The following is a 115,343-nucleotide window of genomic DNA, read 5'->3' as shown; positions in this document are numbered from 1 at the left end:
GATCACGCGCGGATTGCAACATCTGACGGTGCTGCCGCGTGAGAGCAAGCGCGTGACGCTGCGCAAGCAGATTCCAGACGATATGCGCGATGTCGCCGCGCACTGGCTTGTGGCACCGGACAGCTACGCTGCGTGCGTCGCGTGGTCAGTGACCGCGCTTCGGTAATCACAAACAAACACAGCGCGCTAAGCGTTGACCTGTCCGAACGCCAAAGCCTTCGGCCAGCCGAACGCGTGGACCTGTGTGAGTCGCTGCATGGCCGGCTGCGCAAGCGCGACCGCAGCGCGAATCTTGCCGGCCATCGGCACATCCAGCACATGCCAGCGGCCGTGTTCCGCGAGATCGAACGCACCGTTTGCGGAGTGGCTGAACAGCAGTTCGACATCGATATCGACGGGCGCATAGCGCAGCGCATTGCAAAGACTGCCGTAGCGAGCGCGGCGTTGCGAGGCTTCCGGCGTCTCGTCGGGCGCCGCGGCTGGCGAGGGCACGACGACGCTCAATCCTAGCGTCGCCGACGCAACGCCGATCACAATCCAGATGCCGCCGTAAGCGATATCGATTGTGATGCCGCGGCCGTCGCGAGGATGACGCGCACGCAGTTTCTCGTTGCCGTCATCCTGTAAATCGACGGCTTGCGGTTCGCAGTCGAACAGATTTCCGACGATCCAGCGCACGACCACTCGCGCGCTGATAAAGCGTTTGCGCAACGCGGCGTTCGGATGCAGCCGCGCACGCTCGCGTTCGCTCTTCGACAGCCAGCTATCGCCTTCTTGCACGGGCACCGGCAGCCATTCGCAGCGGAACCGCCAAAGATGCAACTCGCCTGCGCTCGGCGCGGCGACGTTGTACGGATAGTTGCGAGTCAGCGGATGGGACAGGAATGCGGGTGTGGCCGCGGCGGCAATAGTGGGTGCGAGGCGGGCGGGCTGCACGGCATGTTCGCCAGCACTGCGTTCAGCGGCGACTTCGCGTGACTCGCCGCTATCGCGCGGGCGCGAAGCCGCCGGGCAAGCCAGATCCAGTTCCAATGGCATAGGCCTGCTTCCTCAATGCATGTACGTGACGCGCCGGGCTTGCACGTCGAGTTCCACACCGGCGTCGAGCAGATCGATGGCGAACCAGCGAATCAGCTTCAGGACACCACTCACCGCGGGCGCGGGCAGCCATTCGTTCAACATGCGCAACGCTGCACCGCTATGCGTTTTTTGCAGCAGCGCGATGGTCTGCAGGATCACCGCTTCGTCCTTGCCGAGATCGCTGGCACAGCGGCAGCGCATATCGAGTGGCCGATACGACACGTGCATCAGCGAACGCATCAGTAGATCGAAGTGTTCGATGCCGTCCGGTCGCAGACCGATGCCGCTGAGAATGTCGCGCCAGTGCACGCCGCCGCGCGCCGTTTCGCAGGCGGGCCGCAGCCATGTGCGAACGGCGCTCAGGACGGTGCGGTCGGGCGCGTCGGCGGTATCGGTCGGATGATCGTCGATCAGTTCCGGGCGGCTGCTGTGTTGAGAGCGAAAGTTCATCGATGCTCCTGAATGGACACGGTCCAATGAATCGCGCCGGCCGGATGGGGCGGGTGCCGGGTCGCAGGCCAGTGCTTGTCGCGTGCGACGGATGGGCGAAGACGCAGAGCCTGCGTCAGATGCTCACGTTTGATGCCGTTACCGACGCTTGCTTCAGCTTTGAGCCGGCTGCGTCGGCTGCCACTCGCGCACGTGTGCGCTGCGCGCCGGACGTGCCGGTGCTTGCCCCGGCGTTTTCGGCGTGCCGACAAACAGGAAGCCGAGCAGGCGCTCGTTCGGCGCGAAGCCCAATGCGTCATGCAAGCGCGGCTCATAACTGTCCGGACCGGTGGACCAGAAGCCGCCATAAGCGAGCGCATGGATCGCGTTGAGCATGTTCATCGCCGCCGCGCCGGCGGCCAGCAATTGCTCGATCTCGGGCACCTTGGGATGCGCCGAGATTGCCGCGCCGAGTGCGATCAGCAGCGGCGCGGCGAATGCCTTCTGCCGGCGATGCGCATGCGCCGAACGCGGTTCGTCCGGCGAGCGGGCGCAGGCGAGGTCGACCAGCACGTCGCCGAGCGGTCCGCGTGCGTCGCCGCGAATCGTCACAAAGCGCCAGGGACGCAGATTGCCGTGATCCGGTGCGCGCAAGGCGGCGTCGAAGATCAGTTCGAGCTCGGCGTCCGCCGGACCGGGCTCGGTCGGCGGCCATTGCGATTGACGCGACAGCAGGACTTCGAGCGCCGCCGAAGCTTTCGGCCCGGCGCCGGCGGCAGGCTTTGCCGCCGCCGGGCGCTGGTTGTCGGTTTCGGGGCGGCTGATGTCTAGTGTCGTCATGATCTCGGCTTCGGCGAATGGTATGGGCTGAATAATGAGCTAATTTGCTAGTAAATGCAAATCATTCGCATTTAGAAGGCATGTTCGTGGATTGGTTTGGCGCCTGTTCGGCGCACGGCGCGAACCACCGGCAGCTAGAGCAGGCGAAGGGAAGGCATCAACGCAACTAACGGTCAACCGCGCCCGGCGCCCCCGGATATGATGGCGAAGTGCCGAATTCAGCCTTTTTGGCAAAAGCGGCTTACAGCCTCCTTGCCCACTTTCGCTTGCCCATGCCGACAAAAACATTCGAGACCGCATCGACTTCCAAGGCCACCGAAGCGGCGCAACGCCTCCCCACGCTGATGCTCGCCGCGGCGCTGTCGCTGGGCAGCGCGATCGCGCTCGGGCTCGCACGCTTCGCATACGCACTGCTGTTGCCGTCGATGAAACTCGACCTCGGCTGGAGCTTCGCGCAAGCCGGCGCGATGAATACGGCCAACGCGCTGGGTTATCTGCTCGGTGCCCTGGCTTTTCCGCGCCTTGCGCGCAGATGGTCGGCCGGCGCATTGTTCGGCGGCGGTTGCGTGGCGACTGCGCTACTGATGGCAGTCAGCGGGCTGCTTGCCGACACGGACTCGCTGCTCGTGTTGCGCGTGATCACCGGCGTGAGCAGCGCGGCGGTTTTTATCAGCGGCGGCGTGTTGGCGGCGCGGCTCGCATCGGCGAGGCCGCACGACGCAGGGCTCGTCCTCGGCTTGTATTACGGTGGCACGGGATGGGGCATCGTGGCGTCGTCGGTGCTGGTGCCGCTGACTATCTTCAACGTCGCGCACGGCTGGCAGTTTGCGTGGTTCGCACTCGCGCTCGCGTGTGCGGTACTCGCCGCAGTGGCCATCGGCGCCGCGCGAAAAATCGAGAGCGTGCACGCGACGGCGTCGTCGGCCACGCAATCACACGCCACCGCCGATGCGCCCCGTTGGCCGCGATTCAGTTTCGCGCTGGCGGGCTACGGCTTGTTCGGCGTCGGCTATATCGGCTACATGACGTTTATTGTCGCGCTGTTGCGCAATGCGGGCATGAGCGCGGCTGTCGTTACGGGGTTTTATCTGCTGCTAGGCGTGGCGACGGTGGTCTCGGCGCGCGTGTGGTCGGGATTGCTCGATCGCATGCGCGGTGGCCAGGCGCTCGCGGTGCTCAACGCTTTGCTCGCGGTCGCGACGCTGCTGCCTGCTCTGTTCACGCAACCGTGGGTGGCGTTCGTGTCCGGCGTCCTGTTCGGCGCGACGTTTCTCTCCGCTGTGGCGTCGACCACGGCTTTCGTGCGCCACAATCTGCCCGCGAGTCATTGGGCCAAAGGCATCAGCGCGTTCACGATCGTGTTCGCGTTCGGGCAGATCGTCGGACCGATGGTGATCGGTTGGGTCTCGGACGGCGCGGGTCTCGCGCGCGGGCTGGTGTATTCCGCGCTGCTGCTCGCGGCAGGCGCGGTGCTGGCGGCGTGTCAGAAAGCGTTGCGCTGAACGTGAGTCCGCGCATTCAGGCAATTGCGCTTCACGTTTTTCACACCTGCACGGACGGGATGCTCTTCATGCAACGCAAGGCGAACATCGAGCGGCTATGCCGGATGCCGGCGATCTTGTAGAGCTTCTCGCGCAGAAACCGCTCGTAGCCCGCCGTGCCATCGACCGCCACCTTCACCAGATAGTCGTAGTCGCCCGACACGAGATACGCCTCCAGCACTTCGGTCAGCGTCGCCAATTCGGCGCCGAAGCGGGCGAGGGCGTCGTCGTCGTGACGGTCCAGCGTCACTTCGAGCAGGACGATGTCCGCGAAGCCGAGCTTCTGCTGATCGAGCAGCGCGACGTAGCCGCGGATATACCCCTCCGTTTCCAACTGACGCGTGCGATTCCAGCACGCCGTGGTCGACATGCCGACCAGTTCCGCTAGCTCGGCATTGCTGAGGCGCGCGTTCTTTTGCAACTCGCGCATGATCTTGCGATCCTGGTTGTCGAGCGGGCGATTTCGGGTGGTCATGGGCGGTACTGGAAGCTTGTTCTGGAAAATCGCATTCTAAAGGAAGATTGTCCCGACATCGCGCGGGAAGCTCATTGCTTTAAGAAGCCTATCCAGCCTGCGTCCCGGTATATTTTCAGGGTGCATTCATGCCCGGGACAACCGTCCGGGCTGCGGGCCTCGCGCCTGCGGCCTTGCGCGGCCACAAGCTGCCATCCGGTGTCTCGCTGTCTTTCACAGGAGGCAGCACGCAGGCGAATTGCGGCGTTACCAGCGCCGTAAGACGCGCTCGCCGGGCATGGACGCATGTTCCTAACCGAATGCCTGCCAGCATGATCGTCCGCACGACCGGGTTTTTCGATCCGAGCGGATAGCGGCGGGATGTACTGGCATGCCGCAACCACACGCCTTTCGATGCCGATCCCGTTGTACGTTTCATTTCTTCTTGCTTCTCTACTCCTCGTCTATTCCCCCGGTCCCGTCAATGTGCTGACGATGAGTCAGGCACTCAGCGCCGGTTGGCGCGCCGCGCTGCCGTGCGTGTGGGGCGGCACCTGTGCGGTGCTTCTGCAACTGCTCTTTACCGCGTTGTGCCTGAACTCGCTGCTGCTGATCGACGAGCGCGCATTGACCGCGCCGCGCTGGGCCGGCGCGATCTATCTGGTGTATCTCGGTTGCAAGCAATGGCACAGCGGAAGTCTTGCGACGCCGGCCGCCGACGCTCAGCAACGAAGCCTGTTCTGGCGCGGCTTCGCCACCTCGGGGCTCAACCCGAAGACGCTGCTGTTTTTTCCATCGTTCTTTCCGCAGTTCATTAGCGCTCCTTCGAATGTGGCGCACTGGTCCGCGAATCAGCAATATCTTTTGCTGGCCGCAACATTTGCATGCGTGTTTGCGTTGGGCGTGGCGTCGACGGCAATTTGCTCGCACCGCTTGCGCACCGTTTTACACCGGCCGAAGCGGCTGCGCGCCGTGAATCGTTTGATGGGTAGTGTGCTGGTCGGCATGGGCGCGCTGATGGCGGCGGTGCGCTGAGCGCGTCACTGGATCGCGCGGCGAACACCACGCCACGCGTCGCCTTGAAATAAAAGCGACGCGTGGCTCCTTAATCAACTTGGTTTGGTAGGCGCTTTGACCGCGCTCTGTACCGCGACATTGCGATAGACGTCGCGGCAGAATTGCATGCCGCTTTGATGCGCGCCGTTGACAGCCGCCGCGATGCGTACCGTTCCCTCGACATGCTGAGCCGGCGGATTGACGAGTGCGGCGTCGATCGCAAACGGATCGGCAGGCGACGCGCGCATGATGCCGATGCCTTTGATCGTCACGGCAAGGCACGGGTCGGGTAGTTGCGGACCGTGGCTGGCGGCGACGTCGAAATTGATGTTCAGCGTCCAGAAACCCTCGTGAATATCCTGATGAATAATGACGGCTTTCACCACGTCCTGGTGTGACAGCGTGTACTCGTTGCTGGCCATCGGTCCCTCCTTGCCTCGCACGCATTCTGAGCGCACGTGTGCAGATATGGCATTTTGCGCGGACTAGGGAAGGTTAGTTTTACGCGCCATTCCGCGCAGCGCAAGCGGAAAGATAGGTGCCTCGATGACTCGGCGCGCATGCATCGCGCGGACGCGCGAAAGGCGACGCCCGGACGCTGGCGCCGCCTTGCGCGCCGCAGCCGGGTGGGGCTGCGGCGCAGCGGAACGAACCTCGGATCAACTGCGCAAACGAGCAGGTTCTAAGGATTAGTGGAAGATGAGGTACAGGATGACCAGTACGATCAACGGGACGCCAAGCAACCAGCCGAGAAGGTAAGGCATGATGTGATCTCCTTTCGTATCGAGGTTTGAATACGAAGGTGATTGAGCATCCGGCGTGCCTGACGTGTTATCTCAAGCCAGCGGCGGCAGTTCGATGCTGCCGGACACCACGCCGAGCCTCACCCTAAGCAAGTTTGGATCGACGGCCCACGAAAATTTCAAGGCAAATTCTCCCGCAGAACGATGCTAAATTGCACCGGCTTCACGTCGCTCATCGCGTCACGCTTCTCGCGCACGTTGCGAAAAATGCGCAGACAATTTCCCACCATCGCTTGCGGCGTTTGCGTGATCAACGCATCCATGGTGCCGTCGATCAGCAACGCTCGCGTGTCAGGCGTCAAGCCATGACCGACAAACAGAATCTTCTGCTCTGAGCGCGCCTCGACAATCGCGCGCGCCACGCCATCCGATCCGCCGCCGCTGTTGTAAATGCCGGCGAGATCGGGATGCTGCTCCAGCAGCTTGCGTGTCTGCATATAGTTGCGTTCGCTATCGTCGTGTCCCTCACGTAATCCGATCACACGCACTTGTGGAAACGTCGATTCGATCAAATGCAGAAAACCGATCTCACGTTCCTCATGCCCGCGATAGTTGAGGCTGCCCGCGAGCATGGCGATTTTTCCGCTCGGCCGAGGGCCCATGAAGCGCCCGAGCAGCAACGCAGCGGTACGTCCCGCCGCACGATTGTCGATGCCCACGTAAGCCAGCCGCCGCGCATTCGATAAATCCGAAATCAGCGTGATGGCCGGCACGCCCTGGTCCGCCAATGCATTCACGGCGTCGCGCACCACCGGATGTTCGAGCGCCATGAACACGACGCCATCCGCACGCTGTCCGTAGTGCAACAGACGGTCGGCCAGTTCCTTCGGGTTGAAACTCTCGACGTAGTGCACGCGGCACTTCATGTCCAACGCGTTCCACTGATCGTGTGCGAAGTCGATGTAGTCGCCGAGCATGTGCAAATAGCGGTTGGTGCCGGCGGGCAGCAGAAACGCGATGCGCATCGGCTTCGAGGCGGGCACGACGGGCGCCTCTGGCGTGAGCAGATAACCGAGTTGGGCGGCCGCTTGCAACACGCGTTGCGCCGTCACGGCGCGCACGCCTTCGCGGCCATTGAGCACACGATCCACTGTGGCGGTCGAAACACCGGCGGCGCGTGCAATGTCGGGAATGCGGGCGCGCGCGGCGGCGGTGAGGTGAACCGTTTCGGACATAGCGGTCCTTCGGAGAAGGGAATTCCATCAAAAAACATCAAGTTCGCGGTTTGACAGCACTTGCCGCGCACGCCTAGTCTTGCAGCTATCACGCGACGACTCAACACCGGAGACCGGAAATCACGGCGTAGCGAGCAGGCGATGATGGTTTTTGATGGATTCGACAGTCACATCAATTATAAGCAAGGAGACGCTCAAATGACCAACCTCGCGAGACGCACCCTGCTGCGTGCCGCAGCCGCCGTGCCGGTAGCCAGCGCGCTGGGCTTCCCGGCCATCGTGCGCGCGGCGTCCGGCCCGGAGTTCGTGTTCAAGTACGGCAACAACCTGCCGCTCACGCATCCGCTGAACGTGCGCTCGCAGGAAGCGGCCAATCAGATCAAAGAGGCGTCGAAAGGGCGCATGGAGATCCGGATATTCCCAAACAACCAGTTGGGCGGCGATACCGACATGCTCGCGCAGGTGCGTAGCGGCGGCATCGAGATGTTCACGCCGTCCGCGCTGGTGGTATCGACGCTCGCGCAATCGGTTGCGATCAACGCGGTGGGCTTTGCGTTCAGCGACTACAACCAGGTGTGGAGCGCCATGGACGGCAAGCTCGGCGCCTACGTGCGCGCCGCGATGCAGAAGGCCGGGCTCGAATCGTTCGAAAAGATGTGGGACAACGGTTTTCGTCAGACGACCACCAGCACCGGCGCCATCACCAGCGCGCAGAACATGCGCGGTCTGAAGATTCGCGTACCGGTGAGTCCGCTCAGCATCGACATGTTCAAAGGACTCGGCGCCGCGCCGACGAGTCTGCAATTCAGCGAGGTCTATTCGTCGCTGCAAACCCATATCGTCGATGCGCAGGAAAACCCGCTGCCGATCGTGCAGGTCGCGAAGCTCTACGAAGTGCAGAAGTTCTGTTCGCTTACCAATCACATGTGGGACGGCTACTGGTTCGTGCTGAACCCGCGCGCGTGGCAGCGCTTGCCGAAGGATTTGCAGGGCATTGCCAGCGACGCGTTCAACCAGTCGGCGCTCAGGCAGCGTGAAGACGTGCGCAAGCTGAACGACGCGGCGGTCGCGGATCTGCAAAGCAAGGGTCTCTCGATCAACCGTCCCGCGCCGGACACGTTCCGCGCGGCGCTGCGCCAGGCGGGTTTCTACGCCGAGTGGAAAAGCAAGTTCGGCAATCAGGCGTGGGACCTGCTCGAACAATCGGTCGGCAAGCTGGCTTGAGCGTGCTGCATACGGGTGAGCCTGAGACGAAGCGCGGCGAGTCGCCGCGAGGAGACAGCAGGATGTCGAATCACGCATTGAATCCGGCGGACGCGGGCGTGCCGTTGCACGCGGCGAGCATGCCGCGCCGCTGGCTGAGGAGCTTCGATCGCGGCTTGATCGCGCTCGTCGAAGTGTGCGCGGCGGCGCTGCTCGTCGTGGAAATCGTCGTGATGCTCGCGGGCGTGGTGTGCCGCTACGTACTGCATCAGCCGCTCGTGTGGTCGGATGAACTGGCCGGGATTCTGTTCCTGTGGCTCGCCATGCTCGGCGCCGTGCTGGCGTTGCGGCGCGGCGAACATATGCGGATGACGGCGCTGGTCAGCCGACTCTCGCCGCAGCGGCGCGCGTTCGTCGACACGCTGGCGATCGCCGCATCGATCGCGTTGCTTGCGCTGCTGATCGCTCCCGCCTACGACTATGCGTCCGGCGAGGCAGCGATCGTGACGCCCGCCTTGCAGATCAGCAACGCATGGCGCGCGCTCGCCTTGCCGATCGGCGCGGCGCTCATGCTGCTGGTCGGTCTGATCCGTCTCGCCCAGGTGAGCCGCGTGCGCGACGTCATGATCGTGCTCGCAATTACGGCTGTGCTGGCCGCGGTGGCCGTGTTCGCCGGTCCGTGGTTTCAGACGCTCGGCAAAACCAATCTGGTGATCTTTTTCGTCGGCGTGGTGGCGATCGGGATTTTCTCTGGCGTGCCCATCGGCTTCTCGTTTGCGCTTGCCACGTTCGGTTATCTGGGACTCTCGACCTTCACGCCGCTCGAAGTCGTGGTCGGCCGCATGGACGAGGGCATGTCGCATCTCGTGCTGCTCGCTGTGCCGCTCTTCGTCTTCCTCGGCTTGCTGATCGAAATGACCGGCATGGCGCGCGCGATGATCGAGTTTCTCGCAAGTCTTGTCGGTCACGTGCATGGCGGGTTGTCGTTCGTATTGATCGGCGCGATGTATCTGGTGTCGGGCATCTCCGGTTCGAAAGTGGCCGACATGGCGGCCATCGCGCCGGTGCTGTTTCCGGAGATGAAAAAACGCGGCGCTTCCGAAGGCGATCTGGTCGCGCTGCTCGCCACGACCGGCGCGCAAAGTGAAACCATTCCGCCGAGCATCGTGTTGATCACGATCGGTTCAGTGACGGGGCTGTCGATATCCGCGCTCTTCACCGCGGGCATGCTGCCGGGCGCGGTGCTCGCGCTGATTCTGTGCGTGGTGGTGTGGTGGCGCTATCGCAAGGAAGACCTGAGCGGCGCGCAGCGTTTCAGCAAGCGGCAGATCGGGCGTCTGTTCATCGTGTCGCTGCCGGCGCTGGCGTTGCCGTTCGTGATTCGCATGGCGGTGGTCGAAGGCGTGGCGACGGCGACAGAGGTGTCGACCATCGGCATCGCGTATTCGATGCTGATCGGCCTGCTGGTGTATCGCCGCTTCGAATGGCGGCGGCTTGGCCGCATGCTGGTGGATGCGGCGACTTTGTCCGGCGCGATTCTTTTCATCATCGGCTGCGCCACGGCAATGGCTTGGGCGCTCACGCAATCCGGCTTTTCGCAGGACCTCGCGCAACTTATGGGCTCGATGCCCGGCGGCGCGTACGGTTTTCTCGCGGTGTCGATTGTCGTGTTCGTGATGCTCGGCAGCGTGCTCGAAGGGATTCCCGCCATTGTGCTGTTCGGGCCGTTGCTGTTTCCCATCGCGCGGCTCGCGGGCGTGCATGAAGTGCATTACGCGATCGTCGTGATTCTTTCGATGGGCGTGGGTCTTTTTTCACCGCCGTTCGGTGTCGGCTACTACTCGGCGTGCGCGATCAGCAAGGTCAATCCCGATGCGGGCATTCGTCCGATTGTCGGGTATATGGGCGCGTTGATCCTCGGCCTGATCCTGGTCGCGGCGATTCCCTGGATTTCGATCGGTTTTCTCTAAGCAGGTCTCTCAAGTTTATTAACAGGTTCGACCTTCGGGCGCCGCGTTTTCGCCGCGCCGGGGCGTCGCTCGTCTTTCAACCCCGCAGCATCGGGAGAGTTTCATGAGTCGTTTCTTTGGCGAAATCCGGCAGGCAGGCTATGTGGTGCGGGACATCGAGGCCGCGATGGACTACTGGAGCCGCGTGCTCGGCGTAGGTCCGTGGTTTTACAACGAACGCGTGCCGATCGAGAACTACACATACCGTGGGCAATCGTACGAGGTGCACAACTCGGTGGCGCTGGCGAACTCGGGACCGTTGCAGGTCGAACTGATCCAGACACGCAACGACGCGCCCTCGATGTATCGCGACTTTCTCGCCGCGGGCCATACCGGCTTGCAGCACAACGCGTACTGGACCACGTCGTTCGACGCGGATCTCGCGCGTCTGCAGGAGCAGGGTTTCAAAGTCGCGATGAGTGGCGAAGTGGGGCGCAACGGGCGCTTCGTCTACTTCGATACGGAGAATCACCCCGGCACGGTAATCGAGTTGTCCGAGATCGCCGGGCCGAAGGGCAAGCTCTTCGACATGATCTACGCGGCGTCGCGCGACTGGGACGGCCGCGAGCCGGTGCGCCGCTTTCCCGATCTGGGCACGTTATGAGCGAGACGCTGCAACCGCGCGCCGTCGACGACGATACGCTCGAGGCCGACTATCTGATCGAGACGCCGCTCGATCCCGCGCGTGTCGCCGATGTCATGGCCGGCGAGCAATCGAGCGGCACGTTCGTGCGCGTCGCCAACGAATCCGATGCGCTGCGCGCGCGCAGCCGCGCGAGCGTGCTGCGCATCGAGGAACTGGAGGCAGCGGCACAGCCCAGTTTGCCGAACGCATGGCTCGAGCGTCAACGCACACCGGGACCGTGGCGGCGTGCGCGCATCACGCTGTCGTTTCCGCTCGCCAACATCGGCGCGAATCTGCCCACGCTGGCCGCGACCGTCGCCGGCAATCTGTACGATCTGGGCGAAGTGACCGGCATGCGGCTGCTGTCGTTGCGCTTGCCGGCTTCGTACCGTGCGCGGTTCGAGTTACCGCGTCATGGCGTGGCCGGCACGCGCGCGCTGACGGACGTGAAAGACAGGCCGATGATCGGCACCATCATCAAGCCGAACGTCGGCCTAAGCGCGGCGGAAACGGCGGCGCTGGTGCGCGATCTGTGCGAAGCGGGCGTCGATTTCATCAAGGATGACGAAGTATGCGCGAATCCCGCCCATGCGCCGCTGGCGGAGCGCGTGCGGGCGGTGATGGCCGAAGTGCGCCGCTACCGTGAACGCAGCGGCCGTCCTGTGATGGTCGCGTTCAATATCACCGACGACCTCGACGCCATGCGCCGTCACGCGGAACTGGTCGAACGCGAGGGCGGCAGTTGCGTGATGGCGAGCATCAACTGGTGCGGCTTTTCCGCGATCCAGTCGTTGCGCCGCGCGACGCCGCTCGTGCTTCACGCGCACCGCAACGGCTACGGCATGATGTCGCGTGATCCGGCGTTGGGCATGTCGTTTCAGGCGTATCAGACGTTGTGGCGACTGAGCGGCGTCGATCATATGCACGTGCATGGCCTTGCCGGCAAATTCGCGCAGAGCGACGCCGAAGTGATCGAGTCGGCACGCGATTGCGCGACGCCGCTCGCCGCCGGTTGCGACGATACCGTGCTGCCGGCGTTTTCATCAGGGCAATGGGCCGGCACCGTGCAAGCGACATATGACGCCGTGCGCTCCACCGACCTCCTGTTCATGTCAGGCGGCGGCATTCTCGCGCATCCGGACGGCCCCGCGGCAGGCGTCACGAGCGTGCGCCAGGCGTGGGCTGCGGTGCAGGCGGGCACGCCGCTGCCGGTGTACGCCGAGCACATGCCGGAGCTGCGGCGCGCCTTGGCGTTTTTCGGCAGCCGCACGTGAACATCACCGGCGGCACGGAACAAAAGATGAGCGACGAAGCACATAGCAACGGTCCCGCCTACGCCTTCTACGGCGACGACTTCACCGGCGCAACCGACACGCTGGCCCATCTCGCCCGCGCCGGTTTGCGCACCATGCTGTTCTTCGCACCGCCGGATGCCGCGCGTCTTTCGATGCTCGGCCGGCTCGACGCACTCGGCGTAGCGGGCGCCGCGCGGACCATGCCGCCCGCCACGCAGCGGCAGGAACTCGAGCGTGTCGGCGCCGCCTTCGCCGCGCTCGGCGTGCGGGTGATGCACTACAAGGTGTGCTCGACGTTCGATAGCGCGCCGGAAACCGGTAGCATCGGCGTGGCGATCCGCACGTTGCGCGAGTACTGCGCGAACGAACTCGTCGCGGTGGTTGGCGGTCAGCCGAATCTGCGGCGCTATTGCGTGTTCGGTGAACTCTTCGCGGCAGCCGGCGCGGATGATAGCGCGCAGTCGATCTACCGCATCGACCGTCATCCGACGATGAGCCGCCATCCCGTTACGCCGATGAACGAAGCGGACTTGCGTGTGCATCTTCAGCGCCAAGGTGTGAAGAATGTGCAATCGATCGACTGGCGCTGCTATGCGCACGGCGACGCCGAACTTCAGGCGCAAGTGCAGCACCGGCTCGATTCGAAACCCGACGCCGTGCTGTTCGACGTGCTCGACGATTCGCATCTGCTGGCGATTGGTCGCGTGATCGCGCCTCGTGCTGCGGCGTCGGCGCCATTGCTCGCGGTCGGTGCGAGCAGCGTCGCGCAGGCTTATGCGTTGGCGCATGACAACCGCGTTAAAGATGCCACTGCGGAAACCCGAACCACGCCGCTGCTGGCTCCCGCACGCGGCCCCGTATTCGTGCTGGCGGGCAGTCTCTCGCCATTGACCGAGGTGCAGATCGGCGCCGCGCAATCCTATCTGCGTGTGGAACTGGACCCGCTGAAAATGACCGGTGACGCCGCCTCCAACTATCTGGCGGAGCGCCTGGCCGCGATAGCCGGGCCCTTGCGCGACGGACGCAACGTGTTGGCTTTCACGACGCGCCGCGCGTCGAGCGAAGGCGGCGCGCTGCCGCAACTCGCGCATGCCTGTGCCTCACTCTTGCAACAGGTACTGGGCGCCGTGCGCTTGCACCGCATCGGCATTGCGGGCGGCGACACGTCGAGTTTTGCCGTACGCGCGCTCGGCGCATGGGGACTCTCGTATCTCGCGCCGTTATCGGCGGGCGTCACAGTGTGCCGTCTCCACGCCGATCGCGCGGAACTCGACGGCATGGAGATCGTGCTCAAAGGCGGGCAAATGGGCGACGCGGATCTGTTCGAGCAACTGCTCGAAGGCAACGGCTAACGACCGCGCCGGCATCCGCGAGCGCTTTGGCGACGCCGGAATCAATGCCCGAACTTACTCCCGTGACCAGAGCGACCTGATTCGCGAGTAACTTTTCCATCGCTGCTCCCGGCGTGACAAGGTGGGAATGTGCATCGACCATCCACATAGCAAGGCCGCCGGATATCCATGCAGCGAACTGCACCGATATCCGGCGGCCGACCCGATTCCGAAGAACACGGGCGCTACGAAATGCTTAAGCAAGTTGCGGCTATATGACGCCGACGACCAGCAATACGATCACCACGATCACAACGAGGCCTAGACCGCCCGTAGGACCGTAACCCCACGCACGACTGTGGGGCCACGTGGGGAGCGCACCGATGAGCAGAAGAATCAGCACGACTAGAAGAATAGTTCCCAACATATGAATGACCTCCGCCTGGTTGATTGGACCTGCCTTCACGACAGCCGCGCAAGGCACGCCCTGCGGGCGTACCTGCGAAAGGCAGTATCGGTGCCATGATTGAGCAAGCCGCATGCCCACGGCTAAAAGTCGAGCGGGACACGTTCGAAACCAGTTACATCGCGGTGTGGCGTGCGGCGCCGATACGCGACGCAAGCAGATCAGCGACGAAGGCAATACTTAGCGCCACTGCTCCACAGGTGAAGATCAACGCGTAGTCGTTATGCGTATGCGAGAAGAGGTACGAGTACCCATAGCCGCCGAGCGCCTGGAAGAGCGCGAAGGCTGTGGTCGCGCGACTCCATGCGGCTCGTTGTTCGGTGTGATCGTGCGGCACCAGTTCATGAATGCGGCCGAGCACGAGCGGCACGATGCCTGGCGTGAAGATGCCGAGAATTACGGTCGATGCCGCCAGCACGAACGAGCTGCCCGAAAACGCGAGCATGGCGACAGCGGCCGCTTGCAGAAGCAGTCCGACGCGATACGCCTTGCCAAAGCCGATGCGATCGGCCACGTTGCCGCAGATCACCGGTCCGGCGATCGCAGCGAGGCCGTACAGCACCCAGTAGTTCGCGCCGATTGCCGCGCCGCGTCCCAGGCCGCGAGCGACATAGTCGACGAGCAGTACCATCGCCGGCACGAGACCGAGGGCGTTCGCCGCGTATTGCGCGTACAGCACGCGCAGCGTCAAGCCGTGAGGGCGCGCCGCGTGATGCGCGCCGGACGGCACGACCGGTGCGGGTGGATTCGTCGAAGGCCAGCCGAACCAGCTCACTACGGTCAGCACCAGTGCCACCGCGCCGAGACCGATCCACGTGGTTTGCAAACCATAGTGAAGCAACTGCGGAATCAATGTGCCGGATGCCGCGATACCCAAGCCGAGTCCAAGAAAGATCATGCCGCTCACGAAGCCACGGCGCGGCGCCGGAATGTGCGGAAGAATCGATGTCGCTACCAGCACCATGATCGCGCCGCCGGAAATGCCCGACAACAAACGCCACGTGAAAAACCAGCTCACCGAAAGCGGATACGCGCAGGCGAAGAAGGCGGCCGTCACCACCACCATCAGCATGCGCAACGCGCTGCGGTTCGATAGTGCTGCTGCGAGCGGACGGCCGATCAACGCGCCGACCAGATAGCCGGCGAAATTCGCCGCGCCGAGCGTCACCGCTTGCGACGACGTGAACCAGTGCGCCTGGATCAGCGAGGGAATCAACGGCGTGTACGCGAAGCGGGCGAGGCCGATGGCGACGAGACTGCCGCACAGCCCCGCGAGCGTTGCGCAGAGCGCGCGGGCATCGAGTGAGACTGGGCTATCGGACGCTATGGGTGCAGCGGACATGACGGTTCCTTTACCGGTGCGCGCTCGTAGCGGCGCTGCCGGATGTCGGTGGGGAAAGCGAAGCGAAGGGGGGCGCCTTGTCAGGCGCCGGGCTCAGACGTCGTTGTCTGTTGCCGGTAGGGCAGGCAAACCGAGCAGCAGCAACACCGGCGCGATCGCGCCGATGAGCAGCGCCTGTTGCGGATTGACGCGCGCGAGAACGCGAACGCCGATCAATGTGGCCAGCAGATGAGTGGCGGCGTCATCGGCGGAAACGACGGTGGTGATTTCGCCGCTCTCGCCGGCCGCAACCACGCAGCGGTAAAAAAACGCGCGGATTTCGGCGAATTCCGTGGCGACGATGTCACGGAATATTTCGTCCTCCGATGTGGTTTCCAGCGCCGAGTTCACCAGCATGCAGCCGCGCTGGGCGGGATCGGCGAGCGTTCGCTCAAGGATCTCCTGGAAAAACATCGTGATGCCTAGAGCCGGCGATACGGTGCGTTCCAATCGCCGGATCCGTTCGCGCAAGGTGTGCTCGAGATAATGCTCGAGCGCTCGCAGATACAGCGTGCGCTTGTCGCCGAACGCGTTGTAGAGGCTCGGCTGCGTCAGGCCGGTCGATTTGACCAGGTCGCGCGTGGAGGTCGCCTCGTAGCCCTTCGTCCAGAAGGCCGCGCTGGCGGCTTCCAGCACCTCGTGTTCATCGAATTCGCGGGGTCTTGCCATGGGGAATGTCCTTCCAGCGTCACTGACGACTAGTTCTGTATCAGTCGATATAGAAGGCGATTATATATCGAGTGATACAGAACGCAAGAAGAAGATTTGAGGACGTCCGGCGGCGCGTTTACAGTGCGCTGCGGTTTGGGGGCAGGGCGTCGGCGGGTGGTTGCCCGTCCGGTGCGAGTTCGGTTTCCGGATAGCTGATCCGCACGGGGGGCACGAACCACGCGAGACACAGGCCGATCAACGCGGCGGCGCCGGCCACCAGAATACCGATGTGAATGGATTGCACCAGCGCTTCGCGCGCGGATCTCATCATGGCGTCGCCCGACTGGCCGGCACTCACCAGACGATTGATCAGCGCGGCCTGTTCCGCGCGGTCCACCAACAGTTCAGGACTGGCGAAGGATTTGAACCACTGCGTCGCCTGATAGGAATCGAGTGAGCGATGCACGCCGCGCGAATAGAGATGCCCGAGCAACGCGCCGGTCATCACCGTGCCGAGCATGCCGCCGAACGTCCGCAGTGATTGAAGCAGCGCGGTGGCTGCGCCGACATGATCTCGCGCGACGATCTGCTGCGAACAGACTGTCAGGCTGGTTGCCACCAGACCGAGGCCGAGCCCGCTGATTCCCATGCACGACGCCCACACGAGATGCGGTTCCGTGCCCCGTAGTACGACCACGCTGAGACAGGCGAGCGCGGACAGCGCAAAACCGGCATACATGATGCCGTTCGCGCGGCGGATCCGTGTGACGATACGATTGTTGAGCACGCTGCCTACGGTCGTGCCGAGCAGCAGCGGCGTGATCAGCATGCCGGAGTCATGCGCCGACATCGCGTAGCCGCCTTGAAACAGCAGCGGTACGTAGAACACCAGCGAAAAGAGCGCGAAGCCGCCGAGCACCGACATCGCGAAGAGCGCGGAGAGCTTGCGGTCCATGAGCATGTCAACGGGCACGATCGGATAGCCGATGCGCCGCTCCCATAGCCAGAGAATCAGCCCGCAAGTCGCCGCTACGATGGTTAGCACGACTGTCGTGGTGTCGAAACCGCGTCTCGGAAACAGTTCGATCAGCACTTGAAGCGAGCCGAACGTGACCGCGAGCACGAACGCGCCGAGCCAGTCGAGTCGCACGGGCCCCTTGTGCCGCAGGTGAAGCAGCGGCGGCAGAAAGCGTTGCACGAACAGCAGCGATAAGATCCCGACCGGCACGTTGACGAAAAACACCAGCCGCCAGCCGCCGTACTGCGTCAGCATTCCGCCGAGGGTCGGTCCGATCATGTTCGACACGCCGAAGGCGGAGGTGACGAACACCAGCCAGCGCAGCCGCAGTTTCGGATTGGGAAACAGATCAGCGACGGTGGCGAACACCGTGCCGATCAGAATGCCGCCACCGATCCCTTGCAGGCCGCGCGAAATCACCAGCAACAACATGCTGTTGGCGAGCCCGCACAATACCGAGGCGCCGGTGAACAACAGGATCGCGGCGATCAAAAACCGCTTGCGGCCGAATAGATCGCCCAGCCGTCCGAAGATGGGAATCGTGATGACCGAGGCCAGCATGTACGACGTCGCGACCCACGCGTACAGGTCGAAGCCCTTCAGTTCGGCGACGATACGCGGCAGCGCCGTACCGACGATGGTTTGATCCAGCGCCACCAGCATCGCGACGAAGGCGATGCCGAGCATCGCAAGCAGCGATTCGCGGAACGGCAGCAGTTGCCCGCTCGGAAGCGGCGCGGCGAGCCCGGCGTTCATGGCGTGCTTACTTGTTACCCGCTGCGGCATATTTGCCGAGGGCGCCGCCCAGTTCTTCGTCGGTCAAGGCCGGGGAGATGTTCATCGTGAGCAGGTCGCCCCATTCGAGCGCCAGCGCCGCCATCGCGCCCGTGTCGTCAGACTCGACGATCGCAACGCCATGCAAGCCGCCGATAGCGTGCCAGCGTCCCAGCAATTTGACTCCCTCCGGCACCCGGCCGCCGGTCTTCATGAAACGTTCGATGACGGAACTCTCGGCGGTCGGCAGACCATTCCATAGGACGATAAATTTCATTGCGCGTCTCCAATCCGAATTGGCGATGCCGGCTCGTGGCGCGCTGCCATCGTCGCTTATGGGTACGGCGCGTCGCGGATGCGGTGCGCCGTGTTCAATCCTGCGCCCGCAAGCTGTCCGAATAGTGCGTGCTATTGGCGGACAGCGATCAGAAAACCACGTGGCGTCCTAAGCATCATAGGTGAGCGTAGGGCCGGCGGCGTCGCCGCGTGCGGACATTCACCAGGCTAATTGAACAAGCGCTCTTTCATGGCGAAAAAACGAAGAGGGCTGTTGCCAATTGGGAATATCTCGTGGGTTGTTCACGTTAACTATTGCGGGGCGTCGGCAACAAAAACAAACGGCACGCGTGTGTGACGCGTGCCGTTGCTGTGACTGTGCGACGCTTGGGCGAGGCGCGCTACGGTTTGCGCTGCACGGCGGCCCGGGCAATGGTCTGATGCGCTGCGGGGAACCCCGGCGGATATTCGACCACGCGTGCCGAAGCCGGCACCAGTGGCACGGCCGCGTTCAGCCGCGCGCCGATACGCGCGCCGCCGACGATGGCCGCCATCGCCTGACGATCGAGTTCGATGCTATCGGTGAGGTCCCTGATGATCAGCTTGGTCATGGTGGCTCCAGGAAAGAAATCGAGCGGCGCGCCGGTGCAATGCGCCGGCCGCCGCTCGGGTGTGTCGTGAAATGTGCTGAGGTCTCCTCGCACTATCAGTATAGGAAATCTGTCTGCCGCTCGCTGGCCGGCGATGATCTGCCGGCCGGAATGAGGCCCCCCGGCCCTCGCTACGGCAAGCCGTCACACGTTGGCGTAGTTGGCGCCCCACAGCGACGGGCTGACGTTCAGGTGCAGCGGCACGAAGCCCGCGCCGATCACGCCGACGTTGTTGAGTGCGGCGACGTTGACGTACTGCAGCTGGTTGAGGTTCTGGTTGATCGAGACGTTGACGTTGGCAATGCCGCCAAGGCCGGCGACCGAGGGCAGGCCGGGCACGCTGCTGCCGGTGCCGCCGGCCACCGCCGACATGGCGCGGCGGTCGAGCTCGCGGGTGCCGGACAGATCGCGAATCATGAGGGATGACATGGTGCTTCTCCAAAGGTGCGCGGAAGACGGGGGTAATCGTGGGCAGGCGAAGCGGACCGGCGAACCGGTCGCCTCGCCTGGCCGCGTATTACACGTGGATGTTGTTGCTCGTGGAGATGTACGGGTTGACCGTCGAGCTGATGCCGGTGGCGAACGCGACGTTGTTGCCGTTGGCGTTCTGCAGGTTCAGTTCGGTGTTGATCAGCTGGGTGGCGTCGACCTTCTTGCTGTTGTTCGGAGCAAAGACGGGGCTGAAGTTGAAGTACGACGAGGACGGGTAGTAGCCGGTGCCGCCGCGCACGGCGCTCATGGCCTTGCTGTCGAGTTGTTCGGTGATGGACAGGTCTTTGATCATCAGCGTGTTCATGGTGAGTCTCCAGAAGGTAAAGGTCAGGGTCTTGCGGTTGGGTGCGAGCAACTTGTCTGCTCGGGTATCACTAATGCACGGGCTGTGCCAGTTATATTCAAGGTTCCTAAGAAAGTTGGTGGAGGCCTGCTGCACAAGGGTTTCACGTTGCAGTGCCGGGTTCGCAGTAGCGAACAGCCGCATGGAAGCGATGAACGACTGACGGCATATGCCCGACAGACCACCGCATGCTGTTGGATGTCGCACGACATGGGCAGTGGCCAATGGACCCGCTTTGACCGGTGGCGTTCAGAGTTCGAGAGGGTGCGAACGGTGTCGATCTGGAATCGAAGAAAGCGAGGGAGATTCGCGGCACAGCACGGTCGGCTGTTATGCCGTCGTAGACGCGGATCGCTTCAACGGTCGCCCGATGCTGTCGCCGACTGAATGACTTCGTGCGAGGAATTCGATGGATTGGTTGGCCTGGACGAAGCAGTGGCCGAAGAGGTGTCGTTCAACGTCGTGACGTCGAAGTGTGAGCGTCAAGCCGACGCCGCTTGAAACGGGTTGCCTGGCAGGAGGCATGCATCGATAAGAACACGAGACGCGGGACATTCAGCACGTCAATGAACAGGCCCCCTCCAACAGCGAAGACGTGAAGGAGGCCTGTTTCTAATTGCGGACATCTCGCGCGTCCTATAAGTAGGTTCCGCCAATGCGTCCTTCGAAAATGGCGGTGTTGATTTCAAAATCGTCGACGTGACCGAGCGGGCCACGGTCGACTGTGACGACGACGGAACGGCCGCCGCGCAGCGCCTTCATCTGCCCGGCGGTGAGCGTCAATTCGTCGTGTACTTGATCCGCGGAGCGCGGTAGGTCTTTGATGATGAGCGTGGATTTCATGGCGTTACTCCTGAAGGTGGATAGGCGAGCACGATGCTGTGCTCAGCCCTCGTTCTGCAAGGGTTATGCCAATTTGTGCGCGATGAGCGAGGAAACCGAATGCGAGGCGGCCACACAAGGCCAGCAAGCGATAGACGTCATGCGTTCGCCGAGCATGACGTTCAGTGAGCGCAAGGATCGACGGGACTGTTCGTCGAGGCCCGACCAATCGCGTGCGGAATGTCGGCTTACGCCGCTCCGTCGGCAACAAAAGCAAACGGCACGCGTGGGTGACGCGTGCCGTTGCCGTGACTGTGCGACGCTTGGGCGAGGCGCGCTACGGTTTGCGCTGCACGGCGGCCCGGGCAATGGTCTGATGCGCTGCGGGGAATCCCGGCGGATATTCGACCACGCGTGCCGAAGCCGGCACCAGTGGCACGGCCGCGTTCAGCCGCGCGCCGATACGTGCGCCGCCGACGATGGCCGCCATCGCCTGACGATCGAGTTCGATGCTATCGGTGAGGTCCCTGATGATCAGCTTGGTCATGGTGGCTCCAGGAAAGAAATCGAGCGGCGCGCCGGTGCAATGCGCCGGCCGCCGCTCGGGTGTGTCGTGAAATGTGCTGAGGTCTCCTCGCACTATCAGTATAGGAAATCTGTCTGCCGCTCGCTGGCCGGCGATGATCTGCCGGCCGGAATGAGGCCCCCCGGCCCTCGCTACGGCAAGCCGTCACACGTTGGCGTAGTTGGCGCCCCACAGCGACGGGCTGACGTTCAGGTGCAGCGGCACGAAGCCCGCGCCGATCACGCCGACGTTGTTGAGTGCGGCGACGTTGACGTACTGCAGCTGGTTGAGGTTCTGGTTGATCGAGACGTTGACGTTGGCAATGCCGCCAAGGCCGGCGACCGAGGGCAGGCCGGGCACGCTGCTGCCGGTGCCGCCGGCCACCGCCGACATGGCGCGGCGGTCGAGCTCGCGGGTGCCGGACAGATCGCGAATCATGAGGGATGACATGGTGCTTCTCCAAAGGTGCGCGGAAGACGGGGGTAATCGTGGGCAGGCGAAGCGGACCGGCGAACCGGTCGCCTCGCCTGGCCGCGTATTACACGTGGATGTTGTTGCTCGTGGAGATGTACGGGTTGACCGTCGAGCTGATGCCGGTGGCGAACGCGACGTTGTTGCCGTTGGCGTTCTGCAGGTTCAGTTCGGTGTTGATCAGCTGGGTGGCGTCGACCTTCTTGCTGTTGTTCGGAGCAAAGACGGGGCTGAAGTTGAAGTACGACGAGGACGGGTAGTAGCCGGTGCCGCCGCGCACGGCGCTCATGGCCTTGCTGTCGAGTTGTTCGGTGATGGACAGGTCTTTGATCATCAGCGTGTTCATGGTGAGTCTCCAGAAGGTAAAGGTCAGGGTCTTGCGGTTGGGTGCGAGCAACTTGTCTGCTCGGGTATCACTAATGCACGGGCTGTGCCAGTTATATTCAAGGTTCCTAAGAAAGTTGGTGGAGGTCTGCTGCACAAGGGTTTCACGTTGCAGTGCCGGGCTCGCGGTAGCGAACAGCCGCGTGAAAGCGATGAACGACTGACGGCATATGCCCGACAGACCACCGCGTGCTGTTGGATGTCGCACGACATGGGCTCGCCGCGCAGGCAGCGGGCCAATCCTGGTTTGCGAAAGCACGGAGCGGGAGCTAGTATCGAAGCGGCACATGTAACTGGTTACGAAAGGTTCTCTATCAGCCCGAGAGGTTTGGATCGCGCGCGATCCGGCCCAACGGCAGCGGCGGCGCTTCGCACAAATGGCTAGCCTTGCGCGTGTGATTCACGACTTTCAGAACGGCGAGCTGTCCCGTGACGAGTTCGTGGCTCAACTCGACAGCACGTTGACGACCGAAGGACTCGGCCCCACGCAGCTGCTGGACATGCTCGGCGCGGCACATCGCAAGGCTCCGCTCCCCGACGATCTCTACGTGGAAGTGCGGCGACGCATCGAGCAGTTGCGCGTGTCGAACGTAGCGGCGGGCGGCGACGAAACCGGCATCCAGACCACTGTCGAGATTCCGTCGGTACGGTCAGCCAGCGCGGGCAGCGCGGGAAGCTCGGCCAACGCAGCGGGCACCGGCAGTGCCGCGGGACACGACCAGATCAAAGGCACCGGCGACACACTCAACAACCGCTTCGTGCTCGAAGAATGCCTCGGGGTCGGCGGCATGGGCACGGTGTACAAGGCACTCGATCTGCGCAAGCTCGAGGCCTCGGATCGCAAGCCGTATCTCGCCATCAAGGTGCTCAACGTCCAGTTCCGCGGCAACCCGAATTCGCTGGTGGCGTTGCAGCGCGAGGCGCGCAAGGCGCAAGTGCTTGCGCATCGCAACATCATTACGGTGTACGACTTCGACCGCGACGGGCCGATCGTCTATCTGACGATGGAGTACCTGTCCGGAAAGCCGCTCAGCCAGTTGCTGCGCACGCCGGGCTACCAGGGCATGCCGGTGCGCGCGGCGCTGCCGATCGTGCGCGGCATGTGCAGCGCGCTCGCCTATGCGCACGAACGCGGCTTCGTGCATTGCGACTTCAAGCCCGCCAACGTGTTTCTCACGACGAATGCCGAAGTCAAGGTGATCGACTTCGGCATTGCCCGCGTGTTCCAGCGTCCGGAAGAGGAGAGCGATGCAACCGTGTTCGATCCGGGCAGCCTCGGCGCATTGACGCCCGCGTATGCCAGCCCGGAAATGATCGAGCACCGCGAGCCCGATCCGCGCGACGACATCTACGCGCTCGGCTGCATCACGTACGAGCTGCTGACCGGTCACCATCCGTTCGATCGCTTGTCGGCGACGCAAGCCCGCAATGCCGATTTCAAGCCGCAGCGGCCGGCCAATCTCGATTCCAGGCAATGGCGCGCGCTGCGTGCCGCGCTGTCGTTTGATCGCAATTCGCGCATGCCGAGCGTGGTGCGCTTCATCGCGGAGTTCGATAACGAAGCGCGTGCGGAAAAGTCAGGAACGCTGGCGAAGGTGGGGCTCGCGAGTTTCGCGGTGGTGTGCGCGGCGGCGGTCGGCGTGTTCGCGTTCCGCTCGGCGCCGAACCGGCACAGCGGATCACAGACGCAGACGGGCGCTTCGCAGGCTTTGGCGGAACAGACGGGTTCGTCGTCATCGGAAGGAACGGTGTCGGGGCCGGTGAGCGCGCCGCCTGCGGCACCGCCGGCAAGTCCGGTCGCGGCAGTGCCCGCCACGCCACCGGCGGCGCCCGCGCCGAAGCCGGCGCTGACCCTCGCCGCCGTCACGCCGGCGCTGGCGCAAGTGCCCTGTTCAGCGCTGTCCGCGTCAGTCCAGGACCACTCGCTGACGGTGCGTGGCTACGTCTCGCAACGCTATGGCGCGGCGCATCTGAAGGACACGCTGGCGGCGTTGCCGGGCGTCGATACGCTGACGCTCCAGGTCGAGCCGCTCGCCGACGACAAATGCGACACCATCAAAGCATTCGCGCCCTACTGGATTCACAACATGCAGGCCGGTCACGTCGCGGCCCTGCATGTGCGGCCGCCAGGTGGCCAGTTGAGCGAAGGCAACCCGCTGGTCGTCGACGTCACCACGCCGGGTTACGACTCGTATGTGAACCTCGACTACTACCAGCTCGACGGCAGCGTCGTGCACATGGTGCCGAGCCCGCGCGCGAAGGACAATCAGGCGCCACCGCACTACGCCGCCACGATCGGCAGCGCGGGTGACTGGATCATTTCAAAGCCGTTCGGATCGGAGATGGTCGTGCTGCTGATCACGCCGGCGCCGCTCTTCGATAAGCCGCGCCCGGAGAGCGAATCGCGCGCCGACTATCTGCGCGCACTCGACACGCGGCTTGCGCAGATCGGCGGCAAATACGGCCACGATCACATCGTCGCCGATTTCGCGCCGATCACGACGAAACCACGCTCGCCGTGAGCGGCGTGCGAGCGCGGCTCGCGAGCCGGCTATGAACCGCCCGCGAAGCCGGCAAGTCACTTGAGATCTTTGACGACCCGGAAGCCATCCTGCGATTGACGCACGCCCGAGCTGTACTTGAAGCGCGTCGCGCTGAGCATGTAGCTGCCGCCTTCGCGCCACGAACCGCCGCGAATCACGCGCATGTCGCAGCCGGGGCTGTCCCATGCGTGGCCATCGGCGGGTGCGCCCTGGTAGGAGTTGTGCCAGCAGTCGGCGGTCCATTCCCAGACGCTGCCGTTCATGTCGTACAGGCCGAGCGGATTCGGCGCGAACGAGCCGGCGGCCTCGGGTCCTTCCTTGTGCCACGGTTCGCCGCAGTCCTTGCAATTGGCGTTGCCCTTGCGCATCTGATCGCCCCACCAGTAGGCGGTCGTGGTGCCGCCGCGATCCGCGTATTCCCATTCCGCTTCGGTGGGCAGGCGGTACGGTTTGCCGGTGGTCTTGCTCAACCATTTCACGTATTGCTGCGCGTCGTCCCAACTGAGGTCGCGCGCCGGTGCGGCCTTGTTGGTGTTGCTTTCCGGCGTGAGCTTCTGGCAGCCATTGGCGGCGACGCACGCGTTCCACTGGTCGACCGTCACCTCGTACTTGCCGATCGCGAACGGCGCGCCAATGGTCACGTGATGAACGGGCTTTTCGGACGGGTCGTCGGTACTGCTGCCCATCGAGAACGAACCCGCGGGCACGGTGATCATGATCGGACAGGTGGCGCAATCGCGGCTTTCGCCGGCAACCGGCGCATGCGTGACGGGCTTTTGCGCGACCGCTGCTGCGGGTGGTGCGGCCGGCGGAGCAGCACTTGCAGTGGGCTTGGGTGCCGGGGTGCTAGCCGGCGGCGTTGGCCGCGCGGCTTGCGGCGCGGGCGCAACTGAAGGCGCAGCAGGCGTGGCCGTGGACGGCGCGTTCGACGTCGCCGCAGCACGCAAGCGGTCGATGCGCGCATGAGCGAGCGTGGCGAAGCGGCCGTTCGGATAGGCCTTCAGATACGCCTCGTAGTCCCCTGGGTAGTTGCTGTCCTTGATCGAATTCCAGAACGTGATTTCGTATTGTTCGCTGCTGTCTTTCGGCAGGATGCCTCTGCTATGCAGCGAGACCAAGGGATTGTCCCGAGCGGTGGACGCAGCATCGGCCATCAGCAAGGTTTGAGGAAGCGACGAGGCAAGCCACGGCGATTGCTCGCCGCCGGTCGCGTCGCGAACCTGCGCTGCGACGCGTTGCAACAGATCTGGCAGCGCCAGTGACGGAGCGCTGTCGAGCGCGTGAAGCCATGCATTCGTATAGACACCGTGGCGTGTGCCGTCCGCCGCGAATCCGCCGGGCGCGGTTGCGTAGGCAACCACGGTATTGCCCGGAAGCGCGGCCGTATCGTTCGTCACGTCCGCTGAGAACGGATTATTCAGGCACGTGTCGAGGATCACCAGATTGAGCCGGCCGTCACGCGCTCCGCGCATGGCCTGCAATACGGCGTGCAAATCGACACCGTTGCTCACGACCTCAGCCGGCGAGCGGGCATCGAGTCCCGCTGGGATGAGCAGTGTTTGCGGGCCGATTCGCATGCCGTGCCCCGCGAAATAGAACAGGCCAACACCGCCTGCCCGCAAGCGCTGATGGAATTCGCCGATGGCCTCGCGCATTTGCTGCGGCGTCGCATTCGTGCGCATGATGACGTCGAAGCCGAGCGTTTGGAGCCTGTCGCGCATGGCTTCGGCGTCGCGCGGCGCGTTCTCTCGCAGCGCGTCCACTTGCGTGTCAGTGCGATCCACACCGTCCGCACCATACGCGCCATTACCAATCACAAGCGCGATACGTGGAGAAAGGAGATTGCCCTGTGGCGGCGTGAACGGAGTGACCAGCGTGAGCGGCAAACTCGCCGCACTCGTATCCCGCTCGGCGCCGTCACGTTGCGGCGCCGCAAAAGCGTCGCCCCAATGCGCCTGCATCGCCCCGGCCACGCACACCAGCATGAATATTCGCCACATCTTTACATCCTGTTTGTTCCGGACAGAACATAGGCAATCGAGGACCACGCCACTCGCATCAACTGCTGGAGTGAATTGCGAGAAACATCGACGCCGCTATCGACCATCCATCTGCAACCTCTTAATAACGATAGCACGCGCTTTGCGCGCCACAACTGTCCGCGTGCCCCGAATGCGTTATACGGTTAACGAGTGTGGCGTATCTTTTTGGCAAGTTACGACCTAAGCTAATTCACAAAGTAGGGCGGCAAGCTCGTTTTAACCAAGTGGCCGTCCAATCGCGCGTGCGCCCGCGACATCCAGCCGGAACGCCCGGCCTGCCTTGTGCAGCCGACCTGGCCATGACCACTCTTCGGGAGAGTGCGCTATGCGAAGAACCGTTACCCCCGTTGTTCTCGACGTGCGTCATGGATCGAATGCGCGTCGCGAGGCGCTGCGCCGGGCTTTACGCGCGACGCTCGTCCTCATGTTCGGCAACATGGTGCCGAGCGTCTTTGCGGCAGCCGAACAAACGGCGTCGCCGCCGGGCGCCGAGGAATACATCATCTGGCCATCGGACGGCACGGTGATTCACGGCGGCAAGTTGTGGGTGCGCATGGGACTGCGGAACATGGGCGTGTGCCCGAAGGGCGTCGTATTCCCCAACACCGGCCATCACCATCTGCTGATCGACACCGATCTGCCGCCGCTCGATCAGGAAATCCCATCGGATCGCAATCACCTGCACTTCGGCGCGGGTGAGACGGACGCGCGAATCGAGTTGCCGCCGGGCAAGCACACGCTGCAACTCATTCTCGGCGACCACAACCACGTGCCGCATGTGCCGCCTGTGTATTCGAAAAAGATCACCATCACCGTGCTAAAAGACTAGCGCGATCCGTTCGTTCAAAGCGGGTCCGTCAGGACGGAGAGACCTTCATGTACAAGATCATCGCGGTCGCGGCGCTCGTCATGTCGGCGGCATTGGCTTCGCCGAATGTCGCTCTTGCAGGCAGCACGCCGGCGCCGGCCGGCGCCTATGCGTATATCGGCTATCCCAACGATGGCCAGGTCGTCCCTGCCAACAAGCCGTTCAAGGTGTGGTTCGGCCTGCGCTACATGGGCGTGGCGCCGAAAGGCGTCAAGTATCCGAATACCGGCCACCATCATCTGCTGATCGACACTGACTTGCCGCCGATGGATCAGGAGATTCCATCGGATCGCAATCACCTGCACTTCGGCGCGGGCGAAACGGAGACCATGATTCAACTCCCGCCGGGCAAGCACACGCTGCAGTTGCTGATGGGCGACGACATGCACGTGCCGCACAATCCGCCGGTGTATTCGAAGAAGATCACCGTCATTGCGCGGTGACGCGCGGTTGCGTATTGCGCGGCGTGACGCGGCGCATCGGTTAGCGCCTCAGTGTCACGCAGCAGCCGACAATTTCTCACGGGTTGTTGGCCGCAATCCACCATCCTCCGGACGCCGCTTCACCGCTTTGTCTCACGTTCGCCTCACTGCCAGCCCCGCGACCCTTTATCTACAGCATTCCGGCACATTTCTTAGGATAGGAAAGCAATCCTGGCACAGCCCATGCATTAGTGACACTCGAGCAGACAAGTTGCTCGAACCCAACCGCAAACTGTGCTGTATTCCCTTCCCAGGAGATTTACCATGAACACGCTGATGATCAAAGACCTGTCCATCACCGAACAACTCGACAGCAAGGCCATGAGCGCCGTGCGCGGCGGCACCGGCTACTATCCGTCCTCGTCGTACTTCAACTTCATGCCCGTGTATGCGCCGAACAACAGCAAGACCGTCGACGCCACCCAGCTGATCAACACAACGATGAACATCCAGAACGCCAACGGCAACAACGCAGCGTTCGTCTCGGGCATCTCGTCCACGATCAACCCGCACGTGTACGCCAGCAACAACATCAACGTGCACTAAACGGCGCAGGCCGCCGCGGAGGCACGACAGCCTCCGCGGACTCTTACCGGCCGCTCCTCAAAAAGATTTCGCAGCCAATCGTTCTTTTCACGCGACCCCCCGTTTCACCGCCCGATTCCCGCGCCGATCTTCTTGCATCGCTTCGATGGTGAAGCCGCGCAGGAGATGCTTTACTTAAAGGGCGCGCTCCACTCGTGCAACGAATTGGGCGCCATCGGAGACCATCGTGTCAGCGTTGCTTTCATCAGCTCGTCAGCGCTTCTTCCGCAGGACATCTGCGCTGCGCTGCGTTTGCGCGGCGACGGTATGCGCGCTTTCGCTGTCGGCCTGTGTCGATGTCAGCATGCCCGACTACAAGCGTCCGGACACGCCTGCCAAAGCCTCGTGGTCGGATCAGAAAGGCGCGCCCGTATCGGCCGCCGCGACGATCGAACCCGACTGGTGGAAAGGCTTCCACGATCCCTATCTCGACACGCTGATCGCGAAAGCGATTGCCGGCAACTTCGATATCAAGGTACTGGCCGCGCGTATCGACGTGGCCGGCACGCAGATCGGCGAAGCCAAAGCGGGCGCCTTGCCGACCATGGATCTCGGCTTCGGCGCCGATTTCGAAAAGACCACGCACCAGACCTTCTCCAAGCAGTACAACCTCGCGACGCAGGTGAACTGGGACATTGATATCTGGGGCAAAGTCGAAAAGGGCGTGCAGGCGCAAAAGGCCGAATTCCATGCCAGCGAGGCGGACTGGCGCGCCGGCTATCTGGAACTGGTGTCGAACGTGGCCAGCACGTACTTCCAGATTCTGCAATTCGACGACCAGATCGAGCAGCAACAGAAAACGCTCGAAACGAATCGGCAGATTCTCGCGATTTACGACGGCCAGCGCCGCAACGGCCTCATACCGCAAACCCAGGTGTTGCGCCAGCAGGCGGAGATCAACCGCCTGACCAATCAACTGCTCGACCTGCGCCGTTCACGCGCGCTGGCCAATAACGCGCTTTGCACGCTGATCGGCGTGCCGGCGGGCGAGTTTCGGATGCCCAAGGGGCATTTGCAGCAGCGCGTGCAATTGCCGCCCGTGCCGGACGGTCTGCCCGCACAACTGCTGGCGCGCCGTCCCGACGTGGTGGCCGCCGAGTTCAGAGTGCTGGAAGCGTACGACCTCGTCGGGCAGGCCAAGCTCGCGCAGCTGCCGACCATCAGCCTGACCGGGCACGCCGGCACCGCGAGTTTTGCGCTGACCGATCTGCTGAAATCGTTCACGTACGGCTTTATGCCCAGCATCAACATTCCGCTGCTCGATCCCGGCGTGCGGGCGCATGTGAAAGTCACGCAAGCGCAATCGACGGTGGCCGAACAGCAGTATCGCGCGGCGGTGATGACCGCGTTCGAGGAAGTGGAAAACTCGCTCGTCAATGTGAATTCGCACAAGGAACAGCGGGTGGAGTTGCAGCAGGAGGTGTCGCGGCTGCAAATCGTCGCGGACCAGATCCAGTCGCAATTGCGCCTCGGCGTGGTGTCGCAACTGGAGGTTTTCGAAACCGAACGGACCTTGCTGGAGGCGCAGCAGGAATTGCTCGCCAACCATCAACAGATTCTGTCCGACACGGTGCTGCTTTATAAAGCGCTGGGCGGCGGCTGGCCGAGCGTCGACGTGCAGGCAGAAGTAAAGGAACACTGAGCTAATCCGCAATGTGGCGCGCAGCGTGGGTATTTCGGCTGTATCTGACGCACTCGTTGCCTTCATAATTCGACGATCGGAAAATTGACACTCGCCATGTGTGACTTACAATCTTTAAGGGGCCGGTTTTTGCACGGCTCACTCGAACAATATCTTTCCGCCGTAGTCCTTCGTCCCGTTTCCGTTGCGCTCTCGCCGCAGCGGGTAAACGCTTAGTGATCCAGATAAAATGGCCGCCGGCGAAGCTCCGATTGCTGAGATGCGCGCGACAGAAGACGCCGCGTTCGACGTGGTGTTGTCGCCGGCTGCGTCCGCGCAACGTCCCGCGCTCGACGCGATCCGGATCGTCGACAACCTGTTTGCAATCGGGCGCAGCGAGGCACCTTTTACCGACTATCCCGCCGAGCGGATTGCGCGCCTGTCGCGCCGTCATGCGCGGGTTTTCACGGAACACGGCGCGGTCTACGTCGCCGACCTCGGCAGCAAGAACGGCACGACGGTGAACGGCGTGGCGGTGCGGCAAACACCGGCCCGCGTGCGCGCCGGCGACGAACTGTGCTTCGGCGGCGAGCTCTGCTACCGGGTGAGCATCGAGCCGCGCGCGCGTATCGTGGCGGCCGCGAGTTCGCCCACCGCACCGGGATTGCTGCTCGTGCCGCAGCGCGACGATCTCGGCCTGCAACCCATCGAGGTGCAGGCATTTCCGTTTCTGGTCAGCAAAGCGGACGAAGTCTTCTCGCGCTACAAGGACCGCTATCCGCATCAGGTCAATTACATCTCGCGCCGTCACGCGCATATCTTTCTGAAGGGTGGCGAGCTCTATGTCGAAGATCTCGGCAGCACCAACGGCACATTCGTCGGCGGAAAGCGGCTGGACGAGTCCGCGCTGCCACTGGTAGAGGGCGACCTCGTTGCATTTGGCGGAGACCACTTCGTCTACAGGGTGACGCTGCAGAAACCCCCTGAAGTCGAGCCCACCGTGACACAACTATTCCTCAATCCGGCCGCCGACGAAGCAGCCGATCCCGACAAGACCACCTTCATCGGCGCCGCGCATTCATTCCTCGATATCTTTTGCGTCGACCCCGGCCTCCAACGCGAAGACGAAGTCAACGAGGCGGCACAGGCCGCGTCAGCGCATGCGAAGCGCGACGCGCCGACCGGCACGGCAAGAGGGGCGACTGGCACGAACGGAACCAACGGTGCGAATGGCGCTGCCAGCACGGCCGCCGCGAAGGGCCGGCCGCGCCGTTGGCGCTTGCTCGCGGGCGAACTCGGCAAGGCGTTTGCAATCGACGATCGCGCGAGCGTGCGGCGCATGGCGACATGGGGCGGCGTGGGCGTCGTGGTGATAGTGGCGATTGCGTCGGCGCTTTACATGCGCGGTTCGTCGGAGCGCCAGTTGAAGAACCTGCTGGCGAACGGCGATTACACGAGCGCGGTCACGGCGGCATCGGGCTATCTGGCGAACCATCCCACGGACACCAAAGTCAGCGCGCTAGCGAGCGAAGCGTTGTTGAAGGCGAAGCTCCCCAGCTTGCTGAACGCGTTACAAAAGGCTCAGTTCGACCAAGCCGACGCGTTGCTCAAGGAGATGCGCTCGCTGAGCGCGAACAATGCGGACGCCGCGTCGCTGATCGGCGAGTTGCAATGGGTGGGCGATCTGGAGCGTTTCGTCGCGGCGCGCGGCGGCATGGACGCGCCGATTCGCATGTACGCGGACGAGGGCACGATCAACAACCTGCTGCAACGCTGGGAAGACGACGCGAAGAGCCATCAGCGCGCGCTCGACCGCATCGCTTCCTACGTGCCCGTGTTCGCCGATCCCTATGCGCAGGCGCTGAGCCATCTGCGTAAACTGGAAAGCGATGATTCGGTGTACCTCGCCGCCATCGACCGTCTGAATGGGACGATCCGCACCGAACTGGCGCGCGACAAACCCGACGCGCTGCCTCCCGTGCTCGACGATTACGCGCAGCGCTACCCGCGTCTCGCCGGCATTGATCGGGTGCGTCAGGATTTGCGCCAATACACGGATTTGTTGAACGCCGCGTTGAGCCGGCAACTGGTGCCGTTGCTCGCCATGTTGAAGTCGGCGCGTTTCAGCACGCCGCCTTTTCAGGCTCAATTTCAACAGCTGGCGGCCAGCCGTTTGCCTTCGTCAGACGTGATTGCGCGCCATGACGCGGTGACAGCGGCATGGCGGCGTGGCGACGCGCAACAGGCGCTGGCAGGTTTGCAGGCCATGCCCGCAGGGCCGTGGTCCGACGTGCTCGCGGCGGAACTGGCGCACAAGAAGGCACTGCTCGATCAGTACGCGCAATTGCAGAAGACGCACGGCGACAAGGATTACGACCAGCGCCTGCTGTCGTTCTACGCGAGCCTCGACCCGGCAACGGACGTGTGGTTCCTGCAGTCGATCCAGAAAGACGTCGCCGCCTTGCACGACAAAGCGCTGGCGCGTGCGCAAGACTTGATGCTGCGCGCCCAGAGCCTGTGGAAACAGTATCGCGCGGGTGGCTCGATCGGCGGTACGCAGCGTCTCGAAGCCGGTATTTCGCCGGGATTTCGCAGCGAGGCGCGTCTGCTTTCCGATTCGCAAACATCGGCGCAACAGGGCATGCGAATCTACACGCAACTGAAGGCCGATCATCCCGCCGACTTCGACCGGCTGCTTGCGGATATCGAGGCCGAAACCAATTTGCAGCGCCGTTCGCTGACGGAGTTGCGCATGGTGCTGGATCCGGGACTTCTGAAAGCGAAGCTGGCATTGATCGGGGGCGAGCAGAGTGAAACGCGACAATCACCCTAGGCCGTTGTCGGAGGCGCTGGAGGATCACAGCGTCGAGGGCATCGCGATTCTGATGGCGGAGCCGGTGCGGCTCGCGCGCGCGCTGATCTGGGCGATGGTCGCGCTGGTCGTGGTCGGGCTGTTGTGGTCGTTCGTGGGACGCGCGGACGTGATCGTCAGCGCGCAAGGCACTTTGTCGCCGGAATCGGAGGTGCGCCGGATCTATGCGCCGATCGACGGCGAACTCGCCGATCTGTATATCGCCGAGGGGCAACCGGTGTCGAAAGGCGACGTGCTCGCGCGCCTGAATGCGCGTGGCGCGATCGAGGCCGCCAGCAACGCGTTGCAAGCCCAACTCAAACTGGAAGACGCCGAGCGCGACTGGAAGCAATTCCCCGAGAAGAAGGCGCTGTTGGAGCGCAAAGCAGCCGCGCTCAAGACGCAGATGGAAGTGGAAGCGCGCCAGCACGAAAATCGCGTCTCCGAAGGCACCACCAAACTCGCGGAAGGGCAGAAGGCCGAACTCGACGAAGCACGCAGCATCCTCGACAATGCCCGGCGCACGCGTGAAGCGGCGCGTCAGGAACTGGACCGCTACTCGCGTCTCTTCGCGCAGCCGGGCGGCGGCGGCATTGCCGAATTGCAGGTGGAGCAGAAACGCACTGCGGCGATGGAAGCGGATAACGCGTACCGGGTCGCGCAATCGAAGCTCGCAGAGCTGGATTTCCGCTTGAGCCACGAATATACGCAGGCAAATGCGCAACTGGAAACCAGCGGCCAGCAGACCACCGACCTGCAGCTTCAATACGATTCGGCGGTGCGCGACATTACCGACGCGGAAGACAAGTTGCGCCTGCAACTGCAAAGTGCGCGGCTGGTGTCCGAAGCGGCCGCGCGGATTCGCTTCGAGAACATCGACAAAGACAATTTCCTGCTGATTCTCGCGCCGGTCTCGGGCGTCATCACCGACGTGACGTCGACGCAGCGCGGCGACAAGATTCAGGCGAACGCGCCGCTCGGCGGCATTGCGCCCAAAGACGCACGGCCTGTGCTGAAGATCGAAATTGCTGAACACGATCGCGCGTTTCTGCATGAGGGCCTGCCCGTCAAGCTCAAATTCAACGCCTTTCCGTATCAACGCTATGGGCTGATCAGCGGCACGCTGGCCTATATTTCGCCGGCCACCAAGCCGTCGGCGACGGACAAGCAGCCGGTCTACGAAGGCCGCGTCACGCTCGACAAAAATTACTACCAGATTGCCGACACGCGCTATCCGTTGCGCTACGGCATGACGGCAAGCGCTGAGATCGTGGTGCGCGAGCGGCGCCTGATCGATCTGGGTCTCGATCCGTTCAGGCAGGTTGCGGGATGACCGCGCGGATCACACGTCAATTAAAGGAGCGGAAGAAATGACCGCGATAGTGCGAATCGATGACGAAGTCGTGGACGTGGCCGAATTTATTCGTCTTCTGAAACTGACCGGCCAGTTCGAGAGCCTGATCGAGCAGATCGTGCGCGACAAGCTCACGGTTCACGCGGCGAAGAAGCAAGGCATGACTGTCACCGCCGATGAAATCCAGCAACGCGCCGATCAGTTCCGCCGCGTGCGAGGCCTGCATCGCGCGACGGATATGAATCAGTACCTCGACGCCCTCAATGTCAGCCTCGACGAATTCGAGGCCTTCATTACCGACGGCCTGTATCAGGAAAAGATGCTCGACGAGATCGGCAACGAGGTCGCGATCAAGGATTACTTCGCGCTGAATTCGCCGAAGTTCGATGCGATCGAAGTGAGCCACATCGTGCTCGACAGCGAGGGCAAGGCGAAGGAAATGATTTCGTACCTGCACGACGATCCCGACAGTTTCGCCGACATGGCGCGCGAGCATTCGATCGCGGATACGCGCGAAGCGGGCGGCGTAATCGGCAAGGTGCTGCGCGGCTCGTTGAAGCCGGAAATCGAAGCGAAGATTTTCAACGCGGCGGTGGGCGATCTGCTTGGTCCGTTTCCGTCGGCGGATCGCTCGTGCTTCGAGATTTTCGCCGTGACGGCCAAATATCCGGCGACCCTCGACGCTGACGTGGCCTCCGAAGTCCGGCGGCTGCTGCGCGAGGGCTGGCTGATCGCACGCGCTCAGGAGCACGTGATCGAAGCGCGCTAGCCCGATCGGGGCTAGCACGCCGTATTGAAACAACGCAACGACACGCCGATTCGAGGTCCGCAAGCACATGGATGCACCCCAGACCGCGCCTTCCGCAGCCGAGTTTCTCACCTCGGTGGAAATTCTCTCGCCGTTTTCGCGCGATGAGATCGAGCGTCTTGCCGAATATGCGCAAGCGCGCTTCTATTCGTTCGGCGAAACGGTTTGTTCCGCGGGCGAGACGGCTGACGGGCTGTACGTGATTCGCTCGGGTTCCGTGCGGATCTTCACGGAAGAGCACGGCAAGGAAACCAGCATGGGGGTGCGCAAGTCGGGCGAGATCTTCGCCGATATTGCGATGTTGCGTACCTATGTCCACGAAGCGTCAGTGCGGGCATCGGCGAAAACCGAATTGCTGTTCATTCCGCGTGCCGCGATCGAACCGGTCATGGCCGGCAATCAGGCTGCCTTGGCTTTCGTTGCCAGCTACGTGGCGATCAATTCGGCGGGCGGTTTCGTAGCGCAGTTATTCGATCTGCGGGGTAAGCTGAACAAGGCGGAACTCGAAGAGTATGTGCGCAGCGTCGGCGTGAAACGAGTGGCTGCGGGCAAGGAAATCCTCAAGCAGGACGGACGCGAGGACCGGCGCCTGTACGTGGTGCGCCAAGGCGCAGTGCGTATCGTGCGGCACGAGGAAGGGCACGACTACACGCTCGCCACGCTCGGAGAAGGCGAAATATTCGGCGAAAAAGCTTGCTTGATGCGCCAGGAGCAGATGGCGTCGGTGGTCGCGACGACTGATACGCGGCTGCTGGTCATTCCGGAGCGCACGGTCCATTTCATCCTCGAACGCAATCCGAAGCTGCGCGAGGTGCTCGACGAGCGGATTCGCTACGGCGACCGCGAATTGCAGCGGCAAAAGCGGGTCGAACAGCGGCGCAAGCTGCCGCTGATGCTCGATTTGCAGAGCAAGCCCGAGTTCGGCGAGAAAGTCATCAAACGCTTCGCGCTGGTCGAACAGGCCGAAGAAATGGATTGCGGTGCAGCGTGCCTTGCAATGGTATGCCGCCACTACAGCATTCCGATGACGCTCGGCAAATTGCGCGAACTGGCCAACGTCACGACCCAGGGTGCGACGCTCGACAGTCTCGCCCGCGCCGGTGAATCGCTCGGCTTCACGGCGCGCGGCGTGCAATGTACGTTCGATTCGTTGCGCGGTTTCGATCTGCCGTTCATCGTGCACTGGGAGGGCTATCACTACGTCGTGGTGTACGGGCTCTCCAAGGATTACGTGTGGGTGGCGGACCCCGCGGTCGGCTTCAAAAAAATGACCGTGGAGGATTTCGAACGCGGCTGGAGCGGCACCTGTCTGCTGTTTACAGGTGGACCGCATCTGCTGCAAATGTCCGCCGCGCGTTCGCCGTGGATACGCTTTGTCGGCTACCTCAAACCGTACAAGAAGATTCTCGGCCACCTGTTTCTAGCCACTTTCGTGATTCAGGTATTGGGCGTGATTCCCCCGCTGATTATCCAGAACATTCTCGACGGCGTGATCGTGCATCAGAATGTCAGCCTACTGCATCTGCTGATTGGCGGCTTGATCATCGCCAATGTCTTTTCGCAATTGATGTCGTCGATTCGCGCGTACCTCGCGAATTTCATGGTGCGCAACATGGACTTCGCGATGATGTCGCAGTTCTTCAAGCACACCATGTCGCTGCCGTTTTCGTTTTTCGCCAAGCGCAAGACCGGCGACATTTTCGCGCGCTTCCAGGAGAACCAGACGATCCGCGCGTTCCTCACCGAATCCACCGTCACCACGGCGCTGAATCTGCTGATGGTGTTCATCTACTTCACGATCATGTTCGTCTACAACGTGAAGATGACGCTGGTGCTGATCGCGTTCGTCATTCCGATCATGGCGCTGACCGCGATCGCCACGCCGAAGATCAAAGGCTATGCGCGCGAAGTGTTCACCGCGTCGACCGAATCGAAGTCATTTCTGATGGAAGCGCTCGCCGGCGTGGAGACCATCAAGGGCATGGGTATCGAACGGCCGGTGCGTCTGCGTTGGGAGAAGAAGTACGCGAAGGCACTCGAAGTGCAATATCGCGCGCACGCGTTCAACATTCTCGTGGGACTCGGCAGTCAGTTGCTGAACTCCGCGACGACGATTGCGATTCTCTGGGTCGGTGCGAATCTCGTGCTCGCGCGTGAAATGACGATTGGTCAGTTGATCGCGTTCAATGCATTCATGGGTAGCGTACTGGGGCCGCTCATGGGCCTGGTCGGCTTGTGGAGCATGTTGAACGACGCGGGTGTGGCGATGGAGCGCCTCGGCGATGTGCTCGATATCGAGCCCGAGCAGAAGCCTCAGGATTTGCCTTCACGTGTGATGCTGCCCGAACTGCAAGGCGAAATCAGCCTCAGCGGCGTCTATTTCCGTTACGGCGAAAACGACTCGGCGTACGTGCTCGAAAACATCAGCTTCGATATCAAACCCGGCGAACTGGTGGCGATTGTCGGGCGCAGCGGGTCGGGCAAGACGACGCTCGCGAAATTGCTGGTCGGCTTCTACGCGCCGACCGAAGGCAAGATGACGATCGACGGCTACGATCTCGGCGTGGTCGACAAAGCCTATTACCGTGCGCAGATCGGCTATGTGATGCAAAGTAATCTGCTGTTCTCCGGCACGATCTCGGAGAACATCGCGAGCGGCGACGACGCGCCCGACCGGCGCCGCATCGAGGAAGTCGCGAAGATGGCCGACGCGCATGGATTCATCAGCAAGATGCCGCTCGGGTATGAGCAGATTGTGGGCGAACGCGGAATTGGGTTGTCCGGCGGGCAGATCCAAAGGCTGTGCATTGCACGGGCGCTATATCACGATCCGCGTCTGCTCGTATTCGACGAAGCGACCTCGGCACTGGACTCGCAATCGGAGAGCAACATCCTCGGCAATATGCACGACATTCTGAAGGGCCGCACGGCGGTGATCATCGCGCACCGGCTCAGCACGATCATGCGTGCGGACAAGATTCTCGTGCTGTACGAAGGGGCGATTGTCGAACAGGGCCGTCACGATGAACTGATCCAGCGCGGCGGCATGTATTACCAGCTGGTCCAGAAACAGTTGAGTGCGTGATGATGAAGATACTCGACCAGGTTGAAGAGGCCAGCCCCGCGATTTCGTACGCGGGGCTGATCGAGCGGATCGAGATTTTGCGCTCGACATTGCGCTGGTCGTCGCGGCTGGAGCGCGCGGACATCGACAAGCTGCTCCGGCAAGCCACCTCGTTGCGCGACGAAGTGATGCAGCTCTCGCACAAGGAGCGCTTCGTGCAAGCGGCAGTGGCCGCGGAGCCGCAGGAGCGCGGCGATTTATCGCGCGGCGCGCGCCGCAAAGCGTTGCTCGAACGCAGTTTCATTTTCGAAGGGACGTTTGGCGACAATCCTCGCCTGCTCGAATCGCTTGAAATCGCCGAGAAAGCGGCGCCGACCGATTTGCCCGTGTTGATCGACGGCGAAAGCGGCACCGGCAAGGAGTTGATGGCGAAGGTGATTCACGCCAACGGCTCGCGTTCCGATAAACCCTTCATTTCCGTGAACTGCGGCGCGATTCCCGACAATCTGCTGGAGTCGGAATTGTTCGGGCATCGCAAGGGGGCGTTCACGGGCGCTTCGAACGATCGCAAGGGGAAATTCGAAAGCGCGCATACAGGTACCATCTTTCTCGACGAAATCGGCGAGTTGCCGCTCGCCGGCCAGGTGAAGCTGCTGCGCGTGCTGGAAGCGCATGAGATCCAGCGCGTCGGATCCGATGAAACGATTGCGGTGGATACGCGCATCGTCGCGGCGACCAATCGCAATCTGCGGCAACTCAGCGAAGAGGGCAAGTTCCGCGAGGATCTGTTCTACCGGCTCAGCGTGATTCATGTGACGTTGCCGCCGCTGCGGGAGCGTCGCGATGAAATTCCACTGCTGATCGCGTGGTTCGGCGATGAAGCCGCCGGCACGTTAAAGCGCAGGCCCGTGCGAATGACGCCGCGTCTGCGGGACTTTCTGCTGAACTATGCGTATCCGGGCAATATCCGCGAGTTGCGCAACGTGATGTATCGGGTGTCGTGTCTGGCCGGCGATATGGCCGATGTCGAACATTTGCCGGTGGACATGCGGCCGGCGGCGCCCGGCTCGGCGGTGGCAGCCAGCGCCACGACCGCAACGGGGCAGGAGCCGATCAGCGTGGCGAACCTGATGTCGCTGAGCGACGCAAAGCGTGCCGCCAGCGACGACGCCGAAAAAGCCTTTCTCGAGCGTGGCCTTCGAGAAGTGAGCGGCACGGTCGCGGAACTCGCGCGTCGTATCGACATGAACCGCTCGCATCTACAGATGCTTCTGAAGAAACACGGCCTGCATTCGAAGGATTTCCGCAATCGCAATCAGCCGGCCGGGAACAAGAACGGCGCTGAAGACCACGACGATGAAGACAACGAGACCTGAGACCGCCGCGTCACGCCAATAGCTTCATGGCGCCGGGTTAAGCAGAGTTTTGTCTGACGCATTAGGGTCTTCGGCGCGCACGACCACGGCGGTGATGTTGTCGCGGCCGCCGCGCGCGAGCGCCAGGTCGACGAGTTCTTCAGACGCGTTCGCGCCTGCCGTCTTGCTCAGCACAGCGAGCATGTCGTCTTCGCCGACTTCGTTGCTCAGGCCGTCGCTGCAGAGAAGGAAGACGTCGCCGTCCGCGACCTCGATGGCATCGTCGTCGAGTTCGAGCACGTCGGTGGCGCCAACCGCGCGCGTGATCATGTGCTGCGCCGGATGATGGCGCGCCTCTTCTTCGGTGAGCACGCCGAGCGACTTGAGCGCTTCCACCTGACTGTGATCGCGCGTGAGTTGCCGCAGGCTGCCTTCACGCAGCAGGTACAGGCGGCTGTCGCCGGCCCAGATGTAGCCGCAGAAACGATCGCAGGCGAGCAGCACGACGACCGTACTGCCGATACGCTGCACCTGACGGCGCGCGGCTTCTTCCCGCAGTTGACGATTGGCGGTTTGCAGGCGCGCGCGCGCGTCGGCGACGAAGGACTTCATGCTGACCGGTGACGCGAGCCGGCCAAGCGCATCGATCACCAGACGGCTCGCCAGATCGCCGACCGCGTGTCCACCCATGCCGTCGGCGACGGCCCAGCGTCCGAGTGCGGACTGGTCGAGGCAGGCATCTTCGTTGATCTCGCGGACGCGCCCGGCGTCGGAGCGCGCGGACGACGTCCAGCGAAATTGGCTCGCACAGGTCACAACGCTTACACCGTATCGTTTCTGCTGCGTGCTTCGGGAGAGACACTGATGTTCGAGTTCGCGCCGGTGTTGCGTACATCGACCGACTGGAACGTGTTGATCATCTGGTTAGCATAGAAGTTGTTCGTCACATCGTACAGGTTCACGACGGGTCCAAAGCTCGGCGTATCGCGTACATAAGGCTGAATCCAGCCGTACACCCACGGGGCGCCGCCGCCGCCGCGGATCGCCGCCATCGCTTTACGATCTAGCGCGAGGTTCAGCGAGAGGTCGCTTACTGTAATAGAAGCCATGTCGTTTCTCCGGTTGGCCGCGTGTGTAACGCGCGCGGTGACGCGCGGTTAAGAAGTATCTGGCCGTTATAGTGCAAGTGCCATGCCAATTCGTGAGTGATTCAGGCGGTTTGTCGTAACGCCTTGATTGCCGGACGATTCCGCGAGCTTGCGTATACAGGGCACCTGCTCGCATGAATTCATCGGTCGGCTGGCAGCCAACATGCCCGTACTCGAAACGGTGCGCGACCCAACACATTCCTCGTGCTCGCCGCGCCTCTTCAATCGACGCACATCCCCTTCCACCGCAGCGACAAAAGAGCGCCGCTCGCCAACACTTCGGCCAGATTTCTGTCGGCCCGCAACGTACACTCGTCGCATCCGGAACGCCTCGTTTTCCCGCGAAGCCCTTTAAATAAAGGCTTTCGCGCACATGGCCCGAATGATGCAAAAGATCTCGCAACAGTGTTGGAAATCGAAGCGAGGCCAGCCATGAACACGAACCAAACCAGCAGCGAAAACAGCGAAGACCGCTGCGACGCTGCGTCCACCATCGACCTGCCGATCGGCGCGCATCTCGTCACGCAACGCCCCGGGTACGAACACCACGGCATTTATGTGGGCAATGGCCGCGTGGTTCATTACTCAGGCTTTGCGAGTTCGGCGCATCGCGGCCCGGTTGAGGAAGTGGAACTGGAACGTTTCGCCGCCGGCCATCCGCTGACGATCCGTTCAACCCCGTCCGCCCGCTACGTCGGCGACGAAGCCGTGCGCCGCGCACGCTCCCGCCTCGGCGAAAACCATTATCGCCTGCTGACCAACAACTGCGAGCACTTCTGCGCATGGTGCCTGCTCGGCGAAAGCCGTAGCGAACAAGTGCATTGCTGCCTGCGCCATCCGCGCACCGGCATGCATGCGCTGGTGTGCCTCGTGAAGGCTTTTGTGGAAAGCACCGCGAAGGGCGTTCACGGTTCCGCGCAAATGGCCTGAACCGGCGACACCGAATCTCAGTGACTCATTTTAGTGACTCAATCATTCAAGGATTCAAGGAGAACATCATGGCCGCCGCAGAAAAGTCCTTGCATTGGGCCGTAGACAAATGGCTCGCCCCGACCCCGTCGATGCCCGCACGTGTCGTGCAGTTCTGCCACCGTGCGTCGCAACATCAGCGCTATGTGTGTGTGGAAGCCTTGCGGCCGAGCGGTCTGCTGTCGATCTTCTTTTTCCGTCATGACGACGGTTCGTGGAATGTGTTTCCGCCGCAAGCGGAGCGTCCCGCAATGAATGGCCATCGCCGCGCTTTGCTAGCTGCCTAGCTCCGCACCTGCGCAGACGCTTCCTTGATGATCCACTGATTGAACAGCAGCATCGCCGGCGTCATGGGTTTGCCCTTCAACCATGTCAGCCAATAACTGCCGGCGTGAACCTCCACTTCGAACGGGCGCACCAGCCGGCCTGTGTTGATCTCGTGATCGAACATCAGCGCGGGCGCGAGCGCGATACCCGCGCCCTGCATCGCCGCTTCCACCATCAGCCGCGACGAATCGAACACCGGCCCGCGAATTGGCCGTGGCGGAATACCGGCGGCGGTGAACCAGCTCATCCAGTCGTCGGCGCGATAGGAGCGCAGCAAGGTCTCGTCGGCGAGATCCTCCGGCTTCGACAGACGCGCCGCGATTTCCGGCGTGCAGAGCAGCGCGAGCGGCGCGTCGAGCAGGCGGGTCGCGAGCGAACCGGGCCACGTGCCGTCGCCGAAACGGATCGCGAAGTCGAGACCTTCGGTGGCGAGATCGACCAGGTTGTTGTTCGTCAGCAGCCGCAGTTCGACGAACGGATGCGCGTCGCGAAACGATTTGAGGCGAGGCATCAACCAGCCCACCGCGAAGGTGCCCACCACGCCGACCGTCAGCACCTCGTGAAAGTGGCCGCCTTCGAATTGCTTGAGCACGGCCTCAATGCGATCGAATGCGTCGGTCAGCACCGGACGCAACGCGAGGCCCTCGTCGGTCATGGCGAGGCCGCGCGGCAGACGCTTGAAGAGCGCGGTGCCCAGCCGCTCCTCCAAGGTTCTGACTTGCTGGCTGACGGCGGCCTGGGTGACGTTCAATTCGAGCGCCGCGCGCGTGAAGCTCAGGTGTCGGGCGGACGATTCGAAGGCGCGCAGCGCGTTTAACGGAAGGTACGGTCTCATGGCGAAGGCATAAGTTTTTCTTGTGAGTTGGCTAACTTATCATCGTTTGTCAGCGGCCGGCGGAAAACCGATAGTTGCGGCTTCACACAAAGGAGCGGCGATGATCACAAGACGCAAGTTCGCGGGCGCGATGCTGGGTGTTTCGATAGCTGGGGTTGCGGTTGGCAGTGCCGGCGCGTTCGGCAAGGCATGCGGCAAGGCGATGAAAACGGGCACGGCGGCGCAAGGACGCGCGCTGGCCAAGGCGGATGCGATCCGTAGACGGCTCGCTGAAATCGAAGCGGCGAGCGGCGGGCGGCTGGGTGTGTCGATCGTCGATACGATGTCCGGCTTGCACGCCGGCTTGCGGACCGACGAGCGCTTTCCGATGTGCAGCACCTTCAAGGTACTGGCGGCGGGCGCCGTACTGGCGCGCACGGATCGCGGCGAGGAAGACTTGCAGCGGCGCGTGGTGTTCTCACAAAGCGACGTGGTGTCGAACTCGCCGGCTACGAGCAAGCACACACGCGAGCTGACCGGTGACGCGGGCATGAGCATCGCCGAGCTATGCAAGGCGGCGATCACGCTCAGCGACAACACAGCGGCGAATCTGTTGCTGGCGACCTTCGGCGGGCCGGCTGGGTTGACCGCGTTCGCCCGCGGCCTCGGTGACGGCATCACGCGTCTGGACCGTAACGAGCCGACACTGAACGAAGCCATTCCCGGCGATCCGCGCGACACCACCACGCCCAACGCCATGCTTGGCAATCTGCGCGAGCTGTTGCTCGGCGAGCGTTTGTCCTCGTCGTCGCGAGCGCAACTGCTGGCCTGGCTCGTGGCCAACGAGACCGGCGGCGCACGGATTCGCGCGAAGCTGCCGAAGGAGTGGGGCGTAGGCGACAAGACCGGAACGGGCGATCACGGCACCGCCAACGACGTGGCGATTCTGTGGCCGCCCGGACGCGGTCCGGTGCTGGTAACCGTGTACCTGACTGAAACCGATGGCGACGCGGCACGCAGCAATGCGGCGATCGCGAACGTGGGCGCGCTGGTGGTGACGTCTATCTGATCTCGGCGCGGACAGGGAGGCACGCAACGCGGCAAGATGCGATGGCCGATAAATCCGGCGGTCATCGCCGCCGATGCGCCGATCGAAGTATGCGACACTAGGGCCACACCGAAAGGAGGCAACTGCGAATCGGCCTCGATGGATGCGGTGAGAAGTTGACTGTCCATGGAAATGCTCGACACCTTCTGCCGACGTTCGTCCAGGTAAGCCGTCGGCTTGTTCAACCACGCATCGTTGTCCTTGATTCGGAGTCCCCCATGTCTGTCTATGTTTTGGCATTGCTGATCGGCGTCGTGGCGGGTCTTCGCGCGATGACCGCGCCTGCCGCGGTCAGTTGGGCGGCGCATCTGGGCTGGTTGCCGCTGCAAGACACCCCGTTGGCATTTCTCGGCTTCACCGCCACGCCGTATATCTTCACGGTGCTGGCCATCGTCGAACTGATCACCGATCAACTGCCGAAAACCCCTAGCCGTACCGTGCCGATGCAATTCGGCGCGCGTCTCGTGCTCGGCGGATTGAGCGGTGCGGCGATCGGTGCGGCGCATGGCGGAGTGGGGAACGGGTTGATCGCGGGATTGATTGGCGTTGTGATCGGCACCGTGGGCGGCGCGAGAGTCCGCGGCGCGATGGCGCGTGCGATCGGGCGGGACCAGCCGGCGGCGTTGATCGAAGATGCTGTGGCGATCGTCGGCGCGGCGTTGATCGTGATGGCGTTGCGTTGATGCGCTTCAGCGAGACGCGGGGCGCCTCGCTGAAGCGGTTTGGGCAGTCTAGCTGGCCCGTGCGATACGTGAATCGGTGGATGTCCGCGGTGCGGGCAGGGCACCGATAGCCGCGGTGGCGGGAATCAGCTTGCCGCGCACCAGCAAGCCCAACGTCTTCACCGCCAGAATCGCGATGATCACATTCGCCGCGATGAACAGAACCGGCGCGGCCCATTCAACCGGACCCGTCGCGCCTCGTTCGACCATCCGAAGCGCCATCGTCGGCAGGGCGGCGACGCCGAAGCTGAAGGCCCAATAAGCCGGCACGAAAGCCTGTTGGCGAATCCACGGCAGCAAACGCAGGAGCAGCAGAGCCTGGTACAAGCCATAACCGAGCAGCACGAGGGCGAGCAGGTCAGGCGCGCCGCTGCTCAGGCTCAGATAGGTCACGCCACCCACCACCGGCGGCGCAAGCTGGATGCCGAGCACCGGGCGCAATGCGTCGGGCAGCGGTTCATGCACGGCGGCGCGGTGCAGGATCAGCGATTCGATCGCGAGCCACGACAGCAAACCCGCGCCGAAAAACAACGCGCCCAGCTGATGGAAACCGAAGGCGGCCGAAGCCGTGCCGGCTACGAAGCTCGGCGCCACGGTCGGCAGATAAATGGCGGGCGTCACCAGTTCAGGCTTGCGGCCGCCCTGCCAGAGCCGTCCATGCAAATACATGCCGAGCGCCAGTTGCGCGAGCACGGCCACGCCGAACAACGAAAGCGCCAACGTATGCGCGTACGGTTGCAGAAGCTGCGCGGCCAGCAGGCTGGAGACGGGGCCGAGCGCCGCAAACGACGATTGCACCGGATGCTGCATTTCCGCGCACGCTTCGGCGGCATGCGTCAGCCATTTTTGCCCGTATGCCACCAGAATCACGAGCCACACGACGAGCGCGGCCACTGTCATCAAGTCGCCTACGGCGGCGGGCAGGTGCCAGAGCTTGATTGCCACGCGCCACAGATTGGCGAACGCCAGTGCGCCCACCGCGATCCCGAAGAAGGCAACTGGAATCGTCCCACGCTTGTTGTTCATCACCGATCCTCCGAAAGTTGTGTCGCGCTCCGCTGTTGCGGCTTCGCACGATCGATGACGTACTGTAAAAGCCGGCGGCCAAACGCTGAATGCTGGGCGCGCTCAACAAATCGCGCGATCGTCTCAAGATGAGACGTGCCGTATTCGGTGGGCGTTTGCGCCGTGGTTTGCGCTCATGCTCCGGATTCCGCGCGGAATCGGCGCCGAAGCGCCCGTGGCGGGTATGACAGCCCGGCGTCATGGCGTAAAATTTCCGCTTCCCTATGAAGTCATGCCACCCATGCCAACGCCTGCGGACAAATCGAACACGAAGGAAAGCGAGGGTGTTGCCGTCATCGATCGTGCTTGCGCCATTCTGTTCGCCTTCCGGCCGGACGATGACGCGCTCACGCTCGCCGAACTGGCGGCGCGCACGGGGCTTTACAAGAGCACGTTGTTGCGGCTCGCGGGCTCGCTGATCCAGCATCGCTTGCTGCTGCGTCTCGACGACGGCCGCTATCAGCTCGGTTCCGCCACTTTCATGCTGGGCGCCCTGTATCAGCGCAGCCTGAACCTCGGCGATATTCTGGTGCCGCTCATGCGCGAACTCGCCGAAATCAGCGGCGAAAGCGTGTCGTTCTATGTGCGCGACGAAGCGGTGCGGGTGTGTTTGCATCGCGTGGATTCGAAGCACGCGGTGCGCTTTCACGTGCGCGAAGGCGACGTGCTGCCGCTGGAAAGCGGCTCGGGCGGCCACGCATTGCTCGCCTTCGACGGCATGCCGGGCGCACCGTACGAGAAGATTCGCGAGGACTTCTACTGTGTGTCGATCGGCGAACGCGACCGGGAGACGGCGGGTATTTCCATGCCGGTATTCGGCGTGCGCCAAAGCCTGCGTGGCGTGGTGACGCTGGCCGGTCCGAGCTCGCGTATCGATCACGCGTTTCTCGAACGCAATCTCGGCGCGCTGTTCGATTGCGCCGCGCGCGCCACCGACGCCTTGGGCGGCGATTCGCGCGCCATGCGCAACGCGCAGCGGCGCGCGGCCGAAGTTCAGGACAAGTAGCTCAGGGCAAATAGCTCAGGGCAAATAGCTCAGGGCAAATAGCTCAAGGCAAATAGCTCAAGGCAAATGCCGCTCGGGCTTGCCGGTGTACGTGTAGGCCATCTGGCGCGGCATCGGACCTTTGTTGCGCTCTTTGCGTCCGCGCTGTTCCCATGCATGCGAGAGAATACCGACCGCGCGTGACAGGCAGAACACACCACGCGCCAACTCGGGCGCAAAGCCGAGTTCGGCGTAGATCACCGCGGTGGCGCCGTCGATATTCATCGGCACGGGCTTGCTTTTGCGGTTCATGAGCAGCGCTTCAATGCCGCGTGCGATCGCGGCATAGCGTCCGCTGATACGCTGCGCGCGGACATTCTCGTCCACTAGCGCGAGAAGCCGCGGCGCACGCGGATCGACCGGATGAAAACGATGCCCGAAGCCCGGCAGATATTTGCCGTGCGCCGCGATGAAGGCATCCACACCTTGTTCGACGGCGTTTTCCAACGTGGTGCCGGCTTGCATGCGCGCATCGATCGAGTCGTACAGTTCGACCGCCTGCTGACCGGCGCCGCCATGCACGTCGTCGAGCGCGTTGATCGCCGAGGCCATCGCGCCGTTCAGCGGCAAGCCGCAACTGGTCGCAATCCGCGAGATCGCAATCGATGGCGCATGCGGGCCATGATCCACCGACGACACCAGCGCCGCTTCGAACAAACGCGCTTGCGCGGCGTCGGGCAGTTCGCCGCGCAGCATCAGCCAGATCATCTGCGGAAAGCTGATGTTGCCGATCAGCTCCTGAATCGGGAACCCGCGCACGTTGATCGAGCCCGGATGAATGTCGATGATCGACGTGCTCCAATAATCGGCAGCAAGCTTCGCTGCGTCGAATGCTTGCGTCATGTTCAGATCACTCCTTCGGCGCGTAGTTGGTCGATGTGTGCGTCGTCGTAACCGAGCGCGGCGAGTTGTTCATGCGTGTGAGCCGAGAGAACCGGCGCGGGCGTGCTCGGCGCCGTGTCCGCGTCGTGCAGACGAAAACCCGCGCGGGTCACGCGCTGGCGGTCCGTGTTGGCGTCGGCGGCAAATTCGCGGATGAAGCCGCGCGACTCCAGATGCGGATGCGCGAGAATCTCCGGCACCGACATCACGCGGCCAGCCGGCACGCCGGCTTCGAAGAAACGCGCTTCCCAGTTCGCGGCGCTATCGTGCGCGAGTGCCGCTTCGATCTCCGCTTTCAATGCCGCGCGATTCAGCTTGCGGGCGTTGCGCTCGGAAAAACGCGGATCGTCGAGCAGATCGGCGCGGCCGATTAACTGACACAAGCTCGCGAACTGTTTGTTTTCGTTGGCGGCGATATTGAGCGGGCCGTCGCCGGTTTTGAAAGTGCCCGACGGCGCGGCGGTGAAGTTCTCGTTGCCCATTGGCGTCGGCGTGACGCCGGCGTTCAGGAAGTTCGAGACGACCCAGCCCATGGTTGCGAGCGTGGCTTCGAGCATCGACACGTCGAGCATGCGGCCGTGTCCCGTGGCGCGCGCGTCGAGCAACGCGGCGCAAATGCCGAACGCCGCGGTGAGACCGCCCACTGTGTCCGACACCGGATAGCCGACGCGCAACGGTGCGCTGTCGGCATCGCCGGTCACGCTCATCACGCCGGAGATGCCCTGAATGATCTGGTCGTAAGCAGGGCGCTTTGAAAACTCGCCGTCCATGCCGAAGCCGGAGATCGCGCAATACACGAGCTTCGGATTGACCTCGCGCAGCGCCTCGAAATCGAGGCCGAGACGCGTCATCACGCCGGGCCGGAAATTTTCGACCAGCACGTCCGCGGTTTCGACGAGCTCGCGCAAAATCGCCTTGCCGCGCGGGTCTTTCAGATTGAGCGTAAGCGACTGCTTGCCCGCGTTCACAGCGACGAACGAGGCGCCCATATTGCGCGCCGACGCGTCCTTGTCGGCGCCGAGGCGCCGCGCCAGATCGCCGCCTTCCGGGTGTTCGACCTTGATCACTTCAGCGCCGAGCAACGCGAGTTGATACGCGCAAAACGGCCCGGCCAATACATTCGATAAGTCCAGTACGCGGACTCCAGCCAACGGCAGCGTCATCTTTAAAGCCTCTTGTTCAAAATACGATGCGACGCAGTTCAATGCGAAATTTCGTCGAGATTGCGATGGTTGGTCCGCGGTCCGAAGATGCCGATTGCGCCCATCACCATCACCATCGACGCGCTGATCAGCGCGAACACACCGCTTACACCGAAGTGACGCAGCGCGAACGCGATCATGAAGCCGGAGAACATCGCCGACAGGCGCGACATCGAGTAGACGAAGCCGACGGCGCGCGCCCGCAAACGCGTCGGGAAGAGTTCGGTCTGATACGCGTGATAGCCGACCGAGAGCAGCGTGCCGCTCAGTGTGATCAGCACGCCGAGCGTCATCAGCATGGCGGGCGAGGTTTGCGTCGCGAACAGGCTGCCGAACACGGCAATGCCGAGCGCCGACAACACGATCAACGTCTTCCGTTCGATGCGGTCCGCGATCGCCATGCCGATCAGCGGCCCGAACGGATTCGAAACCGCAATCACGAACGAGTACAGCAGACTGTGCGTGATCGTCACGCCTTTGGAGACGAGCAGCGTCGGCACCCACGAGGCGAAGCCGTAGAAACCGATCGCCTGGAACAGATTGAAGACGAGCATGGTGATCGCGCGTTTGCGATACGGCGGCTGCCAGATTTCGCGGAAGGCGGCCTTGGTGGTCGCCGGTTCGACAGTCGGCACGGCGGGCGGCAGAGGTTTGCCGTATTGCGCGGCGACTTTCGCTTCCAGCGCCTGCAGCACTTGCTCGGCTTCGGCGGCGCGGCCTTGCTGCGCGAGCCAGCGCGGGCTTTCCGGCACGCGTCGGCGAATTGCCCACACCACCACCGCGCCCAACGCGCCGATGATCACGACCCAGCGCCAGCCGTCGAGTCCGAACGGCGTGAGGGGCACCAGCCACCACGCGAGAAACGCGACCGACGGCACCGCGGTGTACTGCACCAGATGAACGAACGCAAAGGCACGGCCACGCAAATGTTTCGGCACGAGTTCGCTGACGTACGTATCGATCGTCACCAGCTCGACGCCCACGCCGATGCCGGCAATCAGACGCCACAGATTGATGGCCGGCGCCGTGCTTTGCAGCGCCATGATTAGCGTCGCGGCGGAGTACCACAGCAGCGAAATAGTGAACACCGTCTTGCGGCCGTAGCGGTCGGCCATGCCCGCCAGAAAGAACGTGCCGACGAAAAGCCCGGCAAACGACGCCGCCACGAACGCGCCGAGTCCGGACACGCCGAAGAACGACGCGGTCGTTGTCGAGTAGACACCGCTTTTGACGAGGCCGGGGCCGACGTACGCGGTGAAAAACAGATCGTAGAACTCGAACCAGCCGCCGATGGACAGCAGGAAAACCAGCATCCACACGGCACGCGTCGCGGGCAGGCGGTCGATGCGCGCGTTGACGCCGGGCGTGGGCTCCGGCGCGCCGGCGCTTGAATGGGGCGACGCGCCGGGCGTGTCGATCGGCAGGCTTGCCATGAAATCCTCCTTCGGGTGTCTTTCGTCAGCGTCGTTCTGTTAGAAAGAACGACGTTCTGTTTAATGAGTGTGGCGAGATTAGTCCGTGCGGCCGACGTCAGGAATCCGGGTTTTTACCTGGAGAGAGGGGAAAGTCGCTTGCGGACGGGCGTTGGCGCAGCAAGCGCGCCCGCCCGTCCGCCGCGTGGGCGGTTCGCTGCTTTACGTGGCCATGCGTTGAAGCATGGCCAGCAGCGTGTCGAACGAAAGCGGCTTGCGCGCGTATTCGATGACGGGATTCGGTTGCACGGGGATATCGGCGGCCGCGCTGCACAGAATGATCGGAATGGCACGCAGATCAGGATCGGCGTTCAACGCCGCGCACAGTTGCAGCCCTGACATGACCGGCATCATGCAGTCCGACACGATGATGTCGGGCCGGGTCTTGCGTATCTGCTCGAGCGCGGCGGCCCCGTTCGACGCCGTCAGCACGGTGTAGCCGTGCCGCTCCAGCAACAGCCGCCAGACTGTCAGGATGTCGAACTCGTCGTCCACGACCAGAATGGTTTTCATGGGCGGCTAGGTGTTTCGTCGCGGCGGCAGCGTGGCCGTCAGGCCGGCCGCCGAATACAGGCTGGCGGGGCTCCCCGAGTTTTCGCTCACGTCGAGGCCTTGAGACGAAATCACAAGCTCGCGCAACGAAGTGTCGTGGGCGCTTTCACGCTGCTTGACCACGGAAATCATGCGCCGCAGACCCGCTTCCGTTTCGGCGTAACGCAGCAGCACGAGGTTCTCGGTCAGGGCCGAAACCCGCACGCTCTTCGCGTGGCCGGGGTCGGCGTAAAGCGGCAACTCTTCTGTAAGGAGCGTGGTGACGCAGGCCTCGCGAAGCTGGTGCAGCAGCGCATTCAGGAACAGGCCAAAGCGCTCGGTGCGCAACGCGGAATCGCGGAAACCTTCTACCCCGTCGATGACGATGCGCGACGCGCCGATCTTCTTGGCCGTGGCGAGCGCGGTGGCCGCGAGTTCGTCGACGGCCAGTTCAATGGCCGGTTGCCACTGGATCACGAGCCGGCCGTCCTCGTGCGCGTCCGTCAGTCCGATCGACACGGCCTCCGCTTTGCCGATCAGCCGCTGCGGCCCTTCGTAAAAGCCAAGGTACACGCAGCGTTCGCCGCGCGCGACGCCGGCCGCGAGAAATTGCAGACAGAGCAACGTCTTGCCGACGCCCGACGGCCCGATCAGCGTGGTCGTGGAGCCTTGCGCAAAGCCGCCGCCGAGCAGGCCGTCGAGATGCGGAAGGCCGAAGCCGAGACGCGCTTTCAGATCGACCGGACCCGGCGGCAGAGCAGATTGCGCTTCCAGGCGCGGGAACATCAGGAGCCCGCTTTCGGCAATGCGGAAGAAATGCTTGCCCATCAGATGATTGCGCGCGCGCATCTTGTGGACTTCGATTTCGCGCGCGCGGCGCATGCCGTCGTTGAATCGGTTCAGCTCGATCAGGCCATCGACCAGCGTATGTTCCGGATGCGGTTCGTTGCCGGAGAGCGGGGCAAGCAGCAAGGTCGTGCAATCCATCGCCGCGACCAGCGCATTCAACTCATGGATGAACTTGGACAGCGACAGCTCGGTCTCGCTGAATTCACGCGCGCTACGAAAGCCGTCGATGATCATCAGGCTCGGGCGGTAATCGTAAATGCTCGAGGCAATCAGCTTGAGGAAGCCGTCGAGACCGTCCTGCATCAGTTCGTGATAGCCGGACACGAACAGCATCTGCTGGGCGACCGCTTTCTCGTCGAAAAAGCTCAGGCCCTTGAGATGACCCAACAGCTTGTCGTGCGATTCGGCGATCAAGGTCATGTACAGCACCTTCTCGCCCTGGCTTACACGATGAAAACCAATCTGGCTCGACAGAATCGTCTTGCCGGCGCCGGCCATGCCTTCCAGCAGGTACACGCCGCCGCGGACCAGACCTCCGCCCAGGATCTCGTCGAGACCGGGGACGCCCGTTTCCACGTTGGATCGGGAAGATGTCTGAGATTCGTGGTTAGTCATTGTCGAAGTGTCATTTCAAAGTGCGGAGAAGCGACGGCTCGTAAGGAATCGTCTATTGCTCAACTCCTCTAATTAGCAAGCCGCGTTCCCGCTCCGGGGCGGCAATGCTGCGCGTCGGCATGAGATGCAGGGGATTCTACCTGGCGGCGACGCGCTTGGCGAACGGCACGCAGGCGTGCGGTTCGCGGTCGTTCGAGGCAGTGGAGTGGCGCGTTGCCGACCGCCGGAGTGGCGGCGAACTTTTCAACGCGATGTAAGCAGAGGGAGATTCAGACAACGCCTCGCGCATGCAATTCGTGCAAAGGTGCACCGCATGCGCGAGGCGCTTACAGCGAGGCGGGCCGACAACCCGCTTTCGATTCAACTACAAACGAAACTACTCGCGGCGTTGACGTCGCCGCCCTGATAGCGCGCCACTTTCGGATACGCGCAAAGTGGCCGCGTGCGTCCCGCGCCCCAACCGGCAGGCACGTCCGTGTTCGGCACGACATTGCTCGCGTCGCGCGCGGTGGCGACCACGCTGTCCGGCGCTTTGCCCTGTTCGACCCACGCGACGAGCGGCGTGAGCATGTCGAACTGGTCGGTGCTCGGTCCACCGCTGCAGTGGTTCATGCCGGCAATGGTGTAAAGACGGGCGAAGTTAGAAGCGTCGCCGCCGTTTGCCGTCGTGAGCCGCTGATACCAGTCAGTCGTGTCGTTCGATGAAAACACCGGGTCGCTCGTGCCGTGATAAACCATCAGCTTCGCTCCGCGCTGCTTCAATGCGCTCAGGTTGGTTTCGTCGGGCGGCGTCATGAAGGACCACGCCGACTCGCTATACGTGCCGCTGGTGGCGAAGATCTTCGGCGCGTCGGTGTCCATGCTGAAGTTCAGCGCGTACGCCGACAACTGGCTCAACACGGAAGCGCTTTGCGGTGGCGTGGTGAAGGTGAAGGCGGCTGCGGCCGGATCGAGTGTGATCGAGTTGGCCTGCTTCCATGCCGACCAGCCCGGGCCGAGTCCGGCGTCGTATGGGAAGCTCGCATACAGGGCTGTGCCTGCGCTGTTGCGCGCGCCGGAGAACACATTGCCGATGGCGTCCTTTTGCGCGCCCGTCAAACACGTGCCGTCGCGCACGTTGTTCGTGCAGGTCGGGACATCGGTGGCGAGGCTGAAATTTGCCTGGCATGCCTTGATATCCTGAATGAGGCCGTCGCTGGCGCCGTCGAGCGCGTCGCACTTGGCCAGTATTTTCGACGCCACCATTTGACGTTCTGCCGCGGTAAAGCCGGTTGTGATATCGGGCAGGCCGTTCGACGTTGTCGCGGTCGCCACTTTCGCGAGCTGCTGCGCGCTCCACATTTCGCCGACGGCCGCCTTCGGCAGATGAAAGCCCGGATCGCCCGCAATGATGCCGTCATATTCCGCCGACGAGCGTGCCGCCGCGACCATTGCATGACGTCCACCGTTGGAGCAGCCGTCGAAGTAGCTGCGGTCCGGTGCCTTGCCGTAAGCGAGCTTGATGACCTGCTTGGCCATCGGCGTGAGCGTGGCGACTGCGTTGTAGCCGTAGTCGATGCGCGCTTGCGGGTCGAGACCGAACAGCGGATTTTGCGCCGAGCTGTGCCCCGCATCCGAGCTGATGACCGCGAAGCCCATATTGAGCGCGTCGCTCGTGGGACCGCCGCCGCCGATCTCGCCGGTGGCCGTGACCACGTTGCCGTCGAGGCCACCGTTGGCCTGATAGAAGAAACGCCCGTTCCATGCGATCGGCAGGCGCATTTCGAAGCCGATCGCGTAGGTCTTGCCGTCGACACTGCTGACGCGTTGATTCATGCTGCCTTGAATCAGACAGTGTTCGGCGATCGGTTTGCCGGCTACTTTCAGCGTGCCTGCCGCGATGTCCGTCACCGTGGTGAAGACCGTATTGGCGAATGTGAGCTTCGCGGCGAGCGCCGCGCAATTGCCGGCGAGCGTGCCAGGCGTGGCGGCGCTCAGTTGCGGCAACGCGGCGGTGTTGGCGCTGGTGCCCGCGCTGCTGCCGAGATCGTTGCCGCCGCACGCGGCTAGTGTGAGCGCCGCAGCCGCTGCGAGCGCGATAGAGGTGCATTTCATGCAGTGTCTCCTAGAACGAATGACGAACGCCGACCATCACGCCGGTCTGGCCGGTGCCTGCCGCGGGCGTCGTGCCGCCGCCGCCGGCGCTGACCGAGTAGCGCGCTTTCGCGCTGTTGCCGAGGTACGAACCTTGGGCGTAGACAGCGGTGCGCTTCGAAAGCAGATAGGTGGTGCGCAGGGTGCCCATCGTGGCGCGGGTGTCGTGCTCGCTATTGGTGATGTGATAGACCTCGCCGTCGACGATGAAGGCAGGCGTCACGTAGTACGACGCGGCGACGAAGAACAGATTCGAGCGCACGCTCGCAATCGTGTCCGCCGCCGGCTCGACGCGGCGGTTGAGCCATCCCACGCCGAGTTTTGCCTTGCCGAGATTCGCGTAGGCGCTCACATGCGCGCGGATGTCCTTGTCGCCGGCGCTGGTGAGCGGAGTCGGCGCGATGCCGTCGAAGAAGTTCGCCGCCGCGGTGCTGCCGCCACGCTGCTCTTCATACGACGCCGCGACGCCGAAGAGCGGCGCGTCGTACTTCAGCATGACTGACCATTCGCGGCATTGGGTTGCCTGTCCGGCGACCGAACCGGTGCACGTGCCCTGGCCCGGCGAGTTGCCGGTGCCGGCGGAATCGCGGCCGAACGAGTAATTCGCGCCGAGCGTCACGCCCGCATAACTGCCGAGGTAGACCACCGAGTTGTCGGCGCGGGCGTTGGGCACATAGGCGTCGAGCGAGCCCAGACCATAGATGTCCGGGCCGATCAGGTCCGCGCCCATCAGCGCGAGGTACGTCATCGTGTACTGGCGGCCGAACGAGACCGTGCCGTATGGGCTCTTGATACCGACGAATGCCTGACGGCCGAACAGCCGCCCGCCCTGGCCGAGGTCACCGGCTCGCACATTGAAGCCACTTTCCAGCGTGAAGACCGCGCTATAGCCGCCACCCAGGTCTTCATTGCCGCGCAGCCCCCAGCGCGAAGGCAATTCGCCCGTGACCGACGGCATGCGGAACACGCTCTTGCCCGCGGCGTTCGCGTGCGAAACGTATTCGATGCCGGTATCGACAATGCCGTAGAGCGTCACGCTCGATTGGGCCGCTGCGGCGCCGTTGACGGTGCACAGTGCGCCGCAGAGTAAAAGACGTGCGGATGCTTGCATGAAGGGTGTCTCCGAACCGTTGAATGAATGTGTGTGTTGTTGTTGAATTTTTTGTGCGGACGGTCAGTCGTCGGCGCGCGGGCGGCGTAGCAGGAGCAGCGCGGCTGCTGCGGCGATCAGCGTGACGGGAATGCTTGCGCCGATTACGGTCGATGAACTGCGCCCCATCGCCAGCAATTGACCCGCGGCCAGCGGCCCGACCACCGAGCCGACGCGGCCCACCGCCACCGCCGCGCCGACGCCGGTGCCGCGCATGGCCGTCGGATAAAACGCAGCGGACAGCGCATACAGCACCGATTGGCCGCCGATCACGAACATCCCCGCGAAGAAGGCCGAGGCCGCCAGCGCGCCGAAGCCGGGCGCCATCGAAAGCGCCGCGAGCGACGCGATGATCCCGACATACATGCCCGCCACCACCACGCCCGAGCGCATGCGGTCCATCAACATGCCGATGCACAACGCGCCGATGCCGCCGCCGATGTTGAAAAAGATCTGCACGTAGCCGACCTGCGCGCGCGTCAGACCGCTTGCCGCCATCAAAGAGGGCAGCCAGTTGAGCAGGAAGTAGAGGACGATCAGCGTGCAGAAGTAGCTGACCCAGATCTGCACGGTGGAGAGGCCACGTGTGCCGCCGAACAGGATTTCACCGACCGGTGCCGGTTTGGCGTGGCCATCGCGCGATGCTTGCGTGAACGCCTTCGAATCCGCGAGAAACACGAGCAGCAGTGGCACCAGCACCAGCGGTCCCGCGCCGCCGACGTAGAAGATGTGGCGCCACTCGGTGTCGCCCGCACTTAGCACGCCGATCACCGACGCGATCACACCACCGAACGGAATGCCGCAATACATCACACTCACGGCGGTGCTGCGCGCACGCGGCTCGACCGCTTCCGACGACAACGCGATCAGGTTCGGCAATGCGCCACCGAGTCCGATACCTGTCAGCAGCCGCACAATCACGAGCGTGTGAAAGTCGCTCACTAGCGCGGTCATGATCGACAGCAGGCCGAACAGGCAGGCGGAGATCACGAGCACGCGCTTGCGGCCGATGCGGTCGGCGAGCCGCCCGCCGAACATCGCGCCAGGCAGCAGGCCGAAGGTGCCGGCGCTGAACGCCAGGCCCATCTGCGCGACCGAGAGGCCGAACTCGCGCGCCATGCGCGGCGCGGCGACGCCGACCGACTGCAGGTCGAGCCCTTCGAGCAGGGCAATCGCAAAACACAATCCGAGGGTGACGAAGGCGCCTGTCCGGCTGGACGTTGCCGGTAGCGCAGTGCCTTCGGTCGAATTCAATGTTCCGGCTCTTTTCACGTTAGTGATCCTTATTAAATGGCGTGGTTTTCCGGTTTCGCTGGAAGTCAGCAGATGCCGAGTCGCCGTCGTGCATGCCAGACGGGTTTGGCATGCGGGCGTCAGATCATCGTCGAGGCCACGATGGAATACCCTGCAGCAGCGCAGCAATCACCGCCGCGCGCGGCGCATCGTTTCGATGGCCAGACGACGGTGCATTTGCTTCGAGGCGATGCGGCGCGTCTCCACACGCCGCATCGTGGACTGGATTTAATATCAGGTAGGCTGATAACACAAGCGCAAATTGTTCGGTGAAAACACCTAGCAATTCGGCGAGGCGGCCAGCGGATCTAGCCGCGCAGATTACGAACGAAAGTTTCGAGGTGGGTCTGCACCGCGCCGGCGGCGTCGAGTTCGATGCCTTCCATCATCTGCTTCTCGATGGCCTTGACGGCCTGCTCGCATTCGCGCAACACGGCGCGCCCTTCGTCCGTCAGTCGCAGCAGCACGATGCGGCCGTGCGTCGGGTCCGGTTCGCGGCTTACCCAGTTGCGGCTTGCCATCGCATTCATCACCTCATTGGCCGACTGCGGCGTGATGAAGGAACGCTCGGCGACCTGTGCGTTGGATGCTTGCCCTTTGGCTTCGAGCACGGAAAGCGCGGTGAATTGCGCGAGCGTCAGGCCGAGCGGCGCGAGCGCTTCGGTCATACGGCGCCGCAGGATGCGGTCGAGACTGCCGATCACATAGGTCAGGCGCAGGCTGGAACGGCGAGTGCGTGTGGCGGTCGGCTCGGCAGGCGAGTTTTGATTTTTGCTCATCGTGGGCAGAAGGTTCGGTCTATCCCGCATCTTAGCGCGCCTCGACGGAAATTCCGCCGCTAGGGGTTTGCACCGAGCGGGCGATTTTCCACTTTACATATCAGGCAGCCTGATATTAAATGTGTTCATCAGGCCGCGGTCGCGGCCAACGTTCACGGAGAAAGCAGATGAGTTATGAAGGCCGTTGGAAAACCGTCAAGGTCGATGTCGTGGAAGGAATCGCATGGGTCTCGTTCAATCGACCTGAGAAGCGCAACGCGATGAGCCCCACGCTGAACAAGGAAATGATCGAGGTGCTCGAAGCCGTTGAGCTGGACGCGGAAGCCCAGGTTCTGGTACTCACCGGCGAAGGCGACGCGTGGACTGCCGGCATGGACCTGAAGGAATATTTCCGCGAAGTCGACGCGGGCCCCGAAATCCTGCAGGAAAAGATTCGCCGCGACGCGTGCCGGTGGCAATGGCAACTGCTGCGCATGTACGCGAAGCCGACCATCGCGATGGTCAATGGCTGGTGCTTCGGTGGCGGATTCTCGCCGCTGGTGGCGTGCGACCTCGCGATTGCCGCCGACGAAGCCGTGTTCGGCCTCTCCGAAATCAACTGGGGCATTCCGCCGGGCAACCTGGTGAGCAAAGCAATGGCCGATACCGTCGGGCATCGTCAGGCGCTGTATTACATCATGACGGGCGAGACGTTCACCGGGCAGGAAGCGGCGCAGATGGGCCTCGTCAACAAGAGCGTGCCGCGCGCCGAGCTGCGCGAAGCTACGCGTGCGCTCGCCGGCAAACTGCTCGAGAAGAATCCGGTGGTGTTGCGAGCCGCCAAGCAGGGTTTCAAGCGTTGCCGCGAACTGACGTGGGATCAGAACGAAGACTATCTGTACGCCAAGCTCGATCAGGCGCAATTGCGCGATCCCGAAGGCGGCCGCGAACAGGGCCTCAAGCAGTTCCTCGACGACAAGGCGATCAAGCCCGGTCTGCAAACGTACAAGCGCTAATCGGTCGCATCGGCGTGGACTTCGGTTCACGCACTACGGTGAGTGATGCAGCGAGAGAGACAGCGAGGAGACGACGGACATGCATGAAGTGACTTTGTTGATCGGCGGCGAAAGCCGCGGCGCATCGGACGGCAAGACGTTCGAGCGGATCAATCCCGCGAGCGGCCAGACTGCTTCGCGTGCGGCGGCGGCCACGTTGGCCGATGCCGACGCCGCGGTTGAAGCGGCCGCGCGGGCCTTTCCGGCCTGGTCGGCGCTGGCACCGACCGAGCGTCGCAAGCGTTTGCTGGCGGCAGCGGATCTGATGGACGCCCGCACCGCGCAGTTCATCGAAACCGGCGTCGCCGAAACGGGCGCAATGCCGAACTGGTACGGCTTCAACGTCATGCTGGCCGCCAACATGCTGCGCGAAGCCGCGGCCATGACCACGCAGATCGACGGCGACGTGATTCCGTCCGACGTGCCGGGTAGTCTCGCGATGGCGGTGCGCCAGCCATGCGGCGTGGTGCTCGGCATGGCGCCGTGGAACGCGCCGGTGATTCTCGGCACGCGGGCCATTGCGATGCCGCTCGCGTGCGGCAACACGGCCGTGCTCAAGGCATCAGAAGGTTGTCCGGGCGTGCATCGGTTGATCGGCAGCGTGCTGCAGGAAGCCGGGCTCGGCGATGGCGTCGTCAACGTGATCACGCATTCCGCCGAAGACGCGCCGGCGATCGTGGAGCGGCTGATTGCGCATCCGGCGGTACGTCGGGTGAATTTCACCGGATCGACGCGAGTGGGGCGCATCGTCGCGCAGCATGCGGCGCTGCATCTGAAGCCGGCGTTGCTCGAACTCGGCGGCAAGGCGCCGGTCGTGGTGCTCGGCGATGCCGATCCGGATGCGGCCGTCGCAGGCATCGCGTTCGGCGCGTTTTTCAACCAGGGGCAGATTTGCATGTCGACGGAGCGCGTGATCGTCGACCGGAAGATTGCGGATGCGCTGGTGGAGAAACTCGCGGCGAAAGCGCGAAGCCTGAAAGCCGGCGACCCGGCCGCTGCGGATTCCGTACTCGGTGTGCTCGAAAGCGCGGCTGCCGCGCGGCGTATCAAGGCGTTGATCGAAGACGCGCATGAGAAGGGCGCGCGGTTGCCGGTCGGCTGCACGGTCGAAGGCGCTGTGATGCAACCGGTGATTGTCGACGGCATTACGCCTGCAATGAAGCTGTATGCGGAAGAATCGTTCGGGCCGGTGGTGACGGTGCAACGCGTGGATGGTGACGAAGAAGCGATTCGAATCGCCAACGACAGCGAATATGGACTCTCAGCAGCGGTATTCAGTCGCGATGTGTCGCGCGCGTTGAACGTCGCGAAGCGCATTGAATCGGGCATCTGCCATATCAACGGTCCGACCGTGCACGATGAAGCGCAGATGCCGTTCGGCGGCGTGAAGAAAAGCGGCTACGGGCGATTCGGCAGCAAGGCGTCGATTGCCGAGTTCACGGATCTGCGTTGGATCACGATTCAAACCGGACCGCGGCACTATCCGATTTGATCGTTGCGATCGCGATTTCCACTCTGATCGATAGGAGACAGGCTTTGCATTCCGAGCCGATACAACCGAATACCCCCGGTGCGCCGATGCGCTACCGGGCGACGACGATCGGCGCTTCATCATTGCACACGCAGCGCCAGGGCGACACGTGGTATCTGCGCGCGGCAGAACCGCTCGGCGGGCATCCGCAACGTATGACGGAACGGCTCGCGAGCGGCGCGCAAGCGCATCCCGACCGATGGCTCGCGGCGCGTCGCGGCAGCGACGGTCAATGGATCGGCCTGAGCTACGCAAAGGCGTTGCAAAGCGCTCGCGCAATCGGCCAGGCGCTCCTCGCGCGCGAACTTTCCGCTGAACGGCCCATCGTGATTCTGTCGGGCAACGATCTCGAACATCTGCAACTTGCGCTCGGCGCAATGTGGGCCGGCGTTCCCTATGCCGCGATTTCGCCGGCCTATGCGCTTGCTTCCGGCGACTTCGGCAAGCTGCGCCATACGATCGACCTGCTGACGCCAGGTCTCGTGTTTGCAAGCAGCTACGATACGTTCGCCAAGGCAATCGAGGCGGTCGTGCCGGCCGATGTCGAAGTAATTGCCGCCAACTTGCCACGAGAACAGCGGACCGCGCGTAGCTTGACTTCGTTCGGCGACCTGCTGAACACAACGCCCACTACGGTCGACTCAGTTCACGCCACGGTAAGCCCGGACGCGATCGCCAAATTCCTTTTCACCTCGGGTTCGACCAAACTGCCGAAAGCGGTGCCGACCACCCACCGCATGCTATGCAGCAACCAGCAGATGCTGCTCGAAACGTTCCCCGAGTTCGCGAAGGAGCCACCGGTGCTGGTCGACTGGCTGCCGTGGAATCATACGTTCGGCGGCAGTCATAACGTGGGCATCGCGCTCTACAACGGTGGCACGCTCTATATCGACGACGGCAAACCGGTCAACGGCAAGTTCGAGGAAACGCTGCGCAATCTGCGCGAGATCGCCCCGACCATCTACTTCAACGTGCCGAAGGGTTGGGAGGAACTGGCGATCGCGCTGGAGCGCGACGAGCAATTGCGCGAGACTTTTTTCTCGCGCGTGAAGGTGTATTTCTTCTCCGGTGCCGGCTTGTCGCAAGCGGCGTGGGACAGGCTCGAACGCGTCACTGAGACGTATTGCGGCGAGCGGATACGCATCATGGCCGGACTTGGTATGACGGAGACGTCGCCGTCGTGTCTGTTCACCACGGGGCCGATCATGCGCGCGGGCTATGTGGGCCTGCCCGCGCATGGTTGCGAAGTCAAACTCGCGCCGGTCGGCGACAAGCTCGAGGCGCGTTATCGCGGGCCGCACGTCATGGCCGGGTACTGGCGTGCCGACGCGGCCGAGTTGGAGAACGTCTTCGACGAAGAAGGCTACTTCCGCAGCGGCGACGCACTGCGCTTTGTCGACATGGCGCAACCGGAACTTGGGTTGTTGTTCGATGGGCGCATTGCCGAGGACTTCAAGCTGAGTTCGGGCACTTTCGTGAGCGTCGGCCCGATGCGGGCGCGCGTGATTTCTGAAGGCGCACCGTATGTGCAGGACGTGGTGGTCGCCGGCATGAATCGCGACGATGTGGGGCTGCTGGTCTTCCCACGTCTCGACGATTGCAAGCGGCTGGCTCGTTTGCCCGTTTCGGCGAGCGCGCAAGAGGTGGTCGAAGCACCCACCGTGCGCGCGCACTTCGCGGCTCTGCTCGACACGCTCAATCGCGGTGCCACGGGCGGCGCGACCACCATTGCGCGGCTGCGGCTCATGGACGTCGCGCCGTCGCTCGATCTCGGTGAGATCACCGACAAAGGCTCGATCAATCAACGCGCGGTGTTGACGCATCGCGCCGCGCTCGTCGAGGCGATGTATGACGCGGCACAGCGCGATCCCGCGGTGATCGTCGCGAGTGCATGCGGCGCGACGTGACGCGTGCGCCGCAGGATCAGACAGGAAAGGCTAGATGAATCTCGACCAACTCGTCGCAATCGACACTCACGTGCACGCGGAAGTTTCGTGCTGCCAGCCGCCGGATCTGTTCGGCAAGGAATTGGACGATGCCGCCGACAAGTACTTCGGCACCGTGCTGAAACTCGGCCGGCGGCCGACGATTCCCGAGACCATCGAACACTATCGCGAGCGCAAGATCGGCTTCGTGATGTTCACCGTGGACTGCGAAGCGAACCTCGGACGGCGGCGCATCCCAAACGAGGAGATCGCCGAATTCGCGCAGAAAAACAGCGACATCATGATTGCCTTCGCGAGTATCGATCCGCACAAGGGCAAGATGGGAGTGCGTGAGGCGCGCAAGCTGATCGAGGAATACGGTGTGCGCGGTTTCAAGTTTCATCCCACGATGCAGGCGTTTTTCGCCAACGACCGGCTTGCTTATCCGCTCTACGAACTGATCGCCGAACATCGGCTCACGGCGGTTTTTCACAGCGGCCATTCCGGCATGGGGTCGGGCATGCGAGGCGGCGGCGGACTGCGCCTGAAATATTCGGAGCCGATTCATCTCGACGACGTCGCGGCGGATTTCCCCGATATGAACATCGTGATCGCGCATCCGTCGTGGCCGTGGCAGGAGCAGGCGTTGTCGATCGCATTGCATAAGCCCAACGTCTATATCGACCTGTCCGGCTGGTCGCCGAAATATTTCTCGCCCGAGCTGATTCGCCACGCCAATACGGTGCTCAAGCGCAAGATGCTGTTCGGTTCGGATTTTCCGCTGATCCAGCCGGACCGCTGGCTGGAGGATTTCAGGCAGGTCGGTTTCAGGGAAGAGGTGCAGCCTTTGATTCTCAAGCAGAACGCGGTCGGCCTGCTGGGGCTTCAGAACGACACCTAAAAGCGTTGGTGGGTAGCAGTGCAGGTCCACTGCGCACGGCAGAGGCGCTTCGCCGTATACAATTCGGCAGCGCCTGATTTTTGCCTGTTTTTTTGCCCAATACCGACCTGATCCCATCCATGCCGAATCCGACCCGGGCCTTCCTTCTTGGCCCGCTCCTGAAAGGCGTTTCACGCTCCTTCTATCTCACCCTGCGCGTGCTGCCCGTCGGGATGCGCGATCCGATCGGACTCGCCTACCTGCTGGCACGCGCGGCCGATACGATTGCGGACACCTCGCTGATCTCGCCGGAACAACGCCTCGCCTTGCTGTTGTCGCTGCGTGCTCAGGTGAATGGCGCAACCGACGACGGCGCGCTGTTCCAGCGCATGGCCGCCGAAGTGGCGGGGCAGCAGATCCAGTCGGACGAGAAAGTGCTGCTCGAATCGCTCGGCCCTGCGCTCGATGTGTTGTCGCAGCTGAGCGAATCGGATCGCAAGGCCGTGCGCGAGATCGTCTCGACGCTGACCGAAGGCATGGAGTTCGATCTTCGCACCTTCCCCGACGAACGTTCCGGTCAGATCGCGTCGCTGCGCGAATACGACGAACTCGACCGCTATACGTATCTGGTGGCGGGCTGCGTCGGCGAATTCTGGACCACCATGACCTACGCGCACATGCCAGGCACGCTGAAGGAGCGGCCCGAGACGATGGCACGGCGCGGCGTGCGGTTCGGCAAGGCGCTGCAAATGACCAACGTGTTGCGCGATTGCGGCAAGGATTTGCGAATTGGCCGTTGTTATTTGCCGCAGACCCTGCTCGACCAATATGGCCTAAGCGCGCAGGATCTGCTGCTGCCGGCCAATTCGGTGCGTGCCCGGCCGCTGATGGTCGAACTTCTGCGCAAGACACTCGATCATTTCCGCGAAGCCCTCGATTACACGCTAGCGATTCCCGCGTTTTCCGTGCGTTTGCGGCTCGCATGTTTGTGGCCGATTCTGATCGGTCTCGAGACGTTGATCCTGCTCGCGGACAACAGCGCCTGGCTCGATCCGCAGAAAGTATCCAAGGTGCGACGCAATAGGGTGTATCAGATCATCGCGTCGTCGCTGTTGCTGGTGCCTTCGAATGCGCTGGTGCGCAATGCCATCGAACAGCGAATCAGGCAGATCGAAGCCCGGCTATGAGGGTGATGGAACACGCGGTGTGTCAGCGAAGCATTCAGGAGTTCCATTTTCTACGGGCAAGACCGGATCGATCCACGCCGTATAACGGACTGCGTGAAAGCGTGACCTGATTTAATCTGCATCATGGAATAGCCATCGATCGGGAAACCCCTAGGACCGTGTATCCATGGTTCGCGTTAGTCTCTTCAAAAGAGGAGGCGAACCATGAGACAAGCGTTCAATATTGCCGTAGTGCTGTTGCTAGGCTATCTGATGGCAGATAGGGCGCTGATGCGTGCGCAAGCGGGAGAGATCGGGACAATAACGTGTCACCAGGGGGCTGAGCTGGTCAAATCGAACGCGCTGAAAAAAGGCTTTGGAGACATCGGGGCCAGCAGTCAGGGCGAGAATTTCCTCTCGAGCTGTCTCGTCACCGGGCGCGGTCAAGTGGGCGATCTGGTCGCACGCGACTGACGCGGGTCACCGGACCCACTATCTGAAACCGGCACGTAGTCCGCCATTGCGGGCGCCGTTTCGATACTGACAAAGGCGCTGCCGAACAAGGCGCCAATAAAAAGCGCCCGGACCGTGAAGGGTCCAGGCGAAGCCATCGGGAGCCCGATGACGGAGGTAACCAATACACCACTGGCCCGCGATCGGATACTCGGTCGCGGGCCAGTTCGTTTTGAATCATTGCGCACCGGTTACTGGTGCGCGAGGCGGTCAATCGCCGCGCAAAACTTGGCGCTAGTGCAGTTCGACTCGCCGAATGGCTGGTTACGGTCGGGTTACTGCTTGATTACCGCGCGACGCCGCTTAGTTGCCGAAGTAAATCGACTTCGGGCCGTTCGCTTGAACCGGGCTGCCCGCTTGCGAGGCGCCACTCACCACACCACCGTAACCACTTTCCGCTGCCTGTGCGGTGCCGTTCTCACGAGCGACGCGGGCTTCTGCGGCCTGGATGTCGGCGGGGTAGTACGGGTCGGCGAGGCCGGGCTGATAGCCTGCCTTTTCGAGTTGAATCAGTTCGGCACGCACTTGAGCGCGGGTCACCGGCTGGTTGGACTGCGCAAACGAAGCAACAGGAGCGGCCAGTACAGCGGCGATAACAACGGCTTGAATGAGCGATTTCATGATGAACTACCTCCAATTCGGTTTTATCTTGCTACGAACGTTCTTGTTCGTATTCAGTGATTGGATTGTAGTTTTGCGACCTGGATAGAGTAATCCCCGTTTGAGGTAATGTTTGTTGCTAAATTTGAGACAACCAGCCGGAATTCCGCGGGCGAGAAACGCGCGACGATGCACGCGGCGAGCCGTTCACTCGTCGCGTGCATCGTCTGGTTCTTGAACGAAGCGCCAATCAACTGCCCGAGAAAATCGGACCCTGTCCACCCGGCGAGAATTGCTGGAATACCTCGCTGTGCGACGGACCCTGCGCTGCTTGTGGACGCGCCGCCGAAGCCGTTGCGGGCTCGCGAAGCGTGACGGCGCTGTCCGGTGTGATGGGAACGCTGGGCTTGGCGAGCAACTCGGTCTTTCGCATCGATCCCACCGACGTGCCGAAGTAGTAGCCGATGATGCTGATCCACGCCGTACCCAATGCGCCGACGATCACGTTGACGAGATCCTTGTTCGTGCCCGGCAGCGGCTGGAAAGCCATGAGCAATAGAATGCCGAAGAAGCCGGCAGTGACCGCCATCGCAAGGACTTTGGGCACCCAGTCCTTATTGCTGATTCCCATGGCGCGCGCGTCGGCCCGATCGGCGGCCTGGATGCGCGCCATATCGCTTTCGTGCGCGAGGCTCGCCTGGGCGGCGCTGACCATCAGTTGTTGCAATTGCAACGAGTTCGCACTTTCGGCTTGCCGCACTTTCTCCAGTGCGGTGGGATCGTTCAACGCGAGTTCCACGACGCCGGGATCGCTCGGCGTGCCGAGTGCATGCGAAATGATCGCGGCGGCGGCCGTCACGCCCACGCCGATCGGACCACCCACGAGGCCGGCGAGAAGCGGCGCGCTGCTGCCGATGTTCGACGCTACTTTAGACCAGTCCATCATGCTGCTCCCAGGAGAAGATTAGCGGCCATTCTTTCGGTCCATCCACGGCTGAAATTGGGCCAGGCGTGCAGATTGCGCAGGTAACGCAAGCGATAAGCGGCGAAGCGCATGACGAACTTCAGCGGGTCCGCGCTTTTGACCGCATCGAGTGTGTCCGGGCCGAACTTGCCGTCTTCTTTCGCGCCGGAAGCTTTTTGCATCCACAACACCACCAGACCGCCGTTGTAATTGGCGTCGAATATCTGGAAGGCCACACGCGGATCGAGTTCGTCGAGATGCAGAGGATCCCAATACTTCTGTTTGGCGATCTGTCTGGCGGTTTCCAGCGGCAGGTCTTTCATGGCGCCGGTATAACCGGCGCTGCGTGCCACGCGCGCCGTGACGCCCCACATTGTTTCACCGCCAGGGTCATGCGGATTGAAGGAGTAACCGCCTTCATTGCCGATCAGAGCCTTGAACGCCTCTTCGAAATTGTCCATCGAACATCTCCTCTTCAACTAGGTGCTTTAGTGCAACGGTTAGGTGCTGCGGGATCCATCCATCTGCATTGCGTGCCACTCGGTGCAGCTGGGTGTTCGTTATGCGGTTTGCAACGAAAGCGAGGCGGGCGGGTTCGCAACAGGTCTGACTCCGCCATTGGGTTTCGATGCGTCCGGGCGATTGCCCCCCTGCGCCGCTCGGGCAAGCCGCGCCAGATGACTTTCCCGCGCTGACAAAGTCCCTGCATCGAGTTGCAACGCTTGCGCATATTTGCGCGAGGCGCCGGGCAGATCGCCTTTGCGATCCAGTGCCCGGCCCCATTCCGCGTAAGAGGGCGCCAGATCGGGGCGCAGCGCGACGGCACGCGAGAGTTTTTCGATCGCTTCGTCATAGCGGCCGACGGTGACGAGCGCTTCGCCCCAATCGTGCAGGTTGTCGACGGAGTCCGGCTTCATTCTGTCCGCCTGCTTGAATGCATCGAGTGCTTCGGCATAGCGACTCGCATGCAACAGCACGTCGCCGAGAAGACGCAGATTTTCGGCCGTCTTCGATTTCTCGCTGGCGCCAGCTCGCAACGCTTCGAGCGCGTCATCGATGCGATGCTGCTGTTCGAGTGCGATGCCAAGGCTTGCGTGCAGCACCGCCGAATGCTTGTACACGGTCAGTGCTTCGCGAGTCTGCTGTTCGGCCTCTTTGGATAGCCCCTGATTGGCAAGCAGCCACGCTTTGCCGGCGAGCGCCCATTCGCCTTGCTCGGAGGCGGGCAGTGCCAGCACTTCGTCGTAGATCGAAACGACCTCGCCGTAGTCGCATTGCGCGAGCGAACACTTGGTTCTCTGGACTTGCGAATAGAGATGACTGGCGAGAATATTCGGCTCGGCAAGACGCATGGCTTTGACCGCAATGTCGTGCACGAACTTCTCCAGATCGCGTCCTTCAAAAGGCACCGTGCTTTCGCGGGAATTGAAGGGGCCGCCTTCAATCTGCACGTGCGCTACATAGGAATCCGCGCTGTCGTTGACCTTCGTGATGCCGACATGAACCATGACATCCGTGCGTTTGATGACGCCTTTGATGAAGCGCACGGTGGTCGCATACGACATCTCCTGACCGGGGATCTGAATGTCCGGTTGTGCGTCGTTGTCCGTCATGGTGTCGTGAGGAATCGACTCGGCGTCCTGGCCGATCGCCCGCATCGAAGACATGATGCGTTCCGCGAGAAAGTTCGACGTGTAGCCGCGTTCCACCAGCGACTGCGGCGTCTCGACAGGTGGCACCAGCAGTTGCCGCGTGAGCACGCCACGCACGACGAGGCAGAAAAAACCGATGGTGAGCACCGCGAAAACCCACGGCAAAACGTACGGCCACAATTGTTTCGGGCCTCGACCGATGAAACCTGCGGTCCGCAACCCGAACGGCACGAGTCCGGCTGAAAAGTGGCGATTTCCCGCGCGATGCGTCGAACCGCTTGCCGCGGAAAAAGACCGGCTTCGCCAATTCATTGGTCGACGTTGACTCTGCACACTCGACATGACGCACCTCGATTTCAGCCGATGTTGGTGAATGCACGACTGGGTGACGGTTGTTACGCATTGACCGTGCCATTGCGCACAGTGCCTTATGCAGCGGGCCTATACGCTATTGCGGCGACTGGGAGGGCGGAAATGTGTTGCGCGCGGGCCAACGAATGCCGATCGCAAGTTTGCTGGCGGGAGACAGGTGGGGAGTTTGCGGAGAGGGGAGAAAGGGATGCTTCGATTAGGCGCCGTATTCACTTCGTCCTGTCGCGCGACGGGGAAAATACGGCGTCATTCGTGCAGCGAAGCCGGAGGCGAGCTATTCGGCTATGCGGTCGGCTCCAATACCACGGCGTCGTTCAGTTGCCTCCTTTGAACAGATCTTGCAGGCGCGCCGCCTCGCCATTTTTCTGCGATTGAATGAGTTGCTGGTAGACATCCGCACGCGTCAGTCCCTGTGCTTTTGCAGGGCCACCGGACATCGAAGTGGTGGAGGGTTGCCCACCCACTGCGTCGGCTGCTGTCGGTTGAGCTTGCGCTGTATTTTCCGTACTGGCGTCCTGAGCGTGCGCTTGCCATGCGAACGCGCAAAGCAGTCCGCCTGCGATGATCAGAGCCTTCTTCATGTCCCTCTCCTTCAAACCCTCGGCGTCGCCCTTGCGACACCTCATTGCGAAAGTTCCGCCGGAATTGTCCGCGACACATGCCGGACAACCTGACGGGACACAGGGCGGAGACGGTCACCGGCTTCCTTGTCGAATTCCGCGCAGCGCACCAGAGAGGTGCGTTATCGAAGTGCTTCGTCTAGCAAGGAAAGGTGCGCGCTGAGGCTTTGTTGTTCGGCGGCGGCTCAGAGAGCCGGTCTTGCCTCCACCATGTGAAGGAGACGGGTAGGTCGCGTGAAAATTCAAGCGTTAATCAGCCATCCTGAATGCATATATGGCTCTTTGCTTCAAAAAATCCGATCAGGTTAATTTAGCCTTACTTCCATCTTTCATTTAGCACAAAAAGAAGAATGCCGTTCAGCCCGAGACTGAACGGCATTCTTTTTAACTCGGCCTTCTACACGGCTAATGTAGCTCACTTAAACCGCAGCCGGCCGCCACTTCAACAAGCGCTGTTCGACCGCAGTCAACAGATAATCCGCTGCCAGTGCGACCACGGCCAACACAATCATCGCCGCGAACACACCACTTGCGTTGAACGCGCCTTGCGCAGTGGAGATCAGCAGACCAATACCTTGCTTCGAGCCGAGGAACTCGCCGACCACCGCGCCGACCAGAGCAAAACCGAAGCTCACGTGCAGGCTCGCAAGGATCCAGCTCAACGCCGACGGAATCACCACCGAGGTCGTCACCTGACGGCGCGACGCGCCGAGAATCTGCGCATTTGCGATCATGTAGCGATCCGCTTCACGCACGCCCTGGAACGCGTTGGCGAACACGACGAAGAACACCATCACCACCGCCAGCGCCACCTTCGACGCCATGCCCAAACCCAGCGCAATCACGAACACCGAACCAAGCACCACGCGCGGAATCGAGTTGGCAATCTTGATGTAGAGACTGAAGACATCCGAGAGCAGTTTGTTGCGACCGAGCAGGATGCCGCAAAACACGCCGGCGACCGAACCGATAATGAAGCCGAGTCCGGTTTCTTCGAGCGTGACCCACACCTGGGTGAGCAGCGGACCTTGCGACGTGCCGTTCAAGAACCAGTCGATGATCTGTTCGAAAATCGCGCTTGGCATCGAGAAGAAGAACGGGTCGATCCACTTCAGACGCGCGGACAATTCCCATCCGCCGAGCACGACCACCAGCACCACGATACGCAGCGTGATCACCAGCGCGTGACGCTGCCGGATGCGTTTTTGCGCCACACGCTCGACTTGCGCAAGCGATGCGGCGTCGATGCCCGAGCGGGGCATCATCTGTTGAGGGGTAGTAGACATGTTTGCCGTTCCTTGATTAACCGATCTGCACTTCTTCGCGCAGGTCGTGCCAGATGTCGCGCGAGATTTCGATGAAACGCGGGTCGTAGCGCACTTCCGACGTGACGCGCGGGCGCGGCAGATCGATCTCGTACACTTTCTTCAGCGTCGCCGGGCGCGCGGTGAGTACGAATACGCGGTCGGCGAGCGCAATCGCTTCTTCCAGATCGTGCGTGACGAACACCACCGAGCCGACACCGGCCCACAGTTGCAGCAGTTCGTCCTGCATCAGCGTGCGGGTTTGCATGTCGAGCGCCGAGAACGGCTCGTCCATCAGCAGGATTTCCGGTTTATTGATGAAGGTCTGCGCGAGCGCCACGCGCTTTCTCATACCGCCGGACAGTTGATGCGGATAATGCTTGCCGAACTTGTCGAGGCCCACGCGGCGCAGCCATTCGTTGGCTTCGTCGTACGCGGCGGATTTCGAACGGCCGCGATACAGCGGACCTGCCGCCACGTTGTCGAGCACCGAGCGCCACGGGAACACGGCGTCGGCCTGAAACACGAAACCGATACGCGGATCGATGCCGTCCACCGGCGCGCCCATCACACGCACTTCGCCGGTGGTGGGCTTCAGCAAGCCGGTAATCATGCTGAGTGTGGTGGACTTGCCGCAACCCGTCGGGCCGACCACCGCGACGAATTCGCCGCGCGCCACCGACATGCTGAAGTCGCGCAACGCGATCGTCGCCTTGCCATCAGGAGAAATGAAACGGCACGATACGTTGCGCATCTCGATCGCTGGCGTATCGCGTGACAGGGGTTGATTCATCGGCTGGTGCCTCGCTGTTCTCGTGATGTTGAAAGGGCGTTACTTCGCCGCGGTTTTGACCGGTGCCGACACGTAGTCGTTGGTGTAGGTCTTGGCGAGGTCGATATGCTTACCCTTCACCGAAGGATTGAACGCCGACAGCACTTTCAGCACGGTTTCCGGGCCGTCGGGTGGCATCTTGCCGTCCTTCGTGAACATCGGCAGCGACGCCTTCAGCGCGCCGACGTACAGGTCTTTGTTGTTGCCGTAGTAGTCCTTCGGCATCTTCGCGGCGATCTCTTCCGCGCTATGCGTGGCGATGAAGTTCAGCGTCTTCGCGAAAGCGTGCGAGAGCCTCGCGGCGTCGTCCTTGTGCGACTCCGCCCACGCGCGCTGCACGTAGAAGCTCGACGCCGGATACGTGCCGCCGAGCGCGGCGCGCGTGCCTTCGAGCGTGCGCATGTCGACCAGCACCTTGGCGTCGCCGGTCTTCAGCAACTGCGAGACGGTCGGCTCAGTCGTCATGCCCGCGTCGATACGGCTCTGCTTGATGGCCGCGATAAAGCTGTTGTCCGCGCCCACCGGCAGCAGCGTGTACTGTGTGGACGGCACACCCGCACGTTGCGCGAGGTATTGCGTGAGGAAGCTGGTCGACGAGCCGAGCCCGGTCACGCCGAGCGTCTTGCCCTTCGAATCGGCCATGCTCTTGAAGCTGTCCGCGGCCTTGGTGGAGACCATTTCCACTTCGCCCGGCACCTGGCCGAAGATCACCAGCGCCTGGATTTCCTTGCCCTTGCTCTGCAGGTCGATGGTGTGATCGTAGAAGCCCACCACGCCTTGCACCGCGCCCGCCAGCAGTTCGTTTTCCGCGTCGACGCCGGCCGGTTGCGAGAGGATTTCGACGTCGAGGCCTTCGTCCTTGAAGTAGCCGAGTTGCTCCGTGAGCTTGGCGGGCAGATAGATGATCTTGGTGGCACCGCCGACCATGATCGTGAGTTTTTCCGCATGAGCGGCGGCCGAAGCGGCGGCAAGGGTGAACGCAACACCTGACACGGCGGCAATCTGGCGCAAGGTACGCATGAGGCAGTCTCCTTTGGTTTGGTCGCCGCTGGGTGTTGCGCGCGGCGCTTTCTGGGTGAATGACGGCGATTATAGAAATTTGAAACCTTCTGCCAGCTTTCTGGACCGAGTGCAAATCATGGGTGTTAACCCGCAAGCTCGCCGCAACCCCGCCGCAACCTCGTCCCAAACACGGCAACGTATGCTGCAAACCACATAGGACGCGCGCAAGCGCTTTGTTTTACGGCACAATCGACGGCCTGACTTTTGCCGTTCCCGCCATGAAGCTGCTGCTCATCGAAGACAACCCCACGCTGGCTCACTGGCTCGCGAAGATGCTGGAGCAGGAGGCGTTCGCACTCGATGCCGTGCAGGACGGCGACGCGGCCGACCAGCTGTTGCGCACCAATCACTACGACGTGATCCTGCTCGACCTGAACCTGCCCAAGCTGTCGGGCAAGAACGTGCTGCGGCGTCTGCGCCAGCGCGGCGACGCGACGCCGGTGCTGATTCTGACGGCGAGCGGCTCGATCGACGAAAAGGTGGAACTGCTCGGCGCCGGCGCGGACGATTATCTGGTCAAGCCGTTCGAAGTGCGCGAGTTGATCGCGCGGATCAAGGTGGCGATCCGCCGGCAGTCGCCCTCGAAGGCAAGCGAAGTGGTGTGCGGCGATCTCGCGTTCGACATCGACACGCGCCAGTTCACGCTGAAGGGCGCGCCGCTGAACGTCACGCCGCGCGAGCGCTCGGTGCTCGAAACGCTGATCCTGCGTCTGGGCAAAACCGTGACGAAGCCGGCGCTGGTCGACGCGATCTTCACGCTCGCCGACGAGCCGAGTGAAGACGCCGTCGAAATCTATATCTCGCGTCTGCGCAAGAAACTCGACGGCAGTTCGGCGGCGATCGTCACGCTGCGCGGGCTAGGCTATCTGCTGCGCAAGAAAGAAGATGACCAATAGTCTGCGCATGCGCTTGCTGTGGTGGCTGCTGGTGCCACTCGCGTTGTACGTATTCGTGACCGGCAAGGCCGAATACGACAACGCGCGGCGTACGGCGGATCTGGTGCAGGACAATCAGCTGATCTCATCGGCGCGCATGATCGCCGGCGAAGTGGAATGGGTGGATGGCTTCCTGCGTGTGGATGTGCCGCCCGCCGCGCTCGAAGTATTCGTGTCGCCCTATCGCGATCAGGTGTTCTACAGCGTGAGCGTTGACGACGGACGCCTGCTCGCCGGTACTCCCGATTTCCCGACGCGTCCGCAGCAAGCGCCGGATACGCCGGATCATTACGACTCCCATTTGCAAGGCCACAATGTACGGGCGGTCGGCCTCGTGCGCCTCATGTACGACAACGGCGCGACACGCCGCGTGCGTGTGACGGTCGGTAAAACCGTGCGTTCGCGCGACGCCATGGCCCAGCAGTTGTGGCAACCGCAGCTCGTGAGGCAGATCGAAATGATCGTGTTGGCGGTCGCGCTGGTATGCATCGGCCTGACTTTCGAGTTGCGTCCGCTGATGAAAGTGAAAGAGGATGTGACGGACCGCGATCCGATGCAACTCGAGCCGATTCGTGTCGAACGTCTGCATACCGAGTTGCGGCCGATCGTGGAAGCGATCAATCAGTGCATCGCGCGGCTCGGCGTGCAGGTGGCTGCGCAACGCCGCTTTATCGCCGACGCCGCGCACCAGTTGCGCACGCCGCTTACATTGCTCGGCACGCAATTGCAATTCGCGCGTCAACAGGACGGCTTGAAGCCCGCGCTCGACGAGGCACTGGCCGCCATGCATCGTAGTAACCGTTCGATGGTGGGCCTCACGAACAAGCTGCTTCTGCTCGCGCAAGCGGAGGCCGCGGACAACACGCAACTGGCCATGGAAACGGTGGATCTGGTGCCGCTCGCCTTGGAGGTCGTGGAAGACCTCGCGTTGCTCGCCCAGGCCAGAGGCATCGATTTAGGCGCCGAACTGCAGGGCGTTGCACCAGTGGCGGGGCATCGCGGGCTGCTTCAGGCGTTGATTGCGAACCTCGCGGAGAATGCGATCCGCTATACCGGCAGTGGCGGGCACGTTACGGTGGGCGTGAACGCCACAGCCGATACCGTCAACGTGAGCGTGCTGGACGACGGTCCCGGCATTCCGGCCGAGTCGCGCAGCCGGGTGTTCGAGCCGTTCTTCCGGGCGTCGGCGGACACGGAGGGCACCGGTTTGGGCCTCGCCATCGTGCGTGAAATCGCGGACGCCCATCACGGCGAAATCACGCTGAAGCCGGGCGAGGGCGGCAAAGGCGTGCACATCAGCGTGTCGTTTCCGCGGGCCGCGGCAGAGCAATCCCAGACGGGTTAAAGCCCGCAGGCAGGTTAGGAAAGGTGTCGGTGAAAACGAATCTTCATCGGCTGCATATATGGGCAGGATTGGCCTCTCACGTAAGGTTTCCATAAGGTTCTCCATTGCATATTCGGCGTACTGGCTGAATAGGCGCGCTCGTGTTCGAAACGTCGAACCCCTTGCTCATAAAAATGGAGAACCAGCGTGATGGAAACGTCGAACTATCGGGTTGTTCTGGCGAACAACAAAGTGCCGGAGGCTACGCTCATTTTCTGGGCGATCAAGATTCTCGCGACCACGGTCGGCGAGACCGGGGCAGATTATCTGGCCGTTCACATGGGTCTTGGCACCGCGCTGACGGACGCGATTATGGCTGTGCTACTGCTCGCCGCGCTGGCCATGCAACTCCGTATGAACAAATATGTGCCGTGGATCTATTGGCTGACCGTGGTTCTGGTCAGTGTGGTCGGCACGCAGATTACCGACGCACTGACCGACAAGCTCGGTGTCAGTCTTTATGTCAGCACGATCGTATTCGGCCTGGCGCTCGCTTTGGTTTTCGCGCTCTGGTATCGCAGCGAACGCACACTCTCGATTCACACCATTTATACGACACGCAGAGAGCTTTTCTATTGGGCCGCGGTGTTGGTCACGTTCGCGTTGGGCACGGCGGCCGGCGATCTCGCGACCGAAGCGCTGGGGCTCGGCTTCGTGATCGGTGTGGTGGCGTTCGGCGCGCTGATTGTTCTGGTGAGTTCGATCTATTACGCCGGCGGTAATCCGGTACTGACATTCTGGCTGGCCTACATTCTGACGCGGCCACTGGGCGCCTCGCTCGGCGACATGCTGTCGCAGTCGCGCGCGTACGGCGGCTTCGGCCTCGGCACCATCAACACGAGCGCGCTATTCCTAAGCGCAATTGTCGTGCTGGTGATTGTCGCCAGTGTGGCCGAACAGCGTACGGTGCGCCCGAGCGCGGCACATGAACCTTGAGCGTGTGCCGCTCGTCGAGTTGCCACGTAGTCCCTTTCAATCCCGTACCGAATCCAACGGAAGATCACCATCATGAATCAACGCGCTCTTGGCAAAGCCGCTATCGCTTCGTTTATCGCACTCTCCGCGATCAGCTTTGGTCATGTCGATGCAGGCCGTATGAGTCTATTGTCAGCCGAAGCCGCGGAGCCGGCCAAAGTGTCGAAGCTCGGCGATCTCGCACCGTTCCGCAAGATCGCAGCGGACACCGCAGCGCTGGTCGAGAAAGGCGATCTGGCGGGTGGTAAGGCGCGCATCAAGGATCTCGAGCTCGCATGGGACGACGCCGAGCCGTCGCTGAAGCCACGCGCAGCTACGGATTGGCATACGGTCGACAAATCAATTGATCGCGCGTTGAGCGCCTTGCGCGCCAACACGCCGAATGCAACGGAATGCAAACAGTCGCTCGCCGATCTGCTGGCGGTGATGGACCGCATGAGCGGTAAAGTCTGATGCGAGAACGTCGCACGGTTGTGCAATTGATCAGTTGGACAGCGGATCAATTCTGCATCGTTAGGTGGGAAAAGCGCTAAGCGTGCCCGTTAGCACACGCACTTCATTACCGCGGTATCCAAGGCGCCCGAATCTGAGTGCCGATCGGCTTTTTCTTCGCGCCATTTTTCGCCTCAAAGCTATCCAGATCCCTAAGCAAATGCTGGATCTGCGAGGCTTGCGTTTCGGTCAACCGGAATTCGTTCTGTATGCGATGCAGGCGTCTTCGCCAATATGCCGGCTGTAGCACGGGCTCACCGCGAAATGCGCTCAGTGACGGCACCATCACACGCGCCACGTGCGCGATGTCTTCATCCATTGTCATGCCATAACCCCGATGACCTCGCCATTGAGTAGTCGCTTTGGTTCTTATGTCGCGCGTGGACAGAGCCTGTTAGGTGGTGTTTGTCCGAAAGCGGCGGTCATCATCCTACAAACTCACAATTCGTCGGTCAAGGTTTCCGACGCTCATCGACGCAAGGAAAACCCGACACAAGCCGGGTCGTCGCGCGGTTTGTTCAGTCTGAGGTGCGCTTGTTGCGCTGCATGATCTGCTGGTTTGTCACCTCACCACCAACAGCGCAGCACAACGCAAACCAGCCTCAAAACGCAGACGTATAAATCGCCAGCGCATCCGCCTCGCTAACCGGCCGCGGGTTATTCACCAGCAACCGCGTCTGCAACATCGCGTCGCTCGCCATCCGCTCGAGCCCGCTTTGTTCGATGCCGACATCACGCAGACGCGCCGGAATCGCCGTCGCGGCAATCATCTGTTCGAGCCGTTCGATCAACGCTTGCGTCTTGCTTTCATCACTGCCGGTCAAACCCGGCACGACCACCTCGGCGAGTTCCGCGTACAACGGCGCCGCCGCTTCCGCGTTGAAGCGCAACACATGCGGCAACACGAGCGCGTTCGAGAGACCATGCGGCACGTGATAAATGCCGCCGATCGGATACGCGAGCGCATGCACCGCGGCAACTGGTGAATTCGCAAACGCCTGGCCCGCGAAGGTTGCGCCGAGCAGCATCGCTTCTCGCGCGTCGCGATTCCGGCCGTTTTCGCAGGCGGGCAGCAGATTGCGCGACAACAGGTCGAGCGCCTTCACCGCAAGCATGTCGGAGACCGGATTCTTCAGATGCGCGGACGTGTACGCCTCGATGGCATGCACCATGGCATCGACGCCGGTCGCCGCGGTCGCCGCAACGGGCAGGCCAAGCGTGAGTTCAGCGTCAAGCACTGCCAGGTCCGCGATCAGTTGCGGCGCAACCACCCCCATCTTCTTCGCTTCGCCCACCGTCACGATCGACACGGCCGTGACTTCAGAGCCGGTGCCCGCGGTGGTCGGCATCTGCACGAGCGGCAGACGCGCTACCGTGATCTTGTTGACGCCGTACATCTCGCTAAGCGCCTGCTGTTGCTGCGGCGCGAGCACGGCGATCAGCTTCGCCACATCCATCGACGAGCCGCCGCCGAGTCCCAGCACGATTTCCGCGCCGGCAGTCCGTGCACGCGACGTCGCTTCGAGCACGATGTGTTCGGGCGGATCGGCGATCACGTCGTCAATCACGGTGGTGTCCCAACCGTGCGCCGCGAGGTCGGCGAGCGCCGGATTCAGCAACCCGCTCGTGTGCAGAAAACCATCCGTGACGACGCACAGACGCGTCAGCGTTGGAAATTGCGCGCGCAACAAAGCGCCGAGACGGCGCGCCGCACCGAACTCGACGACGAGCGTCGGCACCGTTTGAAACCGGAATGCGTTCATCATGGCGCGTCTCCGGGCACCATATGGCTTTCGACTTCGCGCCGGTCGAGCAGCGGAATGATGGTGCCGAAGCCGAGTCGCTGGAAATGTTCGGTTTCGCGATGATCGGCGAGACCGTCGGCGTCGCTGTACTTTTCGAGAATCACGAAGTGGTCAGGCTCCAGTGGCGAGCGGAAGAATTCGTAGTAAAGATTTTTCGGCTCTTTTCGGGTTGCCGCGGCGAGTTCGGTAAGGAGCTTCACGATCGCGTCGCCGTTGCCGGGCTTGGCGAAATAATGCGCGATCACCTGCAGGTAAGCATTGGCCATCAGTCACTCCAACAGGATGGGTACTTCAACGTTTTAGCGTCAACTTCAGGGTCCAGATTCCATGACCCGCTGTCGCGGGTCGAGACCGCGGCGGCGCCGTTCTTCAACGCATCGAACACGTCGCGCTTATTGCAGACGAAACCCGACGTGACGACCGGCGACAGGGCCTTGCGGTCCTGCTTCGACAGATGCGAGAGCATGGCCGCAGGCATCAGTTGTACCAGATTCGGGTCATTTTGCTCCAATGTCTCGACGCGCTGCGCGGCCACGTGGAGCGGTGCGCCACGAAGACTCTGATGCATCTTGATAGCGCCGAGCGTCGGAGCGGGAGAGAGCCGAACGCGATCGCTTGGGACCAGGACGCGGATTTCCACTATTACACGGCTGTTTCGAGCGACACGCTTCGCCGTCAATAGTACGGATGCCTATACAATTTCACGCCTGCTTACCCAGAGCGGCAAACATCGGTCGGCCACCCTTATGCATTTGGAATCATCAGACAAAGCTATTGGAAATTGTAAGGTTATTCCAATTCTTGATTGAGAATGATTCGCGTTTACGTTAGATTGACGCCCTGTCCTTTTGAGAAAACGGAGCGAATCTATGGCTGAGGTGCTCGTCCGGCGAGAGGCTTCAACAGCGATGCCGATATCGGTTCTCAACGCTGGAAGCGCCTGTCCACCCGTTTCGCGGCGTGCGCGCAGCCATGCGCGTCCGGTCGATTGGGAGAAGGGCACGCTGCTCGACGTGCTGATCGACAACCGCCCGATGCTCGTCAATCTGGCGCGCGGCTTCGTGGGTTGCGCGAGTCTGGCGGAAGACGTGGTGCACGACGTTTTCATCAAGCTGGTCGACTTTCCGGATCAGGACGCGGTGCGTCAACCGGTCGCGTACGTGACGCGCATGGTGCGCAATGCGTCGATCGATGCCTTTCGCCGCCAGAGCCTCGAAAACAGCTATCACGCCGACGAGGACGACGGCCTGCACGTGCCATCGCCGGAACCTTCGCCGGAAGCGGCGCTGCTCGTGCGCGACACGCTGCGGCACGTGTACAACGCGCTCGAGCAGCTGCCGCCGCGCAGCCGCGCCGCCTTCGAAATGGTGCGCCTGCGCGAGGAAACGCTGCAAAGCACGGCGCGCGCCCTCGACGTCTCGCAGACGCTGGTGCATTTCATGGTGCGCGACGCCGAGAAGCATTGCGCCGATTGCCTCGACGCCTGCAATCGCGGCGTGGCCGGCCCCGCATTCTGCAGCGGCCGCGCGCGCCGGCGGTAAAAAAGCGCGCGCGTCAAACGTCAACTGAATAGAAGCGGTGCGCGAGCGAATGCCGGCGCCGCCGTGCCGGGACATGCCAGTGCGCTGTCTGTCCAGGCGCTTCCTGACCTTTTCATCGACTGAGCCTTTCATCATGACGCAAGCACAGCAGACCTCCAACGCGGCAGCCGGCGAGGCGGACGACCTCGTCTACACCGTCGTCATCAACGACGAAGAGCAGTACTCGATCTGGCCGACGTTCCGCGACGTGCCGGCCGGCTGGCGCGAAGTGGGCGTGCGCGGCCAGAAGGCCGAGTGCCTCGCGCACATCGAGACCGTGTGGACCGACATGCGTCCAGCCAGCCTGCGCCGGCACATGGACGCGGCGGCCTAACGCGTCGACCTAACGCGCGCGCAGTGCAATCCGGCGGGCTCGGGCATGCGCCCAGCCACGCCGCTTCAGCAAAAGGATTCAGAGTATGACCATGCTTTCGATGCCGCTGCCCACGCTCGCCGATTTATCGATCGAGCCGGGCTTGCCGACTGTCGTCTCGCCGCGCGCGGGCGCGGAGATTTCATTGGAGGAAGCGGCGCCGCTCTTGCATGCGATCGTCGACGACACGCTCGAACGCACGGGCGGCGTGCTGTTCACCGGTTTTCGCGTGGCTTCGATCGACGCGTTCCAAAGTTTCGCGGGCTCGTTCGGGCATCCGCTGATCGGTTATGAGTTCGCGTCGACGCCGCGCAACCAGGTGGAAGGCGCGGTGTACACGTCGACGGAATATCCGCCGCATCGCTCGATTCCTTTACATAACGAGCAGTCGTATACGCGTGAATGGCCGTTACGTATCTGGTTCCACTGCGCGCTTGCCGCTCGCACCGGCGGCGCGACGCCGATCGCCGATAGCCGCGCGATCTACCGCGCGCTCGATCCGGCGCTGGTCCAGCGCTTTACGAAGCGTGAACTGCTCTACGTGCGCAACTTCGGGCAAGGGCTAGATCTGCCGTGGGAACAAGCGTTCGGTTCGGACGACCCGCGCACGGTCGAGCAGATTTGCCGTGCGCGCGGCATCGCATGCGAGTGGCGCGGCAGCGAAGACGGCGAACTGCTGTTGCGCACGCGTGAGCGCTGCCAGGCGGTAGCGCGCCATCCTGGCACCGGTGAACATGTCTGGTTCAACCAGGCGAATCTGTTCCACCTTTCGTCGCTCGATGAAGACATGCAGGAAGCGCTGATCGATTCGGTCGGCCTCGAAAACGTGCCGCGCAATGTCTATTACGGCGACGGTGAACCGCTTGAAGCGGACGCGCTCGCCGAAATCCGCGGCGTGCTCGATCAGCAGCGGATTGTGTTCCCGTGGCTGACCGGCGACGTGCTGATGCTCGACAACATGTTGACCGCGCATGCGCGCGATCCGTTCGAAGGGCCGCGCAAGGTCGTGGTCGCGATGGCACGAAGCTACAGCGAGGCCGAGGGCGAAAAACGGACGGCCGCGCCATGACGAAATCGCAGGGCGCGGCGCTTGCGGCGCATTCGCTGACGGTCGGCTACCGCGATCACGTCGTGCTGCACGGTCTGAACCTGAACATTGCGGCCGGCCGCGCCACGGCATTGTGCGGACCGAACGGCTGCGGCAAAAGCACACTGCTGCGCACGCTAGCCGGTTTGCAACCGGCACTGTCCGGCAGCGTCGACGTCAACGGCGTACCGCTCGCTTCGCACAGGCGACGCGTATTGGCGCGCACGCTCACCATGCTCGCGCAGTTCAACCAGATCCCGTCCGGCCTCACCGTGCGCGAACTGGTCGCGTACGGACGTTACGCGCACGGCGGCTGGCTGCGCGGACTCTCGCGCGCCGACCACGCGGCGATCGACGAAGCGCTCGCCACCAGCGGTCTCGCCGACGACGCCGCGCGCGACGTCGCCGCGCTCTCGGGCGGCGAACGGCAACGCGCGTGGATCGCGATGGCGCTCGCGCAACAGGCGCCGATCGTGTTGCTCGACGAGCCGACTACGTATCTCGACATCCATCATCAACTGGACATTCTGCGCGAGTTGCGGCGCCTGAATCGCGAGCGCGGCCTCACGATCGTGTGGGTGCTGCACGACCTGAACCAGGCGGCGGCCTACAGCGACGAAATCGTGTTGATGCGCGCCGGCCGCATCGTCGCGCAAGGCTCGCCCGATGCGATGCTCGACCCGCGTCATCTGAATGAGACCTTCAGCGTGCCGATGCTCAAGATCGCGCACCCGCAAACGGGCGCGCCGATGTGCGTGCCGGCGTATGAAGGCGATGCGGCTTCGCTTCGCGAAGAAGCCACGAGCAAGGACCTCGCCGCATGACGACGCTTGCAGCACGCAAACGCCTGCGACGTAGCACGCCGGTGATGGACAGCTATCGTGCGCCTGTGAAAAGCCGCGTCACGACCATCGGCGCCGCGCTCATTGCGTTGATCGTCGTCGTGGCCGCGATGCGGCTTGCGCCCGGTTTTCGCACCTGGCTTGCCGCGCCCACGGGCAGCGACGCCGCGCAACTCGCCGGCATCCTGTTGTTCGACCTGAACGTGCCGCGCATTCTGGCGGCGTTGGTGGCGGGCGGCTGCCTCGCGGTGGCCGGCACACTGTTTCAATCGCTCACGCGCAACCCTTTGGCTTCGCCTGATCTGCTCGGCATCACCGGTGGCGCGCAACTGGGCTTGCTCGCGGCGATGCTGGTGCCGTCGCTGGCCGGCGTGGCGTCCGTGCCGCTGCTGTTCGTGTGCGGTCTCGGCGCCGCCGTGTGCGTGGCCGCGGCGGCAGGCGGCTGGCGCGCGACGCCGTTGCGGCTCGTGCTCGCCGGCAGCGTGTGCATGCTGTTGTTCTCCGCGCTGACCACGCTGATTCTCGCGTTCTTCGAGCAGAGCATCGTCGGCGTGTCGTTGTGGGCGAGCGGCAGTCTTTATCAACCTGGCGCGACGGGTTTGAAGATCGCCGCGTCGTGGCTCGTGCTGCCGCTGATTGCCTTGCCCTTCGTGATTCGTCCACTCGATCCGCTCGCCCTCGGCGATGACGCGGCAGCGGCGGCCGGCGTTCGCGTGGACGCGACGCGGCTAGCGGCGATGCTGGTGGCGGTGGGCTTCGCTAGCGTCGCGGTGAGTGTCGCGGGACCGCTCTCGTATGTCGGCCTGATCGCACCCAATCTGCTGCGTCAGATGCGCGGCGCGAAATCGTCACGGCTCGCCGCGCTCGTGCCCTTGTCCGCATTGGTGGGCGGCGCGCTGGTGCTCGTCACCGACAGCGCCGTGCAGGCGCTCGATCTTGATGCGACCCTCTCGACCGGCGTGGCGATTGCCTTCGTCGGCACACCGTTGATGCTCGCGATGATCCGCAGCGGCGCCGCGTGGTCGGGCGCACTGCATGCCGGTCAGGAGCGTGCCGTCGTGCGCGCGGGTACGCGCTTTGTGCGCATGGTCGATGCGTGGCCGTGGCCGCTGACCGCAAGCGTGCTGGTGCTGCTCGGCATCGTGCTCGTGTGCGCGGGCGCATCGTTCGGCCCCACGACGATCGGCGTGCCGCGCTGGCTCGCTGCGTTCGATCACCGCGACGAGCTCGCGAGGATGTTGCTCGATCTGCGTTTGCCGCGCCTCATCTGCGCATTGCTGGCGGGCGCGTTGCTTGCCGCGAGCGGGGTGCTGATGCAAAGCATCGTGCGCAATCCGCTGGCCGGACCTGAAGTGCTGGGCGTGACGCAAGGCGCAGGCCTCGCGACGCTCGCGGCGCTCGTGATGTGGCCGCTTGCCGCAAATTCGACGCTGGCCGCCGCTTCGCTCGCGGGTGGCGGCGTCACGCTGGCCTTGACGCTCTTGCTGAATCGCCGGCATCGCTATGCGCCGCTCGCGGTCGCGCTCACGGGCATCGTGATCGGAACGCTGTGGACGACGCTGTCGCAATGGCTCATCACGCAGCAAAGCGTGCAGCCGGCGCGCTTCGTCGTGTGGCTGGTCGGCGGCACGTATGGACGCAGTTGGGGCGAAGTGACGACGCTGCTGCCGTGGTGCGTGCTGGCCCTGCCGGTGTTCGCGCTGCTCGCGCGGCCGCTCGATCTGCTTGCATTGGGCGACGACCAGGCCGCGTCGCTGGGCTTGCCGATCGGCGTGCTGCGTCCGCTGGTTCTGACCGTCGCGACGCTGGCTGCGTGCGCGGCGGTGGCCGCGGTGGGACCGGTGGGCTTTATCGGTTTGATGGCGCCGCATCTGGCGTCGATGCTCGGCGCGCGGGCTCATCGCACGCGCTTGTGGCTCGCGGCGGCGTGTGGGGCGCTGGTGCTGGTCGTGGCCGATATCGCGGCGCGCACGCTGCTGGCGCCGCGCGAAATTCCCGCCGGCGTATTGACTGCGCTGATCGGCGCGCCTTATCTGCTTGCGCTGCTGATCGTGGAGGCTCGGCGCGAGAAGCGGGGCAAACGGTGATGCGGCAACCTGATCACGACAAGCGCGCGCAGTGCTTCGCAGGCTTCGCGCCGGAGTCGATCGCGCATTATCTCGAGCATGTATGGCTCGGCACGCCAAACGCGAGTGAGGAGCCCGCGTCGGCTAACGATCACGCCGGCTCGCTGAAGGTGGCCCGCGTCAGCGAACTGGTGGAGCATCGCGCCGAATTGCTCGATGCGATGGTCACGCTCTACGGCGGCGAGCGCGAAACGCATGCACGCGCGTTGTTGTCGCAATGGACCAAGTACTACTTCGGTTTTGCGGCGACGGCTGGATTCGTTGCGGCAGCATTGCTGCGCCGGCCGCTTGCGATGTCGCCGGATAAAACCCATATCGTGCTGCGCGACGGCTTGCCTATCGCCGCGTATTTCGAGCACGGCGCATTGCAGCCGGTTGAGTGCGACCCGTCACGCCGTTACGCGCCGCTCGTTGAGCATCTCAATGCGGTGATCGAGACGCTGTGCGCAATGACCAGAATCGCGCCGCGCGTCTTGTGGAGCAACGCGGGCAATCTGCTGGACTACCTGTTCGAACAATGCGCGCCGCAGCTCGATCTGACCGACGACATCGCGTGGCTGTTCGGTCCAATCGCTGCCGATGGCGAGGCCAATCCGCTGCGTCTGCCGGTGCGCCTTGTAAAACCGCGCGCTGCGAGTTTGCCGAATCCGTTCAGCGCACGGCGCGTGTGCTGCGTACGTTATGAAATTCCTGGAGAGACGCAACTGTGTGGACGCTGCCCCCTGCTATTGACGATGAGCGATGCGGAAATCGCATTGCAGGCCGCTTCGCGTTGACACCAATGACGCCGTCGGCGCCGTGGTCGCGCCGCACGAAGAAAACCCCCTGTTTCAGGCGACTTTGCATACGTGTTGCGGTGGCGGCCACGCTGTTCTCCAACTCGTATGCGCATGCGCAAGGCAGTGGCAGCGTCGCGCCTTCAGCGGGCACGAGTCATCCAGTTCACGCGAACACCGCACAAGCGCAGCAGCAAACCTGCACACCGCTCGCCGACAACCCGATCGTCTCGCAAGCGAGTCCGTCGCTGCCCGCACAGCCGAAGCGCATCGTCGTCCTCGAATTCATGTTCGCCGAAGACCTCGCGGCGATCGGCATCACGCCGGTGGGCATGGCCGATCCCGAGTATTACCCGGTATGGATCGGCTACGACAACGCACGTCTGGCGACGGTGCCCGATATCGGCACGCGGCAGGAGCCGAGTCTCGAGGCGATTGCAGCGGCCAAACCGGATCTGATTCTCGGCGTGGGTTTGCGCCATGCACCGATTTTTGCGGCGCTCGAACGCATCGCGCCGACCGTACTGTTCAAGTACGGCCCGAACTTTAGCGAAGACGGCGCCCGTGTCACGCAGCTCGATTGGGGCCGCAAGATTTTGCGCACCATCGGCTGTCTCACGGGACGCGAGGAGGCGGCGCGCGCCGTCGAAGCCAAGGTCGACGCAGGTTTCGCCCGCGACGCGCAGCGTCTCGCCGAAGCGGGTCGTCGTGGCGAACAGGTCGCGTGGTTGCAGGAATTGGGCTTGCCGGACCGTTACTGGGCATTCACCGGCAACAGCACGGCGGCAGGCGTCGCGCACGCGCTCGGACTCAGCTTGTGGCCCGCCGAGGCGACTCGCGAAGGCACGGCGTACGTGAGTTCGGAAGATCTATTGAAGAAGCCGAAGCTGACCGTGCTGTTCGTCAGCGCGACTGAAACGGATGTTCCGCTTGCCACCAAACTCGATTCGCCGATCTGGCGTTTCGTGCCGGCTCGCAGCGCGGGGCGCGTTGGGCTGGTCGAGAGGAATATCTGGGGCTTTGGTGGGCCGATGTCGGCGCTGCGGCTTGCGGATACGATGACTGATACGTTGTTGTCGTTGCCGCCACCCGCAGTGAAGAAATAAGCGGCTTCTATTGAGACTTGCTGAGCGCCTGAACAATGGCGTCCAGCAAGTCTATTCACCTCATCATCCCATCGTACCGTTGGCCACCGCCGGCTTCAGCACCGCTTGTGCCGAACCATGCGTCTCACTGACGATACTGCCATTCTCCAGCTTCAACACCCGATCCGCGAGATGGAAGTACCGGTCATCATGGCTGATCACCAGCACGGTCTTACCGCGCGAGCGCAGTTCCGGCAGCAGTTGTTCATAGAACACCGCTTTGAACTGCGGGTCCTGATCCGCGGCCCATTCGTCGAACAGATAGAACGGCCGGTCTTCCAGATACGCGACCACCAACGCCAGGCGTTTGCGCTGGCCAGTGGAAAGCGCTCGCGTAGAGAACGCACCGTTCACCACCTGCACCTTGTGATCGAGCGCGAGCTTCGCGACCAGCGCGTTGGCACGGGCATCAGCCTGCGCGCGCGAGGCGTCGTTCGGATCGACGATGCCGAGCAGCGCGTCGAACAGATGGAAATCGTTGAACACGGCCGTGAAGCGCTGACGATAGGCGGCGCGTTCAGCTAAGCCGACCGCCTTGCCGTCCAGTTCGATCGTACCGTCTTCGGGTTCATAGAGACCGGTCAGCACTTTCGCGAGCGTCGTCTTGCCGCTGCCGTTGCCGCCCACGATGAACACCAGCTCGCCAGGCCTGAAGGTCAGATTGACCGGCCCGACGCGGAACATCCGCTCGTCGCGCTCATGAAAGTACGAATGCGTGACGTTGCTGAGCGTGAGCGTGCGATACGGCGCGTGCGAAGCGTTTTCATCGGGCGGTGGCGAGGTGCGCAGCGCGCCGAATTCGCCCATCACCTTCTCGATGCGATCGAGCGAGACGCGCGCCGCATTCAGCGTCGGCACGTTGTTGAGCAGACCGTCCAGCGGCAGCAGCATGAACAGGAACACCACCACGTAGCCCGATGCCGACGGCGCATCGGCGTGCACGCCGAGTGCCGGCCAGAACGCGGCGACGCCCAGAAACACATAAAACAGGAACACGATCCAGCCGACCCCGACCGCATAGGCGCTGAACGCCTTACGCCGATGGTCGCGCACTTCGTCGATGGCCGAGCCCAGCTGGCCGTCCACGAACTGACGCGAACGCGCCTGATGCAGCTTCAGTTCCTTCGCACCGGTGAAGAGCGCGCCGAGATAGCCGAACAGTTTGTCCTGCGAGCGGCCCGCGGCTTCGAGCGAGGCGATCGCGCGTTTGTCGCCGGCGTGATAGCCGAGCGAGCCGACCAGGATCGCGGCCACCGCGAGCAGGCAGACCGGCCACGACAGCCACGCCAGATAACCGAGGCAGCCGAACACGATCGAGCCATGCATCACCAGATTGGGCAGCGCGAAGAACAGCATCGACACGTTGGTGGCGTCGTCGGTCAGTACGGACTGCACGGGCGCCGCGCCGATACGTTCGACATCGCGCAACTCGGCTTCGGCGACGCGCCGCGCGACGTGTTCGCGCAACTGCGCCATCGTGTCCTGCGAGAGGCGCGCGAACAGCACGCCGGTGATCACGCGCGTGACGAGCGCGACGACCGCGCACAACGCGAAGCGCATCGCGAGCGACATATCGGCGGCGCCCGGTTGTGAGAGCGCGCGGCTAAGTGTCGCCACGAGCAGCACGCTGGCGATGCCGTTCAGCACGCAGGCCGTCAGCGCGATCGCGAAGGAACCGCGAGAGCGCTTGAGCAGCGCCACGATTAGGCGCATGGCGGGATTGCCCGCAGGGTTGGAGGGAGGTGAAGCAGACGAGGGTGGCGCGTCGTAGCGCTCGTTGGCAGCGGTCATCGGCAATGTGTCGCAGTGGGTCGCAAATGGATCGGCGAATGGCGGCGCATGCGTGCATGTGGCCATTCAGCGGGGCGCAAAGACACGCCCCTCGCCTGATAGACGAATGGGCGAAGCAAACATTTACCGTGCGCGTTCCTCTGCCACGTCAAAAAGATGCAGTCCAAATAAAAACAACGCACGCGGTAAAGATTTGCGATCGCGGATCGTCACACCAATGAAGCGGCCCATTGCGGCCTGCGACTTGGCCTATGCGGCCAGTTCTAACGGATTTCATGCCCATGACGAGCTTCCCGATTGCGTTGCACCACCAGATCCGCGCCATGGCGCGCATCGATCCCGATGCGCCCGCGCTGGCGTCCTTCACGCCGCATACCGTGCGGCTGACGCGCGGTGAACTGGACAGTCGCGCGGCGCGGCTTGCCGCACGGCTGCGCGCAGCGGGTGTGACGACTGAAGTGCGTGTGGGTGTTTGCGTCGCGCGTTCCTGCGATCTGTTCGTCGCATTGCTCGCTGTATTGAAGGCGGGCGGCGTGTTCGTCGCGCTCGATCCGCGTCATCCGGCGGCGCGCCTCGATTGGGTCGCGCGGGATGCGGGGCTCGTGCACGGCATCGTCGACGGGTCCGCGGATGCGGCGATGCGTGCGCGTTTCACGCAATGCTTCGACGTTGCAAGCGCTGCTGCGACAGATGTGGCGGCGCCTCGTTTCGACGGCGATGCAGAAGACACGCCGGTGCATCCGCGCGCGGCGGCCTACATGATCTACACGTCGGGGTCGACCGGCACGCCGAAAGCCGTGGCCGTCGAACACGGGCCGCTTGCCGCGCACGGTGAAGCGCTCGCTGGCTCGTTGCCGATCGGTGCCAATGACCGCGTGCTGCATTTCGCATCGGTCAATTTCGACGTCTCGATCGAAGCGTGGTTAGTACCGCTTGCCGTCGGCGGCAGCGTGGTGATCAGTGATCCACCGCCGTTCGCGCCGGAAACCACGCATGCGTTCATGCTGCGTGAAGGCGTTACCAATACGACGCTGCCGCCTGCTTATGTGCGCGAGTTCGCGAACGTTTGCGAGCGCCTCGGCGTGCCGCCTTCGCTGCGCACGCTGCTGTTCGGCGGCGAAGCGATGTCGCAAGACAGTTTCGACGAGATTCGCCGCGTGTTCCCGTCGGTGCGTCTCGTCAATGGCTATGGACCGACCGAGGCGGTGATCTCGCCGATGTTGTGGCCCGTCGATCCGGGCATGACACCGGCACTCGAGGACGGCAATGGTTTTGCCTCGCTGCCGATCGGTTGGCCGATCGGGCGACGCGTGGCGCGCATCGACGGCGCGGCGCAACTGGGCGAAAGCGGCGAACTGCTGCTCGGCGGCGTGTGTCTCGCGCGCGGCTATCACGGCCGCGCGGCGCTGACAGCTGAACGTTTTCTGCCGGATCCGACTGGCGAACCGGGCGAACGGATTTACCGCACCGGCGACCTCGCGCGTGAACGCGCGGACGGCTCGTTCGATTATCTCGGCCGCATCGACGATCAGGTTCAGGTGCGCGGCGTGCGCGTCGAACCCGGCGAGATCGCGGCTTGTCTGCTGACGCATCCGGCAGTGGCCGACGCGGGTGTGCTGGCCGAATCTGCTCATGGCCGAACGCAACTGATCGCATGCGTCGTGCTGCAAGACACACTCGACGATGCCGCGCTGCAGGCGCATCTCGCCGCGCATTTGCCGCAGGCGTGGATGCCGCATCGTTTGGTGCGCTTCGAGCGCCTGCCGTATACGTTGAACGGCAAGCTCGATCGCGCCGCATTGCGCGACTTCATTGCCACGATGCCGGCTGTCGTCGATGCGAATCACGTCGCGCCTCGAACCGCTACCGAAACGCGCCTCGCCACGCTTTGGCAAACCCTGTTGAACGACCCTGCGCCGATCGGCTGCAGCGACCGCTTCTTCGCACGCGGCGGCGATTCGCTCGCAGCGATGCAATTGCAGGCGGCGATCCGCATCGAATGGCGCGTGAATCTACGGCTCGACGCGTTGTTCGACGATCAACCGCTCGAAGCGCTGGCGCGTCTGATCGATGCCAGCGAGACTGAAACGTCGGTGGGTTCGCATGCCATCACTGTCGTGCGGACCGCCGATGCGCCGTTCATGGATCGTGCCGCGTCGTTCGCTCAACAGCGGTTCTGGGTGCTCGCGCAAACACAGGACGCCGGCGCGGCTTATCACGTTGCCGTGCAATGGGATGTGCAAGGCGCACTCGATATCGGTACGCTGCAACGCGCGCTCGATTGTTTGATCGCGCGTCATCAGGCGTGGCGAACGACGCTGGTCGAGTCCGACGACGGCATCGTCGTGCAACGCATTCATGCCCGCTTACCGGTTGCGATTGCGCAAATCGACTTGCGCGGCGCCGGCGAGCCCGAGCGTGCATCGCGCTTGGTGGCGTTCACGGAACAACATGTCGGCGCGCCTTTCGATCTGTCGAAAGGTCCGTTGGTGCGCGCCGCGCTCGTTACGGTCACTGACGACACGCAGCGCTTCCTGTTGACCGCGCATCATTCGATCAGCGACGGCTGGAGTTCGCGCTGTGCGTTCGAAGAACTGCGCGCCGCCTACGCCGCTTTCGCGACGGGAAACGAGCCGCAATTGCCCGCGTTGACGGTGCAGTACGCCGACTACGCGCAATGGCAACGCGACTGGCTCGCGGCCGGCGAAGGCGAAAGGCAACTGGCTTACTGGCGCGACGCATTGCGCGACGCGCCCGAAGCGCTAGCACTGCCGCTAGACCGGCCGCGCTCGCCGGAGCACGACTATCGCGGCGGCCGCCTCGCGCTGCGTTTGCCCGTGGCGCTATCCGAAGCCGTGCGCGAAACGGCGCGACGCGCGCAGGCATCGCCGTTCACGGTACTGCTTGCCGCCTTCGACGCCTGGCTTTACCGATTGACCGGCGCGACCGATGTCGTCGTGGCCGCGCCGATCGCGCATCGGCAGCGGGCGGAGACTGCGCCGCTGGTAGGTCTTTTCCTCAACACGCTTGCGCTGCGCGCGCGCGTAGCGCCGGACCAATCGTTCGCTGCGTTGCTCGACGGTGTACGCCGTTCCGCGTTCGATGCGTTCGCGCATCAGGATGTACCGTTCGATCAGGTGCTCGATGCCGTCAAGCCGCCGGTGCGGCGCGGCGATGCCTGGCTGAAGGTCAAGTTCGCGCAGCAGTTCGATCTGGAACTGTCGGCTGAATTGCCGGGCGCTTCGGTGCGCATGTCGCCGGGGCTGGACCTCGCCGCGCGCTTCGACTACGCGCTCGATTTCACGGACGACCCGCGTGGCATCGAGCTTGTCGTCGCGTATGCGCTCGACGGTATCGACGAACGGACTGCGCAGGCATGGCTGCACAGCTACGCCGCGCTCGTCGCCGATGCCGTGCGCGATCCGCAGCGTGCGATTGCCGAACTGGATTGCGCGGATAGCGCCGACTATCGCGCCGCGCGGCGTGGCCGCGAGTTGAAGCCGGCGGCTGGCAACGTGCTCGCGCTGTTCGCGCGGCATGCGTGTGAAACACCGCATCGCGTGGCGCTCGCGGACGCCGATACTCAGCTGACGTATGCCGAAGTCGACGCAGCGTCGGATCGTATCGCGTTCGCTTTGCGGGAGCGTGGGGTAAGTGCAGAGCAACCGGTGGCCGTGTGTATCGAGCGGTCGGTGCGCTTTGCCGCCGCGCTGATTGGCGTGATGAAGTCCGGTGCGTACGTCGTACCGCTCGATCCTGCCGCGCCGCATGAGCGTCTGACGGCTTCGGTTGAGGCATGTGGCGCGCGGTGGATCCTGACAACAAGTAAAGACGTCACGACTGTAGGCGCAGCGACCGCGCTCGATTTCGATACGCTCACGCAAGCGTCATCGTCGGCGAGCGTGGGTGACACGACCGCAACCGCGTCGCACACGCCCCCGTTGGCGAATCAAGCCGCCTACCTGATCTTCACTTCGGGCTCGACCGGCACGCCGAAAGGCGTGGTCATCTCGCATGGCGCACTGGCCGACTATGTCGAGGGCATGCTGGACGAACTCGCATTCGTCGCCGACGCATCCATGGCAATGGTCTCCACCGTCGCTGCCGACCTCGGCCATACGACGCTATTCGGCGCGCTGTGCTCGGGCCGCACGCTGCATCTGCTGCCTGCGCAATGCGCGTTCGATCCCGATCGCTTCGCGTACGAAATGCGCACGCGCAACGTCGGCATTCTCAAGATCGTGCCGAGTCACCTGCACGCGCTGCTCGACGCGCAACATCCGGCCGATGTGCTGCCCGCGCATGCGCTGGTGACAGGCGGCGAAACGCTGCCTTGGTCGCTGGTTGAGCGAATCGCGGTAATCAAGCCGGCCTGCCGCGTGATCAATCACTATGGCCCGACCGAAGCAACGGTGGGCGCGTTGACGTGCGACACGTCTTCGCCAGCGCAAGCCGCAGTGTATGCGCTGAGCGCGCACGCCGTGCCGCTCGGTCTGCCATTGCCGAACGCCTATGCCTGCGTGCTCGACAGCCACGGCGCGAGCGTGCCGCCGGGCGCAATCGGCGAGTTGTATCTCGGCGGACCGGGTTTGGCGCGCGGCTATCTGAATCGCGCCGCCGCGACCGCCGAGCGTTTCGTACCGAATCCATTCGCGCCGGGCGAGCGTCTTTACCGAACGGGCGACCGCGTGAGACTGCGCGCAGATCATCGTCTGGATTTTCTGGGCCGGCTCGACGATCAGGTAAAGATTCGCGGCTACCGCGTCGAACCTGGCGAGGTCAGTGCGGCACTGCGCGCACTCGACGGTATCGCTCAAGCCGAAACACTTGCTGTCGAGCAGGAAGGGCGTTTGCGTTTGGCATCGTTCGTCGCGTTGACGAGCGGTGCGCGCTTCGACGAAGCCGCATTACGCGCGGCATTGAGCGCCCGTTTGCCGGACTACATGGTGCCGGCCGTGTTGCAGCGTGTCGTCACCTTGCCTGTGACCGCCAACGGCAAGGTGGACCGCGCGGCATTGCGGGCGCTGGCGGCTGCACCGGCGCCGCTGGTGGCCACGGGCGATGCGCCGCAAGGCGCAACGGAAGAAGTCCTCGCCGCCGTCTGGATGGACGTGCTCAAAGCCGAACGCGTAGGCCGCGACGACAACTTCTTCGAGCTGGGCGGCGATTCGATTCTGGTGTTGCAGGTGATCGCCCGTTCGCGCAAGCGCGGCGTGCGCTTTACGCCGAAGCAACTGTTCGATGCGCCCACGCTCGCGCAACTCGCGCGTGTCGCGACGACGGTGGATGTTGCTGTACAACAGGCTGCACCGGGCGCATCGAAGGCGCAAGCCGTACCATCCAAACTTGAGCAGTCCGCCGCGCTCACACCTGCGCAACTGCGTTTCTTTGCACTGGAGATTCCGCAGCGTGGCCACTGGAATCAATCCATCGAACTCGACACGCAAGCGCCTTTCGACTTCGACGCTTTCGCGCGCGCATTCGAAACGCTGCTGACACACCACGAAATTTTCCGCCAGCGTTTCACACCGGTTGGTGCGCAAGGCGAATGGCGACTGACTTTGGGCGAGCGCGCATTCGAAACACTGCCGCTCGCCGCAGTTTCCGCACGCGACGAAGCCGACGCGCTAGCCCAATTCGACGCATTGCAAAGCACGCTCGATCTGAAGCACGGCCCGCTCGTCTGCGCATTGGCCGCGCTGCTGCCCGACGGCACGACGAAGCTCTATCTGGCGATCCACCACATCATCGTCGACGGCGTGTCGTGGCGTGTGCTGCTGGATGATCTCGACGCCGCCTATCGCGCCGCTTGCGAGCGCCGCAGCGTGCGACTCGCATCGACGGGAACGAGCGCGCAGGAATGGGCGGCACGGCTGGCACGCGCCGCGCTCGACATCACGAACTCTCCGTTTGCCGCCGAACTGCCGTACTGGACCGCGCTCGCCGCGCCGTACGACGATCTGCCGCTCGACCGTCCGCAAGCCAAGGCGAGCAACGCCGACGCGCAATCCGTGATCCAGACCATCGGCGCCGATCTGACGCGGGCCGCGTTGACGGAAGCGAATGCCGCTTACCGTACGCAGATGATCGAACTGCTGATCGCGGCGCTGGCGCAGTCGCTCGATATGCCCGTGTGCCGTATCGAACTCGAAGGCCACGGCCGTGAGGCTTTGTTCGACGACGTCGACGTCAGCCGCACGCCTGGCTGGCTCACGAGTCACTATCCGGTGCAGTTCACGCTTGAAAGCACGCCGGCGGCCACGCTCGGCGCGGTCAAGGACACACTGCGCGCGGTGCCGAACAAAGGCCTCGGCTTTGGCGTGCTGCGCCACTACGGCGACACGGCGACGCGCGCCGCGCTCGCCGCCGTGCCGCGCCCGCATGTGACCTTCAACTATCTCGGCCAGTTCGACGCGCCGCGCGATGCGGTGCTCGTGCCGCGTTTCGGCGGCGCGGGCTGCGAGCGTGATCCAGCGGGGCCGATCGGCAATGCGCTGGCGATTCACGCCTATATCGACGGTGACGCCACGCGCACGCTCAAAGTCCATTGGGTCTACGGCGCGACGCAATTCGAGCGCGCCACGGTGGAAGCCATCGCGCAGCGCTTCGAAAGTGCGCTCGCGGACTTGACCGCCGCATGTGCGGCGCGTCTTGCGCAACGCGGCGGTGGCGCAACGCCAGGCGACTATCCGCTCGCGCGCGCGGGCGGTTTGACGCAGGCCGCGCTGGAGCGCGTGCCGCTCGACTTGCGCACCATCGACGACATCTATCCGCTTTCGCCGATGCAGCACGGCATTCTGTTCCATTCGCTGTTCGCGCCGGAGCAATCGACCTATGTGAATCAACTGGTCGCGACGTTGATCGAGCCGGACGTGCAACGCCTGCGCGCGGCATTCGAAGCCACCGTGCCGCGCCACGACATTCTGCGCACGAGCTTCACGCCGGTCGAAGCGACGCCGATGCAGCTCGTGCATCGCCAGGCGCGCATGCCGGTGGAGATTCTCGATTGGCGCGAGCGCGGTGCGGATGCGCATGATGCATTCGAAAGCTGGCTCAGCGCCGACCGTGCGCGCGGTTTCGATCTGACCTCGCCGCCGTTGATGCGCGTCGCGCTGATCCGCATCACGGACGACGCGTGGCGTCTCGTCTGGACGCGTCACCATTTGCTGCTCGACGGCTGGAGCACGGCGCGTTTCTTTGCCGACGTGCTGCGCGACTATATCGAACCGCTGCGTCCGCAACCCTTCGCGGCGCCCGCGAAGACGCGCTATCGCGACTTCATCGCGTGGCTGGCCGCGCGCGACTCAGAAAGCGAGCGCGCCTTCTGGTTGCAACGTCTTGCATTGCTCGAAGAACCGACGCTGGTTGCCGAACGTGAATCCGCGAGCCACCGCGAGCCGCAGCATTTCACGCGGCGTGAGTCGCTTGACGCGGCGACGATGGCACGTCTCACCGATATCGCGCGCCGTCTGAAGATCACGGTCAACACGATGGTGCAGGGTGCATGGGCGCTCGCCTTGCAGCGGATGACGCATCACACTGCCGTCGCTTTCGGCGCGACCGTCGCCGGCCGTCCTGATGCCTTGCCGGACGTCGACACCGTGCTCGGTCTTTTCATCAACACACTGCCGGTGATTACCGCACCGCTGCCGCAACGCCGCGCATCGGCATGGCTGCACGATTTGCAGCGCGACAATGCCGCGGCTGCGGAGCACGCACATACGCCGCTGTACGAAATCCAGCAATGGGCCGGCCAAGGCGGTGGCGCATTGTTCGACACGCTGCTCGTGTTCGAAAACTATCCCGTGGATGAAGCATGGCAAGGGCGCGACGAGCGCGCGCTCAAGCTGCGTGAGTTGCGCAATATCGAAGCGACGGATTTCGCGCTCACGCTGGTGATCGAAGCGGGTGCCACGCTCACGATCGACTACGGCTACGATGCCGCGCAACTCGATGAGACGCGCGTCGCCGCATTGCATCGCGCGTTTGCCACTTGCCTTGCGGGCTTGATTGCCGATCCGGACGCACCGCTCGGCACGATTTCAATTTCCACCGCCGACGATCTGACCACGCTGGCCCGCATCAACTCGACCACCCACGTGTGGCCGCACGCGCAACAGCAGGCGCTGCATCGCCAGTTCGAACAGAAGGCGCTGGCGTCGCCGGATGCTATCGCGCTCGAATTCGTCGACTCGCAAGGGCACACGCAGCAGATGACCTACGGCGAGCTCGATGCGAACGCCGATCGTGTCGCCGCCTCGCTCATCGAAGCCGGCGTGCGCGCGGACACGGCGGTGGCGCTGTGCGTCGAGCGATCGTTCGACATGGTCGTGGCGCTGATCGGCGTGCTCAAAGCGGGCGCTGCTTATCTGCCCATCGACCCCGACTATCCGGCGGACCGCATCGCGTATCTGCTCGGCGACGCGAAGCCCGCAGTCGTGCTGATACAGCCGCATCTGCTGGAACGCATCGCGGCGGCGGTCGACAGCACCCGCACAAAAGTCCTGACCGTCGACGCACTACGCGGCGCCGACTTTACGCTCAGCGCTCCCGTGGCAGTCTCGCCCGATCAGCTTGCTTACCTGATCTACACGTCTGGTTCGACCGGCAAGCCGAAGGGCGCGGGCAATACGCATCGCGCGCTGGCAAACCGCATTGCGTGGATGCAGGACGCGTATCGACTCGATGCCAACGATGTCGTGTTGCACAAGACGCCGTTCGGTTTCGACGTGTCGGTGTGGGAATTCGTGTGGCCGCTCGCCGTCGGCGCGAAGCTCGCGATTGCGGCGCCCGGCGACCATCGCGATCCGGCGCGCCTCGTCGCGGCAATCGAAACACACCGTGTCACGACGCTGCATTTCGTGCCGTCGATGCTCGCGGCCTTCGTCGCTCATCTGGAAGACTTTCACGCCGCGGTGCGCTGCGCGAGCGTCGAGCGGATCGTCGCCAGCGGCGAAGCGCTCGCGCCGGAACTAGTGGCTCGCGTCGCAAAACAATTGCCCCACGCGCGGCTCTACAACCTCTACGGCCCCACTGAAGCCGCCATCGACGTTTCGCACTGGACATGCGGCGCGCCCGATGCAGACGCGGCGTCCGTGCCGATCGGTCATCCGATTGCGAACGTGCAACTGCACGTGCTCGACGCGGCGTTGCAGCCGCTGCCACAAGGCGCGATCGGCGAACTGTACCTGGGCGGCGTGGGATTGGCGCGCGGCTACCTCGGCCGTGCTGCGTTGACGGCGGAACGCTTCGTTCCCGATCCGTTCTCGCATGGAGCACGGCTTTATCGAACCGGTGACCTTGCACGCCGCCGCGCGGACGGCGCGCTCGACTATCTCGGCCGCATGGATACGCAGGTGAAGTTACGTGGCCAGCGCGTCGAGCCCGGCGAAATCGAAGCGCTGTTGCGTGCGGCGCCGGGCGTGCATGACGCCGTGGTGATCGTGCGTGACGAGCAATTGATTGGCTACGTGGCGCGCGGCGCGGACAACGCGCTCGACACGCAGGCGCTGCTCGACGATTTGCGCGCGCAACTGCCGTCATACATGGTGCCTTCGTATCTGATCACGATGGATGCACTGCCGGTCACGCCGAACGGCAAATGCGACCGTCACGCGCTGCCGGCTCCCGTGCGCGGTACGGCCTCAGAAAATGCCGTGAGCGTGGCCGCCACCGAGACCGAGCGTGAACTCGCCGAGATCTGGAGACGGGTGCTGCGTGTCGACACGATTGGCCGCGACGACGACTTCTTCGCGCTGGGCGGTCACTCGCTGCTCGCGACACAAGCCAACGCGCAGGCGAATCTGCACTGGACGCTGATTCTGCCGCTGCGCACCTTGTTCGACGAACGCACCTTGCAGCGCTGTGCCGCCGCGATCGATCGCGCGCTTGCCGAGCGCGGTGCACACGGCGCGGGTGATACCGCGAGCGCGATCGATGCACTCCTCGACGAATTCGAGCTGCAATAAGCCCAATACGCCGCCCAATACGCCGCCCAACACGTCGATCCGTCGACCAGCCGACCCGTACTGAGACAACCCAGCATGACCACTGCCAAACCGGATCTGCTTTCCCTCGCGTCACGCTTCGCGCTGTTGCCGGATGCGCAGCGCAAGGCCTTTCTCACGAAGCTCGACGCCGCCGGCATCGACTTTCGCGTGCTGCCGATTCCACCGCGCGCCGAGCGCACGGCGAGCGTGCCGGCTTCGTTTGCGCAAACGCGTTTGTGGCTGCACGCGCGGATGATCGATGAACCGGCGGCGTATCACATCACCGAACGCTTACGGCTCGACGGCGCGCTCGATGCCAACGCGTTGCGTCTTTCGTGCGATGCGCTGATCGCGCGTCACGAAGCGCCGCGTACGACCTTCACCGAAAGCGGCGACGGCGTGTTGCAAACGGTGCATGCGCCATCTCGCTGCCCGTGGCACGCGAGTGACGTGAGCGCATTGCCCGCGGATCAGCGCGAGACGCGCGCCGCCGACATCGCACGCGCCGACGAAGCGAAGGCCTTCGATCTGTCGCTCGGGCCGTTGATGCGCGCGCACCTGATTCGTCTCGACGCGACCACGCACTGGCTCGCGCTGACGACGCATCACATTGTCTCCGACGGCTGGTCCGCGGACGTGATACTGGCCGAACTGGCGTCGTTTTATCGCGCGTATGCGAAGAGCGAAGCGGTGTCGCTCGCGCCGTTGCCGATCCAGTACGCCGACTTCGCGTTGTGGCAGCGCCGCTGGCTCGACGCGGGAGAACGTGAGCGCCAGTTGGCGTTCTGGCGCGAACGGCTGGATGCGAATCGCGACGTGCTGATGTTGCCAGGCGCCGCACCGCGTCCGGCGCAGCGCAGCGCGCGTGGTGCAAGGCATCGGTTCGTTATCGATGCCGCGCTCGCGCAGCAGGTAAAGACACTGGCCAATGCGCAGCGCGCGACGCCGTTTGCCGTCTTGCTGGCGGTATTGAGTGCTTTGCTCGCGCGCTCGTCGGGTGAAACGCAGATTCAGATCGGTGTACCCGCGGCGAATCGCGAGCGCGGCGAAGTGGCCGGGCTCGTCGGCTTCTTCGTGAACACGCTCACGTTGGCCGCGCCGGTTCCCCCAGCGCAGCCGTTTGCTTGGTTGGTCGGCGCGACGCAGCAAACGCTGATCGACGCCCAATCGCATCAGGACGTGCCGTTCGAACAGGTGGTCGAAGCGCTCGGCGTGGTGCGCAGCGCGAGTCATCATCCGCTGTTTCAGGTGATGGCCGCTTATGGCGCGCGGCGCCGTCTGCCGTCGCTCGCGGAAGTGCGCATGACGGAGTTGCCGTCGGGTGCGCCGTTTGCCAAATTCGATTTGACGTTGAGCTTCGAGGAACGGGACGACGGTTCGATCGATGCCTACTTCATCTACGCGCTTGACCTGTTCGACGCCGATGCGATAGAGCGCCTCGCCGCGCGATTCATCGAGTTGCTATCGAATGCGACGGCGGCACCGGCCACCGCGGTAGGAGATTTGCAGTGGCTGCCGCAAGCGGAGCGTGCACAACTCGACGCATGGAATAGCACGGCGCTCCCGCATGAGACGGTGTTCAGGCCGGTGCATCAGCGAGTGGCCGACCACGCCAGCGCGCGGCCGGACGCGCGCGGCGTCGCGGATATGCATCGCTCGCTTACGCGCGGCGAAGTGGATGCGCAAGCCGCGCATTTGGCGCAACGCCTCGTCGCGGCAGGTGTGAGTGCGGAGATGCGGGTCGGCGTGGCGCTGAGCCGGTCGGTGGACCTGCTGGTCGGTCTGATCGCCGCGCTGAAATCGGGCGGTGCGTTCGTGCCGCTGGACCCGAGCCATCCGCGTGAGCGTCTTGCACAGATTCTCGACGATGCGCAGATCACGCACGTCATCACGGAACGTGCGAGTCTCGCCGCGTTGCCGGAGTCGGATCGTCTGCGGTTGTGGCTGATCGACGAGGAACCGCCGGTTAACGAACCGTCGGCGGCGGATGTCGAGTTGCCGCGTGTGTCGCCGCACCAGGCGGCGTATGTGATTTATACGTCGGGCTCGACGGGCAAGCCGAAGGGCGTGGTGGTCGATCACGGTTCGTTTGCATTGCATTGCGCGGCGATCGCGGAGCGCTACGGCGCAGGCGAGCGTGACGTGTTCCTGCTGTTCCAGTCGGTCAATTTCGACGGCGCGCATGAAGGCTGGTTCTCGCAGTACATGTCCGGCGCGGCTGTGGCGATCACGGCGGACACGCTGTGGCCGCCCGCGCAAACCTGCCGGATGATGGTGCGCGAAGGCGTGACCATGACCTATGTGCCGCCCGGTTGCGCGACCCAGCTCGCCGAGTGGGCGCTCGCGCACGGTGCGCCACCGAGCTTGCGTTCGCTGACGGTGGGCGGTGAAGCCACCTCGCGTGAAGCGTTCGCGCTGATGCGCCGAGCGTTTCCGAATGCGCGCATCGTCAACGGTTATGGGCCGACTGAAACCGTCATCACGCCGATGCTGTGGATGTTCTATCCGACCGACGACAGTACGAAGCTCGCGGACAGCGCCTATCTGCCGATCGGCACGCTGGTCGGCGCGCGTTCGGCGCATGTGCTCGATTCACGCTTGAATCCGCTGCCGGTCGGCGTGATCGGCGAGTTGTATCTGGGCGGCGAGGGCGTGGGTGTCGCGCGCGGTTATCTCAACCGGCCGGCGCTCACGGCCGAGCGCTTCGTGCCGGATCCGTTCGGCGTGCCGGGCGCGCGGCTCTATCGTACAGGCGACCTCGTCAAGCGGCGCGCGGACGGCGTGTTCGATTTCATTGGCCGCGTCGATCATCAGGTGAAGCTGCGCGGCTTGCGGATCGAACTTGGTGAGATCGAAGCACAACTCGCTTCGCACGACGATGTGCGCGAAGCCGTGGCGATCGTGCATGGCAAGGGTGCGCAAGCGGCGCTGGTCGCGTATGTCGAATTGAGCGCCGAAGCGCGTGAACGCAGCGCACGCGCGGATGCGGCCGAACTCGACGCGCATCTGCGTCATACGTTGCCCGACTATATGGTGCCCGCGCATATCGTCGTGCTCGACGCGTTGCCGCGCAATGCCAACAGCAAGGTGGACCGCGCGGCGTTGCCGGAGCCGCAGCGTGTTGCGCGTGCCTATCAGGCGCCCGCAGCGGGACTCGAAACCGCGCTCGCGCAGATTTTCCGCGAAGTGCTGGGTGTGGAGCGTGTCGGCCGCGGCGATCATTTCTTCGAGCTCGGCGGGCATTCGCTCGCGGCGGTTCGTGTCGCGACGCGCGTGGCCGAACGGCTCGCACGCGATGTGCCGGTGCGCACGCTCTTCGAAGCGCCGACGCTGGCGCAATACGCGCAGAGGGTGATGGCGGCGGCACGCAGCGAGGCGATGGCCGATGTCGGCAACGAAGCTTCGAGCGGCGCCTCGAATTCACGCCTCGCACCCGATGCGAACGGCGTGCTGCCGCTTTCTTCCGCGCAATTGGGCTTGTGGTTCCTGTGGCGCTCGCAACCGGATAGCGCGGCCTACAACATTCCTGTTGCGCTGCGTCTGCGCGGCACGCTCGATGTCGATGCGTTGCGCGAAGCGTTTGCTCAGGCGGCTGCGCGGCATCCGGCGTTGCGTGTGCGGCTCGTTGAACGTGAAGGGCAATTGCCGGGCCAACGAGTTGGCGAGTCGATGTCATTTGAGCTGGGCATGATCGATCTGTCCGGCGATCCGACAGAAGCTGCCCGTGAGCATGCCGCTGTCGCGCTGACCGACGAAGACGCGCTTACGCCATTCCATCTGCTCGACGATGCCCCGCTCTGGCGCGTGCGCTTGGTGCGCCTTGCCGAGCAGGATCACGTGTTGTCGCTGGTCGTGCATCACATCGTGTCGGACGGTCAGTCGATCGATCTATGGCTCGATGATGTACGGACCACTTATGTCGCGATTGTGCGAGGCGCGTCGCCGGCGGTTTCGGTATCGGGATCGCCCTTGCATCAGGAACTGATCCTGCCGGTCGCCGCGGCGCGGGCGCGTCTATCGTTCTGGCGCGATGCGTTGGCGGATGTGCAGTCGCATGTGCTGCCGTCGCCCTCGTCGGGCCGTGCTGCGTCGCCGAGTTGGAGCGCCGGCCGTCTTGCGTTCGAATTCAGCCCGGCGCTCGTGCGCCGCGCCCGCTCGATGGCGCTCGAGGTTCACGCCACCTTGCCTATGTTGTTACACGCCGCGCTGAACGTAGCCTTCTATCGTGCGACGGGCGTCACCGATCAACCGGTCGGCGTTCTCGCCTCGACGCGTGAACTGACAGGCGAGGCCGCGCGCCGCGCGCTCGGACTCTTCATCAACGCCGTTGTCGTGCGCACGCGGCTCGCGAAAACCGACACGCCGGCAACGCTGCTCGCCGAAGTCCGAGACGCCGCGCTCGCCGCCTATGCGCATGCGGATACGCCATTCGCCGACGTGGTGGCGGCATTGCGCGCTCCGCGCAGCGAAGTCGCCAATCCGCTTTTCTCAGTGATGTTCAACTACCTGCGCCCGGCGGGAACAGCGGAACGCGACTGGGCCGGCCTCACGCTCGACGACTTCAACGACGTGCGGCATCGAGTGGTGTTCGAACTGGAACTGGATGTGGTCGAGCACGCCGACGGACGCGTGACCGGCGCTTTTTCGTATGCGAACGAGTTGGTGGACGGCCGCTTTGTCGAGGTACTGACCGCCGACTATCTGGACGTGGTGCAGCAGTTCGTCGATGCGCCGCATGAGCAACTGGGTGCTTCGGCGGCGCGCTTTGCATTGGAGTCCGCAAGCCTCGCGACCGGCGCGCAGGCAAGCACGACATCTCACGACGAAGCATCGCAGCGCGCCCAGGCGCTTGAACGCGTCTGGGGCGATCTCTTCGAGGGCAACACGCCCGCGCATCACGACGACCTGTTCGAGGCGGGCGCGAGTTCATTCGACGTGGTGCGCTTCGTCGATGCCGCGCGAGTCGCCGGCCATGCGCTGGAGATCGCCGACGTATTCGCCGCGCCGACCTTCGCGCAACTGGCGGTGAGGCTCGTCGCGCAGGCGTCGAACGTTGCTGCATTACGCGACGGCGCGTAGGCCGAGCACAAAACCCGGCAAAAAACGCAGTCAATAAAAAACGGCATCAATCACGAAAGATTTTCACCGGCCCGCGCATCCGGCGCGCCGGCTTCCACCGATAAGGACCTGCGACATGCACAGAGACACTGTATTTGATCTGATCGGAATCGGCTTCGGACCGTCGAATCTCGCGCTTGCCGTGCGGCTCGCCGAAGAGGCCGGCGTGTCGGACCTCGCGCATTGCTTCATCGAGCGTCAGCCGGAATTCGGCTGGCACCGCGGCATGCTGCTCGACGATTGCCGGATGCAGATTTCCTTCCTCAAGGATCTCGTGACGATGCGCGATCCGAAAAGCCGCTTCACGTTCATCAACTATCTCTACGAACGCGGACGTCTGGCGGATTTCGTCAATCTGAAGAACTTCTATCCGACGCGCGTGGAGTTCCATGATTACCTGAGCTGGGTCGCGGCGTCGTTCGACGATCGCGTGAACTATGGGCAGACCGTGACCGGCATCGAAGCGGTCAAGAGCGCCACGAATGCGAACGACGTCGAAGCGCTGCGGGTTTTCTCGCGCGATAGCGAAGGCCGTGAATGGCAACGTGTGACGCGGGCGCTGTCGGTCGGCATCGGCGGCGGTCCGCAGGTGCCGGAGGCGTTCGCCGCGCTCGGCACGCACAACATCGTGCATTCGTCGCAGTACCTGACTTCCATCGACCGCGCGGTCGGACCCGCGAGCGGCGCGCAAAAACGCGTGGCGGTGATCGGCGCGGGACAGAGCGCGGCCGAGGTGTTCGTCGATCTGACGCGCCGCTATCCGCACGTCGACGCGAGCCTCATCATTCGTTCGAGCGCGCTGAAACCCGCCGACGACAGCCCGTTCGTCAACGAAATCTTCAGCCCCGCTTTTACCGATATCGTCTACGCGCAGCCGCGCGACGGCCGCCGCTCGCTGATCGAGCGCTTTCGCGACACCAACTACGCGGTGGTCGACCGTCCGCTGATCGAGCAGATCTATGAAATGCTTTATCTGCAGAACGTGTCCGCCGATCCGCGCCACCGGCTGCTGGCGAACACCGGCATCGAAACGGCAGTGCGCACGGCCGGCGGCCAGATCGAACTCACATTGCGTGACCGTCTGAGCGGTCACGCACGCGCCGAGCAATTCGACGCGCTCGTGCTTGCAACGGGATATCGCCGCGACACCCATTTCGACTTGCTGGAAGGGCTTGCGCCGCATCTTGGCGATGCGCTCGCGCAAGGCAACGTCGAACGCGATTACCGGCTCGCCACGCCGGCGAGCTTCAAACCGCGCATTTACCTGCAGGGCTGCTGCGAAGACAGTCACGGGTTGTCCGACACGCTGCTGTCGGTGCTCGCGCTGCGCTCAGACGAAATCGCCGCTTCGCTCGCACATCACACATCGCAAGACCGGTCGGCCGGCCGGACACAACAAGCACAAGAAAACGCGACGAGCGTGGGCCGCATGGCCTTCGCTCTTTAATAAAAAGCGGTCTTTTGGCCGCGGAAGAACCTGGAGCATCGAGAGATGGAGTGGGCAATAGGCACGCGCCGGAGTGCAACCGCCGCCGCGGCGAGCGTGGCGTTTTATGCGGCGGCAGCCGCTACCGCACAGGCGCAGCAGTCGGCGCAAACCGAGGGCAATGCGCAGCAGAACACCAGTACGAGCCAAGCGGGCGCGACTGCGGCCGGTACGCTGCCTTCGATCAGCGTCGAAGGCTCGGCCGACAATGACGACACGGTGGGCCTCGTTGCACGCCGTAGCAGCACCGGCACCAAGACCGACACGCCGCTGAAGGAAATTCCGCAGACGATCAACGTCGTTACCGCACTGCAGATCGAGGAGACCGGCGCGACCAGCATCAACGAGGCGCTGCGCTACATTCCGGGCTTCTCGACCTATGGTGCGGATGTACGCTCCGACTGGTATTCGGTGTTGCGCGGCTTCACGCCGACCGTGTTCGTCGACGGCCTGCAAGTGCCCAATACGCTCAATCTCGCGAGCTGGCGTGTCGATCCGTACATGATCGACAGCATCACGGTGCTGCGCGGTCCGACCTCGGTGCTGTACGGCCAGGGCGACCCGGGCGCGATCATCGACGTGCAGAGCAAGCTCGCCAACGGCGAGCGCATTCGCGAAGTGGAAATGCAATTGGGCGACTACGCGCGCAAGCAGATCGCATTCGACGTGGGCGACAAGGTCGATAGGGACGGCACGCTGTCCTATCGTTTCCTCGGCGTGGGACGTGACGGCAATTCGCAGACCGGGCCGAATCCGGAGCAGCGCGTGGCGTTGGCGCCCTCGGTGAAGTGGCAGCCGAACGCGAAGACTTCGCTGACGGTCGAGGCGACTTATCTGCAGGATTGGGGCGACGCATCGAATAACTTCTTGCCGGCACAAGGCACGATTTTGCCGAATCCGAATGGCAAGATTTCGCCGGACCTGTACACGGGCGATCCGGAGTTTTCGCACTACCGCAAGAAGCAATGGTCGGTGGGTTATCAGTTCGAATACAAGTTCGATCCGGTGTGGACGTTCCGGCAGAACACTCGCTTGATGCATCTCTCGCTCGATCAGGGGCAGGTGTTCGGCGGCGGTCTCGATCCGGCCGATCCGACCGAGGCGTCGCTGCTGCGCTATGTCGGTCTGTACCAGATGAACTACAGCCGCTTCGATGTCGACAATCAGGCGCTGGCCCGCTTCGGCACGGGTCCGCTCGATCATACGGTGCTGCTGGGCTTCGAATACAACCGGCAGTCGACCACCGATAGCGAATCGATGGCGACCGGTCCGAGCCTGAACATGTACAACCCGGTGTATACGCCGATCACCAACGCGATCTTCAGCGGACCGGACGCGTTCCCACGCACCGACACGAAGTCGACCATGAATGCGTTCGGCGTGTATGCGCAGGACCAGATCAAGTGGCAACGCTGGGTGCTGACGCTCGGCGGGCGTCAGGACTGGAGCAACACCGCGCAGAACGACATCGCCGGTGGCAGCCGCCTCGAACAGAACGATCATGCGTTCTCCGGGCGGGTTGGGCTCGTGTACCTCGGCGATTACGGATTGTCGCCGTACATCAGCTACTCGACGTCGTTCAATCCGCTGGTCGGCGTGAAGATCGCCGGCGGCGGTATTGCCGAGCCGACCAAAGGCAAGCAGATCGAAGCCGGTTTGCGCTGGCAACCGGCCGGCAAGAACCTGATGCTCAGCGCGGCGGTTTATCAGATCAACCAGACCAACGTCGTCACGCCGGACCTCGCGATCGACCCGAGCGGCAGCACCAGCGTGCAGACCGGCGAGGTGCGTTCGCGCGGGATCGAGTTGAGCGGCGTGGGCAATGTCACGCGCAACTTCTCGGTGATCGCCGCGTACGTGTATCAGGACGTGAAGAACATCAAGGCCGGCGACGACACGCTCGGCAAGTGGCCGGTGGATATTCCGCGGCCACGCCAGATGGCGTCGTTGTGGGGCGACTGGACGTGGCATGCCGGGCCGCTGGCAGGTCTCGGCTTTGGTGCGGGCATTCGCTACCAGAGCGGCGCGGCGGGCGCCGCCGACAACTCGCTGTATGTGCGGAGCTACACCGTGTACGACGCAGCGGTTCACTACGAAACGCGCAACTGGCGCTTCGCGGTGAACGGCCAGAACATTTTCAATCGCCGGTTCGTGAGCGGTTGCCAGTCCGTGAATACCTGTTTCTATGGGAATCCACGCACGGTGATCGCAACCGCGAAATACGACTGGTAAGCATGTGGCAATGACTCACACATAGGAACCGACTATGCCGAAGAAGAAACTCGTTTACATCTGGTCGCTCAGAAACGCCGCCGCCGACAAGGCCGGCCAGGAGATCGCGTACAAGAGCGGCACGCGCTACATGAAGTCGGTGCTGGAGTCGCTCGTCGAGGCGCTCAACGGCACCGAGCTAGGCGATCAGTACTCGCTCGAAAAAGTCATTTACGACGACGATGCGGGCTCCAGCGTGGATCGCGAGAAACTGAAGGAATATGGCTTCGCCTATGAGCCGGGCAAGCGCTGGTTCTATCCTCCGAACTTGCGTGTGCAGGGCAAGCCGGTCAACGATCTACTGCTCGCGATTCCGTCGACGTATCGGCGTGAACCGGTCGATGCGCCAGGCCGCCCGGCAGGCAAGAGCGCCTTTGAAAAGCATCTGCTCGATACGCTGGTGGAGTTGAAGGCCGATATCGTCGTGCTGGATGGTTTGCTGATCATTCTCGACGAACTGGTGCGGCCGGGTGCGCCGTTCTATCGCAAGATCGTGAATATCCATCCGGGCGTCACGCGCGCCGAATCGCCGTACGAGCGGCGCGGCGCGTATGCGACGCTCGACGCGCTCTATGGCGCGCGCGGCAAGAAAGTGGTCAACTGGAAGACGATGGAAACCGTGGCGGTCGAACCGCTCTATCTGACCGGCGCATCGTTTCACTACGTCGACAACGGGATCGATTCTGGCGAGGTGATTCACGACGTGCTGAATACCGAAATCGATAAGGACGATACGATCCTCGAACTGCGCTGGAACAATTTCAACCGCAGCCTTTTTCCAGCTTTGAACGAAGGGCTCGCGATGATGGCCGGGCAGTCGGTGCAAGTCGAGGCGTGATTGGCGAAGCGTGCGCCGCTTTGGATGCTACTTGTGGGCGCACGCCGCCGTCGACGGAGCACTGTTCAGCACGCGTCGCATCGGGCTGGTTGCTGTTGCTGCTGCGCGGGCGTGTGCTTCTTGACGCCAAGTCTTCGCGACGCGCTGCCGGAAATCACGAAACTGAGCGCAGCAAGCACCCACACGCCGACTCCGCCGTAGACCATTACCCAGCCGAAGCCCTGCATCAACGCGGCATGTACGACGCTTCCTGAAGGGTCGATTTGTGTCAACGCCGGCATCCCGGTTCTGATCGCTTCGACATCGCCGGCCGCAATTTTCTCCGCGAGCTTGCCGAGCGGCGCGGTGTCAAGCGACTTCGGCAGTCGCGTCTTCAGATTGAACAGAATGCCGCCGACCAGGATCGCGCCCATCAACGCGATGTTGATCGCGAGCGTAATCATCCGCGCGCTCATATCGATGCCCGAGGCCATGCCCGCGCGTTCGGCGGGAACCGCGGCGGTCGTCGTATTGGTGACGGGCGTATTGGTGAGGCCGAGGCCCGCGCCCGTCACCACGCAACCGGGCAACATGGTCCACACGTCAGCATGCGCGGCGCTGCTGCCGTATCGCATCAGCATGAAGCCGAGGCCGATTGTGAAAAGGCCGGCAGGTATGGCGATTCCCGAGCCATAACGCAATGCGAGCCGTTCGCCGAGCGGCGGAAACAGCAGCGTCGGCAACGTGTAGGCGAGCAAGGCGAGTCCGGCGCTCACGCTGTCATAACCGAGACCGATCTGGAAATAGATCGGCAGATAGATCATGAACGGCCAGAAGCTGAAGTTCATGCCCGCCGAGCCCATCAGTGCGCCGGAAAACTGCGGAATCCTGAACACAGAAAAGTCGAACATGGGACGCGCACTGAGCTTCTCCGCAAACAGAAAAGCCACGAAGGCGACCAGTGTTACCGCGATGATGAAAAGCGCTCGCGGATCGCCGAAGCCGAGCGCCGGAACCTGCGTGATGAAATACACGAGCCCGAACACCGCCAGTGACAACGTGACGATGCCGGCAACGTCGAGCGTATGCGCGTGCGGGTCGCGCGATTCCTGCACGCCGCTGAAAACGAGCGTCAAGGTCACGACAGCGAGTAGCGCGTGCACCCAGAAGACCCATTGCCAACTCGATAGCGCCACGATCGCCCCGCCGATGATCGGCCCAAAGCCGAGCCCGATGCCGAAGATGATGCCCCACGCGCTGAATGCGCGAGCGCGTTCGGGTCCTTCGTTGAACTGATGCGATAGCACAGCCACCTGGCAGATCAGCATGGCGCCGCCGCTCGCGCCTTGCAACAGGCGCGCGACGATCAGCGTCGGCACGCTTTGCGCGAGTCCGCAGATCAACGAGGTGATGCCGAACAGGGCGATGCCGATCACGAAGATGCGTCGGCGGCCGAATCGGTCTGCCAGCGTGCCGGTCGCCATCAGGACGGTGGTCACCGCGAGCGTGTACGCGTTCATGATCCACTGCATGCCTTTGAAGTCGCCGTGCAACACGCGCTCGAGCGTCGGCAGGATCACCGGCACGCTGGAGATTTCGAGGCCGAACATCAGCGACGCAAGACACACCGCGCCCAACGCCAGCGTGTTTTTGCGCAGCGAGAGGAAGGTGGCCGGTTGCGAAGTTTCGCTCGCGATGGTTCGTGCAGGGCGCGGCTCGCGCGAGATCGCTCGATGCTCTGCAGTTGCAGCCGCGCGGGGCCGTTCTTCGCGCCGTGGCGGCGCGATCGGATCATTGGACATGAAAATTTCACTTCGTTAGTCGATGGGCTTGCCCACCACGGACTGTGTAATATAGGGGGAATTCATGTCCCCATTGACGCACGAAAATCCCATAAATGTGTCTCGGTGGGAACCAATAAGGCAAGGGTATGAGCGACATCCTCGATGGTGTGACGACGTTCGTGCGCGTGGTCGAAACGGGCAGTTTCGCGCTCGCGGCGGAACGGATGAACCTGACGCGCTCGGCGGTCGGCAAAGTGATCGTTCGGTTGGAGAAGCGTCTCGGCGTACGCCTGCTCAATCGGACGACGCGCAGCCAGAGCCTCACCGAAGACGGCCAGGCTTACTACGACCGCTGCGTGCGCGCGCTGGCCGAACTCGAAGCCGCAGAAGCCGATCTGGACTCTGGGCGACGCGAGCCCAAAGGCCGATTGCGTGTGAGCGTGCCGCAGGCTTTCGGTCATTACTGCGTGGCGCCCGTGCTGCTCGGCCTCGCCCGCAAGCATCCGCAATTGAAGATCGACATTTCGATTACCGACCGCTTCGTCGACGTGATCGAAGAGGGTTTCGATCTCGTGGTGCGCGTGGGTCCGCTCGCGGACAGCGTGAGTCTTGCCGCGCGCAAGCTCGGCATGCAGCACGCGAGCATCGGCGCCGCGCCAGCCTATCTGGCGCGGCATGGCACGCCGGCGAGCGTCGACGAATTGCGCGGACACGCCGTGATTGCCTACTTGCGGGCAGGGTCGGCGCAGCCGTGGGATGTGGTCGACGTCGACGGGCAAATCCGCCGCGCGCAAGTTCAGCCGCAGCTTGGTTTCGACGACATGAAGGGTATTGTCGATGCCGCTCTCGCCGGCTTCGGCCTCGCGTGGCTGCCGAGTTGGCTATTGGCCCGTTATGCGCAAACAGGCGAGCTGGTGACGGTGATGGAGAATTGTTTCCGGCCTGCTCAGGAGATCCACCTGGTGTGGCCGAAGAGTCGCTATCTGGCGCTGAAAACGCGCTGCGCGATCGATGCGCTGGTCGCGGAGATTCCCGCCATGATCGGGGCGCCCGCCGCGGGCGCCCCGAGTTCACGCGATGCTTAGAACTGCAGCGTTGCGCTGGCTACGGCGGTGCGCGTCGGCGACGGCGCCACGTAGTAGCCCCACGCCGTCGTCCAGTAACGGCGGTTGAACAGGTTGTTGATCCCCGCGCGGAACGTCACGTCCTTGCCGGCGATTTTCGTCTCATAGCGGCCGCTCAGATCGAACGTGGTGTAAGCCGGCACGAACTGCGTGTTCTGCGCGTCGACGGCCTGGTTGCCGACGTACTTGCCGCCGAACGCCAGCGTCAGCGGACGCAGATACGACGGGTTGTATTCGATCCGGCCCGTCACGGTGAAGCGCGGCGCGCCGTAGATGCGCTTGCCTTCCACGGTCGGATCGTTGACGTCCATGGCCTTCGTGTCGAGCCACATTACGCCGCCCATGACTCGCCATTCGCTGGTGAGCGCAAGCCAGCCGCTCGCGTCGAGGCCCTGATAGCGCTTGGTGCCGTCCTGCACGAAGATGTTGTCGACGTTCGTGTAGTTGTAGCCCTGATCGACGTGGAACAGCGCGAGGTTGGCGCCCCACTTGGCGTGGTCGGTTTTAAAGCCGACTTCGTACTGCTTGCTGCGCAGTGGGCCGAACGTGTCCGGGTAGTTGAGGTTGGTGTTGGACGCGGCACCGCCCTGTTCCAGCGACTCGACGTAGCTCGCGTACAGCGTCGAGTACGGATCAGTCTTGAACATCAGCGCGAAAGTCGGCGTGACAGGGTCCGCCTGGTATTGCGACGACACCGCGCCGCTCGGGTCGTACACGTGCTGCTGATATTGCGTGTAGCGCACGCCGACCAGCGCCGACAGACGCGACGTGAGCTGCACGGTGTCGCTCGCGTACACGGCGGCTTGCGTGATGCGCTGCTGACGGTACAGGTCCGAGCCGATGCTGACTTCGTCGTTGGTCAGCAAGGTGCTGGCGTACAGATTGCCGTTGCCGAGGAAGTAGCCTTCGTTCCAACCCGTGCTATTGCTGTATTCGCTGGTTTGCGTTTCGAAACCGGCGCCCACCACCACGTCGTGCTTGATGCTGCCCGTGTTGAAATGGCCTTGCACCATGCCGTCGACGTTCTGGTAGAAGTAACGCGTCATGGCCGCATAGAGCGTGTTCGAGTAGTTGCCTGCGGCGTCGGAAACGAACAGGAAGCTATCCGAATTGGTGCGGTTCTCCTTGGCGAAGCGGTACTTCAGGCTCGCGTGCCAGTTGTCGGAGATGCGGTAATCCAGGCCCGTGCCGAACGAGGCCATCTCGGTCTCGTAGTAGTTCTGCGGTTGCGTGAGCGCGTGGGTGACTTTGCTCGCGTCGGGAATGCCGCCGGCGTCGCCGCCGAACATCAGGCCGAACAGCGTGCCGTTGGTTCTGCGCTTCTGGTAGAACGCGTCGGCGCTCCACGTCAAGTCCGGCGTAATGCGGAAGTCGAACGCGAGCGAGGCGACCTGGCGGCGCACGTGGCCGTGGTCCTCGGCGGTGTTGCCGTTTTCGTTGACGAGGTTCAGGCGGTAGCCGAAACGGTCGTCATTGCCGAAGCGGCCGCCCAGATCGACGGCCTCGCTGAATACGCCGGCCGACCTGTAGCCGACCGTGATGCTGCGGTACGGCGTGTTGGTGGGACGCTTCAACACGTAATTGACGATGCCGCCCGGCGAGCCGAAGCCATACATGAAGCCGGACAGGCCCTTGAGCAATTCGACCTGCTCGAACGGTTCGAGCGAGAGATCCGTATCCCACGACGGGAAGGTCTGGCCGTCCACCTTGATGCTGTTCAGCGTGTCGATCGGCATGCCGCGCACGGTGAACATCGAATTTTCGCTGATCGCGTTTTCGCTGATCACCGACACGGCCGGATCGTACTTGTACAGATCGTTGGCGGTCGTCGCGAACAGATCCTGCGCTTCGTCGCTCGTCACGATGTGAGTCGAAAACGGCGTGTCCACCTGCTTGCGCGAACCCAGCGCGCCTGCGCTGACCGTGTCGGCCTGCGCCACGGTGGTGTCTTTTGCCGCCGAGACGCTCACGGCCGGCAGCGTCGCGGCGGCGTCGCTGGCCGCGACCTGCGCCCAGCCCGGAGTCGACAGCGTGGAAAGCGTCAAACCGACGCTGGCCAGAAGCCCCGCGCTCAGCAGCGAGGGAGTACGGCGTTGGCCGCGCACAAACGCCGGTCGGCCGGCGACAAAGAATTTCTGCATGTTGTTCGAATTGGACAGAGTGACGCTCGCCGCGCACCAGAAATGTGCGAAACGACGTCATCGGAAGCGGGTGGTTAAGTAATCGAAGTGTAAGAACGCGACTGCGCTCAAATGGTAATGCATCTGATTCGCATTAACAATCTGTTTGTTTCGAGTTCTTAGTCATCTATAAGACATCTGTCATAAGACAAGGTGAAATCGGCCCAAAGCCTTATCCGGCGGGGCTCGGCCCCTTGGAGGGTGTTTCCGGGATATGTTTGTTTAGCAGCGAGTAGAGGAAAACACGCATATACTCACGCTCTGGCCGTAGAAAGTAGTGCCGTGCGTCGCGCCGCCTTGTTGTTTTGCCACAACGCGCCGGTCGGCACCACCCAACGCTCTGTCTAACACTTCACCTAGCAAAGCACCGAACATGTCCACACCGCCGAAGATCATCTACACCCTGACCGACGAAGCGCCTGCTCTGGCGACCTACTCGTTGCTGCCGATCGTGAAGGCGTTCACGCGCTCGTCCGACGTGATCGTCGAGACGCGCGATATTTCGCTTGCCGGCCGGATCATCGCTGCATTTCCCGACTACCTGAGCGCGGAACAGAAGGGCTCCGACGATCTGGCGGAACTGGGTGGACTCACCACGCGTCCGGAAGCGAACATCGTCAAGCTGCCGAACATCAGCGCGTCGGTGCCGCAACTGAAGGCCGCGATCACGGAACTGCGCGATCAGGGCTACAAGCTGCCGGCGTACCCGGACGTCGCGAATACCGACGCTGAAAAAGACGTCAAGGCTCGCTACGACAAGATCAAGGGCAGCGCGGTCAACCCGGTGCTGCGTGAAGGGAATTCGGACCGCCGCGCACCGCTGTCGGTCAAGAACTACGCACGCAAGCATCCGCACAAGATGGGCGCCTGGAGCGCGGACTCGAAGTCGCACGTCGCGCACATGAGCGGCGGTGATTTCTACGGCAGCGAAAAATCGGCGCTGATCGCGGCAGCCGGCGCGGTGAAGATCGAACTGACGGCCGCCGACGGCTCGAAGACGGTCCTGAAGGAAAAGACCGCCGTGCAAGCAGGCGAGATCATCGACGCTTCCGTGCTGTCGAAGAACGCGCTGCGCAGCTTCATCGAAGCGGAAATCGCCGACGCGAAGGCGAAGGGCGTGCTGTTCTCGGTGCACCTGAAGGCCACCATGATGAAGGTGTCGGATCCGATCATCTTCGGTCACGTGGTGTCGGTGTTCTACAAAGACGTGCTGACCAAGCACGCCGACGTGCTGGCGCAAGCCGGCTTCAATCCGAACAACGGCATCGGTGATCTGTACGCGCGCCTGAAAGACCTGCCGGCTGAAACGCGCGAAGCGATCGAAGCCGACGTCAAAGCGCAATACGCACAGCGTCCGCAACTGGCCATGGTCAATTCGGACAAGGGCATTACCAGCCTGCACGTGCCGAGCGATGTGATCGTCGACGCGTCCATGCCCGCCATGATCCGCGAGTCGGGCAAGATGTGGGGCGCGGACGGCGCGCTGCACGACGCCAAGGCCGTGATTCCGGACCGCTGCTACGCGGATGTTTATCAGGCAGTGATCGAAGACTGCAAGAAGCACGGCGCGTTCGACCCGGTCACGATGGGCACGGTGCCGAACGTCGGCCTGATGGCCCAAGCGGCTGAAGAATACGGTTCACACGACAAGACGTTCCAGATCCCGGCAAACGGCGTGGTTCGCGTGACGGACGCTGTCGGCACGGTGCTGATCGAACAACCGGTGGAAGCGGGCGACATCTGGCGCATGTGCCAGACCAAGGACGCGCCGGTTCAGGACTGGGTCAAGCTGGCGGTCAACCGCGCCCGCGCCACCAACACGCCTGCCGTGTTCTGGCTGGACGCGGCGCGCGCGCACGACGCCCAGATCATCAAGAAGGTCGAGCAATACCTGAAGAACCACGACACCAACGGTCTGGACATCCGCGTCATGACGCCGGTCGAAGCGACGAAGTTCTCGATCGAGCGTATCCGCGCCGGCAAGGACACGATCTCGGTCACCGGCAACGTGCTGCGCGACTACCTCACCGACCTGTTCCCGATCATGGAACTGGGCACCAGCGCGAAGATGCTGTCGATCGTTCCGCTGATGGCTGGTGGCGGCATGTTCGAAACCGGCGCGGGCGGTTCGGCGCCGAAGCACGTTCAGCAACTGGTCGAAGAAGGTTTCCTGCGTTGGGATTCGCTGGGTGAATTCCTGGCGCTGGCCGCGTCGCTCGAACATCTGAGCAGCGCCTATCACAACCCGAAGGCGCAGGTTCTGGCCAAGACACTGGATCAGGCAACCGGCAAGTTCCTCGACAACGACAAGTCGCCGGCGCGCAAGGTTGGCGGTATCGACAACCGTGGCAGCCACTTCTACCTCGCGATGTACTGGGCGGAAGCACTGGCCGCGCAAACAGAAGACGCCGCGCTGCAAGCGCAGTTCGCCGGCGTGGCGAAGGCACTGGCTGAGAACGAAGCGAAGATCGTCGAAGAACTCGGTGCGGCACAAGGCAAGCCGGTGGTCATCGGCGGCTACTATCGTCCGAATGTCGAACTGACGAGCAAGGCCATGCGCCCGAGCGCCACGCTGAACAAGATCGTGGACGCGGTTGCTTAAAGCACAGAAGTAAGCGGTAAACATGACGATGGCGCTTTCGAGCGCCATCGTCGTTTTTACTCCAACGTGAGCAGCGGCCATACCGGCCATCACACGTGAACGATTTCCCAATCGCTGAGCTTCTCTGGAATTTCCAGCGTCGACGTGTCGTCGCCTTCCGAGAGATGCGGGCAGATCAAGCCGCGTGCGAGATCGTCGGCGGCCTGTTGCGGGCTGGCGAATTCACCGAGCGTTTCGTTGCCGTAGGTTGCCTCCCAGCCGTCGTGGCCCGGCAAAATGTAGAAAGCACCCTGATTCGAACCGAAGCGAAAGCCTTTCATTTTTAGTCTCCCAATTGCCATTTAAAAACCGCGATGCCGTGGCGGCTTCGTTTCACAGGTTGGGATTCTTCAGAC

At 63.1% G+C, this 115,343-nt stretch carries 94 protein-coding genes and 2 pseudogenes (1 of these 96 only partly in view); 47 read left to right on the top strand and 49 right to left on the bottom strand.

Features of this window, described 5'->3' with window-relative positions; genetic code table 11:
• A protein-coding gene (locus tag P0D96_RS16520) for a 4'-phosphopantetheinyl transferase family protein (RefSeq protein ID WP_408314350.1) crosses the window boundary here: on the top strand, positions 1-166 show its final stretch. The gene continues 530 nt to the left of window position 1, outside the view; only the last 166 of its 696 coding nucleotides appear in the window; its start codon lies beyond the left edge, outside the window; it ends in the stop codon at positions 164-166.
• 20 nt (positions 167-186) lie between these two features.
• Here P0D96_RS16520 and P0D96_RS16515 read toward each other — a convergent pair whose 3' ends face one another.
• From P0D96_RS16515 to P0D96_RS16505, 3 genes are all read right to left on the bottom strand, one after another.
• A complete protein-coding gene (locus tag P0D96_RS16515; RefSeq protein ID WP_408177300.1) occupies positions 187-1,038 on the bottom strand; it encodes a 4'-phosphopantetheinyl transferase family protein in 852 nt (283 codons plus the stop codon).
• A 12-nt stretch (positions 1,039-1,050) separates the two neighbouring features.
• Positions 1,051-1,530, bottom strand: coding sequence for a hypothetical protein (locus P0D96_RS16510; RefSeq protein ID WP_132378920.1), 480 nt, complete (start codon positions 1,528-1,530; stop codon positions 1,051-1,053).
• Between the two features lie 153 nt (positions 1,531-1,683).
• On the bottom strand, positions 1,684-2,349 hold the full coding sequence (locus P0D96_RS16505) for a nitroreductase family protein (RefSeq protein ID WP_408314348.1): 666 nt from the start codon (positions 2,347-2,349) through the stop codon (positions 1,684-1,686).
• A gap of 272 nt (positions 2,350-2,621) precedes the next feature.
• Between P0D96_RS16505 and P0D96_RS16500 the strand changes: the two genes are divergently transcribed.
• The gene (locus tag P0D96_RS16500; protein WP_408314346.1) at positions 2,622-3,851 is read left to right on the top strand and encodes a YbfB/YjiJ family MFS transporter; all 1,230 of its coding nucleotides are present in this window, start codon (positions 2,622-2,624) and stop codon (positions 3,849-3,851) included.
• Between the two features lie 40 nt (positions 3,852-3,891).
• On the opposite strand, the gene P0D96_RS16495 is transcribed toward P0D96_RS16500, so the two are convergent.
• Positions 3,892-4,365: an Lrp/AsnC family transcriptional regulator gene (locus P0D96_RS16495; protein ID WP_408177297.1), complete on the bottom strand. Its 474-nt coding sequence runs from the start codon at positions 4,363-4,365 to the stop codon at positions 3,892-3,894.
• 393 nt (positions 4,366-4,758) lie between these two features.
• Here P0D96_RS16495 and P0D96_RS16490 point away from each other — a divergent pair, with 393 nt between their 5' ends.
• Positions 4,759-5,379: a LysE family translocator gene (locus P0D96_RS16490; protein WP_408314380.1), complete on the top strand. Its 621-nt coding sequence runs from the start codon at positions 4,759-4,761 to the stop codon at positions 5,377-5,379.
• Positions 5,380-5,453: 74 nt separating this feature from the next.
• On the opposite strand, the gene P0D96_RS16485 is transcribed toward P0D96_RS16490, so the two are convergent.
• Both P0D96_RS16485 and P0D96_RS16480 read right to left on the bottom strand, forming a co-directional pair.
• A complete protein-coding gene (locus P0D96_RS16485) occupies positions 5,454-5,822 on the bottom strand; it encodes a hypothetical protein (RefSeq protein WP_132378912.1) in 369 nt (122 codons plus the stop codon).
• 500 nt (positions 5,823-6,322) lie between these two features.
• Positions 6,323-7,378: a LacI family DNA-binding transcriptional regulator gene (locus P0D96_RS16480; protein ID WP_132378910.1), complete on the bottom strand. Its 1,056-nt coding sequence runs from the start codon at positions 7,376-7,378 to the stop codon at positions 6,323-6,325.
• Between the two features lie 198 nt (positions 7,379-7,576).
• Between P0D96_RS16480 and P0D96_RS16475 the strand changes: the two genes are divergently transcribed.
• The 5 genes from P0D96_RS16475 to P0D96_RS16455 all read left to right on the top strand — a co-directional run bounded on the left by P0D96_RS16475 (position 7,577) and on the right by P0D96_RS16455 (position 13,862).
• Positions 7,577-8,602, top strand: coding sequence for a TRAP transporter substrate-binding protein (locus P0D96_RS16475; RefSeq protein ID WP_408314344.1), 1,026 nt, complete (start codon positions 7,577-7,579; stop codon positions 8,600-8,602).
• Positions 8,603-8,664: 62 nt separating this feature from the next.
• Positions 8,665-10,551 carry a TRAP transporter large permease gene (locus P0D96_RS16470; protein ID WP_408314342.1) on the top strand — a complete coding sequence of 629 codons (1,887 nt, stop codon included), beginning with the start codon at positions 8,665-8,667 and terminating at the stop codon, positions 10,549-10,551.
• 103 nt (positions 10,552-10,654) lie between these two features.
• Positions 10,655-11,194: a VOC family protein gene (locus P0D96_RS16465; protein ID WP_132378904.1), complete on the top strand. Its 540-nt coding sequence runs from the start codon at positions 10,655-10,657 to the stop codon at positions 11,192-11,194.
• Positions 11,191-12,489 carry a ribulose-bisphosphate carboxylase large subunit family protein gene (locus P0D96_RS16460; RefSeq protein ID WP_408314339.1) on the top strand — a complete coding sequence of 433 codons (1,299 nt, stop codon included), beginning with the start codon at positions 11,191-11,193 and terminating at the stop codon, positions 12,487-12,489. Before P0D96_RS16465 ends, P0D96_RS16460 begins: the two co-directional genes overlap by 4 nt.
• A gap of 26 nt (positions 12,490-12,515) precedes the next feature.
• The gene (locus P0D96_RS16455) at positions 12,516-13,862 is read left to right on the top strand and encodes a four-carbon acid sugar kinase family protein (protein ID WP_408314338.1); all 1,347 of its coding nucleotides are present in this window, start codon (positions 12,516-12,518) and stop codon (positions 13,860-13,862) included.
• Here P0D96_RS16455 and P0D96_RS16450 read toward each other — a convergent pair.
• From P0D96_RS16450 to P0D96_RS16390, 13 genes and pseudogenes are all read right to left on the bottom strand, one after another.
• Positions 13,858-13,962: pseudogene (locus P0D96_RS16450) on the bottom strand (sugar dehydrogenase); the annotation flags it as partial. The gene P0D96_RS16455 and the pseudogene P0D96_RS16450 overlap by 5 nt on opposite strands.
• Positions 13,963-14,112: 150 nt before the next feature.
• On the bottom strand, positions 14,113-14,268 hold the full coding sequence (locus tag P0D96_RS16445) for a DUF3309 family protein (protein WP_012429014.1): 156 nt from the start codon (positions 14,266-14,268) through the stop codon (positions 14,113-14,115).
• Positions 14,269-14,422: 154 nt separating this feature from the next.
• A complete protein-coding gene (locus P0D96_RS16440; RefSeq protein WP_408314336.1) occupies positions 14,423-15,649 on the bottom strand; it encodes a YbfB/YjiJ family MFS transporter in 1,227 nt (408 codons plus the stop codon).
• Between the two features lie 93 nt (positions 15,650-15,742).
• The gene (locus P0D96_RS16435) at positions 15,743-16,357 is read right to left on the bottom strand and encodes a TetR/AcrR family transcriptional regulator (protein ID WP_342960225.1); all 615 of its coding nucleotides are present in this window, start codon (positions 16,355-16,357) and stop codon (positions 15,743-15,745) included.
• A gap of 118 nt (positions 16,358-16,475) precedes the next feature.
• Positions 16,476-18,113, bottom strand: a complete 1,638-nt coding sequence (locus P0D96_RS16430; protein ID WP_408291727.1) for an MFS transporter — start codon at positions 18,111-18,113, stop codon at positions 16,476-16,478.
• A 7-nt stretch (positions 18,114-18,120) separates the two neighbouring features.
• Positions 18,121-18,408: a DUF3303 domain-containing protein gene (locus P0D96_RS16425; protein WP_132378894.1), complete on the bottom strand. Its 288-nt coding sequence runs from the start codon at positions 18,406-18,408 to the stop codon at positions 18,121-18,123.
• 400 nt (positions 18,409-18,808) lie between these two features.
• Complete coding sequence (locus P0D96_RS16420; RefSeq protein WP_408246234.1) at positions 18,809-19,018, bottom strand: hypothetical protein; 210 nt, start codon at positions 19,016-19,018, stop codon at positions 18,809-18,811.
• Between the two features lie 183 nt (positions 19,019-19,201).
• Positions 19,202-19,486, bottom strand: a complete 285-nt coding sequence (locus tag P0D96_RS16415; RefSeq protein ID WP_132378884.1) for a hypothetical protein — start codon at positions 19,484-19,486, stop codon at positions 19,202-19,204.
• Positions 19,487-19,574: 88 nt separating this feature from the next.
• On the bottom strand, positions 19,575-19,853 hold the full coding sequence (locus P0D96_RS16410) for a hypothetical protein (protein WP_408177286.1): 279 nt from the start codon (positions 19,851-19,853) through the stop codon (positions 19,575-19,577).
• A gap of 675 nt (positions 19,854-20,528) precedes the next feature.
• Positions 20,529-20,735, bottom strand: coding sequence for a hypothetical protein (locus P0D96_RS16405; protein WP_408177287.1), 207 nt, complete (start codon positions 20,733-20,735; stop codon positions 20,529-20,531).
• 316 nt (positions 20,736-21,051) lie between these two features.
• A complete protein-coding gene (locus P0D96_RS16400) occupies positions 21,052-21,261 on the bottom strand; it encodes a hypothetical protein (RefSeq protein WP_408246234.1) in 210 nt (69 codons plus the stop codon).
• 183 nt (positions 21,262-21,444) lie between these two features.
• Positions 21,445-21,729, bottom strand: coding sequence for a hypothetical protein (locus tag P0D96_RS16395; protein ID WP_132378884.1), 285 nt, complete (start codon positions 21,727-21,729; stop codon positions 21,445-21,447).
• 88 nt (positions 21,730-21,817) lie between these two features.
• Positions 21,818-22,096, bottom strand: a complete 279-nt coding sequence (locus tag P0D96_RS16390) for a hypothetical protein (RefSeq protein ID WP_408177286.1) — start codon at positions 22,094-22,096, stop codon at positions 21,818-21,820.
• A 415-nt stretch (positions 22,097-22,511) separates the two neighbouring features.
• Between P0D96_RS16390 and P0D96_RS16385 the strand changes: the two genes are divergently transcribed.
• Complete coding sequence (locus P0D96_RS16385; protein ID WP_408314333.1) at positions 22,512-24,656, top strand: serine/threonine protein kinase; 2,145 nt, start codon at positions 22,512-22,514, stop codon at positions 24,654-24,656.
• A gap of 56 nt (positions 24,657-24,712) precedes the next feature.
• Here the strand turns inward: P0D96_RS16385 and P0D96_RS16380 are convergent, their stop codons facing one another.
• Positions 24,713-26,677 (bottom strand): SUMF1/EgtB/PvdO family nonheme iron enzyme, encoded by a 1,965-nt coding sequence (locus tag P0D96_RS16380; protein ID WP_408314331.1) that lies wholly within the window; start codon positions 26,675-26,677, stop codon positions 24,713-24,715.
• A 367-nt stretch (positions 26,678-27,044) separates the two neighbouring features.
• Here P0D96_RS16380 and P0D96_RS16375 point away from each other — a divergent pair, with 367 nt between their 5' ends.
• The 9 genes from P0D96_RS16375 to P0D96_RS16335 all read left to right on the top strand — a co-directional run bounded on the left by P0D96_RS16375 (position 27,045) and on the right by P0D96_RS16335 (position 39,728).
• Positions 27,045-27,548: a DUF4399 domain-containing protein gene (locus tag P0D96_RS16375; RefSeq protein WP_132378878.1), complete on the top strand. Its 504-nt coding sequence runs from the start codon at positions 27,045-27,047 to the stop codon at positions 27,546-27,548.
• A 47-nt stretch (positions 27,549-27,595) separates the two neighbouring features.
• Positions 27,596-28,030: a DUF4399 domain-containing protein gene (locus tag P0D96_RS16370; protein WP_132378876.1), complete on the top strand. Its 435-nt coding sequence runs from the start codon at positions 27,596-27,598 to the stop codon at positions 28,028-28,030.
• A 303-nt stretch (positions 28,031-28,333) separates the two neighbouring features.
• Entirely contained in the window at positions 28,334-28,615 is a 282-nt protein-coding gene (locus tag P0D96_RS16365) for a hypothetical protein (RefSeq protein ID WP_132378874.1), read from the top strand.
• Between the two features lie 226 nt (positions 28,616-28,841).
• Positions 28,842-30,296, top strand: coding sequence for an efflux transporter outer membrane subunit (locus tag P0D96_RS16360; RefSeq protein ID WP_408177282.1), 1,455 nt, complete (start codon positions 28,842-28,844; stop codon positions 30,294-30,296).
• A gap of 229 nt (positions 30,297-30,525) precedes the next feature.
• A complete protein-coding gene (locus P0D96_RS16355; RefSeq protein WP_408314329.1) occupies positions 30,526-33,108 on the top strand; it encodes an FHA domain-containing protein in 2,583 nt (860 codons plus the stop codon).
• Positions 33,086-34,459 (top strand): beta-barrel domain-containing protein, encoded by a 1,374-nt coding sequence (locus tag P0D96_RS16350; RefSeq protein ID WP_132378868.1) that lies wholly within the window; start codon positions 33,086-33,088, stop codon positions 34,457-34,459. Before P0D96_RS16355 ends, P0D96_RS16350 begins: the two co-directional genes overlap by 23 nt.
• A 37-nt stretch (positions 34,460-34,496) precedes the next feature.
• The gene (locus tag P0D96_RS16345; RefSeq protein WP_408177280.1) at positions 34,497-35,249 is read left to right on the top strand and encodes a peptidylprolyl isomerase; all 753 of its coding nucleotides are present in this window, start codon (positions 34,497-34,499) and stop codon (positions 35,247-35,249) included.
• Positions 35,250-35,316: 67 nt separating this feature from the next.
• Positions 35,317-38,373 (top strand): peptidase domain-containing ABC transporter, encoded by a 3,057-nt coding sequence (locus P0D96_RS16340; RefSeq protein ID WP_408177279.1) that lies wholly within the window; start codon positions 35,317-35,319, stop codon positions 38,371-38,373.
• Positions 38,373-39,728, top strand: coding sequence for a sigma-54 interaction domain-containing protein (locus P0D96_RS16335; protein ID WP_408283959.1), 1,356 nt, complete (start codon positions 38,373-38,375; stop codon positions 39,726-39,728). The genes P0D96_RS16340 and P0D96_RS16335 overlap by 1 nt, the downstream gene beginning before the upstream one ends.
• A gap of 24 nt (positions 39,729-39,752) precedes the next feature.
• Here the strand turns inward: P0D96_RS16335 and P0D96_RS16330 are convergent, their stop codons facing one another.
• Both P0D96_RS16330 and P0D96_RS16325 read right to left on the bottom strand, forming a co-directional pair.
• On the bottom strand, positions 39,753-40,523 hold the full coding sequence (locus P0D96_RS16330) for a PP2C family protein-serine/threonine phosphatase (protein WP_408314327.1): 771 nt from the start codon (positions 40,521-40,523) through the stop codon (positions 39,753-39,755).
• 5 nt (positions 40,524-40,528) lie between these two features.
• Positions 40,529-40,816 carry a hypothetical protein gene (locus P0D96_RS16325; RefSeq protein WP_408283957.1) on the bottom strand — a complete coding sequence of 96 codons (288 nt, stop codon included), beginning with the start codon at positions 40,814-40,816 and terminating at the stop codon, positions 40,529-40,531.
• 471 nt (positions 40,817-41,287) lie between these two features.
• Here P0D96_RS16325 and P0D96_RS16320 point away from each other — a divergent pair, with 471 nt between their 5' ends.
• Positions 41,288-41,785 carry a lecithin retinol acyltransferase family protein gene (locus P0D96_RS16320; RefSeq protein WP_408284007.1) on the top strand — a complete coding sequence of 166 codons (498 nt, stop codon included), beginning with the start codon at positions 41,288-41,290 and terminating at the stop codon, positions 41,783-41,785.
• A 68-nt stretch (positions 41,786-41,853) separates the two neighbouring features.
• Positions 41,854-42,111: a hypothetical protein gene (locus tag P0D96_RS16315; protein ID WP_132378856.1), complete on the top strand. Its 258-nt coding sequence runs from the start codon at positions 41,854-41,856 to the stop codon at positions 42,109-42,111.
• On the opposite strand, the gene P0D96_RS16310 is transcribed toward P0D96_RS16315, so the two are convergent.
• Positions 42,108-42,986, bottom strand: coding sequence for a LysR family transcriptional regulator (locus P0D96_RS16310; RefSeq protein WP_408283955.1), 879 nt, complete (start codon positions 42,984-42,986; stop codon positions 42,108-42,110). The genes P0D96_RS16315 and P0D96_RS16310 overlap by 4 nt on opposite strands.
• Positions 42,987-43,086: 100 nt before the next feature.
• Between P0D96_RS16310 and bla the strand changes: the two genes are divergently transcribed.
• Complete coding sequence (bla, locus tag P0D96_RS16305; RefSeq protein WP_408314325.1) at positions 43,087-44,034, top strand: class A beta-lactamase; 948 nt, start codon at positions 43,087-43,089, stop codon at positions 44,032-44,034.
• A 257-nt stretch (positions 44,035-44,291) separates the two neighbouring features.
• Positions 44,292-44,756 carry a DUF4126 domain-containing protein gene (locus tag P0D96_RS16300; RefSeq protein ID WP_408314323.1) on the top strand — a complete coding sequence of 155 codons (465 nt, stop codon included), beginning with the start codon at positions 44,292-44,294 and terminating at the stop codon, positions 44,754-44,756.
• Positions 44,757-44,804: 48 nt separating this feature from the next.
• Here P0D96_RS16300 and tehA read toward each other — a convergent pair whose 3' ends face one another.
• Positions 44,805-45,821, bottom strand: coding sequence for a dicarboxylate transporter/tellurite-resistance protein TehA (gene tehA, locus P0D96_RS16295; protein WP_408314322.1), 1,017 nt, complete (start codon positions 45,819-45,821; stop codon positions 44,805-44,807).
• A 280-nt stretch (positions 45,822-46,101) separates the two neighbouring features.
• Here tehA and P0D96_RS16290 point away from each other — a divergent pair, with 280 nt between their 5' ends.
• Positions 46,102-46,866 (top strand): IclR family transcriptional regulator, encoded by a 765-nt coding sequence (locus tag P0D96_RS16290; RefSeq protein ID WP_132378845.1) that lies wholly within the window; start codon positions 46,102-46,104, stop codon positions 46,864-46,866.
• A gap of 57 nt (positions 46,867-46,923) precedes the next feature.
• Here P0D96_RS16290 and P0D96_RS16285 read toward each other — a convergent pair whose 3' ends face one another.
• The 9 genes from P0D96_RS16285 to P0D96_RS16245 form a co-directional block, all read right to left on the bottom strand.
• On the bottom strand, positions 46,924-47,748 hold the full coding sequence (locus tag P0D96_RS16285; protein ID WP_408314320.1) for a citryl-CoA lyase: 825 nt from the start codon (positions 47,746-47,748) through the stop codon (positions 46,924-46,926).
• A 2-nt stretch (positions 47,749-47,750) separates the two neighbouring features.
• Positions 47,751-48,950, bottom strand: a complete 1,200-nt coding sequence (locus tag P0D96_RS16280; protein WP_408314318.1) for a CaiB/BaiF CoA transferase family protein — start codon at positions 48,948-48,950, stop codon at positions 47,751-47,753.
• A 38-nt stretch (positions 48,951-48,988) separates the two neighbouring features.
• A complete protein-coding gene (locus P0D96_RS16275) occupies positions 48,989-50,422 on the bottom strand; it encodes an MFS transporter (RefSeq protein ID WP_408314316.1) in 1,434 nt (477 codons plus the stop codon).
• A gap of 201 nt (positions 50,423-50,623) precedes the next feature.
• Complete coding sequence (locus P0D96_RS16270; RefSeq protein WP_408177269.1) at positions 50,624-50,974, bottom strand: response regulator; 351 nt, start codon at positions 50,972-50,974, stop codon at positions 50,624-50,626.
• Between the two features lie 6 nt (positions 50,975-50,980).
• On the bottom strand, positions 50,981-52,456 hold the full coding sequence (locus P0D96_RS16265; RefSeq protein WP_408314315.1) for an ATPase domain-containing protein: 1,476 nt from the start codon (positions 52,454-52,456) through the stop codon (positions 50,981-50,983).
• Between the two features lie 360 nt (positions 52,457-52,816).
• Positions 52,817-54,550, bottom strand: coding sequence for a tannase/feruloyl esterase family alpha/beta hydrolase (locus P0D96_RS16260; protein WP_408314313.1), 1,734 nt, complete (start codon positions 54,548-54,550; stop codon positions 52,817-52,819).
• Positions 54,551-54,560: 10 nt separating this feature from the next.
• On the bottom strand, positions 54,561-55,700 hold the full coding sequence (locus P0D96_RS16255) for a porin (protein ID WP_408314311.1): 1,140 nt from the start codon (positions 55,698-55,700) through the stop codon (positions 54,561-54,563).
• A 63-nt stretch (positions 55,701-55,763) separates the two neighbouring features.
• Entirely contained in the window at positions 55,764-56,993 is a 1,230-nt protein-coding gene (mhpT, locus tag P0D96_RS16250; protein WP_408314378.1) for a 3-(3-hydroxy-phenyl)propionate transporter MhpT, read from the bottom strand.
• Between the two features lie 347 nt (positions 56,994-57,340).
• Positions 57,341-57,811 (bottom strand): MarR family winged helix-turn-helix transcriptional regulator, encoded by a 471-nt coding sequence (locus P0D96_RS16245; RefSeq protein WP_408314309.1) that lies wholly within the window; start codon positions 57,809-57,811, stop codon positions 57,341-57,343.
• A gap of 167 nt (positions 57,812-57,978) precedes the next feature.
• Between P0D96_RS16245 and P0D96_RS16240 the strand changes: the two genes are divergently transcribed.
• From P0D96_RS16240 to P0D96_RS16215, 6 genes are all read left to right on the top strand, one after another.
• Positions 57,979-58,806 (top strand): p-hydroxycinnamoyl CoA hydratase/lyase, encoded by an 828-nt coding sequence (locus tag P0D96_RS16240; protein WP_408283929.1) that lies wholly within the window; start codon positions 57,979-57,981, stop codon positions 58,804-58,806.
• A 79-nt stretch (positions 58,807-58,885) separates the two neighbouring features.
• Positions 58,886-60,337: an aldehyde dehydrogenase gene (locus tag P0D96_RS16235; RefSeq protein ID WP_408314307.1), complete on the top strand. Its 1,452-nt coding sequence runs from the start codon at positions 58,886-58,888 to the stop codon at positions 60,335-60,337.
• A 44-nt stretch (positions 60,338-60,381) separates the two neighbouring features.
• A complete protein-coding gene (locus P0D96_RS16230; RefSeq protein WP_408314305.1) occupies positions 60,382-62,283 on the top strand; it encodes a feruloyl-CoA synthase in 1,902 nt (633 codons plus the stop codon).
• A 34-nt stretch (positions 62,284-62,317) separates the two neighbouring features.
• Positions 62,318-63,202 (top strand): amidohydrolase family protein, encoded by an 885-nt coding sequence (locus P0D96_RS16225; RefSeq protein ID WP_408314304.1) that lies wholly within the window; start codon positions 62,318-62,320, stop codon positions 63,200-63,202.
• Between the two features lie 119 nt (positions 63,203-63,321).
• The gene (locus tag P0D96_RS16220; protein ID WP_408314302.1) at positions 63,322-64,368 is read left to right on the top strand and encodes a phytoene/squalene synthase family protein; all 1,047 of its coding nucleotides are present in this window, start codon (positions 63,322-63,324) and stop codon (positions 64,366-64,368) included.
• Positions 64,369-64,572: 204 nt separating this feature from the next.
• Positions 64,573-64,821, top strand: coding sequence for a hypothetical protein (locus P0D96_RS16215; protein WP_408314300.1), 249 nt, complete (start codon positions 64,573-64,575; stop codon positions 64,819-64,821).
• A gap of 342 nt (positions 64,822-65,163) precedes the next feature.
• Here P0D96_RS16215 and P0D96_RS16210 read toward each other — a convergent pair whose 3' ends face one another.
• From P0D96_RS16210 to P0D96_RS16175, 8 genes are all read right to left on the bottom strand, one after another.
• Entirely contained in the window at positions 65,164-65,481 is a 318-nt protein-coding gene (locus P0D96_RS16210) for a DUF4148 domain-containing protein (RefSeq protein ID WP_132378815.1), read from the bottom strand.
• Between the two features lie 229 nt (positions 65,482-65,710).
• Positions 65,711-66,403 carry a hypothetical protein gene (locus P0D96_RS16205; RefSeq protein ID WP_132379484.1) on the bottom strand — a complete coding sequence of 231 codons (693 nt, stop codon included), beginning with the start codon at positions 66,401-66,403 and terminating at the stop codon, positions 65,711-65,713.
• The gene (locus tag P0D96_RS16200) at positions 66,403-66,885 is read right to left on the bottom strand and encodes a glycoside hydrolase family 108 protein (RefSeq protein ID WP_408283916.1); all 483 of its coding nucleotides are present in this window, start codon (positions 66,883-66,885) and stop codon (positions 66,403-66,405) included. Before P0D96_RS16200 ends, P0D96_RS16205 begins: the two co-directional genes overlap by 1 nt.
• A 99-nt stretch (positions 66,886-66,984) precedes the next feature.
• Positions 66,985-68,418, bottom strand: a complete 1,434-nt coding sequence (locus tag P0D96_RS16195) for a tetratricopeptide repeat protein (RefSeq protein WP_408177259.1) — start codon at positions 68,416-68,418, stop codon at positions 66,985-66,987.
• 344 nt (positions 68,419-68,762) lie between these two features.
• A complete protein-coding gene (locus P0D96_RS16190; protein WP_132378809.1) occupies positions 68,763-69,029 on the bottom strand; it encodes a hypothetical protein in 267 nt (88 codons plus the stop codon).
• A gap of 458 nt (positions 69,030-69,487) precedes the next feature.
• Positions 69,488-70,354 (bottom strand): ABC transporter permease, encoded by an 867-nt coding sequence (locus P0D96_RS16185; protein WP_408314297.1) that lies wholly within the window; start codon positions 70,352-70,354, stop codon positions 69,488-69,490.
• A gap of 16 nt (positions 70,355-70,370) precedes the next feature.
• Positions 70,371-71,165, bottom strand: a complete 795-nt coding sequence (locus tag P0D96_RS16180; RefSeq protein ID WP_408177258.1) for an ABC transporter ATP-binding protein — start codon at positions 71,163-71,165, stop codon at positions 70,371-70,373.
• 39 nt (positions 71,166-71,204) lie between these two features.
• A complete protein-coding gene (locus tag P0D96_RS16175; protein ID WP_408283909.1) occupies positions 71,205-72,224 on the bottom strand; it encodes an ABC transporter substrate-binding protein in 1,020 nt (339 codons plus the stop codon).
• 260 nt (positions 72,225-72,484) lie between these two features.
• On the opposite strand from P0D96_RS16175, the gene P0D96_RS16170 reads away from it, so the two are divergent.
• From P0D96_RS16170 to P0D96_RS16155, 4 genes are all read left to right on the top strand, one after another.
• Positions 72,485-73,162 (top strand): response regulator, encoded by a 678-nt coding sequence (locus P0D96_RS16170; RefSeq protein ID WP_011492737.1) that lies wholly within the window; start codon positions 72,485-72,487, stop codon positions 73,160-73,162.
• Positions 73,152-74,546 carry a sensor histidine kinase gene (locus P0D96_RS16165; protein WP_408314296.1) on the top strand — a complete coding sequence of 465 codons (1,395 nt, stop codon included), beginning with the start codon at positions 73,152-73,154 and terminating at the stop codon, positions 74,544-74,546. Before P0D96_RS16170 ends, P0D96_RS16165 begins: the two co-directional genes overlap by 11 nt.
• Before the next feature lie 189 nt (positions 74,547-74,735).
• Entirely contained in the window at positions 74,736-75,521 is a 786-nt protein-coding gene (locus tag P0D96_RS16160) for a COG4705 family protein (RefSeq protein ID WP_408177255.1), read from the top strand.
• A gap of 72 nt (positions 75,522-75,593) precedes the next feature.
• Positions 75,594-76,013, top strand: coding sequence for a histidine kinase (locus tag P0D96_RS16155; RefSeq protein ID WP_408314293.1), 420 nt, complete (start codon positions 75,594-75,596; stop codon positions 76,011-76,013).
• Between the two features lie 106 nt (positions 76,014-76,119).
• Here the strand turns inward: P0D96_RS16155 and P0D96_RS16150 are convergent, their stop codons facing one another.
• The 4 genes and pseudogenes from P0D96_RS16150 to P0D96_RS16135 form a co-directional block, all read right to left on the bottom strand.
• Positions 76,120-76,371 (bottom strand): hypothetical protein, encoded by a 252-nt coding sequence (locus P0D96_RS16150; RefSeq protein ID WP_342960841.1) that lies wholly within the window; start codon positions 76,369-76,371, stop codon positions 76,120-76,122.
• Between the two features lie 283 nt (positions 76,372-76,654).
• On the bottom strand, positions 76,655-77,815 hold the full coding sequence (locus P0D96_RS16145) for an iron-containing alcohol dehydrogenase (RefSeq protein ID WP_408177469.1): 1,161 nt from the start codon (positions 77,813-77,815) through the stop codon (positions 76,655-76,657).
• The gene (locus tag P0D96_RS16140) at positions 77,815-78,123 is read right to left on the bottom strand and encodes a putative quinol monooxygenase (RefSeq protein ID WP_408283897.1); all 309 of its coding nucleotides are present in this window, start codon (positions 78,121-78,123) and stop codon (positions 77,815-77,817) included. Before P0D96_RS16140 ends, P0D96_RS16145 begins: the two co-directional genes overlap by 1 nt.
• Positions 78,123-78,418 (bottom strand): annotated as a pseudogene (locus P0D96_RS16135) (glycerol-3-phosphate responsive antiterminator); the annotation flags it as partial. The gene P0D96_RS16140 and the pseudogene P0D96_RS16135, both read right to left, overlap by 1 nt.
• A 308-nt stretch (positions 78,419-78,726) precedes the next feature.
• Between P0D96_RS16135 and P0D96_RS16130 the strand changes: the two are divergent.
• From P0D96_RS16130 to P0D96_RS16100, 7 genes are all read left to right on the top strand, one after another.
• Complete coding sequence (locus tag P0D96_RS16130; protein ID WP_408314291.1) at positions 78,727-79,398, top strand: RNA polymerase factor sigma-70; 672 nt, start codon at positions 78,727-78,729, stop codon at positions 79,396-79,398.
• A 133-nt stretch (positions 79,399-79,531) separates the two neighbouring features.
• Positions 79,532-79,771, top strand: a complete 240-nt coding sequence (locus tag P0D96_RS16125; protein WP_408314289.1) for an MbtH family protein — start codon at positions 79,532-79,534, stop codon at positions 79,769-79,771.
• Between the two features lie 85 nt (positions 79,772-79,856).
• On the top strand, positions 79,857-80,879 hold the full coding sequence (locus P0D96_RS16120) for a TauD/TfdA family dioxygenase (protein WP_408314287.1): 1,023 nt from the start codon (positions 79,857-79,859) through the stop codon (positions 80,877-80,879).
• On the top strand, positions 80,876-81,721 hold the full coding sequence (locus P0D96_RS16115; RefSeq protein ID WP_408314286.1) for an ABC transporter ATP-binding protein: 846 nt from the start codon (positions 80,876-80,878) through the stop codon (positions 81,719-81,721). The genes P0D96_RS16120 and P0D96_RS16115 overlap by 4 nt, the downstream gene beginning before the upstream one ends.
• Positions 81,718-83,826 carry a Fe(3+)-hydroxamate ABC transporter permease FhuB gene (gene fhuB, locus P0D96_RS16110; protein ID WP_408314284.1) on the top strand — a complete coding sequence of 703 codons (2,109 nt, stop codon included), beginning with the start codon at positions 81,718-81,720 and terminating at the stop codon, positions 83,824-83,826. Before P0D96_RS16115 ends, fhuB begins: the two co-directional genes overlap by 4 nt.
• Entirely contained in the window at positions 83,826-84,641 is an 816-nt protein-coding gene (gene fhuF / locus P0D96_RS16105; RefSeq protein WP_408314282.1) for a siderophore-iron reductase FhuF, read from the top strand. Before fhuB ends, fhuF begins: the two co-directional genes overlap by 1 nt.
• Positions 84,642-84,721: 80 nt before the next feature.
• On the top strand, positions 84,722-85,747 hold the full coding sequence (locus P0D96_RS16100; RefSeq protein ID WP_408314280.1) for an ABC transporter substrate-binding protein: 1,026 nt from the start codon (positions 84,722-84,724) through the stop codon (positions 85,745-85,747).
• Between the two features lie 63 nt (positions 85,748-85,810).
• Here the strand turns inward: P0D96_RS16100 and P0D96_RS16095 are convergent, their stop codons facing one another.
• Positions 85,811-87,577: a cyclic peptide export ABC transporter gene (locus P0D96_RS16095; RefSeq protein WP_408314278.1), complete on the bottom strand. Its 1,767-nt coding sequence runs from the start codon at positions 87,575-87,577 to the stop codon at positions 85,811-85,813.
• A gap of 281 nt (positions 87,578-87,858) precedes the next feature.
• On the opposite strand from P0D96_RS16095, the gene P0D96_RS16090 reads away from it, so the two are divergent.
• The 5 genes from P0D96_RS16090 (at position 87,859) to P0D96_RS16070 (ending at position 107,279) form a co-directional block, all read left to right on the top strand.
• Positions 87,859-97,545: a non-ribosomal peptide synthetase gene (locus tag P0D96_RS16090; protein ID WP_408283880.1), complete on the top strand. Its 9,687-nt coding sequence runs from the start codon at positions 87,859-87,861 to the stop codon at positions 97,543-97,545.
• A gap of 75 nt (positions 97,546-97,620) precedes the next feature.
• A complete protein-coding gene (locus P0D96_RS16085) occupies positions 97,621-102,645 on the top strand; it encodes a non-ribosomal peptide synthetase (RefSeq protein WP_408314277.1) in 5,025 nt (1,674 codons plus the stop codon).
• Positions 102,646-102,760: 115 nt separating this feature from the next.
• Positions 102,761-104,131 (top strand): lysine N(6)-hydroxylase/L-ornithine N(5)-oxygenase family protein, encoded by a 1,371-nt coding sequence (locus P0D96_RS16080; RefSeq protein WP_408283875.1) that lies wholly within the window; start codon positions 102,761-102,763, stop codon positions 104,129-104,131.
• A 45-nt stretch (positions 104,132-104,176) separates the two neighbouring features.
• Entirely contained in the window at positions 104,177-106,402 is a 2,226-nt protein-coding gene (locus P0D96_RS16075) for a TonB-dependent siderophore receptor (protein ID WP_408314276.1), read from the top strand.
• A 34-nt stretch (positions 106,403-106,436) separates the two neighbouring features.
• Positions 106,437-107,279: a N(5)-hydroxyornithine transformylase PvdF gene (locus P0D96_RS16070; protein WP_408314274.1), complete on the top strand. Its 843-nt coding sequence runs from the start codon at positions 106,437-106,439 to the stop codon at positions 107,277-107,279.
• A 65-nt stretch (positions 107,280-107,344) separates the two neighbouring features.
• On the opposite strand, the gene P0D96_RS16065 is transcribed toward P0D96_RS16070, so the two are convergent.
• Positions 107,345-109,060 carry an MFS transporter gene (locus P0D96_RS16065; RefSeq protein WP_408314273.1) on the bottom strand — a complete coding sequence of 572 codons (1,716 nt, stop codon included), beginning with the start codon at positions 109,058-109,060 and terminating at the stop codon, positions 107,345-107,347.
• Between the two features lie 128 nt (positions 109,061-109,188).
• On the opposite strand from P0D96_RS16065, the gene P0D96_RS16060 reads away from it, so the two are divergent.
• Positions 109,189-110,127 carry a LysR family transcriptional regulator gene (locus tag P0D96_RS16060; RefSeq protein WP_408314271.1) on the top strand — a complete coding sequence of 313 codons (939 nt, stop codon included), beginning with the start codon at positions 109,189-109,191 and terminating at the stop codon, positions 110,125-110,127.
• On the opposite strand, the gene P0D96_RS16055 is transcribed toward P0D96_RS16060, so the two are convergent.
• On the bottom strand, positions 110,124-112,307 hold the full coding sequence (locus tag P0D96_RS16055; protein WP_408314269.1) for a TonB-dependent siderophore receptor: 2,184 nt from the start codon (positions 112,305-112,307) through the stop codon (positions 110,124-110,126). The genes P0D96_RS16060 and P0D96_RS16055 overlap by 4 nt on opposite strands.
• A 412-nt stretch (positions 112,308-112,719) precedes the next feature.
• Here P0D96_RS16055 and P0D96_RS16050 point away from each other — a divergent pair, with 412 nt between their 5' ends.
• Entirely contained in the window at positions 112,720-114,948 is a 2,229-nt protein-coding gene (locus P0D96_RS16050) for an NADP-dependent isocitrate dehydrogenase (RefSeq protein ID WP_408314267.1), read from the top strand.
• Positions 114,949-115,037: 89 nt separating this feature from the next.
• Here P0D96_RS16050 and P0D96_RS16045 read toward each other — a convergent pair whose 3' ends face one another.
• Positions 115,038-115,268 (bottom strand): hypothetical protein, encoded by a 231-nt coding sequence (locus P0D96_RS16045; protein WP_132378762.1) that lies wholly within the window; start codon positions 115,266-115,268, stop codon positions 115,038-115,040.
• Between the last annotated feature and the right edge of the window lie 75 nt (positions 115,269-115,343).

This window comes from Paraburkholderia sp. RL17-347-BIC-D (assembly GCF_046027915.1).
Lineage (GTDB): Bacteria > Pseudomonadota > Gammaproteobacteria > Burkholderiales > Burkholderiaceae > Paraburkholderia.
The sequence above is the reverse complement of the archived record's forward strand: the minus strand, read 5'-3'. Positions and strand labels throughout refer to the sequence as shown.

Excerpts from the sequence above, each read along its gene's own strand:
- P0D96_RS16515 (WP_408177300.1), bottom strand. The coding sequence starts at position 1,038 with ATGCCATTGGAACTGGATCTGGCTTGCCCGGCGGCTTCGCGCCCGCGC.
- P0D96_RS16510 (WP_132378920.1), bottom strand. The coding sequence starts at position 1,530 with ATGAACTTTCGCTCTCAACACAGCAGCCGCCCGGAACTGATCGACGAT.
- P0D96_RS16505 (WP_408314348.1), bottom strand. The coding sequence starts at position 2,349 with ATGACGACACTAGACATCAGCCGCCCCGAAACCGACAACCAGCGCCCG.
- P0D96_RS16500 (WP_408314346.1), top strand. The coding sequence starts at position 2,622 with ATGCCGACAAAAACATTCGAGACCGCATCGACTTCCAAGGCCACCGAA.
- P0D96_RS16495 (WP_408177297.1), bottom strand. The coding sequence starts at position 4,365 with ATGACCACCCGAAATCGCCCGCTCGACAACCAGGATCGCAAGATCATG.
- P0D96_RS16490 (WP_408314380.1), top strand. The coding sequence starts at position 4,759 with ATGCCGATCCCGTTGTACGTTTCATTTCTTCTTGCTTCTCTACTCCTC.
- P0D96_RS16485 (WP_132378912.1), bottom strand. The coding sequence starts at position 5,822 with ATGGCCAGCAACGAGTACACGCTGTCACACCAGGACGTGGTGAAAGCC.
- P0D96_RS16480 (WP_132378910.1), bottom strand. The coding sequence starts at position 7,378 with ATGTCCGAAACGGTTCACCTCACCGCCGCCGCGCGCGCCCGCATTCCC.
- P0D96_RS16475 (WP_408314344.1), top strand. The coding sequence starts at position 7,577 with ATGACCAACCTCGCGAGACGCACCCTGCTGCGTGCCGCAGCCGCCGTG.
- P0D96_RS16470 (WP_408314342.1), top strand. The coding sequence starts at position 8,665 with ATGTCGAATCACGCATTGAATCCGGCGGACGCGGGCGTGCCGTTGCAC.
- P0D96_RS16465 (WP_132378904.1), top strand. The coding sequence starts at position 10,655 with ATGAGTCGTTTCTTTGGCGAAATCCGGCAGGCAGGCTATGTGGTGCGG.
- P0D96_RS16460 (WP_408314339.1), top strand. The coding sequence starts at position 11,191 with ATGAGCGAGACGCTGCAACCGCGCGCCGTCGACGACGATACGCTCGAG.
- P0D96_RS16455 (WP_408314338.1), top strand. The coding sequence starts at position 12,516 with ATGAGCGACGAAGCACATAGCAACGGTCCCGCCTACGCCTTCTACGGC.
- P0D96_RS16445 (WP_012429014.1), bottom strand. The coding sequence starts at position 14,268 with ATGTTGGGAACTATTCTTCTAGTCGTGCTGATTCTTCTGCTCATCGGT.
- P0D96_RS16440 (WP_408314336.1), bottom strand. The coding sequence starts at position 15,649 with ATGTCCGCTGCACCCATAGCGTCCGATAGCCCAGTCTCACTCGATGCC.
- P0D96_RS16435 (WP_342960225.1), bottom strand. The coding sequence starts at position 16,357 with ATGGCAAGACCCCGCGAATTCGATGAACACGAGGTGCTGGAAGCCGCC.
- P0D96_RS16430 (WP_408291727.1), bottom strand. The coding sequence starts at position 18,113 with ATGAACGCCGGGCTCGCCGCGCCGCTTCCGAGCGGGCAACTGCTGCCG.
- P0D96_RS16425 (WP_132378894.1), bottom strand. The coding sequence starts at position 18,408 with ATGAAATTTATCGTCCTATGGAATGGTCTGCCGACCGCCGAGAGTTCC.
- P0D96_RS16420 (WP_408246234.1), bottom strand. The coding sequence starts at position 19,018 with ATGACCAAGCTGATCATCAGGGACCTCACCGATAGCATCGAACTCGAT.
- P0D96_RS16415 (WP_132378884.1), bottom strand. The coding sequence starts at position 19,486 with ATGTCATCCCTCATGATTCGCGATCTGTCCGGCACCCGCGAGCTCGAC.
- P0D96_RS16410 (WP_408177286.1), bottom strand. The coding sequence starts at position 19,853 with ATGAACACGCTGATGATCAAAGACCTGTCCATCACCGAACAACTCGAC.
- P0D96_RS16405 (WP_408177287.1), bottom strand. The coding sequence starts at position 20,735 with ATGAAATCCACGCTCATCATCAAAGACCTACCGCGCTCCGCGGATCAA.
- P0D96_RS16400 (WP_408246234.1), bottom strand. The coding sequence starts at position 21,261 with ATGACCAAGCTGATCATCAGGGACCTCACCGATAGCATCGAACTCGAT.
- P0D96_RS16395 (WP_132378884.1), bottom strand. The coding sequence starts at position 21,729 with ATGTCATCCCTCATGATTCGCGATCTGTCCGGCACCCGCGAGCTCGAC.
- P0D96_RS16390 (WP_408177286.1), bottom strand. The coding sequence starts at position 22,096 with ATGAACACGCTGATGATCAAAGACCTGTCCATCACCGAACAACTCGAC.
- P0D96_RS16385 (WP_408314333.1), top strand. The coding sequence starts at position 22,512 with ATGGCTAGCCTTGCGCGTGTGATTCACGACTTTCAGAACGGCGAGCTG.
- P0D96_RS16380 (WP_408314331.1), bottom strand. The coding sequence starts at position 26,677 with ATGTGGCGAATATTCATGCTGGTGTGCGTGGCCGGGGCGATGCAGGCG.
- P0D96_RS16375 (WP_132378878.1), top strand. The coding sequence starts at position 27,045 with ATGCGAAGAACCGTTACCCCCGTTGTTCTCGACGTGCGTCATGGATCG.
- P0D96_RS16370 (WP_132378876.1), top strand. The coding sequence starts at position 27,596 with ATGTACAAGATCATCGCGGTCGCGGCGCTCGTCATGTCGGCGGCATTG.
- P0D96_RS16365 (WP_132378874.1), top strand. The coding sequence starts at position 28,334 with ATGAACACGCTGATGATCAAAGACCTGTCCATCACCGAACAACTCGAC.
- P0D96_RS16355 (WP_408314329.1), top strand. The coding sequence starts at position 30,526 with ATGGCCGCCGGCGAAGCTCCGATTGCTGAGATGCGCGCGACAGAAGAC.
- P0D96_RS16345 (WP_408177280.1), top strand. The coding sequence starts at position 34,497 with ATGACCGCGATAGTGCGAATCGATGACGAAGTCGTGGACGTGGCCGAA.
- P0D96_RS16340 (WP_408177279.1), top strand. The coding sequence starts at position 35,317 with ATGGATGCACCCCAGACCGCGCCTTCCGCAGCCGAGTTTCTCACCTCG.
- P0D96_RS16335 (WP_408283959.1), top strand. The coding sequence starts at position 38,373 with ATGATGAAGATACTCGACCAGGTTGAAGAGGCCAGCCCCGCGATTTCG.
- P0D96_RS16325 (WP_408283957.1), bottom strand. The coding sequence starts at position 40,816 with ATGGCTTCTATTACAGTAAGCGACCTCTCGCTGAACCTCGCGCTAGAT.
- P0D96_RS16320 (WP_408284007.1), top strand. The coding sequence starts at position 41,288 with ATGAACACGAACCAAACCAGCAGCGAAAACAGCGAAGACCGCTGCGAC.
- P0D96_RS16315 (WP_132378856.1), top strand. The coding sequence starts at position 41,854 with ATGGCCGCCGCAGAAAAGTCCTTGCATTGGGCCGTAGACAAATGGCTC.
- P0D96_RS16310 (WP_408283955.1), bottom strand. The coding sequence starts at position 42,986 with ATGAGACCGTACCTTCCGTTAAACGCGCTGCGCGCCTTCGAATCGTCC.
- bla (WP_408314325.1), top strand. The coding sequence starts at position 43,087 with ATGATCACAAGACGCAAGTTCGCGGGCGCGATGCTGGGTGTTTCGATA.
- P0D96_RS16300 (WP_408314323.1), top strand. The coding sequence starts at position 44,292 with ATGTCTGTCTATGTTTTGGCATTGCTGATCGGCGTCGTGGCGGGTCTT.
- tehA (WP_408314322.1), bottom strand. The coding sequence starts at position 45,821 with ATGAACAACAAGCGTGGGACGATTCCAGTTGCCTTCTTCGGGATCGCG.
- P0D96_RS16290 (WP_132378845.1), top strand. The coding sequence starts at position 46,102 with ATGCCAACGCCTGCGGACAAATCGAACACGAAGGAAAGCGAGGGTGTT.
- P0D96_RS16285 (WP_408314320.1), bottom strand. The coding sequence starts at position 47,748 with ATGACGCAAGCATTCGACGCAGCGAAGCTTGCTGCCGATTATTGGAGC.
- P0D96_RS16280 (WP_408314318.1), bottom strand. The coding sequence starts at position 48,950 with ATGACGCTGCCGTTGGCTGGAGTCCGCGTACTGGACTTATCGAATGTA.
- P0D96_RS16275 (WP_408314316.1), bottom strand. The coding sequence starts at position 50,422 with ATGGCAAGCCTGCCGATCGACACGCCCGGCGCGTCGCCCCATTCAAGC.
- P0D96_RS16270 (WP_408177269.1), bottom strand. The coding sequence starts at position 50,974 with ATGAAAACCATTCTGGTCGTGGACGACGAGTTCGACATCCTGACAGTC.
- P0D96_RS16265 (WP_408314315.1), bottom strand. The coding sequence starts at position 52,456 with ATGACTAACCACGAATCTCAGACATCTTCCCGATCCAACGTGGAAACG.
- P0D96_RS16260 (WP_408314313.1), bottom strand. The coding sequence starts at position 54,550 with ATGAAATGCACCTCTATCGCGCTCGCAGCGGCTGCGGCGCTCACACTA.
- P0D96_RS16255 (WP_408314311.1), bottom strand. The coding sequence starts at position 55,700 with ATGCAAGCATCCGCACGTCTTTTACTCTGCGGCGCACTGTGCACCGTC.
- P0D96_RS16245 (WP_408314309.1), bottom strand. The coding sequence starts at position 57,811 with ATGAGCAAAAATCAAAACTCGCCTGCCGAGCCGACCGCCACACGCACT.
- P0D96_RS16240 (WP_408283929.1), top strand. The coding sequence starts at position 57,979 with ATGAGTTATGAAGGCCGTTGGAAAACCGTCAAGGTCGATGTCGTGGAA.
- P0D96_RS16235 (WP_408314307.1), top strand. The coding sequence starts at position 58,886 with ATGCATGAAGTGACTTTGTTGATCGGCGGCGAAAGCCGCGGCGCATCG.
- P0D96_RS16225 (WP_408314304.1), top strand. The coding sequence starts at position 62,318 with ATGAATCTCGACCAACTCGTCGCAATCGACACTCACGTGCACGCGGAA.
- P0D96_RS16220 (WP_408314302.1), top strand. The coding sequence starts at position 63,322 with ATGCCGAATCCGACCCGGGCCTTCCTTCTTGGCCCGCTCCTGAAAGGC.
- P0D96_RS16215 (WP_408314300.1), top strand. The coding sequence starts at position 64,573 with ATGAGACAAGCGTTCAATATTGCCGTAGTGCTGTTGCTAGGCTATCTG.
- P0D96_RS16210 (WP_132378815.1), bottom strand. The coding sequence starts at position 65,481 with ATGAAATCGCTCATTCAAGCCGTTGTTATCGCCGCTGTACTGGCCGCT.
- P0D96_RS16205 (WP_132379484.1), bottom strand. The coding sequence starts at position 66,403 with ATGGACTGGTCTAAAGTAGCGTCGAACATCGGCAGCAGCGCGCCGCTT.
- P0D96_RS16200 (WP_408283916.1), bottom strand. The coding sequence starts at position 66,885 with ATGGACAATTTCGAAGAGGCGTTCAAGGCTCTGATCGGCAATGAAGGC.
- P0D96_RS16195 (WP_408177259.1), bottom strand. The coding sequence starts at position 68,418 with ATGTCGAGTGTGCAGAGTCAACGTCGACCAATGAATTGGCGAAGCCGG.
- P0D96_RS16190 (WP_132378809.1), bottom strand. The coding sequence starts at position 69,029 with ATGAAGAAGGCTCTGATCATCGCAGGCGGACTGCTTTGCGCGTTCGCA.
- P0D96_RS16185 (WP_408314297.1), bottom strand. The coding sequence starts at position 70,354 with ATGTCTACTACCCCTCAACAGATGATGCCCCGCTCGGGCATCGACGCC.
- P0D96_RS16180 (WP_408177258.1), bottom strand. The coding sequence starts at position 71,165 with ATGAATCAACCCCTGTCACGCGATACGCCAGCGATCGAGATGCGCAAC.
- P0D96_RS16175 (WP_408283909.1), bottom strand. The coding sequence starts at position 72,224 with ATGCGTACCTTGCGCCAGATTGCCGCCGTGTCAGGTGTTGCGTTCACC.
- P0D96_RS16170 (WP_011492737.1), top strand. The coding sequence starts at position 72,485 with ATGAAGCTGCTGCTCATCGAAGACAACCCCACGCTGGCTCACTGGCTC.
- P0D96_RS16165 (WP_408314296.1), top strand. The coding sequence starts at position 73,152 with ATGACCAATAGTCTGCGCATGCGCTTGCTGTGGTGGCTGCTGGTGCCA.
- P0D96_RS16160 (WP_408177255.1), top strand. The coding sequence starts at position 74,736 with ATGGAAACGTCGAACTATCGGGTTGTTCTGGCGAACAACAAAGTGCCG.
- P0D96_RS16155 (WP_408314293.1), top strand. The coding sequence starts at position 75,594 with ATGAATCAACGCGCTCTTGGCAAAGCCGCTATCGCTTCGTTTATCGCA.
- P0D96_RS16150 (WP_342960841.1), bottom strand. The coding sequence starts at position 76,371 with ATGGATGAAGACATCGCGCACGTGGCGCGTGTGATGGTGCCGTCACTG.
- P0D96_RS16145 (WP_408177469.1), bottom strand. The coding sequence starts at position 77,815 with ATGAACGCATTCCGGTTTCAAACGGTGCCGACGCTCGTCGTCGAGTTC.
- P0D96_RS16140 (WP_408283897.1), bottom strand. The coding sequence starts at position 78,123 with ATGGCCAATGCTTACCTGCAGGTGATCGCGCATTATTTCGCCAAGCCC.
- P0D96_RS16130 (WP_408314291.1), top strand. The coding sequence starts at position 78,727 with ATGGCTGAGGTGCTCGTCCGGCGAGAGGCTTCAACAGCGATGCCGATA.
- P0D96_RS16125 (WP_408314289.1), top strand. The coding sequence starts at position 79,532 with ATGACGCAAGCACAGCAGACCTCCAACGCGGCAGCCGGCGAGGCGGAC.
- P0D96_RS16120 (WP_408314287.1), top strand. The coding sequence starts at position 79,857 with ATGACCATGCTTTCGATGCCGCTGCCCACGCTCGCCGATTTATCGATC.
- P0D96_RS16115 (WP_408314286.1), top strand. The coding sequence starts at position 80,876 with ATGACGAAATCGCAGGGCGCGGCGCTTGCGGCGCATTCGCTGACGGTC.
- fhuB (WP_408314284.1), top strand. The coding sequence starts at position 81,718 with ATGACGACGCTTGCAGCACGCAAACGCCTGCGACGTAGCACGCCGGTG.
- fhuF (WP_408314282.1), top strand. The coding sequence starts at position 83,826 with ATGCGGCAACCTGATCACGACAAGCGCGCGCAGTGCTTCGCAGGCTTC.
- P0D96_RS16095 (WP_408314278.1), bottom strand. The coding sequence starts at position 87,577 with ATGACCGCTGCCAACGAGCGCTACGACGCGCCACCCTCGTCTGCTTCA.
- P0D96_RS16090 (WP_408283880.1), top strand. The coding sequence starts at position 87,859 with ATGACGAGCTTCCCGATTGCGTTGCACCACCAGATCCGCGCCATGGCG.
- P0D96_RS16085 (WP_408314277.1), top strand. The coding sequence starts at position 97,621 with ATGACCACTGCCAAACCGGATCTGCTTTCCCTCGCGTCACGCTTCGCG.
- P0D96_RS16080 (WP_408283875.1), top strand. The coding sequence starts at position 102,761 with ATGCACAGAGACACTGTATTTGATCTGATCGGAATCGGCTTCGGACCG.
- P0D96_RS16075 (WP_408314276.1), top strand. The coding sequence starts at position 104,177 with ATGGAGTGGGCAATAGGCACGCGCCGGAGTGCAACCGCCGCCGCGGCG.
- P0D96_RS16070 (WP_408314274.1), top strand. The coding sequence starts at position 106,437 with ATGCCGAAGAAGAAACTCGTTTACATCTGGTCGCTCAGAAACGCCGCC.
- P0D96_RS16065 (WP_408314273.1), bottom strand. The coding sequence starts at position 109,060 with ATGTCCAATGATCCGATCGCGCCGCCACGGCGCGAAGAACGGCCCCGC.
- P0D96_RS16060 (WP_408314271.1), top strand. The coding sequence starts at position 109,189 with ATGAGCGACATCCTCGATGGTGTGACGACGTTCGTGCGCGTGGTCGAA.
- P0D96_RS16055 (WP_408314269.1), bottom strand. The coding sequence starts at position 112,307 with ATGCAGAAATTCTTTGTCGCCGGCCGACCGGCGTTTGTGCGCGGCCAA.
- P0D96_RS16050 (WP_408314267.1), top strand. The coding sequence starts at position 112,720 with ATGTCCACACCGCCGAAGATCATCTACACCCTGACCGACGAAGCGCCT.
- P0D96_RS16045 (WP_132378762.1), bottom strand. The coding sequence starts at position 115,268 with ATGAAAGGCTTTCGCTTCGGTTCGAATCAGGGTGCTTTCTACATTTTG.